Origin of the sequence: Streptomyces sp. NPDC060049 (genome assembly GCF_042736715.1) — a bacterium.
In the GTDB taxonomy this organism is placed as follows: Bacteria; Actinomycetota; Actinomycetes; order Streptomycetales; family Streptomycetaceae; genus Streptomyces.
The window spans coordinates 1-114375 of sequence record NZ_JBHWVV010000003.1; the positions used below are offsets into that span (position 1 = coordinate 1).

The following is a 114375-nucleotide window of genomic DNA, read 5'->3' on the forward strand; positions in this document are numbered from 1 at the left end:
TTTCAGCGCCGATGGTACTGCAGGGGGGACCCTGTGGGAGAGTAGGACGCCGCCGAACAATCATTGTGGGAAAGCCCCGCACCAGCCCTTACGGGTTCGGTGCGGGGCTTTTCTGCGTTCCGGACCCGGACGGCCGTATGCGCACTCCGTCTTCCCGAGCCGAAGGGCCGTGCGGGGGAGGGAGTGGGCGTACGGCGGATCGGGTCGCTGTCCCCTGTGCCGGTTACAGGCGGCCGGCGGCCTTGAGGGCCAGGTAGGCGTCCGCCAGGGCCGGGGCCAGGGTGTCGGGGGTGGCGTCGACCACGTGGACGCCGTGGCGGGTCAGCTGGTCGGCCGTGCGGTGGCGGGCGGACTGGGACTGCGTGCCGGCGGCGGCTTCGTAGACCGCTTCGACCGTTCCGCGGGACTTCGTCATCTCCGCGACGTGGGGATCCGCGACCGATGCCAGCAGGACCGTGTGGCGCTGGGTGAGGCGGGGGAGGACCGGGAGCAGGCCCTCCTCGACGGCGGCGGCGTCCAGGCTGGTCAGGAGGACCACCAGGGAGCGGCGCGGGGCGCTGCGGAGGATGGCGGAGACCAGGGAGCGGGAGTCGGTTTCGACGAGCTCCGGTTCCAGGATGGCCATCGCGTTGACGAAGGCCGGCAGGGTGTCCGCGGCCGAGCGGGCCTGGACCTGGGCGCGGGGGCGGCGGTCGTGGGCCAGGAGGTCCACGCGGTCGCCGGCCCGGGTGGCCAGGGCCGTCAGGAGCAGGGCCGCGTCCATCGCGGAGTCCAGGCGGGGGGCGTCGCCGACGCGGCCCGCCGACGTACGGCCCGTGTCGAGGCAGATGAGGATGTGGCGGTCGCGTTCCGGGCGCCAGGTGCGGACGGCGACCTTGTTCTGCCGGGCGGTGGCCCGCCAGTCGATGGAACGGGTGTCGTCGCCGGGTACGTAGTCGCGCAGGCTGTCGAACTCGGTGCCCTCGCCGCGTGTCAGGACGCTGGTGCGGCCGTCGAGTTCGCGCAGGCGGGCGAGGCGGGAGGGCAGGTGCTTGCGGCTGGTGAAGGGCGGCAGCACGCGGACCGTCCAGGGGACGCTGTGGTTGCCCTGGCGGGCGTACAGGCCGAGGGGGCCGTACGAGCGGATCGTGACGCGGGTCGCCTGGCGATCGCCGCGGCGGGTGGGCCGCAGACGGGTGGTGAGGCGGCGGCGTTCGCCCGGGGGGATCGTCACCGCGTGGCGGGACGCGGCGACTTCGGTGCCGGGCACCCAGCTGCTGGGGGGCCAGGCGTCGCGGACCCGGGCGCGCAGGACACGGGCCGAGGGATTGGTGACGGTGAGGACCACGTCGGCGGCCTCGCCCAGGCGCACCGAGGTGTCACCGGAGCGGGCCAGCCGCAGCGTGCGGACGGGCGCCGCGAGGGCGTAGTCGACGGCGCAGGCCAGGGCGATGGGGGCGTTGACCGCCAGCATCCCGGCCCAGCTCGGTCCGAGGAAGCCGACGGGGAGGCTGCCGAGGGCCGCCAGCAGGGCGGCGCGTCCGGTGACGGCCATCAGCGCGGGACGGGGACGTGGGAGAGGATCGCGGTGATGACCGCGTCGGCCGTGACGCCCTCCATCTCGGCCTCGGGCCGCAGCTGGACGCGGTGGCGCAGGGTGGGCAGGGCGAGGGCCTTCACATCGTCGGGGGTGACGTAGTCGCGGCCCACGAGCCAGGCCCAGGCGCGGGCGGTGGCCAGCAGGGCGGTGGCGCCGCGCGGTGAGACTCCGAGGGTGAGGGAGGGCGACTCGCGGGTGGCGCGGCAGATGTCGACGACGTACGCGGCGATCTCGGGGGAGACGCTGGTGGCTTCGACGGCCTTGCGGGCGGCATCGAGCTCGGCGGGGCCGGCGACGGGGCGGATTCCGGCGGAGTACAGGTCGCGGGGGTTGAAGCCGGCCGCGTGGCGGGTCAGTACGCCGATCTCGTCCTCGCGGGAGGGGAGGGGCACCGTGAGCTTCAGGAGGAAGCGGTCGAGCTGGGCCTCGGGCAGCGGGTAAGTGCCCTCGTACTCCACCGGGTTCATGGTGGCGGCGACGAGGAACGGCTCCGGGAGCTTGCGGGGGGTGCCGTCGACGGTGACCTGGCGCTCCTCCATCGCTTCGAGGAGGGAGGACTGGGTCTTGGGGGGCGTGCGGTTGATCTCGTCGGCGAGGAGGAGGTTGGTGAAGACCGGGCCGTTCTGGAAGGAGAACTCCGCGGTGCGGGCGTCGTAGACGAGCGAGCCGGTGACGTCGCTCGGCATCAGGTCGGGGGTGAACTGGACGCGCTTGGTGTCGAGTTCGAGGGAGGCGGCGAGGGCACGCACGAGGAGGGTCTTCGCGACGCCGGGGACGCCTTCGAGGAGGACGTGGCCGCGGCAGAGGAGGGCGACGACGAGACCGGTGACGGCGGAGTCCTGGCCGACCACGGCCTTTCCGATCTCGGTGCGGAGCGCTTCCAGGGCGGAGCGGGCGCTGTCCGTGGTGGCCGTCATGAGGTGCGGACCTCTCTTTCGAGGGCGTCGAGTTGGTCGGCGAGCGCGACGAGCGCCGCGTCGGTGTCGGGGATGGTGCCGAAGAGCAGGGCCGCCGGGTCGCCCGGGCGGTGCGTCGCGGTGGCGGGGTCGCCGGCCGTGAGGCGGGCGGAGACCGCGGGGACCAGGGACGCGGGGTCGTGGGCCTGGGAGGCCGGTACGCCGACCAGCGCGGCCAGTCGTTCGCGGGCGGCGGCGCGCAGCACGGTGGCGGCGCGGTCGCGGGCGCCGGCCTTGCGGTACAGGCGGGCGCGGCCCTCGGTGGCCTCGGAGGCGCGGATGAGGACGGGAAGGTTCTCGGTGACGAGCGGGCCGAGGCGGCGGGCGCGCCAGAGGGCGGCGAGGGCCGCGGCGACGAAGAGCTGGAGCAGGGCCCAGCTCCAGCCGGCGGGGATCAGGGCGAGGAAGTCCTCTTCGCGGTCGTCGGTGTCGTCCGGGCCGCTGTCGGCGAGGGACGGCAGGTACCAGACGAGGTGGGGGCGGGAGCCGAGGAGTTGGAGCGCGAGGGAGGCGTTGCCCTCCTTGGCGAGGGTCTTGTTGAGCAAGACCGTCTCGGAGCCGAGGAGGACGGTGTCGCCGCCGGGGGTGGCGGTGGGCAGGACGAGGAGCGTGGGGTGGCCGGCGCTGGGGTAGCAGCCGACGGCTCCGGGGGTGGTCGTGGTGTAGCGGTAGCCGCCGCCGGTGGCCGCGCGGCCGGCGGACGCGGCGGCGGGGAGGGCGCAGGTGCCGGGGTCGAGGTTGGTCTCCGGGCTCGTTCCGCTGTCGTGGGTACGCGTGCCGGGGGCCAGGTCGGGGAGGCTGGGCGTGCTCGGGGCGAGCAGGACGGTACGGCCGCCGGAGAGGTCGATGGCGGAGCGGATCGCGCGGAGCTTGCCCTCGCCGAGCCGGTCGGGGTCGGCGACCAGCAGGGTCGTGTCGGGCCCGGTGGCGTCGGCGGCCTCCTCGGCGGTGGTGACGACGCGGGTGGTGACGCCGTGGGCGTCGAGGAGTTCGGCGACCGCCCGGCTGCCGAAGGGGTCGGCGGAGCGGGGGTCGAGGTAGCCGTGCTTGGCGCCGGAGTTCAGGGCGGCCAGGGTCAGCCCCGCGGCGAGCAGGACGGCGAGCGCGACGAGGAAGCCGCGGGCTCGGGTCCAGAGGAGGCCGGGGGTGACGGGCGGGGCGGCGGTCGAGGCGTCGGGGGTCCCGGCCGCTGGGACGGGAGCGGCCGCCGGGGCGTGCGGGGCTCCGGCCTGGGGAGCGGCCGGGTGCCGGGTGGCGTCCGTAGCGGGCCGGAGCGGGGCGTGGGCGGCCTGCGGGGCCGTTCCGGGGGTGACGGCGCCGGGAGCGGCCGGGAGCGCCTCCTGGGCGGGCTCCTGGGCGGGCGGGGTCGGGACGCGGGGGTCCGGGGGTGTGCCCGGGCTCGGCGGGGTCATGGCGTGGCGCCTGTCGGGAGCGGCTTGGTACGGGTCAGGGCGAGGTCCAGGTCGCGCAGGGCGGCGTACATGGCCGCGTCGGCCGGCCGGGAGCCGTAGGTGACGTCGTCGAAGGTGCGGGCCGCGGCGCGCAGGGCTCCGGCGTGGGAGGGCAGGGAGACCGCGGCTTCGGCTGCCGCCTCGTCGGCGGTGCGGCCGGGGCGGGGGTCGAGGAGGGTGCGCTCCTCCAGGGAGCGGACGACGGCGCGCATGCGTTCCTGGACGGCTTCGCTCCAGCGGCCCTCGGAGGCCAGGGCGTCGGAGGCCTTGCGGTGGTCGGCGGCGCTGCGGATGCCCTCGTCGAAGAGGCCGCCCGCCGGACCGGCGGTGCGGCTCGGGGTGCCGAGCCGCCACCACAGCGCGGCGACGACGAGGACGACGAACACGGCGATGGCCACCAGGCCCAGGGTTCCGCCGGGAGTGGCGCCGGAGGCGTGGTCGAAGAGGTCCCCGACCCAGTCCCAGAAGCGGTCCAGCGCGCGCTGGACCAGCCCCGGGTCGTTCTGGTGGTACACCGGCTTGGACAGCTCCTGGCGCGCCGCCTCGCGGGCGGCGTCCCGGCCGATGGTGACCGGTGGTGTGTCCGATGCCGTCTGTGAGAGCAGGCCCCCCGTGCTCCTCATCCCCGCGTCAGCCTCCGGTCGGCGGCGTGCTGGTGCCGTAGTTCTCGATGCCGGCCGCCCGGGCGAGCTCCAGGTCCAGGGCCTCGCGGCGGATGCGCTGGTCGACGTAGAGCAGGACGTTGACCCCGGACTGCATCGGCAGGGTGATGGTCAGGCCGATGACTCCGCCGATTCCCGTGACGATCAGGTAGCCCCAGCTGGTCGCTCCGGTGCCGTCGGCCATGCCTTCGATGCCGCCGCCGAACAGGAACAGGCCCAGGAGCGTCAGCGGGAAGACGATGACGGAGGAGATGAAGCCCGTGATCAGGCTGGTGAGGAAGGTGATGCCGAGGATGCGCCACCAGGAGCCCTTGACCAGCTTCGAGGACCGGGTGAGCGACGTGAGGACCGGCGCCTTCTCCAGCATCAGCGCGGGCGAGGCCAGCGAGAAGCGGACCCACAGCCACACGAGCAGGCCGAGGGCGACGAAGCCGCCGACGACGGCGAATCCCGCGCTGCCGGCGAGTGCGCCGGGCAGGACCAGTACGCCGACGAGGAGGACCGAGCCGAGGGCCAGGAGCAGGGTCAGCCCGAAGAGCCGGGGCAGCTGCGGTCGGGACTCGCGCCAGGCGGCGCCGACTGAGGAGGCGTGGCCGAGGATGGCGCGGCTGAAGACCATGGTGAGCATCGCGGTGGCCACGATGGTGCCGACGAGCTGGATGAAGAGGTCCGCCGAGAGCACGCCCAGGGTGGAGCCGAGGGTGTTGAGCTGCTCGTCGAGGGGCGCGTCGTCCGAGGAGTCGAGGACGACGTCGCCGAACGCGTACTTCTGCGCGAGCACGGTGGCCAGCTGGACGACGATCGCCACGACCAGGGTGATCGGCAGAACCGTGCGCCAGTGCTTGCGCATGGTGGCGACCGCGCCGTCGAGGATCTCGCCCAGGCCGAGGGGGCGCAGCGGGATCACGCCGGGCTTCACCGACGGGGCCTGGTTGCCCCAGCCGCCGGGAGCGCCGGGCCGGCCGCCGTACGGGGGCTGCTGACCGCCGCCGTACGAGCCCCAGCCCCCGCCCTGCCCCGGAGCCGCGGGCGGCTGCTGCGGGGTCGGCGGGGTCTGGCCCGCGGCCGGGCTCGACCACTGGCCGGGCGGCGGCTGCTCGGGAGACCACTTCGGGCCGCCGGAGCCGCCGGAGCCGTCGGAAGGCGGCTGCGTACCGTGGGAGCCCTCACCGTCGGACGGGGAGGATCCGGGCGTAGCCCAGCCCGGAGAGTCGTTCATCGTCGCTCCTTCACGTGCACTGCGGTGTGCGGGCGCATGGTCCGGCTGCCATCGTGCCATGTGACAACCTCGAACGGACCAGCCGTCCCCGGGATCCCGGGGCGTTGGCACCTTCATTTGTCGAGTAGATCCGGGGCACACTGGGCGCCCTGATCTCCACGCAGGTCCGAGGGTCGATTTCCAGCCCCTCCGGCTGTGGGACAGCTCACCGCCGGGTAACGATTAGCTAATGGGATGATGTCAACCATGAAGGGACGCGTCCTTGTCGTCGACGACGACACCGCGCTGGCCGAGATGCTCGGCATTGTGCTGCGTGGAGAAGGTTTTGAGCCATCGTTCGTAGCGGACGGTGACAAGGCACTGGCTGCCTTCCGGGAGGCGAAGCCGGATCTCGTGCTGCTCGACCTCATGCTGCCCGGGAGGGACGGCATAGAGGTGTGCAGGCTGATCCGCGCCGAGTCAGGCGTACCGATCGTCATGCTCACCGCCAAGAGCGACACCGTGGACGTCGTCGTGGGCCTGGAGTCCGGGGCCGACGACTACATCGTCAAGCCGTTCAAGCCGAAGGAGCTGGTGGCGCGCATCCGCGCCCGCCTGCGCCGTTCGGAAGAGCCGGCCCCCGAGCAGCTGACCATCGGTGACCTCGTCATCGACGTCGCGGGGCATTCGGTCAAGCGGGACGGCGCCTCCATCGCGCTGACCCCGCTCGAGTTCGACCTGCTGGTCGCGCTCGCCCGCAAGCCCTGGCAGGTCTTCACCCGCGAGGTGCTGCTGGAGCAGGTCTGGGGCTACCGCCACGCGGCCGACACCCGGCTGGTCAACGTGCACGTCCAGCGCCTGCGCTCCAAGGTCGAGAAGGACCCGGAGCGCCCCGAGATCGTCGTGACGGTGCGCGGTGTCGGCTACAAGGCCGGACCCAGCTGACATGAAATCCGGCAAGCCCCGTGGCGGCTCCCGGTGGGGAGCCCTGCGGGGTGGCCGGGCGCTCCGCCACGTAGCGGACGGAGCACCGGGCGGCCCCGTGCTGCGGCTGTGCGTACGCCTCGTACGCCGGCCGCTGCTTCCGGCTGTCCGGCTCTGGCGGCGCAACATCCAGCTCCGGGTGGTCGCCGCGACGCTGCTGATCTCACTCGCCGTGGTCCTCGCCCTCGGGTTCGTGGTCATCGCACAGGTCAGCAGGGGACTCCTCGAAGCCAAGGAGGAGGCCGCGCAGAGCCAGGCCGCGGGAGGGTTCGCGGTCGCACAGGAGAAGGCCAACACGCCGTACGCGGTGGACGGGGTCGACGCTTCCGAGAGCAAGGTCGGCCGCGACGCCAGTACGTGGATGAACTCGCTGGTCAAGCAGCTCGCCAGCGGCGGGCAGAGCGCCTTCGAGGTCGCGGCGCTGGGCGCCGGCACCGGTACCGGCGAAGAACAGCCACCCGGCCGGGGCGCGCTCGGCGTCCGGGGTGCCCGCGCCTCGGGCAACGTCGACCCGACCGCGAGCGTGCCGCTGGAACTGCGCCGGGCCGTGAACCACGCCACCGGGGCCTTCAAGACGTTCTCCCTGGTCCGCTACACCCCCGGTGCCGGGGACAAGGCGCCCGAGCCCGCGCTCGTCGTGGGCAAGCGGCTCACCGACATCAACGGTGACCCCTACGACCTGTACTACCTCTTCCCGCTGACCCAGGAGGAGGAGTCCCTCAACCTGGTCAAGGTCACCATCGCCACCGCCGGGCTCTTCGTCGTCGTCCTGCTCGGCGGGATCGCCTGGCTGGTCGTGCGCCAGGTCGTCACCCCGGTCCGGATGGCCGCCGGGATCGCCGAGCGGCTCTCCGCGGGGCGGCTCCAGGAGCGGATGAAGGTCACCGGCGAGGACGACATCGCCCGCCTGGGCGAGGCGTTCAACAAGATGGCCCAGAACCTCCAGAACAAAATCCAGCAGCTGGAGGACCTCTCCCGGCTGCAGCGCCGTTTCGTCTCGGACGTCTCGCACGAGCTGCGCACCCCGCTGACGACGGTCCGCATGGCCGCGGACGTCATCCACGACGCCCGCGCCGACTTCGACCCGGTCACCGCGCGCTCCGCCGAACTGCTCGCCGGCCAGCTCGACCGCTTCGAGTCGCTCCTCGCCGACCTGCTGGAGATCAGCCGGTTCGACGCGGGCGCCGCCGCCCTGGAGGCGGAGCCGATCGACCTGCGCGACGTCGTGCACCGGGTCATCGACGCCGCCGCACCGCTCGCCGAGCACAAGAACACCCGGATCCGCGTCCTCGGCGACACCCAGCCGGTGATAGCCGAGGCCGACGCCCGGCGCGTGGAGAGGGTCCTGCGCAACCTCGTCGTCAACGCCGTCGAGCACGGTGAGGGCCGCGACGTGGTGGTCCGGCTCGCCTCGGCGGGCGGAGCGGTCGCCGTCGCCGTACGGGACTACGGGGTCGGGCTCAAGCCCGGCGAGGCCACCCGCGTCTTCAACCGGTTCTGGCGGGCCGACCCGGCGCGGGCGCGCACGACCGGCGGTACCGGCCTCGGCCTGTCCATCGCCGTGGAGGACGCCCGGCTGCACGGGGGCTGGCTCCAGGCGTGGGGCGAGCCGGGCGGCGGCTCGCAGTTCCGCCTCACCCTGCCGCGCACGGCCGACGAGCCGCTGCGCGGGTCGCCGATCCCTCTGGAGCCGGAGGACTCCCGGGCCAACCGGGCCAGGGCCGCGGCCGAGGGCCCGACGGGGGCCGGGTCGTCCCGGGAGCCCGCGGGCAGGCCCGACCGGTCGCCGATCCCGCCGAGGTCGCCGGTGTCCGGTGCGCTGCCGGTGCCGGCGGATCCGACGGCGCTGCCCGGGAACGGGGCCCGGGTCGTGACCCGGCCCGCCGAGCAGGCCGCGGGCGGGGCGGCGGGTACAGCAGACCGAGAGGGTGGAACCGGTGGATCCCATGGGCGCTGAGCCGAAGAGGCCGCGGCGGACCGCGCGCACGCTCAGGGCCTATGTCCTGGGCGCGGCCGGGCTGCTGCTCGCCGGCTGCGCGTCCATGCCCGACCACGGCGAGATCCGCCCGGTGGAGGCCTCGCAGGGAGTCGACTCCCAGGTCCGTGTCTTCGGCGTACCGCCGGCCGACCGGGCCAGCCCGCAGGAGGTCGTCGACGGCTTCCTTGAGGCGATGACCAGCGACGATCCGCAGCTGCAGACCGCCCGCAAGTACCTCACGGAGGAAGCGGCGAAGAACTGGAAGCCCGGTTCGGCGGTCACCGTGCTCTCCGCGGGCCTCGACCGGGTCTCGGTGCCGGGCGAGAAGGACCCCGCGGCGCCCCGGTTCAGGGTCACCGGCAAGACGCTGGCCACCGTGGACGAGCGCAGCGCGTACCAGCCGGAGACGAGCGACCGGCGTTACGAGGAGTTCCTGCAGCTCACGCAGGAGGACAAGCAGTGGCGGATCGCGACGCCGCCCAGCAGCCTGGTCCTGAGCGAGTCCGACTTCCAGCGCATCTACATGCCGGTCAACAAGTACTACTTCGCGGGGGCGACGCTCGTCGCCGATCCCGTCTACGTGCGGCAGCGCAGTGATCCGGACTCCCGGATGGACCCCACCACCCAGACCGTCAGGTCGCTGCTGGCCGGCCCCTCGAAGTGGCTCGGGCCGGTCGTGACGTCCAGCTTCCCCACGGGTACGGAGCTGCGCGAGGGCACCAAGTCTCTCTCGTACGACGGCCAGAACACGCTGCGGGTGCCGCTGAACGACAAGGCCGACAACGTCGCGGAGCCCGCCTGCCGCAAGATGGCCACCCAACTCCTCTACACGGTCAAGGACCTGACGGGCTCCCGGGTCGACCGGGTCGAACTCGTGCGGGCCGACGGCAAGTCCGTGCTGTGCCAGATCACCGAGGCGGCCGCGGCCGTGGTCGCCAACCGTCCGCCGTCGCCGGGCCACCAGTACTACGTGGACAACGAGAACCGGCTCAAGCGGATGACCCTGGACCCCAACCGGGAAGAGCAGCAGGAGGAGGCGTCGGCGGTTCCGGGGCCGCTGTCGGGGAACCCGCCCTTCAAGGTGGGCTCCGCCGCCGTCGCCTACGACGAGAAGCGCGCGGCGGTCGTCTCGGAGGACGACCACGGGCTGTACGTCGTCAACCTGACCACCGCCGGACCCATGCCGGCGCCGCTGCTGACCGCCAAGGGCGTCAAGCCGGCCGGGCTCACCGCCCCGACCTGGGACGCGGCCGGTGATCTGTGGATCGCGGACCAGGACGCGCAGAACCCGACGCTGTGGCGGCTGCCCGGCGGCGCCGGAACCCCCGAGCGGGTCGAGGTGTCCGGCCTGAACGGCGCCCGGATCACCGGGCTGAAGGCCTCTCCCGACGGGGTGCGGATGGCGCTCCTGCTGCAGAGCAAGGGCCGCAACAACCTGTACATCGGGCGGATCGAGCGGCCCGACGCCAAGGGGGACGGATCGGTGGTCTCCGTACGGGAGCTGCGCCCGGCCGCCCCGCAGCTGGCGGACGTGACGGCGATGAGCTGGGCGCCGCGCGGCCGGCTGCTGGTGGTGGGCCGCGAGAGCGGCGGGGTCGTGCAGGCCCGGTACATGCTGGCCGACGGCTCGATGGTCGGCGCCGGGCTGCCCGGGGCGACCGGGCTGGAGGCCGTCGCGGCGAGCGAGGACGAGCGCAAGCCGGTGGTCGCGCACTCCAAGGAGGACGGGATCGTGTGGCTGCCGCCGGGGGCGCAGTGGCGCACGGTGGCCGCGGGCGGGCGCGCACCGGTCTACCCGGGCTGATCCGGGGGTCGCGCTGCCCGCCCCTGCCCCGCCCCTCGGTCGGCCCTGCGCCCCTTTGCTATTTCCGCGGTTTTCCACAGGGGTGGCACGGCCGTGCGCCCGGCGGGCAGGGTGGACGCCATGCGGCAGTGGGGACGGGCCCTGACGGGGTCGGCGGGGGCGCTGGCGGCGGAGCTGGCGGGGCTCGTCCTGCCGGCGGACTGCGCCGGCTGCGGGGCCGCGCGTTCCGTGCTGTGCGGGGCCTGCCGCTCGGCGCTCAGTGGGGCCGCGGCGTCTCCCGTACGGCTTTCTCCGCGCCCCGCCGGGCTCCCGCCGGTCCATGCCTGCGCCGCGTACGAAGGGGCCGTACGGGCCGTCCTGCTGGCCCACAAGGAGCGCGGCGGCCTCGCGCTGGCCGGCGCCCTCGGCGCGGCCCTGGCCGTGGCGGTCCGGGCCGGCGGGGCGGGCGGGCCCGGCGGCGCGGGAACGGGGCGGGCGGGTGGGGCGGGGCAGGTGCTCCTGGTTCCCGTGCCCTCCGCGCGCCACCGGGTCCGGGCGCGCGGTCACGACCCCGCGCGCAGGATCGCGCTGGCCGCCTCGGCCCGGCTGCGGCGAACCGGTGTGCCCGCGCGCGTGGCGCCCGTACTACGGCTGCGGCGGGCCGTGGCCGACCAGGCGGGCCTGGGGGCGCTGGAGCGCCGGGACAACCTCGCGGGGGCTCTGGAGGCCCGGCCGGACGCAGGCCGGGTGACGGCGGGTGCGGCCCGGATCGTGGTGGTGGACGACCTCGTGACCACGGGAGCCACGCTGGCGGAGGCCGCGCGGGCGCTGCGGACGGCCGGGATCGGGCCGGCGGGCGGGGCCGCGGTGGTGGCCGCCTCGGCGGGCTCCTTGGTCCGCCGGTGAGCTGCGGCGGGGGCGCTGGAGAGGTGGGAGGGGCCGGTCCGCGACACGTACAGACCAAAAACGAATGAATAGATTTGGAACTGGAAGGGAAGGCGCATCGTTGCAGGTAGTAAGAGGGAACAGCCACCTGAACGGAGGTACGTTCCGGTAGCGGGTGCCGACAACCGCCATAGAGGGATATGTTCGGTTGTAAGGAATTGGCGAGCCTTGGGCCCCACGCATCGGACCGTTTGTTCCGGGCGTTCGTACGTTTCGGGATCTTCGTGTCAGAGGCTGTCTCTCGACTCCGAAGTCGGTGGGGTGTAGATCTTGCCGATGGGGGAGGAGGAGGTGAAAGTCGCCAAGTCCGAGGCTTCGGTGTTCACCGGAGTCTGGTGCGAAAGGGAGACGCTTCGCCCCTGAGGGCGTGGCTATCCGGGAACGGAGTTCTGCGTGGACATCGTCGTCAAGGGCCGTAAGACCGAGGTGCCCGACCGGTTCCGCAAGCACGTGGCCGAGAAGCTGAATCCGGAGCGGATCCAGAAGCTCGACGCCAAGGTGATCAGCTTGGACGTCGAGGTGTCCAAGGAGCACAACCCGCGCCAGGCCGACCGTTCCGACCGCGTGGAGATCACCCTGCGTTCGCGGGGCCCGGTGATCCGTGCCGAGGCCGCCGCCGCCGACCCGTACGCGGCGCTCGACCTCGCTCAGGACAAGCTTGAGGCCCGGCTGCGCAAGCAGCACGACAAGCGCCACACCCGTCGCGGCAACGGACGGCTCTCGGCGGCCGAGGTCGCCGACGCGGTCCCGGACGCCGCGACCCTGAACGGCAACGGCGAGCCGGTCACCGGCGAGAAGGCCGACGCGATTCCGACCACGCGGATCGGATCGCTCGAAGTGCAGGGCGAAGGCCCGCTCGTCGTCCGAGAGAAGACCCACTCGGCCGCACCCATGTCGCTCGACCAGGCTCTGTACGAGATGGAACTGGTCGGCCACGACTTCTATTTGTTCGTCGACTCCGACACCAAGATGCCGAGCGTCGTCTACCGGCGCCACGGCTACGACTACGGCGTGATCCACCTGAACCCGGACGCCTCCGGCTCGGACGAGCTCGACGGCGCGGGAGCGGGCGGCGCGCTCGGCGGCTGAGGCCGCGCGATATTCGGATGTCCGTGCGGTGCCCCCGCGTTCGCTCCGGCGGGCGCGGGGGCACCCGTATGACCTGATGGCCGGTAATGGTCGGCCGGTATTCGCCGGACCCCGAAAGGGCGCGCGGGCATGGAATCATGTCGGGCAGTCAGCCGTCGGCCGCTCCCGTCGGATTGACCCAGCAGCTCAGCACATGCGGTGCAGGGGGAGGAACGATGGCGGACAGCTTCGGGCCGGTGCGCGACGACGACGGTGCGGGCTGCCGTGAGGAGGGCCGGGCGGCAGAGCCGATCCGGGTGCTCGTGGTGGACGACCACGCGCTGTTCCGGCGAGGACTGGAGATCGTCCTCGCGCAGGAGGAGGACATCCAGGTCGTCGGCGAGGCCGGTGACGGCGCGGAGGCCGTGGACAAGGCGGCCGACCTGCTGCCGGACATCGTGCTGATGGACGTACGGATGCCCAGGCGCGGCGGGATCGAGGCGTGCACCTCGATCAAGGAGGTGGCACCCTCCGCGAAGATCATCATGCTGACGATCAGCGACGAGGAGGCGGACCTCTACGACGCGATCAAGGCGGGGGCCACCGGGTACCTCCTGAAGGAGATCTCCACGGACGAGGTCGCCACGGCGATCCGGGCGGTGGCGGACGGGCAGTCGCAGATCAGCCCGTCGATGGCGTCGAAGCTCCTGACGGAGTTCAAGTCGATGATCCAGCGCACGGACGAGCGCCGGCTGGTGCCGGCGCCGCGGCTGACCGACCGGGAGCTGGAGGTCCTGAAGCTGGTGGCGACGGGGATGAACAACCGCGACATCGCCAAGGAGTTGTTCATCTCCGAGAACACCGTGAAGAACCACGTGCGCAACATCCTGGAGAAGCTGCAGCTGCACTCCAGGATGGAGGCGGTGGTGTACGCGATGCGGGAGAAGATCCTCGAGATCCGCTAGGGCTGCGGTCGGGGCGCCGCGCCCGCCCCCGCCCTCAGAGGGCGGCGAGTTCCGAGGTCACGGCCGCCGCTTCGGCGGGGGTGGAGGCCCGCTCGACGCGGACCGCGTCGCAGCCGACCCACGAGGCAGCCTCCCGCAGGGCCAGCGCCATCGCGCCCGCCGCCTTCGGAGTGGTCAGGGAGAGCTGGCGGGCCACCAGGGTCGTGCCCTCGCGGGCCGGGTCCACGCGGCCCTGGAGGTGTCCTCCGGCGAGCAGGGGCATCGCGAAGTAGCCGTGGATCCGCCGGGGCTTGGGGACGTACGCCTCCAGGCGGTGCGTGAAGCCGAAGATCCGCTCCGTGCGCGGGCGCTCCCAGACGAGGGAGTCGAACGGCGAGAGCAGGGTGGTGCGGTGGCGGCCGCGCGGCACGGTGGCCAGGGCCGCCGGGTCGGCCCACGCGGGCTTGCCCCAGCCCTCCACCTCTACCGGGACCAGGTCCGAGTCGGCGATCACCGAATCGAACTGCGCCCCGGTCAGGCGGTGGTAGTCCGCGATGTCGGACCGCGTTCCCACGCCCAGGCTCCGGCCGGCCAGGTCCACCAGGCGCCGCACGCACTCGCGGTCGTCCAGCTCGTCGTGGAGCAGCGCCTCGGGGACCGCCCGCTCCGGGAGGTCGTAGACCCGCTTCCATCCCCGCCGCTCGGTGCAGACGACCTCGCCGATGTCGAGCAGCCACTCCACGGCGATCTTCGTCTCGGACCATTCGAACCACTCGCCGCCGTTCTTGGCGCCGCCCAGCTCGGTGGAGGTGAGCGGCCCCTCGGCCGCCAGGCGGTCCAGGACGGCCCTGGTCGAGCGGTCCTTGTCCTGCAGGACGTGCCAGCGGTGGCCGCGGGCCTTGCGGGCCCGGCGGCGGAAGGCGAAGTGCGGCCATTCCTCGATGGGCAGGATGCAGGCCGCGTGCGACCAGTACTCGAAGGCGTGGTGGTCCGACCAGTACGCCGCCTCGACGCCGGAGCGGCCGACCGCGCCCAGGCGCGCGTACGGCACGAGCTCGTGGGACCGGGCCAGTACGGAGATCGTGTCCAACTGGACGGCGCCGAGGTGGCGCAGGATGCCGCGCACCCCGCCGCGCCGGTCGGGGGCCCCGACGAACCCCTGCGCGCGCAGCGCGATGCGGCGGGCCTCGTCGGCGGACAGTGAGGCGGTCGGTCGCGGCCGGGCGGGCGGTGCGGTCGTCATGTCCGCACCCTAGACGCGCCCACTGACAGAGGAGGGAGAGGGAGAGTGCGAGGGCGAGGGCAGGTACGGGAGGCGGGAGGGGAGGTCGAGGTCCGAGGGGAGCATGGCGCCGATCCAGCAGTCCCGCAGGGTCCCCCGGTGTTCCATGGCCGCGCGCTGGACGCCTTCGACGGTGAACCCGGTCTTCTCGGCGACCGCGCGGGAGGCGTCGTTGCCGATGCCGGCGCGCCAGACCATCCGTACGCAGCCGAGCTCGGTGAACGCCCAGCGCACCACGGCGGGCAGGGCCTCGGTCAGGTAGCCGCGGCCCCGGTGCCCGGCGGCGGTCCAGTACCCGACCTCGTGGGCGTGCGCGCCGGACGGGACGACACCGACGCAGGCGACCAGGGGTCCCCGGGCGCCGAGCCGGACCGCGAAGTTGTACTCCGAGCCGTCCTGCCACCCGGCCGGGACCCGGCCGATGAAGGCCTCGGCGTCCGTGCGCCCGTACGGGACGGGTACGGGGATCCAGCGCTGGATCCCCGGGTCCTGGCACGCCGCGTGCACCTCGTCGGTGTCGTAAGGGGTGAGGGGGCGCAGTACCAGGCGCTCGGTGGTCAGGGTGATCGGGTCCATGAGCGGATTCTCCTGCCCCCCTCGGGTGGGCGGCGAACACTTTTCGGGAAGAGGGGCCGCTTACCGGCACCTTCGGCGCCCCCCGCACGTTCTCTTTTCCGGGCACTCGTGCCCCGCGGAGGTACGGACCTCCCGACGCGACCGCGTCCTCGCTTACGATGGCCGTTGCGGTGGGGCCCACCCTCCGTGCCCGTGTACGAACCAGTGCCAGGCCCGACCGGCAAGGAGACAAACCTCGGTGTCCGTCTTCAACAAGCTCATGCGTGCAGGCGAAGGCAAGATCCTCAAAAAACTGCACCGCATCGCGGACCAGGTCAACTCCATCGAAGAGGACTTCGTCAACCTCTCCGACGCCGACTTGCGTGCGCTCACGGACGAGTACAAGCAGCGCTTCCAGGACGGCGAGAGCCTGGACGACCTGCTGCCCGAGGCCTTCGCGACGGTCCGCGAGGCCGCCAAGCGCGTCCTCGGCCAGCGTCACTACGACGTGCAGATGATGGGTGGCGCGGCGCTGCACCTCGGCTACGTGGCCGAGATGAAGACCGGTGAGGGCAAGACCCTCGTCGGTACGCTGCCCGCGTACCTGAACGCGCTGTCCGGCAAGGGCGTCCACCTGATCACGGTGAACGACTACCTCGCCGAGCGCGACTCCGAGATGATGGGCCGGGTGCACAAGTTCCTCGGCCTGGAGGTCGGGTGCATCCTGGCGAACATGTCTCCGGCGCAGCGCCGTGAGCAGTACGCCGCCGACATCACGTACGGCACGAACAACGAGTTCGGCTTCGACTACCTCCGCGACAACATGGCGTGGTCGCAGGACGAGCTCGTCCAGCGCGGCCACAACTTCGCCGTGGTCGACGAGGTCGACTCGATCCTCGTCGACGAGGCCCGTACCCCGCTGATCATCTCGGGGCCGGCCGACCAGGCCACCAAGTGGTACGCGGACTTCGCGAAGCTGGTCACGCGCCTGACCAAGGGCGAGCCCGGCCAGCCCCTCAAGGGCATCGAGGAGACCGGCGACTACGAGGTCGACGAGAAGAAGCGCACCGTCGCCATCCACGAGTCCGGTGTCGCGAAGGTCGAGGACTGGCTCGGCATCGAGAACCTCTACGAGTCGGTGAACACCCCCCTCGTCGGTTACCTGAACAACGCCATCAAGGCGAAGGAACTGTTCAAGAACGACAAGGACTACGTCGTCATCGACGGCGAGGTCATGATCGTCGACGAGCACACCGGCCGTATCCTCGCCGGCCGCCGCTACAACGAGGGCATGCACCAGGCGATCGAGGCGAAGGAAGGGGTGGACATCAAGGACGAGAACCAGACCCTCGCCACGATCACCCTCCAGAACTTCTTCCGCCTGTACTCGAAGCTGTCGGGCATGACCGGTACGGCCATGACCGAGGCCGCGGAGTTCCACCAGATCTACAAGCTCGGTGTCGTCCCGATCCCGACCAACCGCGACATGGTCCGCAAGGACCAGGCGGACCTGATCTACCGCACCGAGGTCGCGAAGTTCGCCGCCGTCGTCGACGACATCGCGGAGAAGCACGAGAAGGGCCAGCCGATCCTCGTCGGTACGACGTCGGTCGAGAAGTCCGAGTACCTCTCGCAGCAGCTCTCCAAGCGCGGCATCCCGCACGAGGTGCTGAACGCGAAGCAGCACGACCGTGAAGCGACGATCGTCGCCCAGGCGGGCCGTCGCGGCGCCGTCACGGTCGCCACGAACATGGCCGGCCGAGGTACCGACATCAAGCTCGGCGGCAACCCGGACGACCTCGCCGAGGCCGAGCTGCGCCAGCGCGGCCTGGACCCGGAGGAGCACATCGAGGAGTGGGCGCACGCCCTTCCCGAGGCGCTCACGCGGGCCGAGGCGGCCGTGAAGGCGGAGTTCGAGGAGGTCAAGGAGCTCGGCGGGCTGTACGTGCTGGGCACCGAGCGGCACGAGTCGCGCCGCATCGACAACCAGCTGCGCGGCCGCTCCGGCCGACAGGGCGACCCGGGCGAGTCCCGCTTCTACCTGTCCCTCGGCGACGACCTGATGCGCCTGTTCAAGGCGCAGATGGTCGAGCGCGTCATGTCGATGGCGAACGTGCCGGACGACGTGCCGATCGAGAACAAGATGGTCACGCGGGCCATCGCGTCGGCCCAGTCGCAGGTCGAGACCCAGAACTTCGAGACGCGCAAGAACGTCCTGAAGTACGACGAGGTCCTCAACAACCAGCGCACGGTCATCTACGCGGAGCGCCGGCGGGTCCTGGAGGGCGAAGACCTCCAGGAGCAGATCCGGCACATGATGGACGACACGATCGACGCGTACATCACGGCCGAGACGGTCGAGGGGTTCGCGGAGGAGTGGGACCTGGACCGGCTGTGGAACGCCTTCCGGCAGCTCTACCCGATCAAGGTCACGGTCGAGGAGCTGGAGGACGCGGCGGGCGACCGCGCGGGCATCACCGCCGAGTTCATCGCGGAGTCCGTCAAGGACGACATCCACGAGCAGTACGAGGCGCGCGAGGCGACCCTCGGCTCCGAGATCATGCGCGAGCTGGAGCGGCGCGTGGTCCTGTCGGTGCTGGACCGCAAGTGGCGTGAGCACCTCTACGAGATGGACTACCTGCAGGAGGGCATCGGCCTGCGGGCGATGGCCCAGAAGGACCCGCTGGTCGAGTACCAGCGCGAGGGCTTCGACATGTTCAACGCCATGCAGGAGGGCATCAAGGAGGAGTCCGTCGGCTACCTGTTCAACCTGGAGGTCCAGGTCGAGCAGCAGGTCGAGGAGGTCCCGGTGCAGGCCGCCGGTCCCTCGCTGACCAAGCCGGAGATCCGGGCGAAGGGCCTGGACGCGCCGCAGCGTCCGGACCGGCTGCACTTCTCCGCGCCGTCGGTCGACGGTGAGGGCGGCGTCGTCGAGGGCGACTTCGAGTCGGAGTCCGGTGACGAGGCCGGGATGACGCGGGCGGAGCGCCGCAAGGCGGCGAAGGCCGCGGGCGGCCGCCGCCGCAAGAAGTAACCCCGCTGCTCGAAGCATCCCCGCCGGGGCCGGACACCACGCCGTACGTGGGGTCCGGCCCCGGCGGCGTTCCGTGCCGCACGGGATCCGCTGCCGCTGCCCGGGGATCCCCGGGGCCGGTACGGGCGCCGGCGCCGGCGCCCTGCCCCCGGGGGCGCGGCCGCGGTGGCCCCGGCCCGCCGGCCCGGTCAGGGGCGGGGGCCTTGGAGTTCGACGGCGGCGCAGCGCCAGCGCAGGTCGGGACCCTGTTCCAGGCGGAAGGCCATCGCCGTCAGGCGGTCGCCCGTCGCGATGCGGGCGAAGGCCTCGATGACCCCCGGACCCGGGGTGAAGCGGCCGCACCGGCGGATGACGGGGCGCGTGCGGTCGCGTGCGTGGTCTTCGCGGCCCGCGGGGCGGGCGGAGGGGTCCGCGGAGGTCAGGCTGATCAGCTGGTCGTAGGCCGGGCCGACGGTGTGGCCCATCAGCGAGTGGACCGGGCGGTGCCCGCTGAGCACCGCGAGGAGCCGGTCGGCGAACCAGTGGTGCGGGCCGCGGGGGACCGCGGTCGGCGGCCGACGCTGGTCGTGGCGGCCGGGGGGCCGGGTGGTGTTCCTGGTCCGGGCGGCCCTGGTGGTCATGGCGGTCATGGTGCTGGTCCCCCGAGAAGTCCGGGCCCGGCGTGGGTACCGGGCGGTAACTTGGTACGGGACTTCTACGGGCCCGCGAACACGCTCCGCAACGACCCCGCGCGGCCGCCGGGGAAGGGTTCCGGCTTCACCTATCCGGGTCGCTCCCCGCAGCCCCGGGGCCCTCGCCGCGGCCCCGGCGGGACCGAGGTGGACGCCCCTGGGTCCCGCCCGGGCACCCCGAAGGGGGACGGGAGCCGTCACGGACGGAGTCCGGGCTCCGCGGGAAGGCGTCCGGGAGGGGGGCCGCTCCGGGCGGGGTCGGGCGCGGCACGCGGCAGCGGGAAGGCCACCGAGGCCCCGGTCCCCACGCGGGGCGCGGCAGCGGGAAGGCCACCGGGGCCCCGGTCCCCACGCGGGGCGCGGCCGCGGTCGTATCCTGAGGGCGTTTCCGACTACCGAAAGCAGCCGGCCATGCGTGTGTACGTCCCCCTGACCCTTCCCGGGCTCGCCGAGGCGCACAAGGCGGGTGAGCTGGGTCCGGCTCCGCTGCGGGCGTACGCCGTCACGCCCGAGCTGCGCGAGTGGTTCGTGTCGCAGGACATCGAGGAGCTGGAGTACGCCGCCCTGGGCCGGGCCGCCGCCGCCTCGCTGCGGATGATCGCCGAGGACGCCTCCGCGCCCCGCAAGCGGGTCGTCGTCGCCGTCGACGTGGCCGAGGAGGCCGCCACCGCCGATCCCGGGGCCGATGAGGCCGCGCTCGGCCGGGTGTCCCTCGCGGGGGCCGTCCGGCTCACCGAGGCCGCCGCGGTGCACGTGGACGCGCAGGACGCCGTGGAGGACGTGTCGGCCGCCGCGCTGGCCGTCCCGGCCGCCGACGAGGGGGACGAGGACGCGCGGTCCACCGTCGACGGGGCCGAGGACCACGAGCTGCTCTGGTTCGGGGTGCAGGAGATCGCGGGGCTGCTGAAGTGAACCCGGCGACACCCCTGCCCGCGTCCGTGACGCCCGCGACCTCGCACATCGTCTGGGACTGGAACGGCACGCTGCTCCACGACATCGACGCCGTCATGGCCGCCACCAACGCCTCCTTCGCCGAGCTCGGCTTCGCGCCGATCAGCCTGGAGCGGTACCGCGAGCTGTACGTCGTTCCGGTGCCGAAGTTCTACGAGCGCCTCATGGGCCGGCTGCCCACGGATGACGAGTGGGTCGTGATGGACGAGGCGTTCCACCGCCACTACTGGGCCGCCGCCGAGAGCGCCGGGCTCGCCGAAGGGGCCAGGGAGCTGCTCCGGGACTGGCAGGCGGACGGGCTCACCCAGTCCCTGCTGTCCCTCGCGCCCCACGACAAGCTCGTCCCGCTCGTCCGGGCGCACGGCATCGACCGGCACTTCCTGCGCGTCGACGGACGCACGGGGCCCTCCCACACCACGAAGGCGGGACACCTCGTACGCCACCTGAAGGCGTTGGAGGGGACGGGGGTGACGGCAGGGCGTACGGTCCTCATCGGAGACGCCGTGGACGACGCGTTGGCGGCCGCTCACGTGGGCGCGAGGGCGGTCCTCTACACGGGCGGTTCGCACAGCCGCGGCAGTCTGGAATCGGCCGGTGTTCCCGTGGTCGACAGCCTGGCGGAGGCGGTACTGGCTGCTCGCGCGATGGCCGAATAGCGACCGGATCGTGACCGGGCACGCCCGCCCGGGCGCGTCGCTGTCCAGAGTGTCAAAGTTCCACCCCCGGATTTGTACACATACAGCTCATGACGAGTCGGGGGTCGGGCGAGATAGCCTGGTACCCGTGATCAGCGCGATAGTTCTCGGAGGCACTGAAGCCTCCGGCCGGCGCCCGGCGCACGACCGTGCCCGGGCCATCGCTGATCCCCGCCGCCGGGACCACTTGCCGATCATGGCCGATTCCCTCCCAGGCGACTCTCTCGACGGCATAGCGTCGATCCCGGACGGACACCCCGCCTCGCGGTGCTATGCCATTCCTTCCTTCACCTACGTCACGCAATGGCGCGCGACAGGAGCCAGAGGACATGCAGACCAAGCTGGACGAAGCAAAGGCCGAGCTGCTCGCGCGGGCGGCACGGGTAGCTGAGAACAGCCCGGCCGGGGGGCTACTTCCGACTGGGTCCGAACAGGGGGAGCGTCCAGACCGGGGCGCGATGTTCTCCTACCTCCAGCGCTACTACCTGCACACCGCCCCCGAGGACCTCCTCGACCGGGATCCGGTCGACGTGTTCGGGGCAGCGCTCTCGCACTACCGGATCGCGGAGGCTCGCCCGCAGGGCACCGCGAACGTCCGTGTGCACACCCCCACGGTGGAGGAGAACGGCTGGACCTCCAGCCACTCCGTCGTCGAGGTGGTCACCGACGACATGCCGTTCCTGGTCGACAGCGTCACCAACGAGCTGTCCCGCCAGGGCCGCGGCATCCACGTCGTGATCCACCCGCAGGTCGTCGTGCGCCGCGACGTCACCGGCAAGCTGATCGAGATCCTCGGCCCCGACTGCGACGCGCACGGTCCCCGCACCGCGCGCCCCCACGACTCGCTCGTCGAGTCCTGGATCCACGTCGAGATCGACCGCGAGACCGACAAGGCCGACCTCAAGCAGATCACCGTCGACCTGCTGCGCGTCCTGTCCGACGTCCGCGAGTCCGTCGAGGACTGGGAGAAGATGCGCGACGCGGCCCTGCGCATCGCCGACGGCCTGCCCGAGGAGCACACCGCGCCCGACCTGCGCGAGTACGAGCTCGAAGAGGCCCGTGAGCTGCTGCGCTGGCTCGCCGACGACCACTTCACCTTCCTCGGCTACCGCGAGTACAACCTCGTCGACGGCGACTCCCTGGCCGCCGTGGCCGGCACCGGCCTCGGCATCCTGCGCTCCGACCCGCACCACAGCGGCAAGGACGAGGGCCACCCCGTCTCGCCGTCCTTCAACCGGCTGCCCGCCGACGCCCGCGCCAAGGCCCGCGAACACCGCCTGCTGGTGCTGACCAAGGCCAACAGCCGCTCGACCGTGCACCGCCCGTCGTACCTCGACTACGTGGGCGTGAAGAAGTTCGACGCGGACGGCAACGTCGTCGGCGAGCGCCGCTTCCTCGGCCTGTTCTCCTCCGCCGCGTACACCGAGTCGGTGCGCCGCGTCCCCGTGATCCGCCGCAAGGTCGCCGAGGTCCTCGCGGGCGCCGGTTTCGCGCCGTCCAGCCACGACGGCCGCGACCTGCTGCAGATCCTCGAGACCTACCCGCGCGACGAGCTGTTCCAGACCCCGGTCGACCAGCTCCAGGCCATCGCCACCTCCGTGCTGTACCTGCAGGAGCGCCGCCGGCTGCGGCTGTACCTGCGCCAGGACGAGTACGGGCGCTACTACTCCGCGCTCGTCTACCTGCCGCGCGACCGCTACACCACGGGCGTGCGGCTGCGTCTGATCGCGATCCTGCAGGAGGAGCTCGACGGCATCAGCGTCGACTTCACCGCCTGGAACACCGAGTCGATCCTGTCCCGCATCCACTTCGTCGTGCGCGTCCCGCAGGGCACCGAGCTGCCCGTGCTGACCGACGCCGACGTCGAGCGGATCGAGGCCCGGCTGGTCGAGGCCGCCCGCTCCTGGGCCGACGGCTTCGGCGAGGCGCTCGTCGCGGAACTGGGCGAGGAGCGCGCCGCCGAGCTGCTGCGCAAGTACGGGACCTCCTTCCCCGAGGGCTACAAGGCCGACCACTCGCCGCGCGCGGCCGTGGCGGACCTGTGCCACCTGGAGCGGCTGTCCGCGAGCGACCGCGAGTTCGCGCTGTCGCTGTACGAGCCGGTCGGCGCGGGCCCCGGCGAACGCCGGTTCAAGATCTACCGCACCGGTGAGCAGGTCTCGCTGTCCGCGGTCCTGCCCGTGCTCCAGCGCCTGGGCGTAGAGGTCACCGACGAGCGTCCGTACGAGCTGCGGTGCAGCGACCGCACCAACGCGTGGATCTACGACTTCGGCCTGCGGATGCCGCTCTCGACGGGCAACGGGGACGCGTACCTCGGTGACGACGCCCGCGAGCGGTTCCAGGAGGCCTTCGCGGCGGTCTGGCAGGGCGACGCCGAGAACGACAACTTCAACACCCTGGTGCTGGGCGCCGGGCTGAACTGGCGCCAGGCCGTCGTGCTGCGCGCGTACGCCAAGTACCTGCGCCAGGCCGGTGCCACCTTCAGCCAGGACTACATGGAGGACACCCTCCGCAACAACGTCCACACCACCCGGCTGCTGGTCTCGCTCTTCGAGGCCCGCATGTCGCCCGGCCGCCAGTCCGCGGGCAGCGAGCTCGTCGACGCGATGCTGGAGGAGCTGGACGGGGCCCTGGACCAGGTCGCCTCGCTGGACGAGGACCGGATCCTGCGGTCCTTCCTCACCCTCATCAAGGCGACGCTGCGCACCAACTTCTTCCAGTTGAACGAAGCGGGCGAGCAGCACTCCTACGTGTCGATGAAGTTCGACCCGCAGGCGATCCCGGAACTGCCGGCCCCGCGCCCCGCGTTCGAGATCTGGGTGTACTCCCCGCGCGTCGAGGGCGTCCACCTGCGCTTCGGCAAGGTCGCCCGAGGCGGCCTGCGCTGGTCCGACCGGCGCGAGGACTTCCGTACGGAGATCCTCGGCCTGGTCAAGGCGCAGATGGTCAAGAACACCGTCATCGTCCCGGTCGGCGCCAAGGGCGGCTTCGTCGCCAAGAACCTGCCGGACCCCTCGGTGGACCGCGACGCCTGGCTCGCCGAGGGCATCGCCTCGTACAAGATCTTCATCTCGGCGCTCCTCGACATCACCGACAACATGGTCGGCGGAGCCGTCGTGCCGCCCAAGGGCGTGGTCCGCCACGACGAGGACGACACCTATCTCGTCGTCGCCGCCGACAAGGGCACCGCGACCTTCTCCGACATCGCCAACGGTGTCGCGGAGTCCTACGGGTTCTGGCTGGGCGACGCCTTCGCCTCCGGCGGCAGCGCCGGCTACGACCACAAGGGCATGGGCATCACCGCCCGCGGCGCCTGGGAGTCCGTCAAGCGGCACTTCCGCGAGCTCGGGCACGACACGCAGACGCAGGACTTCACGGTCGTGGGCGTCGGCGACATGTCCGGTGACGTCTTCGGCAACGGGATGCTGCTCTCCGAGCACATCCGCCTGGTCGCCGCATTCGACCACCGGCACATCTTCATCGACCCGACCCCGGACGCGGCGACCTCGTACGCCGAGCGCCGGCGCCTGTTCGAGCTGCCCCGCTCCTCGTGGGCCGACTACGACACCTCGCTCCTGTCGCAGGGCGGCGGGATCCACCCGCGCAGCGCGAAGGCCATCCCGGTCAACGCGCAGATCCGGGCGGCCCTCGGCATCGAGGCGGGCGTCACCAAGATGACCCCGGCCGACCTGATGCAGGCCATCCTCAAGGCCCCCGTCGACCTGCTGTGGAACGGCGGCATCGGTACGTACGTCAAGGCGACGGCCGAGACGCACGCGGACGTCGGCGACAAGGCCAACGACGCCATCCGCGTCAACGGCTCAGACGTGTGCGCCAAGGTCATCGGCGAGGGCGGCAACCTGGGCCTGACCCAGCTCGGCCGCATCGAGTTCGCGCGCAGCGGCGCGGGCGGCGAGGGCGGCAAGGTCAACACCGACGCCATCGACAACAGCGCGGGCGTGGACACCTCCGACCACGAGGTGAACATCAAGATCCTGCTGAACTCGGTGGTCGCAGACGGCGACCTGACCGTCAAGCAGCGCAACAAGTTCCTCGCCGAGATGACCGACGAGGTCGGCCGTCTGGTCCTGCGCAACAACTACGCGCAGAACGTGGCGCTGGCCAACGGCGCGGCCCAGGCTCCCAGCCTGCTCCACGCCCAGCAGCGCTTCATGCGCCGCCTGGGCCGGGACGGCCTGCTGGACCGGGCGCTGGAGTTCCTGCCCAACGACCGGCAGCTCCGCGAGCTGCTCAACACCGGCAAGGGCCTGACCCAGCCGGAGCTGGCCGTCCTGTTCGCCTACACCAAGATCACGGTGGCGACCGAGCTCATCCACACCGAGCTGCCCGACGACCCGTACATGGCCCGCCTGCTGCACGCCTACTTCCCCGGCGCGCTGCGCGCGAAGTTCCCGGAGCAGGTCGACGGACACGCGCTGCGCCGCGAGATCATCACCACCGTCCTGGTCAACGACACCGTCAACAGCGGTGGCTCGACCTTCCTGCACCGTCTGCGCGAGGAGACCGGGGCCTCCCTGGAGGAGATCGTCCGGGCGCAGCTCGCCGCCCGCGAGATCTTCGGCCTGGCCGAGGTGTGGGACGCCGTCGAGGCGCTCGACAACAAGGTCGCCGCGGACGTCCAGACCCGGGTGCGGCTGCACTCGCGGCGCCTGGTCGAGCGGGGCACGCGCTGGCTGCTGAACAACCGGCCGCAGCCGCTGCAGATCACCGAGACCATCGCGTTCTTCGCCGAGCGGGTGGAGCGGGTCTGGTCGGACCTGGCGAAGCTGGTGCGCGGCGCGGACCTGGAGTGGTACGAGGCGGTCATGGACGAGCTGATCGGCGAGGGCGTGCCGGAGGAACTGGCGGCGAAGGTCGCCGGATTCTCCTCGGCCTTCCCGACGCTGGACATCGTCGCGATCTCGGACCGTACGGGCGTGGAGCCGCTGGCCGTCGCCGAGGTGTACTACGACCTCGCCGACCGGCTGGACATCACCCAGCTGATGGACCGCATCATCGAACTGCCGCGGGCCGACCGCTGGCAGTCGATGGCCCGCGCCTCCATCCGCGAGGACCTGTTCTCGGCGCACGCCGCCCTGACCGCCGACGTGCTGACGGTCGGCAACGGCACGTCGACTCCCGAGGAGCGCTTCAAGGCGTGGGAGGAGAAGAACGCGGCGATCATCGGGCGGGCCCGGACGACCCTGGACGAGATCCAGGGATCGGACGACTTCGACCTGGCGAACCTGTCGGTCGCGATGCGGACGATGAGGTCGCTGCTGAGGGCGCACAGCTAGTCCCCGCGATGCGGTGAGCGAAGCGGAAGGGGCGGACCGGGACACGTGTCCCGGCCCGCCCCTTCCGTGTGCTCAGCGACTCCTCGTGAACTCCTCGTACGCGTCGCAGACCTGCGCCGCGGGGCCGTCCATGCGCAGGACGCCCGATTCCAGCCAGATCGCGCGGTCGCAGGTCGATCGGACCGTGCCGATGCCGTGGCTGACGAGGAAGACGGTGCCGGCCCGTTCGCGCAGCTCTTCGATGCGGGCCCGGCTGCGCCGCTGGAAGGCGGCGTCGCCGGTGGCCAGGGCCTCGTCGATCATCAGGACGTCGTGGTCCTTGGCGGCTGCGATGGAGAAGCGCAGCCGGGCGCCCATGCCGGAGGAGTAGGTCCGCATGGGGAGCGAGATGAAGTCGCCCTTCTCGTTGATCCCGGAGAAGTCGACGATGCCCTGGTAGCGCTCGCGGATCTGCTGCTTGGCCATGCCCATCGCGAGGCCGCCGAGGACGACGTTGCGCTCGCCGGTCAGATCGTTCATCAGCGCGGCGTTCACACCGAGCAGGGACGGCCGGCCGTGGGAGAAGATCCGGCCGCGCGCGACCGGCTGGAGACCGGCGATGGCGGACAGCAGGGTGGACTTGCCGGAGCCGTTGCTGCCGATCAGGCCGATGGCCTCGCCCTTGTACGCGATGAAGCTGACGCCCTTGACGGCGTGCACCTCGCGGATGCCGGGTGCGGGCCCGCGGGAGAAGATCCGGCTCAGCGCGGCGGTCGCGCCGCCCTTGCGGGAGCCCGCGCCGTGCACCTTGTAGACGACGTGGACGCCGTCCGCGATGACGGTCGGGACGCGGTCGTCGGGGACGGGCGGGGCCGCCGCCGGGGCGGGGGCGGCGGTGCTGGTCGGGGACGCGGTGGCGGTGGTCACTGTCACGGGAGTCGCTTTCTTGTTGCGGTCTACCGCCGGTGGAAGTCGAAGCTCCCCCTGGTGCTGGATCTGGTGGGGGCGTTCGCGACGCCGTGCGGGCCGATGACCTGGACGACCAGGCGCGGTCGGTGGTCGCCGGCCTGACCGCCCACGCCTGACCGCCCTTGCGCCGTCCCCGGGCTCCGCCCCCGCCATGGCGGTTACGGCCAGCGGCCTGCCGTGAGGTGGGCCAGGGTGGCTTCCGGGGCGGGAGAGGGCGCGGGTGGCGTGGGGCGGCGTTCCTCCAACGGGACCGGCGGCGACGCGGGCCCGCCCAGGAAGACCCGGCGGACCACCCGCTCCGCCGCGTGGCCGTCGTCGTACGCGCAGAAGCGGGCCCGGAAGGACGAGCGGAGCTGCGCCGAGCGCGAGCCCTGCCAGTGGCCCGTCGCGAAGATGTCCACCAGCTCGTCCTCGGTCCGGGCGATCGCGCCCGGAGGGAAGGACCGCAGGTCGAAGTAGGTGCCGCGGGCGGCCTCGTACGCCTCCCAGTCGTCCGCGTGGATCACGATCGGCCGGTCCAGTGAGGCGTAGTCGAACATCAGCGAGGAATAGTCCGTCACCAACGCGTCCGAGGCCAGGCAGAGTTCCTCCACCGAGGGGTGCGCGGAGACGTCCAGCAGGCGGGGGTGCGGGTCGGGGGAGGGCGAGCCCGCGTAGGTCAGGTGGGTGCGGTTGAGGATCGTGTAGCGCGGTCCCAGATCGCGCAGGATCCGCTCGAAGTCCAGGTGCTCCGGGCGGCTGCGCCGGTAGTCGCGGTGCGTCGGCGCGTACAGGATCGCCGTGGAGCCCGGCGGGATGCCGAGGCGTTCGCGCAGTTCGAGGACGTCGGCCTGGGTGGCCCGGTGGAAGACGTCGTTGCGGGGATAGCCGTATTCGAGCGTCGTGTACGAGGACGGGACCGCCTTCTCCCAGACCAGCGTGGAGTGCCGGTTCGCGGAGAGCAGGTAGTCCCACTGGTCGGCGCCGCGCAGCAGGCCCGCGAAGTCCGTGGTCGGGGTGGCCGCCGGGCGGTCCCGCAGGTCGAGGCCGACCCGCTTGAGCGGGGTGCCGTGCTGCGTCTGCACGAGGATCTGCCCGGCGCGCTTGACCAGGGTGCGGTCGAAGTTGACGTTCGTGACGAGGTAGGTGGCACGGGCCAGGGCCGTCCAGTACGCCGCGGAGCCCGGGCGCAGGAGGGCCGTTTCCCGGGGGAGGGTCGAGGCGTGCGCGGGGTCGCAGATCCAGGCCGTCCGCATGCGCGGGGCGAGTTCGCGGAGCTTGGCCTCGATCGCCGCCGGATTGCAGGCGTACCCGCCGTGCCAGTACGCGGAGAACACCGCCAGCTCGGGCCGCAGCGGGAGCAGTCGCTGCGTGCGGTAGTGCAGGCGCAGGGCGCTCTCGCGCAGGCCCCTCCATCCGGCGGCCCCGGCACGGCCCGCCGCGAGCGAGGCCGAGCGGAGCAGGGACAGGGCGCGGTAGGTGCGCCTCGTGCCCAGGCGCATCAGGAGGTGGCGGGTGCGGTCGGTACGGCTCAGGGACAGCGGCCGGGGGCCCGGGACGCGGTAGCGGCGCAGCAGGGCCGACGCCCGGCTGAAGAACTCGGCGCGGGCGGCGCGCGGGAGGCGGCGCCGGTCCGCGTACAGGGTGCAGAAGTGCCCGGCCATCCGCCGGTGCACGACGGGCCGCCAGCGTTCCAGCTCGGGGCGGGTGGCGAGGTAGCCGAAGACGCGGTCGTACTGGTCGAAGACGTCGAGGTGGCTCCGGCTGCCGGTGGTCGGGATCGAGCCGGTGCGGCGCTGGCGGTAGTGGACGCAGACGCGGTCCAGGACGGCCACGGACTCCGCCGCGAGGAGCGCGGGATAGGTCCAGGGGGTGTCCTCGTAGAAGCCGGGCGGGAAGGAGAGGCCCTCGCGCTCCACGTACTCGCGGCGGTACGCCTTGTTCCACACCACCATCGGCATGCCGAGGAGGGAGGGGCGGTCCGCCAGGCGGAAGCTCGCCGGGCCCTCCTCGCAGAGGTGGTGGGAGAGGCTGTCGCGCACCACCTGGCCGGTCCAGAAGGTGCGCGCGTAGTCGTAGACGAGGACGTCCGGGGAGCCGGTGGCCTTCAGCCGGTCGGTGATCGCCTGGAGGGCTCCGGGGGCCAGGGTGTCGTCGCCGTCGAGGAAGACCAGGTAGTCGCCGGTGGCCCGGGCCAGGCCCGTGTTGCGGGCCGGGCCCAGGCCCAGGTGGTGCGCCAGGTGCACGGCGGTCACCCGGGGGTCCCGGGCGGCGTAGTCGTCGATGATCGAACCGCAGGCGTCCGGGGAGGCGTCGTCGACCACGATCAGTTCGAGATCCGGGTAGGACTGGGTCAGGACCGAGTCCAGACTCTCCTGGAGGTACGCCTGGACCTTGTACGCGGGCACGATGACGCTGAACCGGGGCACGGCACATCCAGGGGTCGGCGCGGGCATATTGCCCAGGAACCCCCGGCGTGGCGCTCGGGTTACGCACCGTGTGGCATTCGGGCTACGCAGCGTCAACGGAGCACGTCAACGACGTGATCAGGAAGCCGGATCACTTGATCGCTCCTGCCATCACCCCCGAGGCGAACTGCCGTTGGAAGGCGAAGAAGACGGCGAGCGGCACCACCATCGACAGGAACGCGCCGGGCGCCAGGACGTCGATGTTGTTCCCGAACTGCCGCACCTGCTGCTGGAGGGCGACCGTGACCGGTGGGTGCGCCGAATCGGCGAAGACCAGCGCGACCAGCATGTCGTTCCACACCCACAGGAACTGGAAGATGCCGAGCGAGGCGACGGCCGGGCCGCCCAGCGGCAGCACCACCCGTGCGAACAGCCGCAGTTCGCCCGCCCCGTCGAGGCGGGCCGCCTCCAGCAGTTCGCGCGGGATCTCCGCGAAGAAGTTGCGCAGCAGGAACACGGCGAACGGAAGCCCGAAGGCCGTGTGGAACAGCACCACGCCGGCGGTCGTCTCGAACAGTCCGATGGATCCGAAGAGTTCGGACACCGGGATCAGCGCCACCTGGACCGGTACGACCAGCAGCCCGACCACGATCAGGAACAGCCAGTCCCGCCCGGGGAACTCCAGCCAGGCGAAGGCGTAGCCGGCGAAGGCGCCCAGCGTCAGGACCAGCAGGGTCGAAGGGATCGCGATGGCCGCCGTGTTGAGCAGCGAACCCGTGACGGTGTCGTTCTCCAGCAGCCGCTCGTAGTTCCCCGCCGTCAGCCGGGACGGCGCGGTCAGCACCTTCCACCAGCCCTCCCGGTTCAGGTCGGTGGGGGAGAGGAAGGAGGAGACCAGCAGGCCGAGGGCGGGCAGCAGCCAGAACAGGCCGACGAGGACCAGGAAGACGCGCAGCGCCCCGCCGGCCGCCCGGGAGGCGAGGGACCGCGTGCTGATCGGTGTGCGCAGCCTCATCGGCGGGCCTCCCGGCGCATGCGGCGGACGTTGTAGACCATGACGGGGAGCACCAGCACCAGCAGCAGGACCGCGATGGCGGAGCCCAGTCCCGTATCGGCGTCCGTACCGAAGGACGTCCGGTACAGCTGGAGCGCGAGGACGTTGGCGTCGTCCTGGACCGCGCCCGGCGCGATCACGAAGACCAGGTCGAAGACCTTCATCACGTTGATGACGAGGGTGACCAGCACGACGGCAAGCACCGGCGCCAGCAGCGGGACGGTGATCCGCCGCAGCACCTGCCACTCGCCCGCCCCGTCCACCCGGGCCGCCTCCAGCAGCTCGCGCGGTACGGCGGCCAGCCCGGCCCCGATCAGCACCATCGCGAAACCGGCCCACATCCATACGTACGCACCGATGACCGCCGGGGTCACCAGCGTCGGGCCGAGCCATTCCACCCCCGCGTACGCCTCCCGGAAGTTCGAGGCGGGCAGCCGCAGCAGGGCGCCGTCGGCTTCGGCGGACAGCGTGAAGGTGCCGTCGGAGCGGGCGGAGGCCGAGTCGACCACCCGGCCGTCCTTGACCGCCTCGATCCGCAGCCCCGACAGCGCGGACTCGGTGGCGTCGACCGTGTTCGTGGCGCCGCCCCCGCCCCTGGTGAAGTCCTGCCAGGCCGTACCCGTGACCTTCCCGGGCTCGGCGGCGGCGGGCTTCGCCGTGCCGGTCCCCTCGGGCAGGGCCTCCGGCGCGACGCCGACCAGCGGGATCAGCGCCGGCACGCCCGCCCGTACCGGAGCGCGGGTCACGTAGGAGCCCCCCTCGCCCGGGACCAGCGGGGAGTCACGGCCCGGCCGGGCCTTGGGGAAGGCGGAGGACTCGGCGAAGGTGTCGTGGACGCCCACCCAGACGGCGTTCGCGACGCCCCGGTCGGGGTCGGCGTCGTAGACGAGCCGGAAGATGATGCCCGCCGCGAGCATGGAGATGGCCATCGGCATGAAGACGACCAGTTTGAACGCCGTGCCCCACCGCACCCGTTCGGTGAGCACCGCGAAGATGAGCCCGAGCGCCGTGGCGGTGGCGGGGGCCAGCACCACCCACACCGCCGTGTTCTTCAAGGCGGTGCGGATGGTGTCGTCGCGCAGGATCTCCCGGTAGTTGCCGGCGCCCACGAAGGCGTCGCCGGAGCGGTCGAAGAAGCTGCGGTAGAGCGAGTAGCCGATGGGGTGCACGACGAGCGCGCCGAGCAGGACGAGGGCGGGCAGGAGGAACGCCGCGGCCGTGAGGCGGCGGCGGCGCGCCTCGGCAGCCTTCGGGGATCGGGAGGCGGCGGTCGCGGCGGAGCCGGCGCGACCGGTCGCGGTGGTCACGGGACCGGCTGGGGTTGCGGTGTCGCGGTCGGCGGGGGCCACGGGTCAGTTCCCGTAGGCCTTGGCCGCGTCCGCCTCCAGCTTGGCCTGGGCGCCCGCCACGTCCGAGGGGTTCGCCAGGAAGTCCTGGAGCGCCTTCCACTCGCCCGCGCCCGGCGTCCCGCCGAAGGCCGCAGGCGCCTGGTCCGACATGTCGAAGCGGAAGTCGTCGCCCGCCGCGAGCAGGGACCCGGCGATCTCGCGCTGGATCTCGTTCGGGTAGGCGGCGGGCTCGACCGACTTGTTGGGGGAGAGGAAGCCGCCCTCGCGGGCCTGGATCCGCGCCGAGTCCGGCGAGGCCAGGAAGGTCAGCAGCGCCTGTGCTCCTTTCGAGGGCTTCAGCGCGACCGCGACGTCACCGCCCGAGACCACCGGGGCCTTGGCGCCCACCGCGGGGAAGGGGAAGACGAGGGCGTCCGTGCCGACCTTCGCCTCCGTCTGAGCGATGTTGACGGCCACGAAGTCGCCCTCGTAGACCATCGCGGCCGCCGGCCGGTCTCCGCCGGTGAAGGTCTGCGTCACCGACTTGGGGAACTCGGTCGCGAGCGCCCCGCTCTGGCCGCCGGCCAGGAAGTCCTTGCGGCCGAACAGTTCGGCGAGGGTGGTCAGTGCTTGCTTGACGCTGTCGTCCGTCCATTTGATCTGGTGCTTGGCGAGCTGGTCGTACTTCTCCGGGCCCGCCTGGGAGAGGTAGACGTTCTCGAACCAGTCCGTCAGCGTCCAGCCGTCGGCGCCGGCCACCGAGACCGCCGGGGTCCCGGACGCGGAGAGGGTGTCCGCGACGGTGAGGAGCTCCTTCCAGGTCTTCGGCGGCTGCACGCCGGCCGCTGCGAAGGCCTTCGCGTTGTACCAGACCAGCGACTTGTTGGCGGCCTTGTAGTAGACGCCGTACTGGGTCCCGTCGACCGCGCCCAGGTTCTTCCAGCCGTCCGAGTAGTTCTTGTCGAGTTCGGCCTGCGCCTCGGCGCCGACCGGCTGCGCCCACTTGTTCTTGACGGCCGAGACCAGCGCCCCGACCTGCGGGAGCAGTGCCACGTCCGGCGGGGCGCCGCCCGCGATCTTGGATCCGAGGAAGGTGACGATCGGGTCCTGCGCCGGAACGAAGGTGACCGTGGCACCCGTCCGCTTCTCGAACTCCTTCAGCACCTTGACGAAGTTGGCCTGCTCCGGGCCCGTCCAGACGGCGGCGACCTCCAGCTTCTCGCCGTCGAGGCGGGGTAAGGAGACGGCCCGCCCGCCGGTCGCCCCGTCACCCTTCGGCGGGGCCTCCTTCTTGTCGTCGCCCCCGCCGCACGCGGTGAGCGCGAGCGCGCCCGCCGCGACCAGCGCGGCCCAGGCACGGGCTCTCCTACGGCGCTTCGTGCCGTTCTCCGTGCGGGAATGCGTACTCGTTCCGTGCTCGCGCATGGCTGTGCCCCCGATGCCTCGCCGACCGTGGTGTGTCCTGCACCACAAGGTCTACGCCGCCCCGCGTACCCCCGCAATACCGCCTCCAGGCGTACGCGACGGCGCGCGGCGCTCCCACCGGCCCCGGCCGGGCCCGCCCGCCCGGTGGATCGGCCCGGTCAGGGGGCCGGCGGGAACAGCACCGGTACCGCCGAGACCAGGTGGGAGGCCCGGTCCAGGGCGCTGGCCAGCAGTGCGAGGTCGGTCGGGCCGTTGCCCAGTTCCCGCACGGGGCGGCGGGCCGGCGGATCACCCATCCGTTCCCACTCCACCGGCACCACAGTCGGCCGCAGGGTTGCCGTACGGGGGATCCGGCCGGTGACGCGGCCGCCCTGGAAGGGGACGGTGCGGCCGTCAGCGTACCGGAGCAGTCCGCGGCCGGGGCCGGGCTGGTCGGGGGCGTCGAGCTCCACGCGCAGGGTGGTGAGCCGGGCCAGTTCGGTGTCGGCCGTCCGCTCCGGCCGGCCGCTGGTGGCCACCAGGTGCACGCCGAGCCGGGACCCCTCGCGGGCCACCGCCTCCAGCGCGCGGACCACCGAACCGGCGGCCGGACGGCCCGTGGCACCCAGGCCCGGAGCGACCAGGGCGTCGAAGTCGTCCACCAGCACGACCAGTCGCGGCAGCGGGCTCGGCCCCGCGGCCGGGTCCGTGCGGGTGACCGACGGGCGCAGCCGCAGGGTGCCGGAGCGCTGGGGGTCGAGGTCGCCGCGCAGCTCGCCGGAGGTGGGCCGGCGGGGGGAGACCATCCGGTCGGAGACCTCGCGCAGCGCGTGCCACTCGGCGAACGGTACCCCGTCCAGCAGCTCCGCCCGCCGCTTCAGCTCGGCGCCCAGCGCCTGCGCGAACTCCCGCATGCGCAGCGGGTCCGAGGCGACCAAGTGGGCCGAGACGTGCGGCAGTTCGGTGCAGGGCTGCAGCCCGTCACCGCGCTCGCCGCCGGCCCCGTCGAGAAGGACCAGGCCGAGGCGGTCGGGGCGGGCGGCTGCGGACAGGGAGGCGGCGACGGAGCGGAGCAGTTCGGTACGGCCGCTGCCGGCCGGACCCTCGATCAGCAAGTGCGGCCCCTCGCTGACGAGTTCGGCGCCCACCGGCCCGCGCCGGCCGGTGCCGAGCACGATCTCGGCGAGACCGCCGACGCGCTGGCCCTGGTCGGTGGCGGCGGCCCAACGGGCCATCAGCGAAGCCGGGGTGGCCCGGGCCAGCCCCAGCTCGTCCAGCAGCCGCGCCGTCTGGGGCAGGCTGGCCGCGGCCGGCCGGAAGCCCTCGGTGGCGGGCGAGTCGGCCTTGAGCGGGGCCAGGGCGCGGGCGAACCGCTCAGCCCAGGCCACCGAGACGGCGTCGGCGGTGGCCGTCACGCCGGGGGCGGCCGGCTTGCCGCCCGAGACGGCGAAGGTCCGTATGGCCGTGGCCACATCACCGCTGAGCAGGGCGGCGGCGCCGCAGTCCCGGAAGGCGGGGGAAGCCGCGCAGGCCGCCTCGTACGTCTCGGCGAGGGGCGAGGCGGGCGTCGCCGCGGGGGCCTCGGCGAGGGCCAGGACGTGGATCCCGGCGGCCGGCCCGTGCGAGGCGAGCCTGCTCGTGACGTCGCGCAGGGCCCCGGGGCCGGGATCTCCGTCGAGGACGAGGAGGGTGTACGGGCCGCGGTAGCCGGAGGAGGCCTCGCGGACGGCGTCCGCGCCGGCGGCGGCCCAGTGGGCGCCGAGCGGACCGTCGTCGAGGCGCCGGGTCAGCTCACCGGTGCGGGCGGCCGCCTGATCGCGGTCGTACGCGAGCAGCAGGCGGCAGTCCTGCCCGTGCGCGGGCCGTACGTGGGGCAGCCAGCCGAGCCAGCCCCAGTCGCGGCGGCGCTCGGCGAGCGGGCGGGCCCGGTCGGCGGTGACCAGCACGATCTCCAGGCGCGCGCCGGGGGCGTGCAGGGCGGCGAGCTGCGCGATCACCGACCGGGCCACACCGGTCAGCCGGGCCCGCGGCCCGGCGATGCCGAGTGCGCCGGCCTCGCGGAGCGCGACCGTGCTCCCGGCGCCCAGGGTGACCTCCAGCCCGGGGGGTCCGGCCCAGAGGCGGGGGGCCGGCCCGAGGGCGGCGAGCAGTAGCGCGGCCGGGTCGTCGGAGCCGGGCCGTACGCGGACCGCGGCCGCCGCCGAGGCACCGGCGAGTTCCTGCGCCCGCGCGGGTTCCTCCCCGCGCACCCACTTCCGCGCCCAGGCCCCGATCCCGCGCCGGGACCCGCGCCGGGACCCGCCGGAGCGGTCGTCGGACCGGTCGGAACCGGAGTCCCCGTAGCTGTCGGTGTCGGTGTCGGCGGTGTCCCCGGCCGTGCCGGGGGCGCTGCCCCAGCCGGACGTGCCGTAGTGCTCGACACCGCCGGATCCGGGCCCGGGGCCGCCGCCGGGGGCGGGGAGCGCCGACCCGGCGGTGTCGTCCCGGCCCGTGCCGGGGGCCCCGGCGGTGGGACCGGGCCGGCCGGCGCCGGGCGCGCCCCGGCCGGTGTGGCCTTGGTGTTCAGCCCCGCGGTCGGCGCCGTGTTCCGTGCCGTGTTCCGTGCCGTGTTCCGTGCCGTGTTCCGCACGGGACGTGCCGTCCCGGCCCGCTCCGGGCCCGGCCGGTTGGGGGATGAAGCCGCGCGGGTCCCCGCCCGTACCGGCCCCGGCAACGGGGTGCGACCCGGACGCGGTGTCCGGCGCGGCGGCTGCGTCGGCGTCCGGCGGCTGGAGTCGGGGGCCGCCCGGCAGGGCGAGGGAGAGGTGGCCCTCCAGGTCGGGGGTGAGCGGCAGGGGGGACGGCCGCGGACCGACGGCGAGCCGGAGGGTGGACTCGCCGACCCTCAGCAGCGCTCCCGGCGCCAGCGCCACCCGGTCCGCGCCGACCGCCGAGCCGTCGATCGTGGTGCCGTTCGTCGAGCCGGGGTCGGCCACCGCCACCCGTCCGTCCGGGAGCACCGTGACGGTGCAGTGCAGGCGCGAGACGTCGGGATCGTCCAGCGGGACGTCGGCGTCGGCCGAGCGCCCGATCCGGATCGCCCCGGGGTGCAGCAGGTGCACGCCCCCCGCGTCCGGTCCGGCGACGACGTGCAGCTGCGGCCCGTCCCCGGTCTCGGCGTCCGCCAGGACGTGCGGGCCGGGCACGTTCAGCGAGAGGACCGCTCCGTCCACGAGCGGCGGCTCACCGAGCACGCTGCGCCCGGGATCGAGCCGCTCCGTACCGGCGTAGAGGACCACCGTGCCCCCGGTGTCCGGGCCGCCGACGGTCGCCGCGAGGCCGGAGGCGACCGCGGACAGCGCGGTGCCGGCGGGCGCGGTGACGAGCACGTCGCAGCCGGCCGGCGCGGAGCCGGAGCCCGTGCCGGAGCCGGAGGCGGTGGTGGAGGCGGCCAGGTGGCCGCTGCGCGACCCCGACCCGAGAACGGTCAGCCGGATCTGCATCGCCGTCAGCGGTCCCTTCTGCGCGGTGCGCGGTGTGTGCGCCCGGCAGGGATCCACGGGACATGCCATGCGTGCCCGTCCGCCCCCACCCGGCACGGACGCGTCGTCCGGTCAGGTCTGCCCGGAAGGCGGGGCTCCCGTCCCGGCCGTTCCGTACGGGTGCATCCTCGCACCTGTCGTACACGACACGCCCGTCGCCCACCGACAAGTGATCTTGATGGGGTGCGGACTTGCGCCGGACCTGCGATCCGGCCGGTCGGACAAGGACAGCAGCGCGGGGAAAATCGCCCCTGGCATACACCGCAAATCTCACCCTCCGCACATATGTACGGCAACCAACCCTCGGCACCCAGCGTCTTCCCTCGGGACACCCCCTAGAGTTGGGCCACAAACCCATCGCGGAAATCGACCACAGCAACCAACAGCAGGGAGCGCGTGACGTGCGGCCAGTCGGCAGCAAGTACCTGCTCGAGGAGCCGCTCGGGCGCGGCGCCACGGGCACCGTCTGGCGCGCCCGCCAGCGTGAGGCCGCCGGAGCGGAGGCGGCGGTCGCCGGCCACCCCGGCGAGACCGTGGCCATCAAGGTCCTCAAGGAGGAGCTGGCCCAGGACGCGGACATCGTCATGCGGTTCCTGCGCGAGCGCTCGGTCCTGCTGCGCCTGACGCACCCCAACATCGTCCGCACCCGCGACCTCGTCGTCGAGGGCGATCTGCTGGCGCTCGTCATGGACCTCATCGACGGCCCGGACCTGCACAAGTACATCCGTGCGAACGGCCCCTTCACCCCGGTCGCCGCGAGCCTGCTGACCGCCCAGATCGCGGACGCGCTCGCCGCCAGCCACGCCGACGGAGTCGTCCACCGCGACCTGAAGCCCGCCAACGTGCTGCTCGACGAGCGCGACGGCCTGATGAAGCCGATGCTCACCGACTTCGGCATCGCCCGCCTGGCGGACTCCCCGGGCCTGACGCGCACGCACGAGTTCGTCGGCACTCCCGCCTACGTCGCCCCCGAGTCCGCCGAGGGCCGCCCGCAGACCTCGGCCGTCGACATCTACGGCGCCGGCATCCTGCTCTACGAGCTCCTCACCGGACGCCCGCCCTTCGCCGGCGGCACCGCGCTGGAGGTCCTGCACCGCCACCTCAGCGAGGACCCGCAGCGTCCGGCGAACGTGCCCGAGCCGCTGTGGACGGTCATCGAGCGCTGCCTGCGCAAGGAGCCGTACGAGCGCCCGAGCGCCGAGAGCCTCGCGCGCGGCCTGCGCGTGGTGGCCTCCGGCATCGGCGTGCACTCCACGGTCGCCGAGGTCGAGGCCGCGCTCGGCGTCGGCGCGCTGCTCGCGCCCGACCCCTCGCCCGCGCCGGTCCCCGAGACCCCGGGCTCCTCGGACGCCACGCAGATGCTGCCCGGGGGCGCCGGGATCTCCCCGATGGGCGCCTACGACCCGAACGGCATGACCAGCGTGCTGCCGCCGGTCGGCGCGGCCGACGCCACGTCCGTGCTGCCGAGCACCGGCGGCCCGGGCGGCCCAGGCGGCCCGGGCGCGGATCCGACCTCGGTGATGCCGCCCGTGCAGCGGCCGGACCAGCCGCACCCGTGGCAGTCGCAGATGCAGGCGGCCCGTGACCGCAACGAGCAGACGCAGATGCAGTACCTCGACCCGAGCGAGGACCCGCTGCGCCGCCGTCCGCAGCGGCAGGCGCCCCCGCCGCCGCAGCAGCAGCCGTCCCAGTACCGCCAGCCGCAGCAGCCTCCGCAGCAGCAGTACCGCCAGCCCCAGCCTCCGCAGCAGCAGTACCAGCAGCCGCAGCGGCCCCAGCCGTATCCGCAGCAGCAGTACGCGCCCCCGCCGCAGCACTACCAGCCCCAGCAGCATCAGCCCCAGCAGTACCAGCAGCCCCAAGGGCAGCCCCAGTACCGCCAGCCCCAGCCGCCGCCCCAGCAGCAGCCCCCGCAGGGGCCGCCGCCGCGGCAGCAGCCGCCCCAGCGGGAGCCCCGCGAGCCGCGCCGCCGCAGCGCGAACCCGGTGAAGATCCCGGGGCTGGGCTGCCTCAAGGGCTGCCTGGTCATGATCCTGGTCTTCTTCGTCGCGGGCTGGCTGATCTGGGAGCTGACCCCGCTCCAGGAGTGGGTCGGCACCGGCCGCGGCTGGTGGGACCAGGTGTGGACCTGGGGATCGGACGCCGTCGACTGGGTCAGCACGACCGGCGACGCCGTGGAGGGCGGCACGAACCCCTGATCCGGCCTCGCACGGGCCCGAACAGGGCCCCGTAGCGCCGACTTCGTGGATTTGTCGACTTCTGGGACGTGATTTCGCCCGCAGAAGTGAAGGTCGCCGCGATCCGTGGACTACAACCCCCACCCGGCCGCGTAGCTTTGGCACGTACTCCAGCCGCTGAGGGAGCAGTCGTGGCACGGAAGATCGGCAGCCGGTACACCGCGCACCAGATCCTGGGACGCGGCAGCGCGGGCACGGTATGGCTGGGTGAGGGCCCCGACGGGCCCGTCGCCGTCAAACTGCTGCGCGAGGACCTCGCGTCCGACCAGGAACTCGTCGGACGGTTCGTCCAGGAGCGCAGCGCGCTCCTCGGCCTGGAGCACCCGCACGTCGTCTGCGTCCGCGACCTCGTCGTGGACGGCAACGACCTCGCCCTCGTCATGGACCTCGTCCGCGGCACCGACCTGCGCACGCGCCTCGACCGCGAGCGGCGGCTCGCCCCCGAGTCGGCCGTCGCGATCGTCGCGGACGTCGCCGACGCGCTCGCCGCCGCGCACGCGGCCGGGGTCGTCCACCGGGACGTCAAGCCGGAGAACGTCCTGCTCGACATGCAGGGCCCCCTCGGACCGGGCGGCGCGCACCCCGCGCTGCTCACCGACTTCGGCGTGGCCAAGCTCATCGACTCACCGCGGCGGGCCACGGGCGGCCGCGCGTCGGCCCCCACCACCCGGATCATCGGGACGCCGGACTATCTGGCGCCGGAGATCGTGGAGGGACTGCCGCCGCGCGCGGCGGTGGACATCTACGCCCTGGCCACCGTGCTGTACGAGCTGCTCGCGGGCTTCACGCCCTTCGGCGGCGGGCACCCGGGGGCGGTCCTGCGACGGCACGTGACGGAGACGGTCGTCCCACTGCCCGGGATCCCCGACGAGCTGTGGCAGCTGATGGTCCAGTGCCTGGCGAAGGCCCCCGCCTCGCGGCTGCGCGCCTCGGAGCTCTCGCTGCGCCTGCGCGACCTGCTGCCGCTGCTGGCCGGGATGCCGCCGCTGGACGTGGACGAGCCGGACGAGCCCGAACAGGCGGAGTTCGCGGAACCGGAGGCCGCCGCGGATCCGGTGCGCCGTCGCGGCGTGGTGCCGCTGGTCCCCGGCTCCTCGACGGACTCCAACCGGGACACCCACACCTCGATGCGGGTGCCCGGTCCCGACGAGCTGGCGGGCGGGGCGCTCGGCACCGCCCGGGTCCCGCGGCCGGCGGGCGGCCACCGGCCGGGCGCGGCGCGGCACCGGGCGGAGGCCGCCCGCAAGCGGCGGCTGGCGCTGTCGGTCGGAGCCGTGGCCCTGGTCGCGGCCGTAGGCCTGGGCACCTGGTTCGCCGTGTCCGAGGGCGATGCCCCAGGGGTCCCGCAGGACAGCAAGCAGTCGGGCCCGCGCACCCCGTAGCCCTGGTGGGGCGGGAGCGTGCGGGCCCGGGTCCGGGGGCCGGAACGGCTACGCGCCCACCAGTTCCGGATGCCAGCGCCGCGCCACCGCCGGGTGGGCGCGGACCCAGCCCTTGAGTTCGTTGCGGCCGTACTCCGCGTGCAGCGGGTTCGTCTCGTCGTGCGCGATGCCCGGAGCCGAGCGCAGGTAGTCGCCCGGGACCGTCTCCACCACCGCGTCCAGCCGCGGGTTGTAGAAGAACGGCACCGAATACCGCTCCACCGCCCCCTGCGGGCTGACCACCCGGTGGTCGGTCGCCGTCAGGTAGCCCTCGGTCGCGATCTCCAGCAGCTCGCCCAGGTTGACGACGAACGCGCCCGCCAGCGGCGGCACGTCCAGATAGCCCCCGTCCCGGACGACCTGCAGCCCGCCCACCGAGTCCTGCAGCAGCAGGGTCAGGAAGCCGTAGTCCTTGTGCGCCCCGACACCCTGGTCGGTGCCCGTCGGAGCGGCGCCCGGGTAGCGGATCAGCTTCGTGTGCAGGTGGGGGCGGTCGGCGAAGGCCGCGTCGAAGAAGCCGGCGGGGGCCCCGATCGAGGCGAGCAGCTCCTGGAGCAGGCGGTGCGCGACCGCCGCGAGCCGGGACTGCCACCCCAGTACCGCCTCCCTCAGCTCGGGCAGCGCGGCCGGCCACTGGTTCGGCCCCTCCAGCCACAGGTACGCCGGGTCCTGCGGGCCCACCGTGGGGGCGGGCCGCTCGGCGCCGACGTCGAGCTGGTCGCGCCAGTCCGAGGCGCCGCCGGTCAGCTCGTGCCCGATGCGGGTGTAGCCGCGGAAGTGAGGGGAGTTCAGATTGCTCACGGCGAGCCGGTCTGCCTCCGGGAGCGCGAAGAACGCCCTGGTCAGTTCGAGGATGCGGGCGGTCTCGGCGGCGCTCACCCCGTGACCGGTGAGGTGTAGGAAGCCGGTGTCCCGGGCGGCCGCGTGCAGCTGCTTGCGGAAGGAGTCGCGCAGTGCGGGGTCGTCGGCCTGGGAGAGGTCCAGTACCGGAAGGGAGGGCGCGGTGTGAGGGGGGTGACCGGGGCGAGGGGCCCGAGCGGGCTGATCGGGCTGATCGGGCTGGGAGGAGTGCGCGGACGGCATGACGGCTCCGTTTCGGATGTCACGGGGTCCTGTCCCCAGGGATGGCGGGGACCGCGGCCGGGGGAGGGGCCGCCGGCAGGGTTGGCGCCGGGACCGCGAGGGCCGCGTACAGGACCAAGTCGGATCGGGGTGGATCAGGCTTGGAGCAGGTCCGGCGGCAGACAACTCGTCGTCGTGACACGCATGTGGTCCACATGGCGGCGTTTGACGAGGAGGACGGTCATACGGTGAGCGTACGCCCGTACGACCCGCCACCAGTACGGGTGATTCGGCCTGGCCGGAGATGGGCCTCCGGGGACCGGCTACGCTGGACCCGTGGCAGTCGTCGATGTTTCCGAAGAGCTGAAGTCCCTCTCCTCGACCATGGGGTCGATCGAGGCCGTCCTGGACCTCGACAAGCTGAGGGCAGATATCGCCGTGCTCGAGGAGCAGGCCGCCGCGCCGTCCCTGTGGGACGACCCGGAGGCCGCTCAGAAGATCACGAGCAAGCTTTCGCACCTCCAGGCCGAGGTCCGCAAGACCGAGACCCTGCGCGGGCGCATCGACGATCTCTCGGTGCTCTTCGAGCTCGCCGAGGAGATGGACGACGCGGACACCCTCGCCGAGGCGGAGAACGAGCTGGTCTCCGTGCGCAAGGCGCTGGACGAGATGGAGGTCCGCACCCTGCTATCCGGCGAGTACTCCGAGCGCGAGGCGCTGGTCAACATCCGCGCCGAGGCCGGAGGCGTCGACGCCTCCGACTTCGCCGAGCGCCTGCAGCGCATGTACCTGCGCTGGGCCGAGCGCCACGGATACGCGACCGAGATCTACGAGACCTCGTACGCGGAGGAGGCCGGCATCAAGTCGACCACCTTCGTGGTCAAGGCCCCGTACGCCTACGGCACCCTCTCCGTCGAGCAGGGCACCCACCGGCTCGTCCGGATCTCGCCCTTCGACAACCAGGGCCGTCGCCAGACCTCCTTCGCGGGCGTCGAGGTGCTGCCGGTCGTCGAGTCGAGCGACCACGTCGAGATCGACGAGGGCGAGCTGCGCATCGACGTGTACCGCGCCTCGGGCCCCGGCGGCCAGGGCGTCAACACGACCGACTCGGCGGTCCGCATCACGCACCTGCCGACGGGCATCGTCGTCTCCTGCCAGAACGAGCGCTCGCAGATCCAGAACAAGGCCAGCGCCATGAACGTCCTCCAGGCCAAGCTGCTGGAGCGGCGCCGCCAGGAGGAGAAGGACAAGATGGACGCCCTCAAGGACGGCGGGAGCTCCTGGGGCAACCAGATGCGCTCCTACGTCCTGCACCCGTACCAGATGGTCAAGGACCTCCGGACGGAGTTCGAGGTCGGCAACCCGCAGGCGGTCCTCGACGGCGAGATCGACGGCTTCCTGGAGGCCGGTATCCGCTGGCGCAAGCAGCAGGAGCAGACGGCTTAAGAGCCGCCGCGCCCGCCCGGTGCGTGACGAGGGCCCGGACACCTGAGCGGTGTCCGGGCCCTCGTGCTGTGCGTCTGACGTGCTGTGCGTCCGATCGGGACGTGGCGGCTGAGGAGCTACGCCGTCTGCTGGGCCACAAGTGCCAGCGCGGCCACCAGGATGATCAGCAGCGCTATGAGCGCCACCGGATTCAGTCCTGCGAGGGGGCCCTCCTGCTGGAGGCGCTCCCGGTTCGCCCGGCACACCCGGCAGCGGCCTTGGCTGACGGGTCCGGCGCAGTTCGCGCACACGAGCCGGTCATATGTCATGCGCTCCTCCTTCCGTCCCCTCGGTTACAACGTCGCTGAGAACGTCTCCGTTCCCCTACCACTGTGCCAGCTCCGGCGACATTCGGCGCGGCCCGTCCGGGCAATCGCGGTTCCGCACGCCCGGGACCAGGGGATATATCGGGCAACTCCGGACTCGGGGCCCACACCCCGCGCCTGTTCGCGTATGGTCACGCACACCTACTCCCGGCGACCGTGGTGCACCCGTGATCCGATTCGACAACGTCTCCAAGTCCTACCCGAAGCAGAGCCGTCCCGCACTCAGAGATGTCTCCCTGGACATCGCGAAGGGCGAGTTCGTCTTCCTGGTCGGCTCCTCCGGCTCCGGCAAGTCCACCTTCATGCGGCTCATCCTGCGCGAAGAGCGGGCGAGCCACGGCCAGGTGCACGTCCTGGGCAAGGACCTCGCCCGACTCTCCAACTGGAAGGTTCCGCACATGCGGCGCCAGTTGGGAACCGTCTTCCAGGACTTCCGCCTCCTGCCCAACAAGTCGGTGGCCGACAACGTGGCCTTCGCCCAGGAGGTCATCGGCAGGCCGCGCGGCGAGATCAAGAAGGCCGTCCCCCAGGTCCTCGAACTCGTCGGCCTCGGCGGCAAGGAGGACCGGATGCCCGGCGAGCTCTCCGGTGGTGAGCAGCAGCGCGTGGCCATCGCCCGCGCCTTCGTCAACCGGCCGGCGCTGCTGATCGCGGACGAGCCCACCGGCAACCTGGACCCCCAGACCTCCGTCGGGATCATGAAGCTGCTGGACCGGATCAACCGGACCGGCACCACCGTGATCATGGCGACCCACGACCAGCAGATCGTCGACCAGATGCGCAAGCGCGTCATCGAACTCGAGCAGGGCCGTCTCGTCCGCGACCAGTCGCGCGGCGTCTACGGCTACCAGCACTGAAAGGCTCCTGAGACGCGATGCGCGCCCAGTTCGTCATGTCGGAGATCGGGGTCGGTCTCCGCCGCAACTTGACCATGACCTTCGCGGTCATCATTTCCGTGGCCCTGTCGCTGGCCCTGTTCGGCGGCTCACTGCTCATGCGCGACCAGGTGAGCAAGATGAAGGGCTACTGGTACGACAAGGTCAATGTCTCGATCTACCTCTGCAACAAGAACGACGCCGAGGCCACCAACGGCGCCTCCTGCTCCAAGGGCGCGGTGACGCCGGAGCAGAAGCAGGCCCTGGAGACCGAGCTCAAGGGCATGGACCTCGTCGAGAACGTCACCTACGAGTCCTCCGACGAGGCCTTCAAGCACTACAAGGAGCAGTTCGGGCACACCGCCCTGGCCGCGTCCATCACCCCGGACCAGATGCCCGAGTCCTTCCGGGTGAAGCTCAAGCAGCCCGAGAAGTACAAGGTGATCACCACCTCCTTCTCCGGCCGCGACGGCGTCCAGTCGGTCGAGGACCAGCGCACCGTGCTGGACAACCTCTTCAGACTGCTCGGCTATCTCAACTGGGCCGCCCTCGGCATCATGTTGATCATGCTGGTCGTGGCGCTGCTGCTGATCGTCAACACGGTGCGCGTCTCCGCCTTCAGCCGTCGGCGCGAGACCGGGATCATGCGGCTGGTGGGTGCTTCGAGCTTCTACATCCAGGTGCCGTTCATCATGGAGGCCGCCTTCGCGGGCCTCATCGGCGCCGTCTTCGCCTGCGGGATGCTCGGCGCCGGCCAGTACTTCGTCATCGACCACGGCGCCGCGCTGCGCGACAAGATGGAGCTGATCAACTTCATCGGCTGGGACTCGGTCCTGACCAAGCTCCCGCTGGTGCTCGTCATCGGCGTACTCATGCCCTCGCTGGCGGCCTTCATCGCGCTGCGCAAGTACCTGAAGGTGTGACGAGGGCCCCGCGGACGGTCCGGCCAACGAGCCGTAGCGCCGCGGGGCTTGCCCTAGACTCGGCGCCATGCCGGGTCTGCCCGCCTTCTGTCCCCGGCCCCGCGACCTGCGTCGCGGGGCCGTTTTGACGTTGGCCTTCCTCGCGGCCGTCGGCGCCGGAGCGTGCGTCGGCGGCTGGGAACCCGACCGCGCGTCCCTCCTGGTGGCCCGTACGGGGCACTCCGTGCCCGCGCCGCGCCCGTCGGCGCACCGCGAGGCGGGCACAGCCGACCGGGACGCGGTGGCCCGCGCGGCCGCCGACGCCCTCGCCGAGGGCAAGTCGGGCAAGAAGGCCGCCGAGGAGGTGGTCAGCCGCAGCGGGGACCGCTGGGGCACGGTCTACGACCGGGGCGAGTACGCGGCCTTCTCCGACGACCTCGACGGCCACTGGACCGGTGTCGGCCTGTGGGCCGGAAGGCTGCGCGACGGCCGCGTGGAGATCGACAGGGTCCAGCCCGGCGGGCCCGCCGCCCGGGCCGGACTGCGCGCCGGGGACCGGCTGCTGAGCATCGACGGTCAGGGCGTGAACGGGCTGCGGGTCGCCGAGGTGGTGGCCCTGCTGCGCGGGGCGGCCGGCACCCCCGTGGTGCTGCACCTGAGCCGCGGCGGCGCCGACCTCACCGTCACCGTGCGGCGCGAGGAGCTGCGCGCCGAGCCCGTGACCGTACGGGAGCTGCCGGGCGGCATCACGGTCATCAAAGTCGCCTCCTTCACCCGGGGCTCCGGTGAGCGCGTACGGTCCGCCGTCCGGTCCGCGCCGCCCGGCGGCGGGGTCATGCTCGACCTGCGGGGCAACACGGGAGGCCTGGTCACCGAGGCGGTGACGGCCGCCTCCGCGTTCCTGGACGGCGGGCTCGTGGCGACGTACGACGTGCGAGGCGCCCAGCACGCCCTCTACGCGGCTCCCGGCGGGGACACGGCCCGGCCGCTGGTGGCGCTGATCGACGGCGGCACGATGAGCGCCGCCGAGCTGGTGACCGGCGCCCTCCAGGACCGGGGGCGCGCGGTGGCGGTCGGCACCCGCACCTTCGGCAAGGGCTCGGTGCAGATGCCCACGGAGCTCCCGGACGGGTCCGTGGCGGAGCTGACGGTGGGGACGTACCGCACTCCGGCCGGCCGCAGCCTGGACGGAGGGGGCATCACCCCGGACCTGCCGGCGGCGGAGAGGGTCGAGGAACGGGCCCGCACGGTATTGAGTGGCCTCGGGGTGGGTCCTTAGTGCGAAAATGACCGCACTATGGCTAAGGAAACAGGGCGCAAGCTGATCGCCCAGAACAAGAAGGCGCGGCACGACTACACGATCATCGACACCTACGAGTGCGGTCTCGTGCTCACCGGTACCGAGGTCAAGTCCCTGCGTCAGGGCCGTGCCTCGCTGGTGGACGGCTTCGTGTCGGTGGAGAGCGGCGAGGCCTGGCTCTACAACGTGCACGTGCCGGAGTACAGCCAGGGCACCTGGACCAACCACAGCGCGCGGCGCAAGCGCAAGCTCCTCCTGCACCGTGAGGAGATCGACAAGCTGGAGTCGAAGACGGGGGAGACGGGCAACACGATCGTGCCGCTCGCCCTCTACTTCAAGGACGGCCGGGCGAAGATCGAGATCGCGCTGGCCAAGGGCAAGAAGGAGTACGACAAGCGCCAGGCCCTGCGGGAGAAGCAGGACACGCGCGAGACGAACCGGGTGATCTCGGCCGTGAAGCGCAAGGAGCGCGCCCAGCTTTAATCTCCTGGCACACCGTGGTCCACTTCGCGTACCATGGCGTCAGCACCACGCGCTCGCGGGTGGTGCCGGTAGAGCAGGACCCGGCTGGTCGGCAGGACAGCAGGGGCTAACTGAAGAGTGTGAAACATGGGGATGATCGGTTTCGACAGCGGATGTTGATGTAGGGGAAGCGAGCCGAGAAAGCGGCAATGATCTCGTTAACCATATGTCGCAAACAATAATCGCCAACTCCAAGAGCGATAACTCCCGCTTCACCCTCGCTGCCTAATAACAGTGAGCTGAAGCCTCTGTGAGGAGCGTCAGCCCGGAAGTGGTCCCGGTCCGGATCCTGGCGTCAATTAGGGATCTAAACCTCTAACCCCGGTCACGGGGGCTAGGGGGAAACCAAACAGTGACTGAGCCCGTCGGAGACTTGTCCGTGTGATCTCCGGGGCTGAGAAAAGCGCAGCGGAATGCGCTCGGAGAAGCCCTACTTCTGCACCGTTGGACGCGGGTTCGATTCCCGCCATCTCCACCACCCCATGTTGGGCAAAGGCCCCGCGGCCGTCAGGCTGCGGGGCCTTCGTCATGTCGTCGGTAGTGGCAGCGGGCCTTGAGGACCTTCACTTCCTTCTCGTCCGCCCGGTGGACGAGCCGGTGCTCGTCGTCGATCCGACGGGACCAGTAGCCCGACAGCTCACCCTTCAGGGGTTCGGGCTTGCCGATCCCGCCGAAAGGGCCGCGCTGGATCTCGCCGATCAGGCGGGTGATCCTGCGGGCCGTCTTCCGGTCGCTCGACGGTACCGATCTATCGTGCCGACCTGGTACCGGAAACTCGTACCAGAACTGCTCTGCCGAGGAGAAGGGCCAGCAGCGCCGCCGAGGCCGGCAGGGCGTACGGGGCGGTCGTGCCCAGGTGGTCGATCGCCGAGCCGGCGCCCGCGGAGCCGAGGGCGATGCCCGCGAAGATCGCGGTGACGGCCAGGGTCATGCCCTCGTTGAGGCGGCCCGGCGGGATCACGGCGTGGATCCTGGACATCGCCGTGACCATGACCGGGGCCGTGGCCATGCCGGCCACCAGCAGGGCGACGGCGAGGCCGGGGACCGAGCCCGTGGCCGCCGCCGCCCAGGGCAGGGCCATCGCCCCGGCCAGGACGGCCAGGCAGACCGGGAGCCCGCGCGGGCGCAGGGTTCCGTAGAGGAGGCCGGCGGCGCAGGAGCCCGCCGCCTGGAGGGCGAGGACCGGGCCCGAGAGCGCGCCGAGGCCGTGGCCGCCGAGGTGGGCGACGGAGGTGATCTCCAGCGAGCCGAACATCGTGCCGAGGGTGAAGAAGAGCGGCAGGAGCCACTTCAGGCTCCGCAGCGGGGAACGGCCCCGTACGGCGGGCGCCGGCGGGGGCTCCGTGGCGCGCTGGGCCGTGAAGACCAGCATCCCGGTGAGGAGCAGCGCGGCGCCCGCGAGCGTGCCCGCCTCGGGGAAGACGGCGGTGCACAGGAAGGCGGCCACCACCGGCCCGAGCATGTAGGCCAGCTCGTCGGCGGCCTGTTCGAAGGACATCGCGGTGTGGTGCGCGGTGGGGTCGCCCTTCAGCAGGTGGGTCCAGCGGGCGCGGGACATGCCGCCGATGTTGGGGGTGGTCGCGGTGGCGGCGTAGGAGGCGAAGAGGGTCCAGGCGGGAGCCTGGGTCCGGACGCACGCGACGAGGCAGAGCGAGCCGACGACCGCGATCAGGGTGGCGGGTACGGCGACCCGGGCCTGGCCGTGCCGGTCGACGAGCCGGGCGGTCCAGGGCGCCACGACCGCGGTGGCCGCCAGGCCGGCCGCCACGACCGCCCCGGCCAGCGCGTAGGAGCCGCGCTGGCCCGCGATCATCATGATGGCGCTGATGCCGAACATGCCCATGGGGAGCCGGGCGATCAGGTTGCCGGTGGTGAAGCCGCGGGTGCCGGGGACGGCGAACAGCCGTCGGTACGGGCCGGGGGCGCGGGCCGGCCGCGCCGCGCGGACCGGGCGCGCCGGGTGCTCGGGCCGCGCCGGGGCGGGGGCGAGGACGAGCGTGGTGCCGGTGACGGCCATCAGCGGGCCGGGCCGGGCCGGAGCCGTGGGGCGGGCCGGGCGGGCCGGGCGGGCCGGGGTGGCGGCGCGGGCGGGGGCGGCGGCGCGGGCGGTCGACGGGGTGGCGGTGGGCAGCGGGGTGGCGGTGGGCATGTCCCAAGGCTCGGGCCGGCGGGCGCCGGTGGTCCAACACCTGTTCGCGGCCCATTCACCGCTCTCGGTTGTCAGTCTCCGTTAGGCTCCCCGGGTGACGCCCCGAGACGTGGAACCCCGCCTGCTGCGCTCCTTCCTCGCCGTGGCCGAGGAACTGCACTTCACCCGCGCCGCCGCCCGCCTCTACGTCGCCCAGCAGGCCCTGAGCAGGGACGTGCGCCGCCTCGAACACACCCTGGGCGCGACCCTGTTCGCCCGCACCACCCGCGCCGTCGAGCTCACCGCCGACGGGGAACGGCTGCTGCCCCTGGCCCGCGGCCTCCTGCGCGCCCACGAGGAGCTGACCGCCGCCTTCGCCGGGGACACCGCCGCCAGGCCGCTGCTCGTCGACCTCAACACCGACGGCCCCGGCACCGCGCGCACCGTCCTGGACCGGGCCCGCGAGCTCGCCCCGGACTGTGAGCTGATGGCCCGCTTCGAGTCCGGGCTCACCCACGCCGCCGCCGAGATCGCGGCCGGCCGTCTCGACGTCTCCTTCGGGTACGCCGACGGCCTCGACCCGGCGCTGCGGGCCCGCCTCGCGCAGATGCCCGTACGGTACGAGCCGCTCGCGGTCGTGCTGCCCGCCGGGCACGCGCTGGCCGCGCGGGATTCCGTACCGCTGGACGCGCTCGCCGGGGAGACCGTCTACGCCGGGGCGGGCAATCCGCGGACCCTGGAGTGGACCGGGCTGGCCCGCGAGCTGTTCGCCGGGCGGGGCATCGAGCCGGCGCCGCCGGCGCCGGTGGCGATCGGCAAGGACGAGTTCCGCCGGGTCATGGCCAAGACCGGCAACCCGGTCCTGGCCACGGTGGACTTCACCGACCTGCCCGGCTGCGTCAAGCGGCCGCTGACCGGGCCGGTGCCGCTGTCGCCGCTCGCGATGGTGTGGCGCAAGGGCCTGTGCCACCCGGGACTGGACGCGCTGCGCTCGGCCGCCGCCGGACTCGCCGCCGAGCACCGATGGCTCGAAGTACCTCCGGACAGCTGGCTCCCCGCGCTCACAGCCGGCCCCGGCGGCGGGTGAGTGCAAGGTTTCCCGCCGGTCATCCGGCGGGGACCGGGGCCGAAACGAGCCGTTCCTACGGTCGTCACCACGGACCAGACGCGACGCGATCGCAGCAGCTGTGGAGGCGTGTGATGACCAGTACGACCGCACCGCGCAAGGGGGGCCGCTGGATCGAGCGGTGGGAGCCCGAGGACGAGACGTTTTGGAGGGAGACGGGCGAGAAGACCGCCCGCCGCAACCTGGCCTACTCCGTCCTCTCCGAGCACATCGGGTTCTCGATCTGGTCGCTGTGGTCGGTCATGGTGCTCTTCATGGGCCCCGGGTACGGGATCGACCCCGCCGGGAAGTTCTTCCTGATCGCCACCGCCACCTCCGTGGGCGCCCTCGTCCGCATCCCCTACACCTTCGCCGTCGCCCGCTTCGGCGGCCGTAACTGGACGGTCGTCAGCGCCCTGCTGCTGCTCGCGCCGACCGTGGCCGCCTGGCTGGTGATGGAGCCCGGGACCTCCTACGGCACGTTCCTGCTGGTGGCCGCGCTGACCGGCGTCGGCGGCGGGAACTTCGCCTCCTCCATGACGAACATCAACGCCTTCTTCCCGCTGCGCAAGAAGGGCTGGGCGCTCGGCCTCAACGCGGGCGGCGGCAACATCGGCGTCCCCGTCGTCCAGCTCGCCGCCCTGCTGGTCATCGGTACGGCCGGGGCCGGCCACCCGCGGCTGCTGCTCGGCGCCTACATCCCGCTGATCGTGATCGCCGCGGTGCTCGCCGCGCTGCGGATGGACAACCTGGCGCCCGTGCGCAACGACACCGGCGCCGTGCGCGAGGCGGCCCGTGACGCCCACACCTGGATCATGGCGTTCCTCTACGTCGGCACCTTCGGGTCCTTCATCGGCTACAGCTTCGCCTTCGGGCTGGTGCTGCAGACGCAGTTCGGCCGCACCCCGCTCCAGGCGGCCTCGCTCACCTTCATCGGACCGCTGCTCGGCTCCCTGATCCGGCCGGTCGGCGGGGCGCTCGCGGACCGCTTCGGCGGGGCGCGGATCACGCTGGGCACCTTCGTGGCGATGGCGGCGGCGACCGGCGTGGTGATCCTCGCCTCGGTACGGGAGTCCCTGGCGGTGTTCCTGATCGGCTTCGTGGCCCTGTTCGTCCTCAGCGGCCTCGGCAACGGCTCCACCTACAAGATGATCCCCGGCATCTTCCAGGCGAAGGCCCTGGCCCGCGGCATGGGCGGCGAGGACGCGGCCGCCTACGGGCGGCGGCTGTCCGGCGCCTCCATGGGGCTCATCGGGGCGGTCGGCGCGCTCGGCGGCCTCGGCATCAACCTGGTCTTCCGGGAGGCCTTCCTCAGCTCCGGCTCGGGCACCGCGGCCTTCGTGACCTTCCTCGGCTTCTACGCGCTGTGCTGCGGCCTCACCTGGGCGGTATACCTTCGCCGGCCCGCCCGGACGATCATGCCCACGACAGGAGTGGAGGCGAAGCCGCAGCTCACCTCGGTGTAACACGGCCGGGACATGGGTTAACGGCACCGAAATACGCGTGAACCGAGCCTGATACGCCCCCAGGGCAGGCTCGGTTCACGCGAAGGCGCTGCCGGACCCGATCCGGCGAGGAAGCCCGACCCGGTCCGGCGAAGCTGCCGGACCCGATCCGGCCCCCGATGCCGGACCCGACCACTGCGCGAGGCAGGTCACCATGTACGACACCCCCACCAGGCCGGCACCCTCCCCAGCCGCCGGGCCGCTCGCGGGCTTCACCATCGGGGTCACCGCCGCGCGGCGGGCCGACGAGCTGATCGCCCTGCTGCGCCGGCGCGGGGCCAACGTGCTGCACGCCCCCGCCCTGCGGATCGTGCCGCTCGCCGACGACACCGAACTGCTCGCCGCCACCAAAGGGCTGATCGCCTGCCCGCCCGACGTGGTCGTGGCCACCACCGCCATCGGCTTCCGGGGCTGGATCGAGGCCGCCGACGGGTGGGGCCTCGGCGAGGAGCTCCTCGGGCGGCTGCGGCAGACCGAACTGCTGGCGCGCGGACCCAAGGTCAAGGGCGCGATCCGGGCCGCCGGCCTCGTGGAGACCTGGTCCCCGGGATCGGAGTCCCTCGCCGAGGTACTGGACCGGCTGCTGACGGCCGGCGTGGCCGGCCGGCGCGTCGCCCTGCAGTTGCACGGGGAGCCCCTGCCCGGGTTCGTCGAGGCGCTGCGGGCGGGCGGGGCCGAGGTGGTCGGCGTACCGGTGTACCGGTGGATGGCACCGGAGGACCTCGGACCACTGGACCGGCTGATCGACGCGGTGGCCCTCGGCGGCATCGACGCGGTGAGCTTCACCTCCGCACCGGCCGCCGCCTCACTGCTCTCGCGCGCCCAGGAGCGGGGCGTACGGGAACCCGTGCTGGCGGCGCTGACCGGCGGATCGGTGCTGTCCGCGTGCGTGGGCCCCGTGACGGCGGTGCCGTTGCAGGCGGAGGGTGTGGTGACGGTGCAGCCCGAGAGGTTCCGGCTGGGCCCGCTGGTGCAGCTGCTGTGCCAGGAACTCCCGGGCCGGGCGCGGGTGCTCCCGGTGGCGGGACACCGGCTGGAACTGCGCGGCCACGCGGTCCTCCTCGACACGGAGCTGCGCCCGGTCCCGCCGGCCGGCATGGCCCTGCTGCGGGCCCTGGCCCGCCGCCCCGGCTGGGTGGTGGCCCGCTCCGAACTCCTGCGCGCGCTCCCGGGCGCGGGCCGCGACGAGCACGCGGTGGAAACGGCGATGGCCCGCCTGCGCGTGGCCCTGGGCGCGCCGAACCTGATCCAGACGGTCGTCAAGCGCGGCTACCGGCTGTCGCTGGACGCGGGCGTCGACGCGAAGTACGCGGACGACTGAGGGCGCCGGCCGGCGGGGCACCCGGGTGCACGCGGCGGCCCCGGACATCGGGCGGCCACCGCCCCGCAGCGCACGGTCCGCCGCGACGCCCGCGGCGGGACGGGCCTCCACGACGACCCGCGCGTCCTCTAGTGCTGTGGCCGGGAAGGTTTGCCGGGGCGCGGTGTTCGGTGCGGTGCATCTCCCCCAGCTACCGCTGGGAGGTGCCCCCGGAACGGAGGACCGCCGCTCGTACTGGACGTACTCGGGCGGTCCGACAACGCGGCGAGGTGCCGTGCCGGGCGCCGTGACACGGTGAGCCTTGCCGGTCGCAGTACTAGCCGCCGGGGCGGGGGACGGGCACTCTGGGGGGACGCCCCGACAGGGAGGCGGTGACGGACGTGTGGTTCGAATCCGGGCGGGTCTGTCTGGACCTGGTGGCCGCCTTCGAGGCCCGAGGGCGCGGTGAGGGCGGCGAGGGGATCCGGGACGCGGACGGGCTGCGCCTGTGGCTCGCCGGCGCCGGGCTGGTCCCCGGACGGACGCCGCTCCCGCGCGTGGGCGCGGACTGGGTGCAGGCCTTCCGGCTGCTGCGCGCCGACGTCGAGAGCCTCGTACGCGCCGAGCTCGGCGCGACCGCCCCGCCGGCGCCCGCGCTGGCCCGGGTCAACGCGGCGGCCGCCGGTCCACCCCCGGGACTGTGTGCCGTACAGGACCAAGAAGGGCATCTCGTGCGGGAGTTGTGCGGCGGGGTCGAATGCGCGGGACTGCTCGCCGCCGTGGCCCGCGACGCCGTCGAACTGCTCACCGATCCCGTGGACCGCGGGCTGCTGCGGGCCTGCGAGGGCGACGGGTGCGCCCGCGTCTACCTCGACACCTCGCGCGGCCACCGGCGCCGCTGGTGCTCCAGCGAGCTGTGCGGCAACCGCGAGCGCGTGGCCCGCCACCGCCGCCGCGTCCTCCAAGACCGCCCGGGCTGACCCCGCCCCCGGCGGCCGCCGGACGTGATGTTCGTCTTGATCGGCGACCCGTCCCGGAACGGGCGTGCGCGCGAGGGCCTGTTCGCGTACGGTTGACGGTCGCCCATGCACGTCAGAAAGGGGCCTTGGTGGCCGCGCAGAATGCCGCTGTCGACAGCACGGCGGATTCCGTCCGCGATCGGGAGATCGCGGTCGAGCAGACGCATCTCGATCACGTGTACCGACGCCTTGAGGAGAAGATCCACGAGGCGGAGTTCCTGATGAACGACGCCGCCAAGCGTGGCCAGGTCGGTACGCCCGGCGCCCTCGCCGAGCGGGACGCACAGGTCTTCCGCGCCGGAATCCATCTCAACCGTCTCAACAACGAGTTCGAGGACTTCCTCTTCGGCCGCGTCGACCTGGTCCAGGGCAAGGACGGGGAACGCGGCCCGGACGGCGCCTTCACCTCCGTCGACCCCGCCGACGACGCGATCCGCGACGACCTCACGGCCGACATCGCCGAGACGCTCCACATCGGCCGCATCGGAGTCCTCGACTCCGACTACGCCCCCCTCGTCATCGACTGGCGCGCCCCCGCGGCAGCGCCGTTCTACCGCTCGACCCCCAAGGACCCCGGACGCGTCGTACGCCGCCGCGTCATCCGCTCCAAGGGCCGCAAGGTGCTCGGCGTCGAGGACGACCTGATGCGTCCCGAGGTCACCGCCTTCCTCGACGGGCGCGAACTGCCCGTCATCGGCGACGGCGCCCTCATGGCCGCGCTCGGGCGGGCCCGCACGCACTCGATGCGGGACATCGTCTCCTCCATCCAGGCCGAGCAGGACCTCGTCATCCGGGCGCCCGCCGCCTCGGTCGCCGAGGTCTCGGGCGGCCCCGGCACCGGCAAGACCGCCGTGGCCCTGCACCGCGCCGCCTATCTGCTCTACCAGGACCGGCGGCGCTACTCGGGCGGCATCCTCATCGTCTCCCCGACCCCGCTGCTCGTCGCGTACACCGAGGGCGTCCTGCCGTCCCTCGGCGAGGAGGGCCAGGTCGCCATCCGGGCACTCGGCTCGCTCGTCGACGGCGCCGAGGCGACCACCTACGACGACCCGTCCACGGCCCGCGTCAAGGGCTCGTCCCGGATGCCGAAGGTGCTGCGCAAGGCCGTACGGGGCGCCCTGGAGCTCGGCGGCCCCGGCGGGACGCCCGCCCCGGACCGGCTGCGGGTGGTGGCCTTCGGGCGCCGCCAGGAGCTGGAGGCAGGCGATCTCGACCGGATCCGGCAGAACGTCCTCAGCGGCACCGCCCCGGTCAACTTGCTGCGCCCGCGCGCCCGCAAGCTCCTGCTGGACGCGCTGTACTCCAAGTCCGGCGGGGCCGGCCGGCACAGTGACCCGGAGCTCGCCGCCGAGCTCCGCTCCGCCTTCGACGAGGACATCTCGACGGAGGACGCGTTCATCGAGTTCCTGAACGCCTGGTGGCCCGAGCTGACCCCGCGCGGGGTGCTGGCCTCGATGGCCGACGAGCGGCGCCTGTCGCGCTGGTCGCGCCGGGACCTGAACCCGCGCGAGACCCGGCAGCTGGCGCGCTCGCTGCGCCGGGTGGGCCCGGACGGCAAGGGTCCGCTGTCGGTGCACGACGTGGCACTGCTGGACGAGCTGCAGCAGCTGCTCGGCGCGCCCGCGCGGCCCAAGCGGAAGCGGGAGCTCAACCCGCTGGACCAGCTGAGCGGGCTGGAGGAGCTGATGCCGACGCGCGAGGAGACCCAGTGGGAGCGGGCCGAGCGGCTCGCGGCGGAGCGCACCGAGTACGCGCACGTCATCGTCGACGAGGCGCAGGACCTGACGCCGATGCAGTGGCGGATGGTCGGCCGCCGGGGCCGGATGGGCACCTGGACGGTGGTCGGGGATCCGGCGCAGTCCTCGTGGACCGATCCGCAGGAAGCGGCGGCGGCGCGGGACGAGGCGCTGGGCTCGCGGCCGCGGCGGAAGTTCACCCTGACGGTGAACTACCGCAACCCGGCCGAAGTCGCGGAGGTGGCCTCCCGGGTGCTGAAGCTGGCGGCGCCGGGGACGGAGCCGCCGACCGCCGTGCGTTCCACGGGTCTCCAGCCTCGCTTCACGGCGGTGGCGCAGGACGTGCGGGAGACCGTCCGGGAGGAGACGCTCCGGCTGCTGGAGCAGGTGGACGGCACGGTGGGCGTGGTCGTGGCCATGGACCGGAGGGCGGAGGTCGCGGGCTGGCTGGAGGACCTGGGGGAGCGGGCGGTCGCGCTGGGCAGCCTGGAGGCGAAGGGCCTGGAGTACGACGCCACGGTGGTCCTCTCCCCGGCGGAGATCGCGGACGAGTCCCCGGCGGGCCTGCGGGTGCTCTACGTCGCCCTGACCCGTGCGACGCAGCAGCTGACGGTGATCTCCACCGCCCGTGACACGCCGGACGCGGCGGGCGTGGCGGCCCTGCTGCGGCCCTAGTGCTGTGGCCGGGGGGCGGTTCACGCGTGTCCCCCGGCCCGCCCGGGGCTTCGTACGGCCCGGCCGGAACGCGTTCGGCCGGATGGTCGGCGGCCATGCGCGTGGTCGGCCGAAACCGGCCGCCGGCAGGGGGATCACTTCGGGCGAACCTTTGTTAGCCTGGTAACGGCACCGACTCGATCCAAGCCCCCGGGCCCAACCTTCGTCGCTTAGAGCGACCACTTGCCGCGAGGCGAGCATGGCGGGTCGGTGTCATAGACGTGAGAGAACAGGTCTGCCCCCTCCGCCTTAGCGGAGGGGGCAGACCTGTTTTGCGTGGCCGAAAAGGGTACCGGGAGCCTTGTGAATCTCGTATGGTGGAAGAGTCTTTCCGAAATTTGTAGCTGGTTACCTTCTACCGGCTGGTAGGTGGGACGATCGGACAACAGGTCCTGCCGCACCTGCTGTGGAGCGGGGCCCTGCGTGTGTAAAGAAAAACCAGGGAACAGAAGAGGAACACGGCCATGGCAACGGCGCCCAGCGTCTCGTACTCGATGACGGTCCGCCTGGAAGTGCCCGCGAGCGGAACCGCGGTCTCCCAGCTCACCACCGCCGTGGAGTCCTCCGGTGGCTCGGTCACCGGCCTCGACGTGACCGCATCCGGCCACGAGAAGCTCCGGATCGACGTCACCATCGCCGCGACCTCCACGGCGCACGCCGACGAGATCGTCGAGAAGCTGCGCGGGATCGAGGGCGTCAGCCTCGGCAAGGTCTCCGACCGCACCTTCCTGATGCACCTCGGCGGCAAGATCGAGATGGCGTCCAAGCATCCCATCCGCAACCGCGACGACCTCTCGATGATCTACACCCCGGGCGTGGCCCGTGTCTGCATGGCGATCGCCGAGAACCCCGAGGACGCCCGCCGGCTCACCATCAAGCGCAACTCCGTCGCAGTCGTGACGGACGGCAGCGCCGTGCTCGGCCTCGGCAACATCGGCCCGATGGCCGCGCTGCCCGTCATGGAGGGCAAGGCGGCGCTCTTCAAGCGCTTCGCCGGCATCGACGCCTGGCCGATCTGCCTGGACACCCAGGACTCCGACGAGATCGTCGCCATCGTCAAGGCGATCGCCCCGGGCTTCGCGGGCATCAACCTGGAGGACATCTCCGCGCCGCGCTGCTTCGAGATCGAGGCCCGGCTGCGCGAGGCCCTCGACATCCCCGTCTTCCACGACGACCAGCACGGCACCGCCATCGTCGTCCTCGCCGCCCTCACCAACGCACTGCGCGTGGTGGGCAAGGCAGTTGGCGACGTCAAGGTGGTCATGTCGGGCGCCGGCGCGGCCGGTACCGCGATCCTCAAGCTGCTCCTCGCGGCCGGCGTCAAGAACGTCGTCAGCGCCGACATCCACGGTGTCGTGCACTGCGACCGCCCCGACCTCGTCGACGCGGCGGCGGACTCCCCGCTGCGCTGGATCGCCGACAACACCAACCCCGAGGGCTACACGGGCACGCTGAAGGAGGCCGTCGTCGGCGCCGACGTGTTCATCGGCGTCTCGGCACCGAACGTGCTCAGCGGCGACGACGTGGCCGCCATGGCGGAGGGCGCGATCGTGTTCGCGCTCGCGAACCCGGACCCGGAGGTGGACCCGGCCGTCGCCCGCCAGACCGCCGCCGTCGTGGCCACCGGTCGCTCCGACTTCCCGAACCAGATCAACAACGTGCTGGTCTTCCCCGGCGTCTTCCGGGGCCTCCTGGACGCCCAGTCGCGCACGGTGGACACCGGCATGATGCTGGCCGCGGCGACCGCCCTGGCGGACGTCGTCGGCGAGGACGAGCTGAACGCGAACTACATCATCCCCTCGGTCTTCAACGACAAGGTCGCGGGCGCGGTCGCCGGCGCCGTCCGCAAGGCCGCCACGGCCCCCGCGGCGGGCTCCACCTCCGTCTGATCCCCGGCGCGTCGCGGGATGCGGGCCCAGTGGGCCGCCTCTAGGGTTGCGGGGATGCCCGCGTGGCCCGCGGTCCGCATCCGCCGGAACACCACCTGGTGCGGACGGAGCGTCACCGCGGCGTGACTGTGGCGCTTTTCGTGTGACCCCGGCGGGTGCCGGATTGGCTTTCCCGCCGCTGGTGGGGGCAGGATGCGTAACCGGGCGAGAGGGTCTGACGACAGACCCGGGTCCGGGGACTGTCCTAGGGCCCTGGCAGCATCGGCTTCGATCTCACGCCTCTAAGGCACGTTGAACACGGGAGTACAACATGAACCGCAGTGAGCTGGTGGCCGCTCTTTCCGAGCGCGCCGAGGTGACCCGCAAGGACGCCGACGCCGTTCTGGCCGCGCTCGCCGAGACCGTCGGCGAGATTGTCGCCAAGGGCGACGAGAAGGTCACCATCCCCGGCTTCCTGACCTTCGAGCGCACCCACCGTGCCGCTCGCACCGCGCGCAACCCGCAGACCGGCGACCCCATCCAGATCCCGGCCGGCTACAGCGTGAAGGTCTCCGCGGGCTCCAAGCTCAAGGAAGCCGCCAAGGGCAAGTAGGGCGCCCTTGTGCCGGGGGCCGCGGGCGGCCCCCGGGACGGCAGTAGTACGTAGAACGCGAGAGGCGGCCACCCGGCACCGGGTGGCCGCCTCTCCGCGCTCCCCGCGCCGCTCGCGGCCCCCGGGAGCCAGAACGCCCCCACAGGCCCCTGTGCGGGGCCCTGGGGGCGTTCTGGGCCGGTCTGCGCCGGTCTGCGCGGCCCGGCGGCCGGTCCGGTCAGACGAGGTCGCCGCCCGGGAGCTCGACCTTGGCGCCGAGCTCCACGAGCTTGTCCATGAAGTTCTCGTAGCCGCGGTTGATCAGGTCGATGCCGTGGACCCGCGAGGTGCCCTCGGCGGCGAGCGCCGCGATCAGGTACGAGAACCCGCCGCGCAGGTCCGGGATGACCAGGTCGGCGCCCTGGAGCTTGGTGGGCCCGGAGACGACCGCCGAGTGCAGGAAGTTGCGCTGGCCGAAGCGGCAGGCGCTGCCGCCCAGGCACTCGCGGTAGAGCTGGATGTGCGCGCCCATCTGGTTGAGCGCGGAGGTGAAGCCGAGGCGGGACTCGTAGACCGTCTCGTGGACGATCGAGAGCCCGGTGGCCTGGGTCAGCGCCACGACCAGCGGCTGCTGCCAGTCGGTCTGGAAGCCGGGGTGGACGTCGGTCTCCAGCGCGATGGCGTTGAGCGGGCCGCCCGGGTGCCAGAAGCGGATGCCGTCGTCGTCGATCTCGAAGGCGCCCCCGACCCGGCGGAAGGTGTTGAGGAAGGTCATCATCGAACGCTGCTGCGCGCCGCGCACGTAGATGTTCCCGCCGGTCGCCAGGGCCGCGGACGCCCAGGAGGCGGCCTCCAGGCGGTCCGGGAGCGCCTTGTGGTTGTAGCCGCTCAGGCGGTCCACACCGGTGATCCGGATGGTCCGGTCGGTGTCGACGGAGATGATGGCGCCCATCTTCTGCAGGACGCAGATGAGGTCCTCGATCTCCGGCTCCACGGCGGCGTTGCTGAGCTCGGTGACGCCCTCGGCCAGGACGGCCGTCAGCAGCACCTGCTCGGTCGAGCCGACCGACGGGTAGGGCAGGCGGATCTTGCAGCCGCGCAGCCGCTGCGGGGCCTCCAGGTACTGGCCGCCCTCGCGCTTCTCGATGGTGGCGCCGAACTGGCGCAGCACGTCGAAGTGGAAGTCGATCGGCCGGCCGCCGATGTCGCAGCCGCCCAGGCCCGGGATGAAGGCGTGGCCGAGGCGGTGCAGCAGCGGGCCGCAGAACAGGATCGGGATGCGCGAGGAGCCCGCGTGCGCGTCGATGTCGGCGACGTTGGCGCTCTCGACGTAGGTGGGGTCGAGGACCAGCTCGCCCGGCTCCTCGCCCGGGCGGACGGTCACCCCGTGCAGCTGGAGCAGCCCGCGCACGACCCGGACGTCACGGATGTCGGGAACGTTGCGCAGCCGGCTGGGCTCGCTGCCGAGCAGGGCCGCGACCATGGCCTTCGGTACGAGGTTCTTCGCGCCTCGGACACGGATCTCGCCCTCGAGCGGGGTTCCGCCGTGGACAAGCAGTACATCGTCACTGATGCCGGTCATGAATCTCGCGTTCCGGGAGGGGTGGGCAGGGGGCCAAGTCAAAAGGGTAAGGGGCATGACCCCCTTGTTCGTATGGCTGACGGGGCCGTAGGCCTGTCATGAATTCGCCACAACACCCTGGGTGCCCGCCAGGTGGCGGAGCGTCTCCTTCCGGCGGGTGTGCGGTCCGCCCGGGCGTGCGCGCCCGCGCCGCCGCCGCGCGCTGAGCTGCGCGGGACCCGATCACCGCGTCGGCTCCCCCTCCCGGGCGAATGTGCGAGACCATGTCGGCATGACCGAGGTGTCCTCCCTCACAGGGCGGTTGCTCGTGGCCACCCCCGCCCTCGCGGACCCGAATTTCGACCGCGCGGTGGTGCTGCTGCTCGACCACGACGAGCAGGGCTCGCTCGGCGTCGTCCTCAACCGGCCCACCCCGGTGGGCGTCGGTGACGTCCTGCTGCCCTGGGCCGCGCTGGCCGGCGACCCCGGAGTGGTCTTCCAGGGCGGTCCGGTGGCGATGGACTCCGCGCTGGGACTGGCCGTCATCCCGGGCGAGGAGGGGCCGCTCGGCTGGCGCCGGGTGCACGGGGCGATCGGCCTGGTGGACCTGGAGACCCCGCCGGAACTCCTGGCCGCGGCGCTGGGGGGCCTGCGCATCTTCGCCGGCTACTCGGGCTGGGGCCCGGGGCAGCTGGAGGAGGAACTGGGCGGCGGCGCCTGGTACGTCGTGGAATCCGAGCCGGGAGACGTCTCCTTCCCGGATCCGGAACGGCTGTGGCGCGCGGTGCTGCGGCGCCAGCGCAGCGAGCTGGCGATGGTGGCCACCTATCCGGACGACCCGTCGCTCAACTGACCCCGGCGGGGTTCAGTACGCTTGCTGCATGAGCACTCTTGAGCCCGATCGCGGGACTGGTACGGGGACCCTCGTAGAGCCGACGCCGCAGGTGTCCCACGGCGACGGCGACCACGAGCGCTTCGCCCACTACGTCCAGAAGGACAAGATCATGGAGAGCGCGCTCGGGGGCACCCCCGTCGTCGCGCTCTGCGGCAAGGTCTGGGTGCCGGGCCGGGACCCGAAGAAGTACCCGGTCTGCCCCATGTGCAAGGAGATCTACGAGTCCATGGGCCCCGGCGGGGACAAGGACAAGGGCGGCAAGGACAAGTAGTCCGGCCCTCCCGGAGCGGGACCAAGGCCCTCGGTGCGCTGAACTGCGCGCGGGGGCCTTTGCCGTGCCCGCGGGGCGGGTTAGGGTCGCCGCGTCAGCGCCCTGTGAAACGTACGTTGCGCATGCTGCAACGGTGGAGGAGCCAGGCCATGCCCGACTTGATTCCGGAGCCGCGGTACGCGCGGTTCCTGCCCGACGGCGGCGCGTACGAGCTCACCGACCCGCTGCTCGACGCCGGACCCGGCACCGAGGGCACGGCCGGCTGGCTGCGCCGCGAGCTCGGCGCGGCCACCGGCTGGGCGCTCCCGGCCCCCGTCCCCGGAGAGCCGCACGGCGAACGCCCGGTGATCCGGCTCGCGCTGCGGCCCGGGATCGGACGGGACACCGGTGCCGAGTCCTACGAACTCCACGTCGCGCCCGGCCGCGTACTCCTGGAGGGCGCCGGCCCGGCGGGCTGCTTCTACGCGGCGCAGACACTGCGTCAGCTGCTCGGGGCGCACGCCTACCGGCGGGCGCCGCTGCCGGGGGCGGTGTGGCGGCTGCCGTACGGGGACATCGCCGACGGCCCCCGCTTCGGCTGGCGCGGCATGATGCTCGACGTCGCCCGGCACTTCACGCCCAAGGACGGCGTGCTGCGCCACATCGACCTGCTCGCCGCCCACAAACTCAACGTCCTGCACCTGCACCTGACGGACGACCAGGGCTGGCGGATCGAGATCGCGCGCTACCCGAAGCTGACCGGCGTCGGTGCGTGGCGGGCGCGCAGCCGGTGGGGGCACCGGGCCTCGCCGCTGTGGAACGAGACCCCGCACGGCGGTTTCTACACGCGCGACGACATCCGCGAGATCGTCGCGTACGCCGCCGAGCGGCACGTGCGGGTGGTCCCCGAGATCGACGTGCCGGGGCACTCCCAGGCCGCGATCGCCGCCTATCCGGAGCTGGGCAACACCGATGTGGTGGACACCGCCGCCCTGGAGGTGTGGGACGACTGGGGGATCAACGAGAACGTCCTCGCGCCCACCGAGGCCGTCCTGCGGTTCTACGAGGGGGTCTTCGAGGAACTGCTCGAACTGTTCCCGGTGGAGGTCTCGCCCTTCGTGCACGTGGGCGGCGACGAGTGCCCGAAGGGTCAGTGGCGGGCCTCGGCGGTGGCGCAGGAGCGGATCCGGGAACTGGGGGTCGACGGCGAGGACGGCCTGCAGTCCTGGTTCATCCGGCACTTCGACGGCTGGCTCGCGGAGCGCGGGCGCCGGCTCATCGGATGGGACGAGATCCTGGAGGGCGGGCTGGCCCCCGGGGCGGCCGTCTCCTCCTGGCGCGGCTACGCGGGAGGCGTCGCCGCCGCCGAGGCGGGCCACGACGTGGTGATGTGCCCGGAGCAGCAGGTGTACCTGGACCACCGTCAGTCGGGCGACGGGGACGAGCCGATGCCCATCGGGTTCGTCCGCACTCTGGAGGATGTGTACCGGTTCGAACCGGTTCCACCGAAGTTGTCGCACGAGGCCGCGGCCCACGTGCTGGGTGCCCAGGCCAACGTGTGGACCGAGGTGATGGAGAACCAGAGCCGGGTCGACTACCAGGTGTTCCCGCGCCTCGCGGCCTTCGCGGAAGTGGTGTGGTCGCGGCTGCCGGAGCCGGAGCGGCGGGACTACGCGGGCTTCGAGGCGCGGATGACGGCGCACTACCGGCGCCTGGACGCCCTCGGGGTGGACTACCGGTCGCCGGCAGGGCCGTTGCCCTGGCAGCGCAGGCCCGGAGTGCTCGGACGCCCGATCGAGGGAGCGCCCCCGAACGTGTGACGGACCCCCGTGCGGATGAGGCGGGGCCGCCGGACCCCGGCCGCCCCGCACGCCCGCCGGGCGGCCCCGCGACCCGCCGGGCGCACGTGCGCCCGGCGAGTCGGCGGCACCCGTCGGCCGGCTCCAGATCCGGCCCCCGGCCCCGGCGCCGACCCTCGCGTCCGGTGCTCCGGAAGATGTGCCAGAGTTGCCACGTCCCGGCGGTGAGCACGTACCGTACGGCGGACAGGCGTGAGCGCCAGGACCGGGACATCGGGAAGGGGCAGCTGGGTTGACCACGCACGCACCGCAGGCACGGGATACGTCCCAGGGGCCCCGGGACGACCCGCAGGCGGGGAACGCGGCGCAGTCCGTGACGCTGCCGACCTCGCTCGACGAGGCCGTGGCGGCGCTCGCCGCCATGCCCGCCGCCGTCCCCGTGGCGGGCGGCACCGACCTCATGGCCGCCGTCAACGCGGGGCTGCTTCGGCCCGCCGCCCTGGTGGGCCTCGGCCGGATCAACGAGATCCGCGGCTGGCAGTACCAGGACGGCCACGCGCTGCTCGGCGCCGGCCTCACGCACGCGAGGATGGGCCGGCCGGACTTCGCCGCCCTGATCCCGGCCCTGGCCGCCGCCGCACGCGCCGCCGGGCCCCCGCAGATCCGCAACGCCGGCACGCTGGGCGGCAACATCGCCACCGCCGCGCCGACGGGCGACGCGCTGCCCGTGCTGGCCGCCCTGGAAGCCGTACTCGTCATCGTGGGGCCGGGCGGATCGCGCCGCGAGATCCCGGTCTCGCACCTGCTGGCCGGACGCGAGATGCTGCGCCCCGGGGAGCTGATCGGCTTCGTGCGGGTGCCCCTGCTGCACGCGCCGCAGGTGTTCCTGAAGGCCACGGGCCGTACGGGACCGGGGCGCGCGGTGGCGTCTGTCGGACTCGTACTGGATCCCGCGCGCCGGGGCGTGCGGTGCGCGATCGGCGCGGTCGCGCCGATGCCGCTGCGTCCGCTGGAAGCCGAGCAGTGGGTGGCTTCGCTGATCGACTGGGACGGGGACCGCAGCCTGGCCCCCGAGGCGCTGGAAGCCTTCGGCGAGTACGTCGCGGCCGCGTGCGTGCCCGACCAGGGAGAACCGGTGGCTCCCGGAGTACTGCATCTGCGGCGGACGGTGGCCGTGCTGGCACGGAGGGCCCTGGGGAGGGCGCTGAACTCATGAGTGAGAACGAGAACACGGGCCCCGCCTGGGGCTGGGAGCCGGTGCCGCACGGCGGCGAGTACGACTCCGACGCGACGGCCTTCGTGAAGCTGCCGCAGGACATGCTGGACGCCCTCGGTACCGGCGAGCCGCTGGCCGCGCCCGGTCACGGCTACGTGCCGCCGCCGATGATCGTGCCGCTGGGCACGGCGAGTACGGATCCCTCGGCCACGGGCACGTGGACGCTTCCGGTGCAGTGGCCCGAGGCAGGCGCCGAGACCCCGGCGCGCGCGCCGATCCCGGCGTCGGTGCCGATCCCCGCCTCGGTGGCGGCGGCCTTCGCCGAGCCCGCCGCGGAGCCGGCCGAGGAGGCCGCCGCGGCGGTCCCCGGCGGCGCGCACGGTGGCGGGCACGAATCGGGGGAGACCGCCGAGTGGCGCTTCCCCGACGCCGCCCCGAGCGACGTGTGGACTCCCGGCGGCACGGGTGACACGGGCAGCTTCGGGCAGCTCGCGGCGTCGGCCGACTGGAGCCAGGCCCCCGCGACCCTGCCGGGCGGGGCCGCGGCGCCGTGGGCGAGCCATCCGGACTTCGAGGGCGCGCGCGGGTACGCGGCGCGGCAGCCGGGCTCCGACGCGCTGGGCGGGCCTGACGCCGCCCCCGGTTCGGACGCCCAGGGCTCCGGGGCGTCGGCGGGTGCTCCCGGTGGCGGGTCGGTCGCGGGCCTGGGGCGCGGACCGCGCGTGCTGGGCGGCCCGGGCGTCGGCACGCCGCTCCCGGTGGAGCACTCCGGGCCCGAAGGAGAGCCGGCCTACCCGGCCCCGCACGACATCGAAGCCGCCCACGGGCCGGCGCGGATCCCGGTGACGGGGGAGCGGCAGCACCCGGGGACCGAGGCCGAAGCCGAGGCTGTGGCCGAGGTCGCGGACGTGCCCGGGGCCACGGCCGAAGCCGGGGCCGAGCGGGCGGACGCGGAGGCGGGCGGGGACGCGCGGACCTTCGGCGGAGCGGGGGACGCGCTCGCGCCGAGCGGGGACGACACCGACAGCGCTGACACGACCGCTCCGGCGGAGCGGGCCGCTGGGGCCCCGGGCGAGGGGGCGACGTACGAAGAGGACGACACCGCGCGGGCGGACGCCGCTGCCGTCGCCCATCACGAGCACCCGTCGGCCTCCTACGTCCTGCGCGTCAACGGCGCCGACCGTCCGGTCACCGCTGCGTGGATCGGCGAGTCCCTCCTCTACGTGCTGCGAGAGCGCCTCGGCCTCGCCGGCGCGAAGGACGGCTGCTCGCAGGGCGAGTGCGGCGCGTGCGCCGTGCAGGTCGACGGCCGGCTCGTCGCATCCTGCCTCGTCCCGGCGGCGACGGCGGCGGGCAGCGAGGTCCGGACGGTGGAAGGCCTCGCGACCGACGGGGAACTGTCGGACGTGCAGCAGGCGTTGTGCAGGTCGGGTGCCGTGCAGTGCGGGTTCTGCGTGCCCGGCATGGCCATGACGATCCACGACCTGCTGGAAGGCAACCACGCCCCCAGCGAGCTGGAGACCCGGCAAGCCCTCTGCGGCAACCTCTGCCGCTGCTCGGGCTACTCGGGCGTCATCGACGCCGTGCGCGAAGTGGTCACCGAGCGCGGCGCGGCGTCGGAGGCGGCCGCGGCTGCCTCAGCGGCATCCGCTGCCTCGGCCGAGGCGCGGATCCCGCACCAGGCCCCGCCCGGCGAGGGCGGCTTCCACGGAATCCCGGGCAACCAGGGCAACCAGGGCACGCACGGACACGGCAACCAGCAGGGAGGCACGGCGTGAGCGCCCACGACGCGGCCACGGCATCGGCGGTCTCCGGGGCATCCGGCGTCCCGCTGACGTCCCCGGAGGGCAACGACCCCTCCGAGCACGACGTCCCGCGCGGCATCGGCGCGTCCGTCCCGGCCGCCGACACCCGCGCCAAGACCGAGGGGACCTTCCCCTACGCCGCCGACCTGTGGGCAGAGGGCCTCCTCTGGGCGGCCGTGCTGCGCTCCCCGCACGCCCACGCCCGCATCCTCTCCATCGACACCACGGCCGCCGCGGCCATGCCCGGTGTGCGTGCCGTCGTCACCCACGCCGACGTTCCCGGCGCCGCCACGCACGGCCGGCGCATCGCCGACCGGCCCGTCTTCGCGCACGACGTGGTCCGCCACCACGGCGAGCCCATCGCCGCCGTCGCCGCCGACCACCCGGACACCGCGCGCCTCGCGGCCGCCGCGATCGCCGTCGAGTACGAGCTCCTCGACCCGGTCACCGACCCCGAACAGGCCTTCGGCGCCCCCGCCCTGCACCCCGACGGCAACCTGATCCGGCACATCCCGCTGCGCTACGGCGACCCCGAGGCCACCGGCGACGTCGTCGTCGAAGGCCTCTACCGCATCGGCCGCCAGGACCCCGCCCCCATCGGCGCCGAGGCCGGCCTGGCCGTGCCCCGCCCCGACGGCGGCGTGGAGATCTACACCGCCTCCACCGACCCGCACACCGACCGCGACCTCGCCGCCGCCTGCTTCGGCCTCGAACCGGACCGCGTGCGCGTCGTCGTCACCGGCGTCCCGGGCGCGACGGCCGACCGCGAGGACGCGGCCTTCCAGCTCCCGCTCGGCCTCCTCGCCCTGCGCACCGGCTGCCCGGTGAAGCTGGCCGCCACCCGCGAGGAGTCCTTCCTCGGCCACCCCCACCGCCACCCGACGCTGCTGCGCTACCGCCACCACGCGGACGCGGACGGCCGGCTGGTCAAGGTCGAGGCCCAGATCCTGATGGACGCCGGAGCCTACGCCGACGCCTCCTCGGAGTCCCTCGCTGCGGCCGTCGCCTTCGCCTGCGGCCCGTACGTCGTCCCGCACGCTTTCGTCGAAGGCTGGGCGGTCCGTACGAACAACCCGCCGTCGGGCCACGTACGCGGCGAAGGCGCCATGCAGGTCTGCGCGGCCTACGAGGGCCAGATGGACAAGCTCGCCGCCGCCCTCGGCATCGACGGCGCCGAACTGCGCCTGCGCAACGTCCTGGCCACCGGCGACCTGCTCCCCACCGGCCAGACCGTCACCTGCCCCGCCCCCGTCGCCGAGCTCCTGCGCGCGGTCCGCGACCACGACCTGCCGCCCCTCCCGAAGGACACCCCGGAGGAGGAGTGGCTGCTCCCGGGCGGTCTGGAGGGCGCGGGCGAGCCGGGCGCGGTGCGGCGCGGAGTCGGCTACGGGGTCGGCATGGTCCACATGCTCGGCGCGGAGGGCACCGACGAGGTGTCCACGGCCACCGTGAAGGTCGTCGGCGGTTCCGCGACGGTCATCTGCGCGGCCGTCGACACCGGCCAGGGCTTCTCCACGCTCGCCCGGCAGATCGTCCAGGAGACCCTGGGCGTGGACGAGGTCGTCACGGCCCCCGTCGACACCGACCAGCCCCCGGCAGGCCCCTCCGCGCACGGACGCCACACGTGGGTGTCCGGGGGCGCCGTCGAGCGGGCCGCGAAAATGGTCCGCACCCAGCTCCTGCAGCCGATGGCCCACAAGCTCGGCATGTCCACGGAGCTCCTGCAGATCGCGGACGGCCGCATCACGTCGTACGACGGCGCCTTCTCCACGACGGTCGCCGAGGCGATGGAGGGCAAGGAGCTCTGGGCGACGGCCCAGTGCCGCCCCCACCCGACGGAGCCGCTGGACGCGGACGGGCAGGGCGACGCCTTCGTCGGCCTAGCCTTCTGCGCGATCCGCGCGGTCGTGGACGTGGACATCGAACTGGGTTCGGTACGGGTGGTGGAACTCGCCGTCGCCCAGGACGTCGGCCGCGTCCTCAACCCCCGCCAGCTGGAGGCCCGTATCGAGGCGGGCGTCATCCAGGGCGTCGGCGCTGCCCTGACGGAGAACCTCCGCACGGCCTCCGGCCTGATCCGCCACCCCGACCTCACGGGCTACGCCCTCCCCACGTCACTGGACGCCCCGACGGTCCGCATCGTCAAACTCGTCGAGGAACGCGACGTGGTGGCTCCCTTCGGGGCCAAACCTGCGAGCGCCGTCCCGGTGGTCACGGCCCCGGCGGCGGTCGCCTCGGCGGTCCGCGCGGCCACGGGCCGCCCGGTCAACAGGCTCCCGATCAGGCCGTCGGCGGCAGTGGCGGCGCCCAACGCCTGACCCCGCGTCCCCGGCCCCGTCCAGGCATGCCTCGGAGAACGGGGAAAGGCCGCTCGGGCAGCCTTGCCGAGCGGCCTGCGCCCACCGGAATTGCAGATGAGCCCGTTTGACGGCCGGTGTTTCCGGAGCCACGATGTTCAGAGGCCTTCTCGGCAGCGGACGCCTTCAAACTCCCGCCCATTTCATCTTCCACGGTGAGGGATCGGCGGCATGATCAAACGCACGCGCTATCGGGTCGCGCTCAGTGGGATCGCACTCGCCGTCGCGGCGTCGCTCGGAGTCGCCGGGGGTGCTGCCGGCGCCACGGCTCCGCAGTCCGGACAGCCTTCACCTCCGCCTCCGCTACCGCCACCGCTACCGCCTCCGCCCCCGGTGCCGGAAGAACTGGACCGGCGGCTCGACGAGTACCAGCCTCCTCGGGAGCAGGACAGTTTCGCGTTCCAGGATCAGAGCACGGGCGAGAAAAACCCCACACAGGAATACGTTGCCGCGTATCTGAAGGCCGTCATCCAGAGCACGGATCAGTACTGGACGGCCTACTTCCAAACCATCGGCGGACGAGAGCCGAGGTTCACCTACGAAATCCCCACGCCCCAGCGCAGCGTGAAGAGTACGTGTTTCGCCGATCCGGTCCGGCACGACTACCGCAATGCCTTCTTCTGTGCCTCCGACGTCAAGGTGGACGCGAACGGAGTGCAGTACACCGGCGCCGTAGTCCTTCCCGTGACGACCTTCAGGGACGTGTGGACGGGCAAGATATTCAATAGTCCCCTCAGTCCCCATTACAAGGGGGACTTCGCGGCGGCTGCGATCGCGGCCCACGAGAGGGGTCATGAGGTCCAGGACGAGCTGATGAACCAGTTCGGCTTGCCCGATATCACGCGGAACGGAATGAAAATCAAAGAAAAGGAGCTCATAGCAGACTGCTTCAGCGGAAATTGGACCAACTATGCCTATCGTCAGAACTATCTGTCCGGAACGGACAAGGAAGAGGCGCTCGCGGCGTTGGAGACGATCGCCGACCAGCAGCCCGAAGGGCCCGATCCCCACGGCAGCCCGGATGAACGCGTGGCCGCCTTCAGCCTCGGATACGACAGCGGCGACCCGAGGCAGTGCCTCTCCACGTACTGGGTGACGGTGCGGTGGTGACGGCCCGCAGCCCCAGAACGATGAGCGGGGGACGCCGACTGAGGCGGACGCAGCAGGGGCGGCACCCCGGGTGGGGTGCCGCCCCTTTGCTTTGCCTGGTCGGGCATCTAGAAGCCGGCCTCGGCCGCCGTGCTCACCGCCGGTTTCTGGGGAGCGCCTCAGGGCTCACCAAAGCCACCTCACCCTGGAGCGTCAAGGCTGAAGAGGCTCATTGACCGATCCACTTTGAATCGCATTCATCATTGAATCGTGCGCGAAGTGTAAAATCCTGCCGACTTGCGATCAGGATTGCGGAGTGGTGCTCTGGAATAGGCAGGGGGTAAGGGGCTAAATAATCCGGGCCCGAATGGGTGGCGTTCAGCCGAAGTAGGGGACGACGCGTCGTGTGACGGCGGGATGCCCCGCGCTGCGACCCGCTATCGGAGGTTCACGATGACACAGGTCTCTTCTGCCCGCATTCCGCTACGCCAGATCATGGCCGTGCTCTTGACGGCCGTCCTGACGCTCTCCCTCTCGGTGGTGCTCACCGTCACCTCGACGAAAGAAGCAGCCGCCTCGTGCTCCGCCAACCGGTTCAACGGAACGTGGCGCTCGTCCGACGCGAGGCTGAAGCGTATCGACGTATGGCAGGGAGAGGACTGCCACCTGTACGCCAGGGCCTGGTCCGTCTGCAAGAACGACTCGTCGCGTATCTGCAGTTGGGGAAACAGGAGAATGGGAGACAGCCCCGAGCCGAACTTCCAGTTCGTCGGATACAACTGGAACAACGCCGATGAGGTGCTGCACCTGCGGATGCAGGACAGGTCTCACATCTCGGTGTGGGACAGCACCGACTACCACTCTGGTAAGAAGGTCAGCTTCACGGTCACGATGTACAAGAGCAGTTGAGCCCGCGAAGGGCAGCAACTCCGCCCGCGCCGCTACTGGACGAGACCCCCTACCAAGACAGGTGGGGGCCTCGCCGCTCGTCCCCCGCCCCCGACAGGATGCGAACCGCGCCGGGGTGGGCCCCTGTTCGCCGACCGTGCCTACACGGGTGCCGGCTCCTGGGTCACCACCGGACTCGAACGGCCACCGGGCGGCGAGCTCACCCTCACCCAGCGCACCGTCAATCGAGCCCTGGCCGCGGCCCGGGCACCGGTCGAACGCGGCATGGCACGGCTGAAGTCCTGGCAGATCTTCCGAAGCTCCCGCATCAGTCCCAACCGCATGACCGTCTCACCAAAGCTGTCCTCACCCTGGAGGGGCAACGCTGAAAACGCTCACTGAGACGGAAACTGAGACGGACGTGAAAGGGGTGGCACCCTACCCGGGTGCCGCCCCTTTGCTTTGCCTGGTCGGGCATTCAGAAGCCGTGACCGGAATCGAACCGGCGTAACTCGCTTTGCAGGTTTGTTCGTGCTGGTCAGAGCATGATCCGCGCGCGGTCGCCGGCGTTCAGCCCTGTACGGACGCAACGCCCCCGAGGCTGAGTGAACGGCCCTGGACAGTCCTGGACGGCGATGAACGAGACGGAAACTGAGACGCTGGGCCGCACGTTGTTCCACGACCACCGCGCACTTCCACACAAGTCCGGCATGGTCTCTCACGAGGGCCCCAGGGTGGCCAGCCGGCGGGAGGTCTTCTCAGGCCACCCTTCGTCGGCGATGCTTGCACAAGCTGAGCTGTCTTATGTGGAGCGTCAAGGGTGCCAAGGGGCAGGGAGAGTTGTGTCACATGATCTTCTGGTCAATCTCGTCGCTTCCTTTCTCGCATTCCTCTTCGGGTGGCTGACGCGCAACCTCTTCGCCTACTACCGAAGTAGCCGTCCAGTTGCCCGCCTATGGCAGGTCAACCGGCGCACCCCCGTCACGGCTGTTGTCGGCAGCGCCGGTGAGCGGGCTGCACTCTGGGAGTCGGACGCACTGGCAGCCATGAGTCTTCGCCAGGGCCTCGCCCGTCACCTTCAGATCCACACGGTCACGACCATCCGGTCGGCCGCCTTCAACATGGCGTCACATGCGGAGGAGAACATAGTCCTCATCGGTGGCCCTGCCATGAACGAGGTATGGCAGACATTCGCGGACCGGCTGAATGCCCCATATGAGTTCCGATTGATCGGCAATAGCTACAGGATTGAAGCGCGCGAAGGAGACGGATCGTTCGGTAATTTGAGGGGCCCTGATGGAGTGGTACAGGATCACGCCCTAGTGATTTTAGCCAGAAACCCATTCGAGTCGCGCAGTAGGCTAATAATGATGGCAGGGTGTCATTTCCTGGCGACCATGGCCGCGCCCGATATCTTCTCTCCCGCATACGCCAGAGACCTCAACCGGAGATTTGATATGTCCAAGCCGTTAGCGCTGGTGCTCGCGGTAGAGGATGTGGGGGGTTATATGCCCAAGCCTGTTATTGTCGCGCACGCACATTTTACGCAACCCCCTAATTCCTGATTCCTTGAGCGGCGACGCTCGTGCCGTTGCTGAGGTGGAAGCGTGCTTTGCAGGAACGTTTACATTGGTGGAAGCCCTGTCCACGGCAGTTCTACGTTGTTCAGCATACGGCCGCCGGGGAATTGGGAGCTTCACGGAGCTCCCGTACGGTCGCGAACGTTGATGAACGAGACTGGAAGCCAGACGGCGTAGTCGGGTGCACGAACACCGGGAGGCCTCCTCCCTGGCGATGGAACCGAGGGCGGCGGAGCCGTTACCAACTGTGCGGACGCGCCTTGCAGATGTCTACCTCATCGTCGATGGCCAGGGCATCCCGCTCGCCGTCTCACTGACGAGGGAGGTGGAATCTCTGATGTTCGGAATCGGTTGCAGCATCAAAGGGATGATTTCCCCCATGAGGATGAGCTGTTGCGTTGTGTGAGGTCTATCGGGACATTCCTTGATAGTGCGGAGACGTCTGGTCTATGTCCCACTCTCTTTAGTTCTACGGGGAATTCGCGCGATTCGGCCAGGCGATCTTCCTTTTTCTTTAAAGACTACCGATCCCGTGAGTATGTGGCACGGAGGCCGTCTGGTATTGGGTGGCTCGGCGAGCCTGGCCTATCGCTGGATCAACTCATTATTCCGGTTGCTGGTTTGAAGGATTCGACAGACGTGCTCCGGTTTTCCATCGGTACTAGTTCAAGCTATACAGACATGTGGCAGGAGTGGCCGAAATATCGCATTGGCTCGGAATCTATGCGCGCCCTCATGGGGAATCTGCGAGAGGTAGATGCCAGCTAGGAAAGTCCGGGCCAGAGTGTCAGGCAGCGGCGCATGGGAAGATGGAGAGCCCATGCCTTGCTTTGAAGGAGGTGCGTGCCCGAAACCAGTCCACGCGGAACCTATCTCGTGATCGCTGAGGCTCTGCGGGCGCGGATTGCTGTGGGAGCCTACGCAAGCCCGCGACGCCAAACTCCCGCCCGATCTCAGATTCAGACGAGGGCTGCGTCAGGGAGAGGTGCTGGCCCTGAAGTGGGAGGACGTAGACCTTGAGGGCGGGTTCCTTGTCGTCCGCCGGAGTCGCCACCGCCCGCAGTACACGCACGGGTGCGGCGCCCCCTGTGGCCGGAAGGCCGGGTACTGCCCGGAGAAGCGGCGCAGCAACCCGGAGACCTCTGTCACCAAGTCGCGTGCCGGCCGCCGCGCGGTCGGTCTACCGGAACAGCTCGTGGACCTTCTGCGAGCCCACCGCAAGGCCCAAGCCGCGGAGCGGCAGATGGTCGGGAAGCGCTGGGTAGAAGGGGACTGGGTGTTCCCCGACGAGCACGGGCGCAGTCCTTCCCACAGGAGGGACTGGGCCGAGTGGAAGGCCTTGCTCGTAGCGGCGAAGGTTCGTGACGGGCGGCTGCACGACGCGCGCCACACGGTCGCCACGGTGCTGCTCATCCTCGGGGTGCCGGAGCGGGCCGTCATGGGCCTCATGGGGTGGTCGACGACCGCCATGGCCGCGCGCTATCAGCACATGGTCGACGCGGTGCGGACGGACGTGGCGCGGCAGGTCGACGGACTGATCTGGAAGACCGACGCGGACCGGCCGGACGACGACGATGGCGCGGTCGGCGCGCTCGTACCGGCCAAGTGAGACGAGAACTGAGACGAACGAACGGATGGGCGGCACCCTTGTGGGGTGCCGCCCATCCGCTTTGCCTGGTCGGGCATTCAGAAGCCGTGACCGGAATCGAACCGGCGTAACTCGCTTTGCAGGCGAGTCCCTCAACCACTCGGGCACACGGCTGGGTGGTGGTGACGGGTACGACCGTACGAGGGTTCGTGCGGGTGGGGAAGGGACGCGCGGGCGGTGCAATGCGACTGCCATGCCGCGTTCACAATCCGGTGCGGGCGCGCCGGTCCGCGGGTCGGGGGCCCTGGGCGGCGGGGGAGCGGAGGGTGCCCGAGGGGGCCGGGCCCGACCTTCGGCCTAGGGCCGGGGACCGACGCAGGATACGCCGAAATGACAGGGTCGATCCTGGGGCACGCACCTTACTCTGGGGCGATGAGCGTCCTCCCCCAGCGAGCCACCGACACCACCCCGATACCGGACCGCCCGCAGGACGAGGGCGGGGTCTTCGGGCCCGCGTACCGGACGCTCAGCGTCGGGATCATCTCCGTCATCTTCCTGATCGCCTTCGAGGCCACCGCCGTGGGGACGGCGATGCCCGTGGCCGCCCGGGAGCTGGACGGGATAGGGCTCTACGCCTTCGCCTTCTCCGCCTACTTCACCACCAGCCTGTTCGGGATGGTGCTCTCCGGGCAGTGGGCCGACCGGCAGGGGCCGCTCCGGCCGTTGACCGTGGGGATCGGGGCCTTCGCCGCGGGGCTGGTGTTCTCCGGGACCGCCGGAGCGATGTGGATCTTCGTGCTCGGGCGGGCCGTGCAGGGGTTCGGCGGCGGGCTGGTCATCGTCGCGCTCTACGTCGTCGTCAGCCGGGCCTACGAGGAGCGGCTGCGACCCGCGATCATGGCGGCCTTCGCCGCGAGTTGGGTCGTGCCGTCGATCGTCGGACCGCTGGCCTCGGGCACGGTGACCGAACACCTCGGGTGGCGCTGGGTCTTCCTCGGGATACCCGCGCTGGTCTTCGTACCGCTGGCGGTGGCCCTCCCGGCGATACGGCGGACCGCCTCCGGGCCGGTCGACCCCGGGGCTCCGCCCGTCGCGTTCGACCGGCGCCGGATCCGGCTCGCCCTCGGGATCTCGGCCGGCGCGGGCCTGCTCCAGTACGCCGCCCAGGACCTGCGGTGGCTGTCGCTGCTGCCGGGCCTGGCGGGGGCGGCCCTGCTGGTGCCCGCCGTGCTGGGGCTGCTGCCGCGCGGAACCTACCGGGCGCGGCGCGGGCTGCCGTCGGTGGTGCTGTTGCGCGGCGTGGCCGCGGGGTCGTTCATCGCGGCGGAGAGCTTCGTACCGCTGATGCTGGTCACCCAGCGGGGCCTGAGCCCGACGCTGGCCGGCTTCTCGCTCGCGCTGGGCGGAGTGACGTGGGCGGCGGGCTCGTGGGTGCAGTCGAAGGGGCGCGTGGCGCCCTACCGGGTGCGGCTCATGGTGCTGGGCATGATCCTCGTCGCGGTGGCGATCGCGGGGGCGCCGGCGGTGCTCGTCGCCTGGGTGCCGGTGTGGACGCTGGCCCTGGTGTGGGCGCTGGGGTGCCTGGGGATGGGCCTGGTGATCGGCTCCACGAGCGTGCTGCTGCTGAAGCTGTCCGCGCCGCAGGAGGCGGGGGCGAACTCCGCCGCCCTGCAGATCTCGGACGCGCTGGCGAACGTCGTGCTGCTGGCGGCGGGTGGCGCGGCCTTCGCCGCGCTGGGCGGTGGCGCGGTGGGTGCGGCGCACTCCGTGGCCGAGGGGGGCGGGGCTTCGCACCCGGGGGCGTTCGTCGTGGTGTTCCTGCCGATGGCCTGCGTCGCGCTGGTGGGGGCGTGGGTGTCGACCCGGCTCGACGTGCCGGCGGAGCCGGCGGTCTGACCCGGCGCTCCGGCGCTCCGGCGCCCGGTGGCCCGGCGCCCGGTGGCCCGGCGCTCCGGCGCCCGGCGGCCCGGCGCTCCGGCGCCCGGCGGCCCGGCGCTCCGGTGAGCATCGGCTCGTCAGGGCCGGGGTGTGGTCGGGTGCGGCGCCGTCGCCGGGGGCCGGCCCCCGGGCCCCCGCGCCTCGAACGCCGGCGGGGCTGGAACGGGCAGGCGGGGCTGGAGGTGGGGGCCGGGCCCCGGGCCCCCGGTCGGGTTTGCTCGGGCGGCCGTTAGCATCCGGGGATGAGCGAGTTGATCATCGGGGTGCCCGACGCCGAGTGGGCGGAGTGGGCAGATTTGGCCGATGCCGTCGGGCAGAGCGTCGAGGAGGCCGCGCTGGGCGCAGTGCGGGCCTGGGTGCGGGCGGAGCGGGAGCGGGCCGAAGGCGAGGCCGCGCGGCTGGCCGGGCGGCACGCCGCGCTGCTCAGGAGGCTCGGGGAATGACCAGGCACCTCACCCTCGCCGAGGTCCTCGACCTCGCGCGGTACGCCTGCCTCGCCCAGGACCAGCCCGTCGAGCTGCGCGCCCCCGAACTGCTGGAGTCGGCGGTGCACCGGCCCAGGGCCCGGATGTTCGGGACGCCGGCGTACGAGGACACGTACGAGCAGGCGGCCGCGCTGCTGCACGGGATCGCCACCAACCACCCCCTCGTCGACGGGAACAAGCGCACCGCGTGGCTCGCCGCAGCGACCTTCCTCGCCCTCAACGGCGTCGACCTCGGCGAGGTCGACCAGGACGCGGCGTACGGCCTGGTCATCGATGTGGCGGCCGGCGAAGAGCAGGACGTCGCGCGGATCGCCGAGCGGCTGCGCGTCCTGGCGCGACGGATGTGACGCTCGCCGCACGCGCCGAGGTCACGGGCCTGTCCCTCCCCGAGGGGTGGGCCCGGGCCGGTAGGGTGGCCCGGTTGTCCTACGTACGACTGCCCGCACCGCTGCCCGTCAAGACCCGCACCGCTGCACGTACCAGATACGCCGCCGAGAGCCCGAACCGGAGACCGTGACTACTACCGCCTCCCACCACCTCTCACCCGCCTTCCCCGGCCGCGCGCCCTGGGGTACCGCCAGCGCCCTGCGAGCCTGGCAGCAGGGTGCGCTGGACCGGTACTTGGAGAAACAGCCGCGCGACTTCCTCGCCGTCGCGACCCCCGGCGCCGGAAAGACCACCTTCGCGCTGACGCTCGCGTCATGGCTGCTGCACCACCACGTGGTGCAGCAGATCACCGTCGTCGCGCCGACCGAGCACCTGAAGAAGCAGTGGGCGGAGGCCGCCGCGCGGATAGGGATCCGGCTGGACCCCGACTACTCCGCCGGTCCGCTGAGCAAGGACTACCACGGCGTCGCGGTCACGTACGCGGGTGTGGGCGTGCGGCCGATGCTGCACCGCAACCGGTGCGAGCAGCGCAAGACCCTGGTCATCCTCGACGAGATCCACCACGCCGGTGACTCGAAGTCCTGGGGCGAGGCGTGCCTGGAGGCCTTCGACCCGGCGACGCGGCGCCTCGCCCTGACCGGAACGCCCTTCCGGTCCGACACGAACCCGATCCCCTTCGTGACGTACGAGGAGGGCAACGACGGGATCCGGCGCTCCTCCGCCGACTACACCTACGGCTACGGGAACGCGCTCGGCGACGGCGTCGTCCGTCCCGTGATCTTCCTTTCCTACAGCGGGAACATGCGCTGGCGCACCAAGGCGGGCGACGAGATCGCCGCCCGCCTCGGCGAGCCGATGACCAAGGACGCCATCTCGCAGGCGTGGCGTACGGCGCTGGACGCGCGCGGCGACTGGATGCCGAACGTGCTGCGCGCCGCCGACCAGCGGCTGACGGAGGTCAGGAAGGGCATCCCGGACGCGGGCGGGCTCGTCATCGCCGCCGACCAGGACTCGGCGCGCGCCTACGCCAAGCTGATCCGCGAGATCACGGGGACGAAGGCGACCGTCGTGCTGTCCGACGACACGGGGGCGTCGAAGCGGATCGACGAGTTCGCCGCGAGCAACGACCGCTGGATGGTCGCCGTCCGCATGGTGTCCGAGGGCGTCGACGTACCGAGGCTCGCGGTGGGCGTGTACGCCACCACCATCTCGACCCCGCTGTTCTTCGCGCAGGCCGTCGGGCGTTTCGTGCGTTCGCGCAGGCGCGGCGAGACGGCGTCGGTGTTCCTGCCGACCATCCCCTACCTCCTGGGCTTCGCCAACGAGATGGAGGTCGAGCGCGACCACGTGCTCGACAAGCCGAAGAAGCAGGGCGAGGAAGACCCGTACGCCGAGTCCGAGAAGGAGATGGACGAGGCGAACCGGCAGGAGGACGAGGACACCGGCGACGAGGAGCAGATGTCCTTCGAGGCGCTGGAGTCCGACGCCGTCTTCGACCGGGTGCTCTACGACGGCGCCGAATTCGGCATGCAGGCCCACCCGGGCAGCGAGGAGGAGCAGGACTACCTCGGCATCCCGGGACTGCTGGAGCCGGATCAGGTGCAGATGCTGCTCCAGAAGCGCCAGTCGCGCCAGATCGCGCACAGCCGGCGCAAGCCGGACGCCGAGGCGGACCTGCTGGAGCTGCCGGCCGACCGGCGCCCGGTGGTCTCGCACAAGGAGTTGCTGGAGCTGCGCAAGTCGCTGAACACGATGGTCGGCGCGTACGTCCACCAGAGCGGCAAACCGCACGGGGTGCTCCACACGGAGCTGCGCCGGGTCTGCGGCGGTCCGCCGAGCGCGGAGGCGACGGCGGGACAGCTGCGGGAGCGGATCAAGAAGGTCCAGGAGTGGGCCACGCGGATGCGGTGAGCCCTTCGTCCAGCCTGTCGAACGGGGCCCGTGCGGAGGATCGCACGGGCCCCGTCGGGTCCCGGGAGGCGTCCGTGGCGTCGTCCGCCGGGGCCGTGTCCGGGACGACGACCGCCGGGTTGTACTGGGCCAGGGCCGGAGCTTTCGGTTTGTTTTTGAACTTGATCAGCGTAGGCGGCCCGTACGGGGGCTCCGGGCGGGCCCCGGGTGCGGGAGGTCACGAATTGACACCGACGGCGATCAGGAACCGGCACAAACAGGTAGCACGCGCCCGGATTCTGGACGAGCCCTTCCGCTGAGCGAACCTGCTCGCTACTGTCCCCGCATCGAACGCCCCGTGGCAGCGCCGCCGCGGGAGCGCAGCCGGTGCCATGGCCGCTACCGGCGGCCTCTCCGTGCGTCGCCGAGGGACCGGCGGCGCGCTTCCCCGAGAGTCACCGCCGCCCACCGAAAGAGGGAGAGGCGTCGTGACCGCGGAAACCTCCCAGACTCTCGACAGGGGACTCCGAGTCCTCAAACTGCTCGCCGACACCGACCACGGTCTGACCGTCACCGAGCTCTCCACCCGCCTCGGTGTGAACCGCACCGTCGTCTACCGGCTCCTCGCCACCCTCGAACAGCACGCCCTGGTCCGCCGTGACCTCGGCGGCCGGGCCCGCGTCGGGCTCGGCGTGCTGCGCCTGGGCCGCCAGGTGCACCCGCTGGTGCGCGAGGCGGCGCTGCCCGCGCTGCGCTCCCTCGCCGAGGACATAGGCGCCACCGCGCACTTGACCCTCGTGGACGGCACCGAAGCGCTCGCCGTGGCCGTCGTGGAGCCGACCTGGACCGACTACCACGTGGCCTACCGGGCCGGTTTCCGCCACCCGCTCGACCGGGGGGCCGCGGGCCGGGCCATCCTGGCCGCCCGTCAGGGCACGCTCATCGAGCCGGGGTACACGCTCACCCACGGGGAGCTCGAAGCGGGTGCCAGTGGCGCCGCCGCGCCGCTGGTGGGGATCACCGGGCTGGAGGGCAGCGTCGGCGTCGTCATGCTGTCCGACGCCGTGCCCGAGCGGGTCGGCCCGCGCGTGGTGGACGCCGCCCGTGAGGTGGCCGACGCCCTGCGCTGAGCCGCCGCGCCACGGGGCTCGGCGCGGCCACCCGGGCCACCCGGGCGGCCCCCGGCCACGGGGCCGCGTAGCCGCCGGGCCGCCGGCTTCCGGAGCACGTGCAGGATCGGGCCGCGTCCCCCCGGGGGGCGCGGCCCGACCCCTTGCCGGGCGGCCGCGCTAGATTGACCGGGTGCTCTCTCGCCTCACACGCCTGCCGCGTCCCGCCGCCCTCGCCGTCTGCGCCGTGCCCGTCCTCGCGCTGTTCGCCGTCGCGGCGGCGGCGCCGCTGCCCTTCGTGATCGCGCAGCCGGGCCTCACCGCCGACGTGCTCGGCTCCCGCGACGGCAAGCCGGTCATCACGGTCACGGGGGCGCCCACCCGCCAGACCACGGGCCAGTTGCGGATGACCACCATCCAGGCCACCGGCCCCTCCACCTCCGTCACCCTCCCCGAACTGGTCGGCGACTGGTTCGACACCAGCCGAGCGGTCCTGCCCCGCGAGGCCGTGTACTCCTCGGGAGGAAGCGACGAGGAGATCGAGGAGCACAACCTGGAGGAGATGACCAAGTCGCAGTCGACGGCCGCCGAGGCCGCGCTCGGCTTCCTCCACAAGAACCCCGAGGACGTGAAGGTCCAGCTGAACCTCGCCGACGTCGGCGGCCCCAGTGCCGGGCTGCTCTTCTCCCTCGGCATCGTCGACAAGCTCGACGGGAACGGCAGCGGCGGCGATCTCACCGGCGGCCGCACCATCGCCGGTACGGGCACGATCAGCGGCGACGGCAAGGTCGGCGCGGTCGGCGGGGTGGCCCTGAAGACCCAGGCCGCGCGGCGCGACGGCGCGAGCGTGTTCCTCGTACCGGCCGCGGAGTGCTCGGACGCGGGGTCCGAACTGCCCCAGGGGCTTCAGCTGGTTCCCGTCACCTCGCTGACGGATGCGGTGAACGCGCTGCGGGCTCTGCAGAAGGGCGAACCGGTTCCGTCCTGCTGATCCGGGGTGCCGACAGTCCGCGCCAGGCCGGGAACAGCAGTGGCGTGAGCGTGACGAGGAAGTACACCCCGCCGAACACCAGCAGCGCCCGTGTCACCCCGAACCCGTCGACGAGCAGCCCGGCGGCCAGCCCGCCCAGCGGCATCGTCAGCTCGCAGCCGGCCGTGGTCACGCCCATGACCCGGCTGCGCAGCCCGTCGGGCACCTTCTCGAGCATCACCGTGGTGAGGATCGGGTTGAGCACGCCCGCGCCCAGCCCGGACAGCGCCATCGTCACCGCGAGCGGCAGCGGGGTGTCGGTGAGGGCGGCGACCGCGTAGCGGGGGGCTCCGCACAGCAGGAAGGCCGCGGCGAAGACGGCCCTGCGGGGCAACCGCTCGCCCCACGCTCCGTAGAGCAGGGCTCCGAGCAGCGCGGACCCGCCGAAGAGGGCGATCATCAGTCCCAGCGCGGCGGCCCCGCCCAAGGCCTCGCTGCCGTGCACGGGCAGCAGGACCGAGGACCAGCCCTGGTCCAGGCCGTTGGTCATCATCACCATCAGGGTGATGCCGAGCAGCAGCCGCGAGCGGATCAGGAACGCCCAGCCCTCGGCGAATTCGGCCCGGTAGCCGGCCAGTGACACCTTCTCGGCGGCGCGCTGCGGCTCGGCGGCCGGTATGCCCCGCAGGAACGCGGCGACCAGCAGCGCGGAGGCGCCGAAGGTCGCCGCGTCGAGCAGCAGGACGGACTCGGCGCCGACCGTGGCGATCAGTACGCCGGCCAGCGCGGCCCCGATCATGCGGGCTCCGCGCGAGACGGCGTCGTAGAGGCTGGCGGCGCGGGTGACGGTGGTGCCGGCGTGCTCGGCGAGGTGGGGGAGCAGGACGTAGCGCGCGGTGAGTCCGGGGGTGTGCACGAGGCCGCCGACGGCCATCAGCGCGCACAGCATCCAGAATTCCAGCAGCCCGGCGTAGTGCAGGAGCGGGATCGCGGCGACGGACAGGCCGCAGATGAGGTCGGAGGCGGCGGAGACCCGGCGGCGGCCGATCCGGTCGATGACCGGGCCGCCGATCAGTGCGGCGACGGCCACGGGCAGCGTCGCGCAGAAGGCGACGATCCCGGCCCGTCCGGCGCTGCCCGTGGTCTGCAGGACGAACCACGGGACGCCGATGAGGGTGAGCGAACTTCCCGCTATCGAGATGGTGTTGGCGATCAGGACGGCGGTGAAGGGGCGCAGGCTCATGCGATCCCGCCGTGCGGGCGGGTGATGCGGGCGTGCAGGTGGGCGGGCTGGATCAGGCGGATGCCGGCGGCGATCAGGGCCTCGCCGAGCCGGTTGCGCAGCGCCGGGGCGGGGGCGGGGCGGTACGGGGCCGCGCCCCGGGCGCGGCGCCAGGCGGCGGCCTCGGCGACGCGGGTGGCATGGATTTCGGCATGGCTGAAGACGTGCACGGCATGACTCCTTGTGCGGAGGAGGGTGCGGGTGACGGAAGGAGGAGGGTTACTTGCCGCGGCGGGGGAAGGCGTGCGTGTGGAAACGGACCGTCTCCGTGCCTTCCGAGGGCGGCAGATCGCGGTAGCTGTTGACCAAGTCGTGCATCTTGAGGATCAGTTCGTGGCTCTGTTCCGCGGTCAGCTGCAAGGAGAAGTCGCTGAGGTCGGATGCCCGGCGCCATTCCTTCGGCCAGTTCTCCGCGTCGCCCAGCCAGGTGGCCAGCTCCTGCCCGTGGATCTTCACGATCTCGGTCAGGAAGACGTCCGCGGCGCCACGGGTGGCCGGGTCGGGGTCGTAGATCAGCGCCTCGTCGAAGGCCGTGCCGTCCTGGCAGGGGCGCCACCAGCGTTCGCGGCCCTTGCCGTGTTCGGGGGCGTCCTCGACGAAGCCGTACGCGGCGAGCTGGCGCAGGTGGTAGCTGGTGGCCCCGCTGGACTCCCCGAGCTCCGCCGCCAGTTGCGAGGCGGTGGCGGGCCCGCGCAGGCGCAGGGTGCCCAGGATGCGCATGCGCAGGGGGTGGGCGAGGCCGCGCAGCGAATGGGCGTCGAGCGTGCGGATCTTCGGCTCGGAGGGCTGCGGCGACTCGGCGTTCTTCTCGGGCATGCGTCGACAGTAGAGTTGCAAAGAAGTCTATGCAAGGGTTTCTTTGCAACGTCTCCTTTGGAACTCGCCCGGTCGGCTCGCGCAGGAAGGGCCACTCGCGGCAGGAGGGTTCAGTCGTCCTCGGCCGCCTGCTCGACCAGCGGGATGATCCGCAGGGGAACGGGATTCTCCATGACGATCGCGGTCGAGGCCCGGACGATCCCGTCGAACGCCACCACCCGGTCGATCACCCGTTGCAGGTCCGCGTTGGAGCGCGCCACGAGCCGGCACAGCATGTCCCCGTGCCCGGTCGTGGTGTGCAGCTCCAAGACCTCCGGCACCCCGTCCAAGTGCGCCCGTACGTCGGCCCCCTGCCCCTGTTTGATCTCCAGCGTGGCGAAGGCGGTCACCGGGTACCCCAGGGCGGCCGGATCCACCTGCGGACCGAACCCGCGGATGACCCCGTTCGACTGGAGCCGGTCGAGCCGGGCCTGCGCGGTGCCGCGGGCCACGCCGAGCCGGCGCGAGACCTCCAGGACCCCTATCCGCGGCTCGCGGGCCAGAAGGACGATGAGCCGCCCGTCGAGTTCGTCGATTCCCATCGGTACCTCCGGGGTGGTCGGTCGGTGGTCATAGTGCACAGATATTCCAGCCATGGTGGGCTCTTGCTGGGCACTCTGTACAGCAGAAATGGAAACTGTTGCGCAGCTTGTGGAACGGCGGGACTCTGCGGTCATGACTGAGACCCAGCCGCTGGACACCGCCCCGCACACCGCCGCCAAAGCCGATCCCTTCCCCGTCAAGGGCATGGACGCGGTCGTCTTCGCCGTAGGCAACGCCAAGCAGGCCGCGCACTACTACTCGACGGCCTTCGGCATGAAGCTCGTCGCCTACCGCGGACCGGAGAACGGCACCCGCGAGACGGCCAGCTACGTGCTGACCAACGGCGCCGCGCGCTTCGTCCTCACCTCGGTCATCAAGGCGTCCACCGACCACGGCCGCTTCCTCGCGGAGCACGTCGCCGACCACGGCGACGGCGTCGTCGACCTCGCGATCGAGGTCCCGGACGTGCACGCCGCGTACGCGTACGCCGTCGAGCACGGCGCCCGCGGGCTGGACGAGCCGTACGAGCTCAAGGACGAGCACGGCACCGTACGCCTGGCGGCGATCGCCACCTACGGCCAGACCCGGCACACCCTGGTCGAGCGCGGCGACTACACCGGCCCCTACCTGCCCGGCTTCGTCTCCGTCGACCCGATGGTCGAGCCCCCGGCCAAGCGCACCTTCCAGGCCATCGACCACTGCGTGGGCAACGTCGAGCTCGGCCGGATGGACGAGTGGGTGGCCTTCTACAACAAGGTCATGGGCTTCACGAACATGAAGGAGTTCGTGGGCGACGACATCGCGACCGAGTACTCGGCGCTGATGTCGAAGGTGGTCGCGGACGGCACCCTGAAGGTGAAGTTCCCCATCAACGAGCCGGCCATCGCGAAGAAGAAGTCGCAGATCGACGAGTACCTGGAGTTCTACGGCGGCGCCGGCGTCCAGCACATCGCGCTCGCCACGAACGACATCGTGGCGACGGTCCGCTCGATGCGTGCCGCCGGCGTGGAGTTCCTGAACACCCCGGACTCCTACTACGACACGCTCGGCGAGTGGGCCGGCGAGACGCGGGTACCGGTCGAGATCCTGCGCGAGCTCAAGATCCTCGTCGACCGCGACGAGGACGGCTACCTGCTGCAGATCTTCACCAAGCCGGTGCAGGACCGCCCGACGGTCTTCTTCGAGATGATCGAGCGCCACGGCTCGATGGGCTTCGGCAAGGGCAACTTCAAGGCGCTGTTCGAGGCGATCGAGCGGGAGCAGGAGAAGCGCGGCAACCTGTAGGCCGCGGGCTCCGGGTCCCGGGCGCGGACACCGGGGGAGCGGGGGCCTCCGCGGCGCCGCCCCGGGGGCTCCTCCGGGACCCCGCGCCCCGGGCTCCCGGCTGCCGCGTGGAGCCACCCCCGGCCCGCGCGGCCGGGCGGCCGCGTCGCGTCAGCGGCCCGACGGGGACGGCTTCGGCTCGGGCGCGGACGCCGCCTTCGGCTTCGCCGCGGCCTTCGCCACCGCCTCGGCCACGGGCTTGGCCTTCGGGAGTTCCGGGGCCTCCCACGGGGTGGCCGGCTGCATGTTCTCCGGGCCGCCGGCCGGCGGCCGGCCGATCGACGCCAGCGCCTCCTTCGCCAGCGGCCCCCGCAGCGGGGAGAACCGCGGATTCGTCCGCAGCGCCTCCTCCAGGTGCCGCCGCGCCCCGGCCTCGTCGCCAAGGCCGCGCTCGATCATCGCCCGGTGGTAGGAGAACTCCGCGAGGCGCACCCCCTGCTCGGTGGCCTTCTTCGCGTGCTCCAGCGCCGCCGTGTCGTCGCCCGCCTGGTGCAGCGCCCATCCCAGCGCGTCCGCCACCTGCACGCTCTTGTGCCGGGCCCACTCCGCCGTCAGGCGCCGTACCGCCGCGCCCGCATCGCCGTGGTCCGCCTCGTACCGCCCGAGGACCAGCTCCTCGTTCACCCCGCTGCGGGCCGCCTGGGCCTCGAGCCCCTCGTACACCGCCTGCGCCTCGTCGCCGCGCTTCAGCGACTCCAACAGCTCGCCCAGCTCCAGCGCCAGACCCGCCGAGGGCGTCCGGCCCAGCGCCAGCCGGTAGTCCCGTACGGCCTCCCCGCCCCGCCCCAGCGCCGCCAGCACCCGCGCCCGGCCGCCCAGCGCCTGCGCCTGCGCCGGATCGGTCCGCAGCGCGGCCTCGTACTGGCGCAGCGCCTCACCCTCGTCACCGCGCTCCCACGCCAGCTCACCGAGCCGGAACTGCACGTACGCCTTCTCCGCCGGGGTCTTCGCCGCGCCGCCCGCGTGCTCCATGGACATGGCCGCGTCCTCGCGCCAGCCCCGGTCCCGGTACACCTGCGAGGCCCGGGCGAACGCCGCCAACCCGGGCCGCAGGTCCACCAGCCGCTCCATCGCCTTCTCGGCCGCCTTGTAGTCCCCGAGCCCGGTGTACGCGTCCACGAGCACCGGGTACGCAGTCCACCGCTTCGGCGCCTGCGCCCGTACGAGCTCGCCCCAGCGCTTGCCCGTCCCGAAGTCCCGCCGGGCGTTGGCCAGCGTGCCCATGCCCGTCATCGCGTCGAAGTTGCCCTTCTCGGCCGGGCGCAGTTGCAGCGACCGCTTCAGGGCCTTCTCCGCCTTCGGGTACCAGCCGGGATCGGCCGTGCGCCGCGCCTGTTCCAGGTACGCCGACCCGAGCACCGCCCAGGAGCCCTCGTCGTCCCCGTGCTCCGCGACCCACTTCTCCCGGTCCGCGACCAGCGCCGTAAGGTCCACCGCCGCGGCCGGCGCGCCCATCCCGACCGCCGCACGGGCCCGTTCGCTGGGCCCCGGCGGACGCGCGTCGTCGCCCGCACGGACCGGCCGGATCAGCAGCGCCCCGGCGATCAGGACCACCGCGACAGCCGCCGCCACGAGCGTCTTGCGGCCGGTGAAGGTCACGGGCGGGGCAGCCTGCCGCTGCCTTTCCTGAGAGAGGGTCGCCTCACGCATAGGGTCCATGGGGTCACTGTGCGTCAATATGAAGAGCTCACGGAGGTGTCCGCAGAAGGTGGCGGGCGTGTTCACACCGATGGCCCCGAATGCCACTCTGGCCTCATGGATGACGACGTTTCCACCACGCTCGACTCCCCGTCCCGCGAGGGGCTCCACGCCCTGCTCCGCGCGCGGCTCCTCGAAGGCCTCCCGCCCGAGGCCCTGCTCACCGACCCCCAGGTGACCGCCTCCTACGCCACCGACATGGCGAGCTTCTGCGCCGCAGGCACCCCGGCCGCCGTGACCCTGCCCCGCACCACCGAACAGGTCCAGCACGTCCTGCGCACCGCCCACGCCCTCCGCGTCCCCGTGGTCCCCCAGGGCGCCCGCACGGGCCTGTCGGGCGCGGCCAACGCCTCCGACGGCTGCGTCGTGCTGTCCCTCGTGAAGATGGACCGGATCCTGGAGATCGACACCGTCGACCGGATAGCCGTCGTCGAACCGGGCGTCGTCAACGCCGTCCTGTCCCGCGCCGTCGCCGAGCGCGGCCTGTGCTACCCGCCGGATCCCTCCAGCTGGGAGCAGTGCACCATCGGCGGGAACATCGGCACCGCGGCCGGCGGCCTGTGCTGCGTCAAGTACGGGGTCACCGCCGAATACGTACTCGGCCTCGACGTCGTCCTCGCCGACGGCAGGCTCCTGCGCACGGGCCGACGCACCGCCAAGGGCGTCGCGGGATACGACCTGACCCGCCTCTTCGTCGGCTCCGAGGGCAGCCTCGGCGTGGTCGTCCGGGCCGTCCTCGCGCTGCGCCCGGCCCCGCCCCGCCAACTCGCGCTCGCCGCCGAGTTCCCCTCGGCCGCGGCCGCCTGCGAAGCGGTCTGCGCCGTCATGGAGTCGGGCCTGACGCCCTCGCTCCTCGAACTGATGGACCGTACGACCGTCCGCGCCGTCAACGCGCTCGGCAGGATGGGCCTGCCCGAGACCACCGAGGCCCTGCTGCTCGTCGCCTTCGACACCCCGCACGCGCCGGCCGACCTGGCCGCCGCGGGATCGCTGTGCGCCGCCGCCGGGGCGAGCGCCGTCGTACCGGCCGAGGACGCGGCGGAGTCCGAACTGCTCCTGCAGGCCAGGCGGATGTCCCTGCCCGCGCTGGAGGCCCTGCGGCCCGCGACCATGATCGACGACGTGTGCGTACCGCGCTCGCGGCTCGCCGAGATGCTGGACGGGACCGCCGCCATCGCCCGCGCCCACGACCTGCTCATCGGGGTCTGCGCGCACGCCGGCGACGGCAACACGCACCCCATCGTCTGCTTCGACCCGGCCGACGAGGACGAGACCCGGCGGGCCCGCGCGTCCTTCGACGAGATCATGGCGCTGGGACTCGCGCTGGGCGGGACCATCACGGGAGAACACGGCGTCGGCGTCCTGAAGAAGGAGTGGCTCGCCCGCGAACTCGGCCCGGTGGGCCTGGAGATGCAGCGCGCCGTCAAGCACGCCTTCGACCCGGAGGGACTGCTCAACCCGGGCAAGCTGTTCTGAACCGCCCGGCGGCGCGGGGCCCCGCCCGCCGGACCTCACACCTCTCCGTCGGCCGACTCGTCCGAAGGCCACGGATCGCGCATCCACAGGTCGTCGGCGGGCGTCGGCGCGAGCAGCTCGGCCAGCGCCGCGTCGAGGCCGAGCCGGTCGGCCTCGGTGCCGGGCGGCACGACCCGCAAGGTCCGCTCCAGCCAGGCGGACACGGACGTGGCCGGCGCCTCGAGCAGGGCGTCGCCGTCGGGGGAGCTGAGCGCCATGCACAGGACGGCCTTGCGGTCGATCTTCGTGGGCCAGATCCGCACGTCGCCCTGGCCGCACGGGCGGAACACCCCTTCGACGAGCAGCTCGCGGGCGAAGGTCCAGTTGACCGGGGTGCTGGAGCCGGTGTGGAAGGTGATGTGGACGGCGTACGGGTCGTCGGTGAGGTAGAGCAGCCGGGCCGGGACGGCGATGCTGCGCTCGGGGGAGAGGACCAGCTTCAGTTCCAGCTCGCGTTCGATGACGGGGTGGTGCATGACGGCCTCACTTCGGTGCGTGTGCGTGTGCGTGTTCGTGTGCGTTGCCGGGCGGTGCGCGGGGCCGGAAATCGGCCCCGCGCCTGGAGAGAGCGTCGAAGTGCCCGGTGATGACGCGACTTCGCGGGGCGAGGTGCGGATTGGCCGAATTCTGTCGAGTGACCGAAATCGTGCGGAGGAGACCGCATTCGCTCGAAGGCTTGCATTCTCCCGTTACCGGACCTGCCGGGGGGCGGTTCTTGGCTATGGTCCACACCTGCGCAACCCTCAAGCCACGATCGGAGTTGGGGACATTGACGGCCTCCCCTGGTGACGGCGAGCACGCGGCCCGCGAGGGCTACTACCCCGATCCGTCCATCCCCGGGTACGTCAGGTTCTGGAACGGCCTGAACTGGGTTCCGGGTACGAGCCGCCCCGCGGTCACGGCCGACGAGACGGGTCCGGTGTTCCTCGACGAGACCGGAGCGAGCCCTGCTCTGCCCGAGCCCGAGCCCGAGCCGGAACCCGATCCGGAACCCGAGCCGGAACCGTGGCGCGAGGCCGTCCGCGCCGGTGCGGCGGAGCCCGAGGCCGCCGTGTGGCAGGCCGATCCGCTCCACCAGTCCGGCTTCGGCGGGCCGCGCGACCACCGGGTGTCCTGGGGGAACGAGCCGCCCGCCGCCCGCCCGGCCGGGATCTCGCTGGCCCGCACGCCGGTCACCGCCCGGGTCTCCGGCTCCGCGGCCCCGGAGGTACTCGGCATCCTGTCGGCCCGCTCCCCGGTCAGGCCCGCCGCCCCCGCGCCCGCCGCCCCCGCGCCTACCGCCCCCGCCCCGGCTCCCGCTCCGGTGTGGCCCGCCGCCCCGGTGTGGCCGGCCGAGCCCGCGGCCCGGGCCCGGCCGGCGGCGAGACCCGCGGTGCGCCCGGCACCCGCGGTGCGCCCGGCACCCGTAGAGCGCGCCGCCCCGGCCGCGGCCCCCGTACCCGCCGCCGCGCCGCCCGCGGCTTCCGCGCCCTCGCCGACCGCCGTCCTCCCGCCGGCCGCCGTACCCCCGCCGGCCGCCGTACCCCCCTTGCCGGCCGTGCCCCGGTCCGCAGCCGGGCGGGCCGTGTTCGAGCGGATGGCCGAGCGGGCCGTGCGTCCCGCCGGGCTCGCGCGGCGCGCCGTGGCACGGTTCCTGGACTCCCTCGTACTCGGTGCCTTCGCGATCGGGATCGCACTGCCCCTGGTGCCCGAGGTCACCGCCCACCTCCAGGCCAAGGTGGACGCGGCCCGGGTGAGCGGGCGGACCACGACCGTGTGGCTGTTCGACGGCGCCGTCGCGGGCCGGCTGGCCCTCGTCCTGGCCGCCGTCCTCGTCTTCGGCGTCTTCTACGAGGCCCTGCCCACCGCCCGTTGGGGCCGCACCCCGGGCAAGAAGCTCCTCGGCGTGCGCGTCCTGTCCACCGTGACGCTGCGCCCGCCCACCTTCGGCGCGGCGCTGCGCCGCTGGCTCGTGTACGCCCTTCTGGGCCTCCCGGGGGCCCTGTGGGCCCTCGCGGACCGTCCCCGCCGCCGGGCCCTCCACGACCGCGCCGCACGGACGTACGCGGCCCGCTAGCCGGTCCGTCCCTGACCCGTCGACGGGCCCTCCGCCGGCGCCGGCGGGCCCGCCCGCGTCCGTGCGTCCCCCGGACGGACGCGGTCCCGTTGCGGGCCGGGCCGGGACGGGTTCGACTCGGGCCATGAGCACCGACCAGCCGCCGCCGGGCGAGCCGCCCGAGGACGACCCGTTCCTCAAGAAGCCCCAGGAACCGACGCCCCCGTCGGGTGGTTCGCCGTACGGCTCGCCGCCCCCCGGCGGAGGCGGAGGCTTCCCGCCTCCCCCGCCCCCCGCGGGTGGCGGAGGCGGAGGCTTCCCGCCACCTCCGCCCCCTCCCGGTGGCGGAGGCGGCTATCCACCCCCGCCACCCCCCTACGAAGGCGGCGGAGACCCGTACGGCGGTGGCGGCGGCTACGGCATGCCCGACCCGCTCGCCGGGATGCCCCCGCTCGCCGACTTCGGCAAGCGTCTCGCCGCACGCGTCGTCGACGTGCTGATCATCGCGGTCCCGCTGTTCCTCATCCAGCTGGCCGTCGGCGACCGCAAGCGCTACTCGGTCGAGACGAACGACGGCGAGGACGTCACGGAGGTCATCACCAGGTCCTACAGCGGCAGCGGCCTGGTCATGACGCTGATCTCGATCCTCGCCTACGTGGGCTACGACTGGTGGTTCACGAAGAAGAACGGCCAGACCCTGGGCAAGAAGTGGCTGGGCCTGCGCGTCGCGATGCTCAACGACGGCAGCGTCCCGCAGTCCGGCGCCGCGCTCGCGCGCGCGGCCGTGCTCTGGCTGCCCACACTGATCTGCTGCTTCTGCCTGTGGCCGATCGCACTCGTCATCTCGATCCTCGTCGACAAGCCGTACAAACAGGGCCTGCACGACAAGGTGGCCAAGACGGTGGTGGTCCAGTCGACTGCCTAGTGCACCGCTGACGCGGCATCACCCAGGCGTACGCAGCTCAGCGCGCGGGCGGTCTCCCCACCGGGGAGGCCGCCCGCGCGGCGCTGTGCGCGGCCGGGCGGGCCGGTGACGGGTCAGTGGTGCACGGGGTGTTCGACCGCCGCCACGTCCTGCGGCACCGTGTCGGGCACCGGCGAGGCGGTCCCCGGCCGGGTCGCGGCGTGCCGCCCGCGGCGGCGGGGGACCGGGACGGTGAGTGCGACGAGGAGCCCGAGGACGAGCGCGGCGGCGGAGATGACCGCGACGCCGAGTCCCGTACTCGTCTGCGAGAGCAGCAGCATGGCGATCGTCGACACGATGACGGTGGCGGACCCGTAGGCGAGCTGTGCGGCAGTCGGACGCGGCATGACGATTTCCGTCCTCGAAGCGGGAGGGGGAGTCGGCCCGGCCAGGTCTTGAGCCGAGTGACTCTTACGACGGTGGATGCCCGAGGGGAACTGTCGGTAAGCGCGACCTAACCCATCTGACGCGTGGCGACGGAGCACAGGGGGCGCACGGGGGTCATTCTCCGGGCCGGTGCGAGCGCGCGCGGAGGGGGCGTAGAGGGGATGTAGAGGGGGCGTAGAGGTGGGGCGGGGCGGGTGGTGAAGGATGGAAGGTGCCGGTGTGCCTCCCGGGAGGGCGCCGGGACGCACCCTTCGTCCGCTATGGCCGGGGAACGTCCGAATAGCGGAACTGACTGACCGCATAGTGCAGTTGTAAGGAACAAGTCAAGGTCTGTCTTTTCTTGCGACTCTCTTGTCAAATGTCGTCACTTGAGACGCGCGCCGCACGGAACCCCCCGCTCCTATGGAGACGTTCCGCACCACTTCGCGGCCGCGGGAGGGGAACGACATCAAGTGACCAGCAACTCCGTCAGAAGACGCGCGCTGCGCGCTGCCGCAGTCGGCGTGACCCTGGCCGCCACCGCGGCCACCGGTGCGGCCTTCACCATCGCCCAGGCCGACCCGGGTCTGAGCGTGCCGACCGCGGACCGCCAGGACCCGACCGCTCCCTCCAAGGAGCAGGTCAAGCACAACCTCAAGGGTCCGTTCAGCGACCAGCAGGAGCAGGCCAAGAAGGCTGCCCTGGAGCAGGTGCTGACCGGCAAGAAGGGCGTCGAGCAGCGCGGCGCCTCCAAGGTCGTCAAGCTCGACGACAAGAAGTACGTCGAGCTCGGCCGTGAGAAGACCGACAAGATCTTCACGATCCTCGTCGACTTCGGCGACCAGGTGGACAGCACCACCATGTTCGACCCGGACGGCCCGGGCGGCCCCAAGCCGCCCGCGCCCAAGTACGGCGGCAACGCGGGCCCGATGCACAACCAGATCGCCCAGCCCGACCGTGCGGTGAACAACAGCACGGCCTGGCGCAAGGACTTCAACCGCGCGTACTTCCAGGACCTGTACTTCGGTACCGGTGCGGGCAAGAACTCGCTGAAGACCTACTACGAGAAGACCTCCTCCGGTCGCTACTCGGTCGACGGCGAGGTCGCCGACTGGGTCAAGGTCCCGTACAACGAGGCCCGTTACGGCTCGAACTACTGCGGCCAGACCAACTGCGCCAACGTCTGGGACACGGTCAAGGACGGCGTGACCGCCTGGGCCGAGGGCCAGAAGAAGGCCGGGAAGACCGACGCGCAGATCAAGGCGCAGCTGGCCCAGTACGACCTCTGGGACCGCTACGACTTCGACGGCGACGGCAACTTCAACGAGCCCGACGGCTACATCGACCACTTCCAGATCGTCCACGCGGGCGAGGACGAGTCGGCCGGCGGCGGCGTGCAGGGCACGAACGCCCTGTGGGCGCACCGCTGGTACGCCTACGGCACGCAGGCGGGCAAGACCGGCCCGGAGAACAACAAGGCCGGCGGCACCCAGATCGGCGAGACCGGCATCTGGGTCGGCGACTACACGATGCAGCCCGAGAACGGCGGCCTCGGCGTCTTCGCGCACGAGTACGGCCACGACCTGGGCCTCCCGGACCTCTACGACACCTCCGGTGGCGGCGAGAACTCGGTCGGCTTCTGGTCCCTGATGTCGGCGGGCTCCTGGCTCGGCAACGGCAAGGACTCCATAGGCGACCTCCCGGGCGACATGAACGCCTGGGACAAGTTCCAGCTGGGCTGGCTGAACTACGACACGGCCAAGGCCGCGACGAAGTCCACCCACAAGCTGGGCGTGGCGGAGTACAACACCAAGGACAAGCAGGCGCTCCTCGTCGAGCTGCCGAAGAAGCCGGTCAAGACCGAGATCGTCGCTCCCGCCGAGGGTTCCACCCAGTGGTGGAGCAACATGGGTGACGACCTCAAGAACACCCTGACCCGCTCGGTCGACCTGACCGGCAAGACCTCCGCGGCCCTGTCCCTCAAGGGCTGGTGGGACATCGAGGCGGAGTACGACTTCCTGTACACCGAGGTCTCCACGGACGGCGGCGCCAACTGGACCGCCCTCGCCGGCACCGCCGACGGCACCGACCTCCCGGTCGACGCCTCCGGCAGCCCGTCGCTCACCGGCGTCTCGGGTGCCTGGAAGAACCTCAACTTCCCGATGGACGCCTACGCGGGCAAGAAGGTCGACCTCCGCTTCCGCTACCAGACGGACGGCGGCGCGGGCGGCAAGGGCTTCACGGCCGACGCCCTCACCATCACGGCGAACGGCGCCACGCTGTTCTCCGACGGTGCCGAGGCCGGCGACAACGGCTGGACCGGCAAGGGCTTCTCCCGCGTCGGCAACGGTTTCACCAAGGAGTACGCGCAGTACTACCTGGCCGAGAACCGCCGGTACGTGTCGTACGACACCACCCTCAAGGTGGGCCCGTACAACTTCGGCTTCACCAACACGAAGCCGAACTGGGTGGAGCACTACCCCTACCAGGACGGTCTTCTGATCTGGCAGTGGGACACCTCCCAGAAGGACAACAACACCAGCCAGCACCCCGGCGCCGGTCTGATCCTTCCGATCGACGCCAACGCCAAGCCGATGAAGTGGTCGGACGGCACCCTGCTGCGGAACAAGATCCAGCCGTACGACGCCACCTTCAGCGCGTACTCCACGGATGCCTTCACCCTGCACAAGAACGGTGAGGCGCTGTTCCTGAAGCCGAAGCCCACCAACCTGGTCTTCGACGACCACAAGGGCAAGTACTACTACGACGAGAACCCGACCGGCTCGGTGAAGGTCACTGACACCAACACCAAGATCAAGATCGTGAAGGAGCCGTACGACGGTCTCCAGATGACGGTCGAGGTCGGCCCCGCCGTTAAGTAATTCGGTAAAGCCGCAGGTCAAAGCATGATCGGCCGTCGCCCCTCTAGCGGGCGGCGGCCGATCGCGTTTAGATGCGTGAGCTGAGTTTCTTATTGACGGGGGAGATGAAGACATGCCCGGTGGAGGTTTCGTCCGATTGCCTGGCGGCAGCGTGGTCGTCGCGCTCACGCTGCCCAGACCGGCCGTGGAGGGCTCCGCGGCAGGCGCGGCGGAGTGCTCCGAGGAGGGCGGAAACGTCCGCGTGCTGGTGCACGCGGCGAACCGGGCCCGCGCCCTGACCAGGCTGCGGAACCTCGGCATGCGCGCCGTCTACCTGCGCGGCAACGCCCACCCGCCGACCCCGGACGAAGTCACCGCCGTCCTGCACCACCCCGACGGCCTGCTGTGGCGCTGCGCGCCGGACCGGGCGGCGGAGCTGTGGCACCCCATCCGGGCGCTGCTGGGCCGCGCGTAGCGGGGTCGTGCCCGGGAGGGCCGCCGGGAGCGGGAGCGGGAGCGAGGGCGAGAGCGGGGGCGGGGCGCCGTCAGGCGAGCTCGAAGCCGAAGCTTCCGCCCACCCGCGCGCCGTCGTCGTCGCGGGCGGTCCACCACTCCACGGTGTAGGCGCCCGCCGGGAGCCGGCCGCCCAGGGTGTGCCCGAAGCTGTAGGCCGGCTGCCGGGTCCCGCGCATGCGGAACTCGAGCAGCGCGGTGCCCTCGGGCGTGCGGACCTCGGCCCCCGCCGTCAGGGGCAGCTCGTCGGCGTGCCCCGGGGACGTCCGGGCCTGACCCGACCACACGAAGGTCGGCTGCCAGCCCCCGTCGGCCGCCGCCAGGCTGATCGTGCCGCGGCCGCGGAGCGAGGGGTGGTCGGCCGGGGTGCCGTCGTCCGCCGGGCCGGTGAACCTGAACATCACGGATCGCCTCCTTGTCGCAGGTGTTGACCCGCGACACGTTTCCAGGCTTCGCGATCTTCCGCAGGAGGGTTTCGCGGCTTTGACGGAAATCCGCCCCAACTTGTCCGGTGTGCTCCGGCGCCGCGCCCGCTCCCGGCCTCAGTCGGCCACGACGGGAGTCCCGGACAGCTCCACCCCGGCCTCGCGGAGCTCGGCCAGGGCCCGGGTCGTGGTGTGCGGGGCCACCCCGGCCGTCAGGTCCAGCAGCACGTGGGTGCGGAACCCCGCGCGCGCCGCGTCCAGGGCCGTGGCCTTGACGCAGTGGTCGGTGGCGATGCCGACCACGTCGACCTCGGTGACGTGCCGGTCCCGCAGCCACTCCGCGAGCCCGTGGCCGTTCTCGTCCGCCCCCTCGAAGCCGCTGTACGCAGCCTCGTACGCCCCCTTGTCGAAGACGGCCGCGACGGCCCCCGAGGCGACCGCGGGAGCGAAGTTGGGGTGGAAGCCCACTCCCTCCGTCCCGGCGACGCAGTGGACCGGCCAGGAGGTCTCGTAGTCCGGCTGGGCCGGCGGGTGCGCGAAGTGGGACCCGGGATCGACGTGGTGGTCGCGGGTGGCGACGACGTGCCGGTAGCCCGCGGTGGCCTGCCCGACGAGCTCGGTGATGGCGGCGGCCACGTCGGCCCCGCCGGTGACCGCGAGGCTGCCGCCTTCGCAGAAGTCGTTCTGGACGTCGACGACGATCAGTGCGCGGTGCATGTCCGGTGCCCTTCGGCTCGGTGTGTGGTGAGGGGGACCCCGCGGGGGCTCTTCCCCCGCCCCGCCCCTCCTCGAAACTGGGGCGGCGCCCCGGACCCCTCGCGGGCCCGCCCGGGGCCCCGGAGCCCGGACCGCGGCGGGCCGGATGTCCGGGGCGCCGTCCGCGTACTACACGTACTCGGTCGGGATCACGGCCTCGCCCCGCGAGAGCTGCGTCGCGGACAGGGGCAGACGCGCCAGCGCTTCGCGGTGGCGGTCGCGGACCGTCTCCAAGGACTCGCGGGCCACGACCTCGCCCCCCTTGACCAGCTGGACGAGGAGCTGTGTGTCGGCCAGCGCCGCGGGCACCGGCCCCGTCCCGATGACCTCGGCCTCCGCGATCCCGTCGGAGTCGACCCGCCGCGCCGCCCACTTGCGGCCCCCGATGGACGTCTTGCCGCCCGAGGACTTCTTCGCCACCGAGACCAGCGGCGCCTTCACGTCCGCCGAGGCCGCCCGCGCCACCAGCTTGTAGACCATCGAGCACGTCGGGTGCCCGCTGCCCGTCACCAGCTGCGTGCCCACCCCGTACGCGTCGACCGGAGCGGCCGCCAGCGAGGCGATCGCGTACTCGTCCAGGTCCGAGGTGACCACGATCCTCGTCGCCGTCGCACCCAGCTCGTCCAGCTGCTGGCGCACCCGGTGCGCGACCAGCAGGAGGTCCCCGGAGTCGATCCGGACGGCGCCGAGGTCCGTCCCGGCCACCTCCACGGCCATGCGGACCGCCTCCGCCACGTCGTAGGTGTCCACCAGCAGCGTGGTGCCGCTTCCCAGTGAGGCGACCTGCGCCGTGAAGGCGTCCCGCTCGGTGTCGTGCAGCAGGGTGAAGGCGTGCGCGCTCGTACCGACGGTGGGGATCCCGTAGCGGAAGCCGGACGCCAGGTCCGAGGTCGAGGTGAAGCCGCCGACGTACGCGGCGCGGGCGGAGGCCACGGCCGCCAGTTCGTGCGTGCGCCGCGCGCCCATCTCGATCAGCGGCCGGCCGCCGGCCGCCGAGGACATCCGGGAGGCGGCCGCGGCGATCGCCGAGTCGTGGTTGAGGATCGACAGGATCACGGTCTCCAGCAGCACGCACTCGGCGAAGCTGCCCTCGACGCGCAGGACCGGCGAGCCGGGGAAGTAGACCTCGCCCTCCGGGTAGCCCCAGATGTCGCCCGAGAAGCGGTAGGAGGCCAGCCAGTCGAGGGTGCGCGCGTCGACGACGGAGCGTTCGCGCAGGAACTCCAGTACGGCGCCGTCGAAGCGGAAGTTCTCCACCGCGTCGAGCACCCGGCCGGTCCCCGCGACCACGCCGTAGCGCCGTCCCTCCGGCAGCCGCCGGGTGAAGACCTCGAAGACCGAACGCCGGTCGGCGGTGCCGCTGGCCAGCGCGGCCTGCAGCATCGTGAGCTCGTAATGGTCCGTGAAGAGCGCTGTCGACGGCACGTCCACCGGCAGGCCCAGGTCCGCAGGGTTCATGTGACGGATGCTAGCGCACATCTCGTCAAAGTGACGAGATGTAGGGGCCCGTTTGTGCGACAGGCCCCCGGCAGTGGCAGCATGGGACGAGTGAGTGTTGCTCCCATTGAGATCGAACGCACCGAATCGGCCGAAGAGACCTTCGCGGTCCCCGAACCCGACGTCCCGTGGGTGACCCTGGTGCACAACGACCCGGTCAACCTCATGAGCTACGTGACGTACGTGTTCCAGGCGTACTTCGGCTATTCCAAGGACAAGGCGAACAAGCTGATGCTCGACGTCCACCACAAGGGGCGGGCCGTCGTCTCCAGCGGCAGCCGCGAGGAGATGGAACGCGACGTGCAGGCCCTGCACGGCTACGGGCTGTGGGCGACCATGTCCCAGGACCGCAACTGATGGGGGGCGTGTTCGAAGCCCTCGACGGCGGTGGCGGCGCTGCCATCGCGCTGGACGAGATCGAGATCTCGATCCTGCGCTCGCTGGCCGTGCAGCTCCTGGAGCTCATCGGCCCCGGCGAGCCCGAGCCCGACCCGCAGGCCGATCCGCTAGCCGCGCTCTTCGCCGGCTCCGACGGCCCGACCGAGCCCCCGTCCGACCCCGCCCTCGCCCGGCTCTTCCCCGACGCCTACGGCGGCCCGGACACCGGCCCGGGCGCCGACGAGGCGGAGCTGCGCGCCCATTCGGCCGAATTCCGCCGCTTCACCGAGAACGACTTGCGCACCCGCAAGCGGGAGGACGCGCTGGCCGTCGTACGGAGCCTCGACGGGCTCACCCCGGCCGCCGACGGGGCGGCCGTCCTGGAGCTCACCGGCGAGCTGCCGCTGCGCTGGCTCGGGTCCCTGAACGACCTGCGGCTCACCATCGCGGCCCGCCTCGACATCACCGAGGACGACGAGAGCGCCGCGCTCCTCCGGCTGCCGGACGAGGATCCGCGCAAGCCGATGGTGATGGCGTACCTCTGGCTCGGCGGTCTCCAGGAGACCCTCGTCGAGACCCTCTGAGCGATCCTCCGGGGAACCCTCTGAAGATCCTCAAGCGGAACGTCGGTTCGCTCAGCGGACGCTCAAATCCGGATAACGATCAGATCACCACGATGTGGTGATCTGTTTCGTTTGTGGAGCCTATGTCCGTATTTTTTTGCGGCCTGCGTCACATTTTCTCCCCTCGGCCACCCGTAAGCACGTGATAAATCTTCACGACCGCCGACGGGGCGCCACCCATGCCCCCCGGCCTGCTTGAACCGGCTGACCGCCGGCGTGCAACTCCATCCGTATCCGGGGGGATCGAGGACCCGATCCGCAGCCAGTGAAGGCGCGGGTCGGCGTGGAGAAAGGCGCACCAGACATGACCTCCGTACAGGTCGACGAGCAGCAGCACGACACCACCGGGAGCGGCGGCGAGGGGTACCACCGCGCACTCGGGGCCCGCCAGATCCAGATGATCGCGATCGGCGGCGCCATCGGAACCGGCCTCTTCCTGGGAGCCGGCAAGGCCATCTCCAAGGCCGGACCGAGCCTGATCCTGGCCTATGCCATCGCGGGCCTGGTCATCTTCTTCATCATGCGGGCCCTGGGCGAACTGCTCATGTACCGCCCGGTGTCCGGGTCCTTCTCGGACTACGCCCGGGAGTTCCTCGGCCCCTTCTGGGGTTATGTGACCGGCTGGACCTACTGGCTCTTCTGGGTGGTCACCGGCATCACCGAAGTCACCGCGGCCGCGCAGTACATGGCGTACTGGACCCACGACAGCTTCCCGCAGTGGGCGTACGCGCTGATCTTCACCGTCATCCTCTACGGCGCCAACCTGATCTCCGTGAAGCTCTTCGGCGAGCTGGAGTTCTGGTTCTCCATGGTCAAGGTCACCGCCATCGTCGGCATGATCCTGATCTGCGCCGGCATCCTCACCGTCGGCTTCTCCGACGCCGCCGACACGGCGACCGTCACCAACCTGTGGAACGACGGCGGCTTCTTCCCCAAGGGCATCGGCGGCACGCTGATGACCCTGCAGATCGTGATGTTCGCCTTCCTCGCCGTCGAGCTGGTCGGCGTCACCGCCGGCGAGTCCAAGGACCCCGAGAAGACCCTGCCCAAGGCCATCAACACCGTGCCGTGGCGCATCGCCGTCTTCTACGTCGGCGCCCTGATCATGATCCTGTCGGTCGTCCCGTGGCACGAGTTCCAGCCCGGCGTCAGCCCCTTCGTCGCCGCCTTCGAGAAGATGGGCCTCGGCGTCGGCGCCGCGATCGTCAACTTCGTCGTCCTGACCGCGGCCCTGTCGTCCTGCAACTCCGGCATGTACTCCACCGGCCGCATGCTGCGCGACCTCGCGCTCAACGGCCAGGGCCCGAAGTTCTTCACGAAGCTCACCAAGAGCGGCACCCCGCTGGTCGGCACCACCTTCTCCGCCGCGCTCATGCTCGTGGGCGTCTGGATCAACTACGTCGCCCCCGGCAAGGCCTTCGACTACGTCGTCTCCTTCGCCACCATCTCCGGCATGTGGGCCTGGATCATGATCCTGGTCTGCCAGATCCGCTACCGGGCCGCCTCCGACCGCGGCGACCTGCCGAAGTCGCCGTTCCGCGCCCCCGGCGCCCCGTACACGAGCTACTTCGCCCTGGCCTTCATCGGCATGGTCATCGTGATGATGGGCGTCGACAAGGACGCCCGCGTCTCGCTCTACTGCGCCCCGCTGTGGGGTCTGCTGCTCGGCGTCGCGTACCTGGTGATGAAGTCCCGCGACCCGCGCGGCGCCGCCTTCACCAAGGCCTCGTAACGGCCCCTTCGAACCGTGGTTCCCGGCCGCCTGCCGCGGCCGGGAACCACGCTCTCGCGGCCGCGTCGCCGGCCGCGCGAGTCCAGGATCCGGGCCCTCCCGTACCACTCCTCGGTACGGGAGGGCCCGTCTGCTTATCCTGTCGCTCATGCTGACCCTCACCCAGGCCCTGTACGACCAGATCGTCGCGCACGCCCGTCAGGACCACCCCGACGAGGCCTGCGGCATCGTGGCCGGCCCGGCGGGCGCGGACCGCCCGGAGCGGTTCGTGCCGATGCTGAACGCGGCCCGCTCGCCCACGTTCTACGAGTTCGACTCGAAGGACCTGCTGAAGCTCTACCGCGAGCTCGACGACCGGGACGAGGACCCCGTGATCGTCTACCACTCGCACACGGCGACCGAGGCCTACCCCTCGCGCACGGACATCACCTACGCGAACGAGCCGAACGCGCACTACGTACTGGTCTCCACCGCCGACAAAGACGGCCTCGGGGAGTTCCAGTTCCGCTCGTACCGGATCGTCGAAGGCGTGATCACGGAGGAAGAAGTACGGGTGGTCGAGGCCTACTGAAGGCCCCGAAAAGACCGGCGCATGAGCTACTGCCCAGTATGTGAGCGGTATTCGTCCACGATGTGGGATCACACTCCAAACCAGGGACCGGGAATCGTTAACATGACCGCATGGTTCCCCATGACGTGAGCATCGAGACGCCCAGCAGGCTGCTGCTTGTGGCGCGGCTGCACGTCGACCTGTGCCGCCTCGCCAGCGCCATCTGTCCGGCCTGAACGCCGCCGGCCCCGCGCGGGGCCCGCGCGCTCACGCCCGCCTTCGCTTCGCCCGCCTTCCCTCACCACCCTGACTGGAGCCTGCCATGGCCATCGAGGTCCGCATCCCCACCATCCTCCGCACCTACACGGCCGGCGAGAAGGCCGTCACCGGTGAGGGAGCGACCCTGTCCGAGCTCTTCTCGGACCTGGAGACCCGCCACAAGGGAATCCAGGAGCGCATCATCGACGAGGCCAAGGGCGGCGAGCTGCGCCGGTTCGTCAACGTCTACCTCAACGACGAGGACGTCCGCTTCCTCGCGGGCATCGCCACCGAGCTCAAGGACGGCGACAACGTCACCATCCTCCCGGCCGTAGCCGGCGGATCGAAGTAATGCGCTACGACTCCCCCCTGGCCGCGGTCGGCAACACGCCGCTCGTCCGGCTGCCCCGGCTCTCGCCCTCCGACGACGTACGGATCTGGGCGAAGCTCGAGGACCGCAACCCGACCGGCTCGATCAAGGACCGCCCCGCGCTCCACATGGTCGAACAAGCCGAGAAGGACGGCCGGCTGTACCCCGGCTGCACCATCCTGGAGCCCACCTCCGGCAACACCGGCATCTCCCTGGCGATGGCGGCGAAGCTCAAGGGCTACAAGATCGTGTGCGTGATGCCGGAGAACACCTCGCAGGAGCGGCGCGACCTGCTGGCCATGTGGGGAGCCGAGATCATCCCTTCGCCCGCGGCGGGCGGTTCGAACACCGCCGTGCGCGTCGCGAAGGAACTGGCGCGGCAGAACCCTTCCTGGGTGATGCTCTACCAGTACGGCAACCCGGACAACGCGGGCGCCCACTACGCCACCACCGGCCCGGAGATCCTCACGGACCTCCCGTCGATCACCCACTTCGTTGCGGGCCTCGGCACCACCGGCACGCTGATGGGCGTGGGCCGCTACCTGCGCGAGCACGTACCGGGCGTCAAGATCGTGGCGGCGGAACCGCGCTACGACGACCTCGTCTACGGCCTGCGCAACCTCGACGAGGGCTTCGTCCCCGAGCTGTACGACGCGTCGGTCCTCACGACCCGCTACTCGGTCGGCTCGGCCGACGCGGTCACCCGCACCCGGGAACTCCTCCAGCAGGAGGGCATCTTCGCGGGCGTCTCCTCGGGCGCGGCGCTGCACGCGGCGATCGGCGTCGGCCGCAAGGCGGTCGCTGCGGGCGAGAGCGCCGACATCGTCTTCGTCGTGGCCGACGGCGGCTGGAAGTACCTCTCGACGGGCGTCTACACGGCCGCGACGACGGAAGAAGCGATCGAGGTCCTCCAGGGCCAGCTCTGGGCGTAACCGGCCCCGGCTTACGGGGTGCGCGGTACGCGGCGGCGTGGCAGCCCCGGCTCCGTGCGGCGGCTCCGTGCGGCGGCTCCGTGCGGCGGCTCCGTGCGGCCGGCGGACCGGCCGGGGCCGCGGGGCTCGGGAGCCGCGGGCAGCCGGGCCGGTGGGTCAGGAGAGCAGCTCGGCCAGGACGCCGGCGTGGCTCGCGGGCGGATCCTTGACCGCGGTCACCAGGGTCACCGGTCCGGCCGCGGCGAGCTCCCGCAGACGGGCGATCTCCGCCACCGCCTGTGCCGCTTCCAGCTCCACCGCGTACCGCTCCCGGAACTCCGCAGCGGACCCGCCCCCGTGGAACCACTTGCGCAGCTCCGTCGACGGGGCGACGGCCTTCGCCCATTCGTCGACCTCCGCCGCCTCCTTCGACAGCCCGCGCGGCCACAGCCGGTCCACGAGCACCCTGACTCCGTCCACCCCCGGCTCCGCGGGATCGTAGACCCGCTTCAGCCGGACGACCCGAGTCCCTTCACCTCGTCCCACACCGCCGGATCCACCGTCCCCAGCCGCCGTGCCCGCGCGAACTCCCATACCGACACCTCCACCACCCGGTCCGCCTCCAGGAATCCGCCCCGCGCACCCACCACGCCCGGCGGCAGCGGGATCACCCCCGCGCGCCGGTCGTCGTACTTCGCGGTGATCCGCGCGATCCGCGCCCAGTGGCCCTGTACGGCCAGCACCAGGCAGGGCCGTTCGCCCGACAGGGACCACAGCTCTCCGGGCCGCGGCCTGGGCGGCGGCCCGGGCGCGTGCGGCGGCTCGGCGGCGTGGGGCACCTGCCGCGCCCGCCGGGGGAGCAGTACCAGCAGGATCACGACCACCACCGCGGCGACCGCCGGCCACCAGGACGTGTCCATACTCCGACCGTAGCCGCGCCCGCACCGCCCGGCGCGGCGGCCGCGCCGGGCGGCCGCCGGACCCGGCCCGCCCCCGTATGCCGTACCGGCAGCACCGCCGGACGGCAACCCGGATCCGCCCCGTCGCTCCCCCGGGTGACAGCACAGGTGATTCCCCCCACAACGGCCCGCCGCGGAGGAGCGACCGGAGGTTTCGCGCCTTACGCTCGACCCACGCACGGCCCGCATTCCGTCCACGGACCGTCCACGGAGGTTCACGCTCCATGAAGCTCACCGTCGTCGGCTGTTCGGGTTCGTTCCCGTCCGCGGAATCGGCCTGTTCGAGCTACCTCGTCGAGGCCGACGGCTTCCGGCTGCTCCTCGACATGGGCAACGGTGCCCTCGGCGAGCTCCAGCGGCACATCGGCCTCTACGACCTCGACGCGATCTTCCTGAGCCATCTGCACGCCGACCACTGCATCGACATGTGCGCCTACTTCGTCGCCCGCTACTACCGCCACGAGGGCGGCCGCTGCGGCACCATCCCCGTCTACGGCCCCGAGGGCACCGAGAAGCGGCTTTCGACCGCCTACGAGGACGTCCCCGACGAGCGTTCCATGAGCGAGGTCTTCGACTTCCGGACCCTCAAGTCCGGAAGCTTCGAGATCGGCCCGTTCCAGATCCGTACCGAGAAGGTGTCCCATCCGGTCGAGTCCTACGGGATCCGCGTCGAGCACGGCGGCCGCTCGCTGACCTACTCCGGTGACACCGGCGTCTGCCCCGAACTGGGGCTGCTCGCCGCTGACAGCGACCTCTTCCTGTGCGAGGCCTCCTTCACGCACGGCAAGGAGGACATCCCCGACCTCCACCTCAACGGGCGCGAGGCCGGCGAGTACGCCCTGGCCGGGCGGGTCGGCCGGCTCGTCCTGACGCACATCCCGCCGTGGACGGACGCCCGGCAGAACGTGGCCGACGCCCGCGCGGTCTACGGCGGCCCGGTGGACCTGGCGCACGCGGGCGCGGTCTACGAGGTCTGAGCCGCCGAGGTACGAAGGAGCCCCCGCCCTCCCTTCCGGGAGAGCGGGGGCTCCTTCGCGGCGCCGAGACGGCCGTACGTGCTTACTTGGCCTCGGCCTTGAGGAGCTCGGCGAGCTCCTCGTCGGACTCGCGGCCCGGCGTCGGCAGGTTCCACTTGGTGATCGCGAAGCGGAAGACGATGTAGTAGACGACCGCGAAGCAGAGGCCGATGCCGGCCAGGCCCCACGGGTTGTTCGCGATGCCCAGGTTCAGCAGGAAGTCGACCGCGCCGGCGGAGAAGCCGAAGCCGTCCCGCATGCCGAGGGCCCAGGTCAGCGCCATGGAGACACCGGTCAGGACCGCGTGGATCGCGTAGAGCACCGGGGCGATGAACATGAAGGTGAACTCGATGGGCTCGGTCACACCGGTCACGAAGGCGGTGGCGGCCAGGGAGAACATCATGCCGCCGACGACCTTGCGGCGCTCGGGGCGGGCGCAGTGGACGATCGCGAGGCAGGCCGCCGGGAGGGCGAACATCATGATCGGGAAGAAGCCGGTCATGAACTGTCCGGCGCTCGGGTCGTGCGCGAGGAAGCGGGCGATGTCGCCGTGGACGGCGCCGGTCGGGGTCTCGAAGGAACCGGCCTGGAACCACGGGAAGGAGTTCAGCAGGTGGTGCATGCCGATCGGGATCAGCGCGCGGTTGGCGACACCGAAGATGCCCGCGCCGACGGCGCCGGATCCGGTCAGCCACTCACCGAAGTTGTGCAGGCCGGTGCCGAGGACCGGCCAGATGAGCCCGAAGACGATGCCGGTGACCAGACCCGCGAGGGCCGAGAGGATCGGGACGAGGCGGCGGCCGCCGAAGAAGCCCGCCCAGTCCGGCAGCTTGGTCCGGTAGAACTTCTGGTACAGGAGGGCGGTGATGACGCCCATCACGACACCGCCGAGGACACCGGCGTTGACCGCCGCGTCCACGTGGATGATCTTGTCGCCGTCGACCTTGGCGACCTTCGGCAGGTTGCTGTCCGTGAAGGTGGCGAGCACCTTCTGGAAGACCAGGTATCCGGTGACGGCCGCGAGGGCCGTCGAGCCGTCCGACTTCTTCGCGAAGCCGATCGCGATGCCGACGGCGAACAGCAGCGCCATGTTGTCGAGGATCGCGCCACCACCGGCGGCCATGTAGCCGGCGACCTTCGTGATGAACGTCGGGAAGACGTCCTTGTCGCCGAGCATGTCGTCCGCGCCCAGGCGGAGCAGGAGCGCTCCGGCGGGCAGCACCGCAACGGGGAGCATGAGGCTCCTGCCGATGCGCTGCATGACGGCCATCACGCCGGCGCCCTTCTTGGTTTCCGCAGCGGTGGCTGTGGACATGGTTCATCCTCCAGTGGACAAGGCGCTGCCAGGGGCATGAGAAAAAGGGGGTTGGCGGCGTCTCGGAACGGGGGACCACGGAGCCGGAAAAGCCCAACGTGGTCTACACCACTCAGTGGTGTAGACCAGTTGTAGCACGGTGGGGTCCGCGTAAGGAACCCACCAATTTCGTGGGGATGGACACATTTGGGCATACATGACAAAGGCCCCCGGACCCCAAGGGTCCGAAGGCCTTCGACTCTCTTACGGCCCCCCCGGAGGGGTTCAGCCGCTCACGCCTTCGTGTTCTCCGCCTTCATCACCGCGATCTCCTCGTCCGACTCCCGGCCCGGCGTCTTGAGGTCCCACTTGGTGATCGCGAAGCGGAAGATGCAGTAGTAGACGGCCGCGAAGCAGAGCCCGACCGGAATGATCAGCCAGGGCTTCGTCGCCAGCCCCCAGTTGAGGAGGTAGTCGATCAGCCCCGCCGAGAAGCTGAATCCGTCCTTGGCGCCCAATGCCCACGTCACCGCCATCGACACGCCCGTCAGCACCGCGTGGACCGCGTACAGCGCCGGCGCCAGGAAGAGGAACGAGTACTCCAGCGGCTCGGTGATCCCGGTGACGAAGGAGGTCAGGGCCACCGACAGCATCAGGCCGCCGACCTCCTTGCGCCGCGCGGGCTTCGCGCAGTGCGTGATCGCCAGCGCCGCCGCCGGAAGGGCGAACATCATGATGGGGAAGAAGCCGGTGAGGAACAGCCCGGCGTTCGGGTCGCCCTCCAGGAACATGTTGATGTCACCGTGGACCGTCTTCCCCGTCGGCGTGGTGTAGCTGCCGAACTGGAACCACATGGGCACGTTCAGGAACTGGTGCAGGCCGATCACCAGCAGCGCGCGGTTCGCGACGCCGAAGACGCCCGCGCCCACCGCCCCCAGGCCGATCAGCCAGTCCGAGAAGCTCTCCAGCGCGTCGCCGACCGGCGGCCAGACCCACAGGCACAACCCCGCGAAGCCGATCGCGACGAACGACATGACGATCGGGACGAGCCGGCGCCCGTTGAAGAAGCCCAGCCAGTCGACCAGCTTGACCCGGTGGTAGCGCCGCCAGAACCACGCGGACAGCAGGCCCATGATGATGCCGCCGAACACCCCCGGATTCTGGTAGGTGAACCCGGTGAAGGTGTTCCCGGGCGCCAGGCAGCCGCCTCCGACGTTCGTCGACCCGAGCGGGCACGCCTTGGGGAAGGCGTGCAGCACGCCCCGGTAGACGAGGAAGCCGGCCACCGCCGCCAGCGCCGTCGAGCCGTCCGCCTTCTTGGCCATGCCGATCGCGACACCGACGCAGAACAGCAGCGGCAGGCCCAGGTCCGGGTCGAGCAGCGCCCCGCCCGCGCCCGCCATGACCCTGGCGACGATCGTCCAGTCCAGGCCGTCCTTGCCGAAGACGTCCGGCTGTCCCAGCCGGGTCAGGATGCCCGCGGCGGGGAGAACGGCGATCGGCAGCTGCAGGCTGCGCCCCATCTTCTGCAGCCCCTGGTACAGGCCGTTCCACCACTTCGGCTGTGGCGCTGCTGCGGCGCTGCTCGCGCTCATCCGCGTCCTCCCTCACCGGCCCGTTTTGGCAGTCGCGCCACTTGCGGCACACTGGTGTAGACCACTTGTCGTGGCGGTCGCATTCCACCTGCCCGAGGGCAGGTTGATGCTGATCGTCATCATTCGGCAGCCTGCGGGCACGTGCCCGCATAGCTGGGCCAATCGTGAGTTACCGTGACGAAGCGGATCACGCCGGTCGGTCAGCCGCACCACCCGCCGCCCGACAGGCAAACGGCGGCCGCCGAGACTCGTTCTTCGTAGAACTCAGGGAGAAACACATGGCCACCAAGGCTGAGAAGATCGTCGCCGGGCTCGGCGGCATCGAGAACATCGAAGAGGTCGAAGGCTGCATCACCCGCCTGCGCACCGAGGTCATCGACCCGAGCAAGGTCGACGAGGCCGCGCTGAAGGCCGCCGGCGCCCACGGCGTCGTCAAGATGGGCACCGCGATCCAGGTCGTCATCGGCACCGACGCCGACCCGATCGCCGCCGACATCGAAGACATGATGTGAGCTGAGCCCACCGGCTCGCCCACGCACCCGCACGCACGACAGGACCCCGCCCGGACGCACCCGGACGGGGTCCTCTCGTCCCTGCGACGGGGTCCTTCCCGACCCCGCCCACCGGCTAGGCTCGGTGCCATGTCTCGTATCGACGGCCGTACGCCCGAACAGCTCCGCCCGGTCACCATCGAACGCGGATGGAGCAAGCACGCCGAGGGCTCCGTCCTCGTCTCCTTCGGAGACACCAAGGTCTTCTGCACCGCCTCCTTCACCGAAGGCGTCCCGCGCTGGCGCAAGGGCAGCGGCGAGGGGTGGGTCACCTCCGAGTACTCGATGCTTCCCCGCTCCACGAACACCCGCGGCGACCGCGAATCCGTACGCGGCAAGATCGGCGGCCGCACCCACGAGATCTCCCGCCTCATCGGCCGCTCGCTGCGCGCCGTCATCGACTACAAGGCCCTGGGCGAGAACACCATCGTCCTGGACTGCGACGTCCTCCAGGCCGACGGCGGCACCCGCACCGCGGCCATCACCGGCGCCTACGTGGCCCTGGCCGACGCCATCGGCTGGGGACAGCAGAAGAAGCTGATCAAGGCCGGCCGCAAGCCCCTGACCGGCACCGTCGCCGCCGTCAGCGTCGGCATCGTGGACGGCGTCCCGCTCCTCGACCTCTGCTACGAGGAGGACGTGCGCGCCGAGACCGACATGAACGTGGTCTGCACCGGCGACGGCCGCTTCGTCGAGGTCCAGGGCACCGCGGAGGGCGAGCCCTTCGACCGCAAGGAACTCAACGCCCTGCTCGACCTGGCCGCCGGCGGCTGCGCCGACCTCGAGGCCCTCCAGCTGAGCGCACTGGACCTCTCGCTCTGACGCGGTGACCGGGAAGGCCCTCCGGGCCGCGGCGCCCGGCGCGGCGCGGATCGCGCACCGGATCGCGCACCGGCAACCGCGGGGCGCGTCCGCGCGTCCCTAGGGGCACGGGCGCACGGCGTCGAAGCCGTGCGCCCGTCCTCGTTTCCCGACGCGTTTCCCGCGCACGTCCACATCCACATCCACATCCACATCCACGCAGCAGACTCTGGGGGCCGAAGTGAAGCCGAAGTACCGCCTGGCTGCCGTCGCCCTGACGGCAGCACTCGCCATACCGGCGATCACCTCTTGCGACGCGATCTCGACGGCCATGGACTGCGCGAGCACGGCGGTGGCCATCACCGACGGCGCCAACGACCTCCAGCAGGCCGTCTCGCAGGCCGGCAACAGCCCGCAGGACGCGCAGACCGCGCTCAACGAGATCGAGGCCAACCTCAAGAAGGTCGGAGACCAGACGGACAACGCCGACCTCGGCAAGGCCATCTCCTCGATGAGCACGGCCGTTCAGAACGTCCGCACCTCGCTCGAGAACGGCAACTCCGCCCCGGACATCACGCCGGTCGCGGACGCCGCGCAGGAGATCTCGAAGGTCTGCACGCCGGGCTGAGGCGCGGGCCGGTCGCGGGCCGGGGCCCTGACGGGGGCCCGGCCGCACGGCCGGATAATGGGGGCCATGAACTCGACGCAGACCCCCGCGACGCCCCACCGCCTCGTCCTGGCCACCCGCAACGCGGGCAAGGTCACCGAGCTCCGCTCGATCCTGTCCGACGCCGACCTGCCGTACGAGCTGGTCGGCGCCGACGCGTACCCGGAGATCCCGGACGTCAAGGAGACGGGCGTCACCTTCGCCGAGAACGCCCTCCTCAAGGCCCACGCCCTCGCGCGGGCCACCGGCCTCCCGGCGGTCGCCGACGATTCGGGCCTCTGCGTGGACGTCCTCAACGGCGCCCCGGGCATCTTCTCGGCCCGCTGGGCCGGCTCCCACGGCGACGACAAGGCCAACCTGGACCTGCTCCTCGCGCAGCTGGGGGACATCGCCGACGAGCACCGCGGCGCCCACTTCTTCTGCGCGGCCGCCCTCGCCCTCCCGGACGGCACGGAGCGCGTGGTCGAAGGCCGCCTCCTGGGCACGCTGCGCCACACCCCGTCGGGCACGGGCGGCTTCGGCTACGACCCGGTCCTCCAGCCCCTGAACGACACCCGCACCTGCGCGGAACTCACGGCGGCGGAGAAGAACGCCATCTCCCACCGCGGCCAGGCCTTCCGCGCCCTGATCCCGGCGATCCGCGAACTCCTGGGCTGAGCCCGGATACGGCGACGGCCGGTCACCTCGTAGCGAGATGACCGGCCGCTGCTGTGGGCCCGGTGGGACTCGAACCCACGACACACCGGACCTAAACCGGCGCCCTCTGGCCAGCTGGGGTACGGACCCGTGCGACCACCTTACTGGTCGACGAGGGTTCGTTGCGATGGGATGGCGGACCTTGATCGTTTGGCGAAGGTCGGAGTCTGGCTGTGGCAGGAGGGGCACAAGTACCGGAGGTTCTCCCGGCGGTTGTCCAGGCGATCGCCGTTCACATGGTCGATCTCCAAGACGAGCTTCCGGCCGCGCCAGACGTCCCCGGTACCGCACTCTGTGCATACATGTGGCACTCCGAGGTCGTCCAGGGCTCGGCGCAGAGTCGGTGTCTTGGTACGGGAGGAGCCGACTTCGAGACGCCTGAGGAGCTCCGCCGACGACTTGCGTGCAGGGGAGGGGCGGCCGATGGTGTGCCCCTGACCGGTGAAGTGCTCTGTCGACAGCCCGTATTCCTCGATGCTCCGCCTGGCTTTGGCGCGTGCGGCGCCGTCAAAAGGGTGGCGGCCGAGTGCACGCATGGTCCCCGCCATGCTCTTCGAGCCGGCGACCGCGGGTTCGATCTCCTCGCGGACGAAGAGCCGACGTGACGTAGGAGCGCCTCGACGCGGGAAATGCGACGTTTCTATACCGAACCGGTCGAGGAGCTTGGCGATATGGGCATGGGCGCCGTTGTACGGCTCTACGCCCATGTAGGCGAGCATCGCCGTGAGGCTGTCCGTGTGGGCGGCCGCTTCCCGCAGCCGCTCCCGCGTGTAGTGCTGCCGGACCCGGACAGGCAGTGACTCGTCGACGAAGTGGGACGTGTCGATGCCGTAGTGGGCCAGCCTGTCACGCATGTACCGGCGAGGGCCGGCCAGCAGTGGGGTGTCCAGACGTCTCATGAGGTCGACCAGACTGGTGGCCGACGACGCAGTTCGGCTCAGCAGGTCTCGGGTGTACCTGACTTCACTCATGTAGCCCTCCGCGCCTTGCGGCCGCGGTACGTGTCCGTAGCCGCGTGGCAGTTTGGGCACAGGATCCGAAGGTTTTCCTGCCGGTTGTCCCACCACTCGCCGTTGATGTGATCGACCTCGTGTCGAAGCGGCTTGTCGTTCCACCGGGGACCGACCCTGCACTCGGCGCATTCCTCGGGAACGCCGATCTTCAGCAGCTCTCGTCGTAGGCGCTCGCCAGGGACTCTGCCGTCCCGTGGATCCCTGAGCGAGAGCGTCGGTCCCAGAGTCCCCTTGGGTTGAGGTTTCCGGGTGGCGACGAAATGTGATGTGTCGATGCCAAGAGTCGCGATCCGCCGGGCGATGTGCGTCTGGTTGCCGCCGACATTGCTGATGCCGAGGCGGCTGACCACCTCCGAGACGGATGTGGACCCGGCCACCAGCTCCCGGAGCCGCTCTTCCGTGTGCCGTGCCCATTTCGCGGGGAAGTGGGAACAGTCGATGCCGGTCTCCCGCATCTTCGCCCGCAGGTAGCGCCTGGTGCCGCTGCTCGGCGTGCCGCCGCACCATCGGACGGCGTCGTCCCAGTTGGTCGTCTCCCGGGCCGCGGCATCCAGCAGCTCTCGTGTGTATCGGACCGCCATTGCTTTCCCCTCCCGGCCGCGCGTGCGGACCTCGTACGGACTAACGGGAGCGAAGTCGGACGGTTGCGGGGGATTCCGTCCGACGGGCAGCGCGGCCCGCACCGGTTGGGTGCGGGCCGCTCGGGGGAACCGGGCGGGGTCAGATGCCCAGGTCCTTGATGATCTTGGCTACGTGACCCGTCGCCTTGACGTTGTAGAAGGCGCGCTCGACCTTGCCGTCCTCGTCGACGACGACCGTGGAGCGGATGACCCCGGTGACCGTCTTGCCGTACAGCTTCTTCTCGCCGAACGCCCCGTAAGCCCTCAGGACCTCCTTGGCGGGATCGCCGACCAGGGTGACCTTCAGGTGCTCCTTCTCGCGGAACTTCGCCAGCTTCTCCGGCTTGTCGGGGGAGACGCCGATGACGTCGTAGCCCGCCGTGGCCAGCAGGTCCAGGTTGTCCGTGAAGTCGCAGGCCTGCTTCGTGCAGCCCGGCGTCAGCGCGGACGGGTAGAAGTACACGATGACCTTGCGGCCCTTGTGGTCGGCGAGCGAGACCTCGTTGCCGTCCGCGTCGGGCAGGGTGAAGGCGGGGGCGGTGTCGCCCGGCTCAAGTCGCTCGCTCATCTCAACAGTCTCCTCAAGAGGGGATCGGTACGGTCTCGAGACTAAGCTGCTGACAGACTGTTCATGATGGGCTACGCCCTCAGACGACCGACCACGACGACGGAGGCAGCGCGGTGCCGGAAGCCAGGACCCCCGCACAGATCGAGGCGGACATCGTCCGCCGCCGCGAGCAGCTCGCCGAGACGCTCGACGAGATCGGCGTGCGCATGCACCCCAAGACGATCATCGGGGACGCCAAGGCGAAGGTGGTCGGCACCGTCGACCACACCGCCGGCCGGGCCGTGGCGACGGTGAACCGTCTCATCACCGACGCCCGTGACGGCCTGCGGCACGAGGACGGCGCCCCGCGCTTCGAGCGGATCGTGCCCGTGGCCCTGTTCGGGATCGGGGTCGTGGGGCTGCTCGTCATGTCGGCGCGGCGAAAGCGCTGATGGACCCGCGGGGTGCGGGGCGGGCGCGGGCGGGTAGGTTCGGTGCGTGAGCGAGAACACCACCACCCACGACAAGCTGCCCATCCGCATGCTGCACGACCGCGTGCTCGTGAAGTCCGACTCGCCGGAGGGCGAGCGGCGCTCGGGCGGCGGCATCCTGATTCCCGCGACGGCCGCCGTGGGCAAGCGGCTGGCCTGGGCCGTGGTGGTCGCGGTCGGGCAGAACGTGCGGACGGTCGAGCCGGGGGACCGGGTGCTCTACGACCCCGAGGACCGGGCCGAGGTGGAGGTGCGCGGGGCGATGTACGTGCTGATGCGCGAGCGGGACCTGCACGCCGTGGCCGCCGAGCGGCTGGAGGGGTCGGAGGACTCCACGGGGCTCTATCTCTAGATTCTGGGATCGCCCCCCAGAAGCGGTAAATCCTTGGATTCCAAGATCGAAAAGGGCCGGTGACCCTCGTCACCGGCCCTTTTCGTGCGTTTTTGCTACGGTAGTGAGGAACCCCGACGAGACGCGCCGTACCGGGTGGCCGTGGTGAGTGCCAGTGGCCGCATGACAAGACGACGCACCAGTTCCGCTCTCGTTCTGGAGGTTCCTGTCATGGCCTGGATTCTGCTCATCATCGCCGGTGTCATCGAAGTCGGCTGGTCGATCGGCATGAAGTTCACCGAGGGGTTCACCCGACTCTGGCCCAGCATCTTCACGGGCGCCGGAATCGTGGCGAGCATGGTGCTGCTGTCGCTGGCGGTCAAGACCCTGCCGATCGGTACGGCGTACGGCGTCTGGGTCGGCATCGGCGCCGCCGGTGCGGCGGTGGTCGGTATGGCGGTGATGGGGGAGCCCGTCACCGCCGCCCGGATCTTCTTCATCGGTCTGCTGCTGGTCGCGGTGATCGGCCTGAAGGTGACCTCCGGCCACTGACCCCGCGCGGAACCCGTGCCCCGGCCGGGCCGTCCCCCCGGGCCCGGTGCTACTCCAGGAGGTCCGCAGGCGGGCGCCGCAGCCCCTCGGCGTCACCGCCGCCGTCGCCCGGCGCGGTGGCGCCGTCGCTCTGGCCTCCGGTGGTCCGGCCGCCCGTGGTCCGGCCCCCGGTGGTCTCACCGCCCGTGTTCCGGCCGCCGTCCGTCCGGCCGCCGTCCGTCCGGCCCCCGTCCGTCTGACCGCCGTCCGTCCGTCCGCCGTCGGTCCGGCCTCCGTTCGTCTGTCCGCCCTGCGTCTGCCCGCCCGTCGGCGGTGTCGGCGTGGGGCGCACCGGCGGGCCGGAGGAGCGCTCGCCCGGCGTCTGCTGCGGCTGGTCGGGGATCACGGGCGGCGCCGGCGGGAGTTGCTCGGCGCCGGGCATGAGCTCGAGGTCGAAGTCCTGCGGGTCGCTGTCGCCCAGGGCCGCCTTCGTGTACTGGGCCCAGATCCGGGCCGGGTAGCCGCCGCCCCCGACGCGGGCCTCGCCGAGCGCCCCGTAGAGGGATTCCAGCGTGCCGGTGTCCGGGTCCTGGCCCATCATCGAGACGACCGTGACCAGGTTCGGGGTGTACGCCGCGAACCAGGCCGAGCGGTCGAGTTCGCCGGTTCCGGTCTTGCCCGCGGCGGGGTGGCCCGCGGCGAGGGCGGCCGTTCCGGTGCCGTTGTCCACGACACTGACCAGCATGGACGTGGTCGTGTCGGCGGCCTCGCGGCTGACCGCCTGGGTCGCTTCGCGCTGCGGGAGGGAAACGGTGTCGCTCCCCTTGGTGATCTTCTCCACGAAGGTGTGCGGGGTGTGGCGGCCGTGGTCGGCGAGGGTCGCGTAGGCCTGGGCCATGTCCAGGACGCTGGCCTGCATGGTGCCCAGCGCCATGGCCGGTCCCGCGTCGAAGTTCGGGGTGCTCTCGGGGATGCCGAGGGCGATGGCGGTCTGCTTGACCTTGTCGGTGCCGACGTCGACGACCATCTGGGCGAAGACGGCGTTGACGGAGAGGTCGGTGGCGGTGTTGACGGTGATGTTGCCGTAGCTGAGCTGCCCCTCGTTCTCCGGTTCGTAGCGGATGCGGGTGCCGGTGACGCGCCGCTTGTTGTCACCGTTGTAGATCGTGTACGGGGTGATCTCGCGGCCGTCCTGCGTGCGGGAGTCGTTCTGCACGGCGGAGGCGAAG

Annotated in this window: 97 protein-coding genes, 2 tRNA genes, 1 other RNA gene and 2 pseudogenes (1 of these 102 only partly in view); 63 read left to right on the plus strand and 39 right to left on the minus strand. The window is 71.9% G+C overall.

Annotated features, from left to right (window positions below; all coding sequences use genetic code 11):
• Window positions 1-223: 223 nt before the first annotated feature.
• From ACFWBY_RS05310 to ACFWBY_RS05330, 5 genes are read right to left on the minus strand one after another with little or no spacing between them, the layout of a single operon-like run.
• Window positions 224-1534, minus strand: coding sequence for a DUF58 domain-containing protein (locus tag ACFWBY_RS05310; protein ID WP_385340196.1), 1311 nt, complete (start codon window positions 1532-1534; stop codon window positions 224-226).
• The gene (locus tag ACFWBY_RS05315) at window positions 1534-2496 is read right to left on the minus strand and encodes an AAA family ATPase (RefSeq protein ID WP_385340194.1); all 963 of its coding nucleotides are present in this window, start codon (window positions 2494-2496) and stop codon (window positions 1534-1536) included. The genes ACFWBY_RS05310 and ACFWBY_RS05315 overlap by 1 nt, the downstream gene beginning before the upstream one ends.
• Complete coding sequence (locus ACFWBY_RS05320) at window positions 2493-3947, minus strand: DUF4350 domain-containing protein (protein WP_385340192.1); 1455 nt, start codon at window positions 3945-3947, stop codon at window positions 2493-2495. The genes ACFWBY_RS05315 and ACFWBY_RS05320 overlap by 4 nt, the downstream gene beginning before the upstream one ends.
• Complete coding sequence (locus ACFWBY_RS05325; protein WP_385340190.1) at window positions 3944-4609, minus strand: DUF4129 domain-containing protein; 666 nt, start codon at window positions 4607-4609, stop codon at window positions 3944-3946. The genes ACFWBY_RS05320 and ACFWBY_RS05325 overlap by 4 nt, the downstream gene beginning before the upstream one ends.
• 7 nt (window positions 4610-4616) lie before the next feature.
• Entirely contained in the window at window positions 4617-5867 is a 1251-nt protein-coding gene (locus tag ACFWBY_RS05330; RefSeq protein ID WP_385340188.1) for a hypothetical protein, read from the minus strand.
• 234 nt (window positions 5868-6101) lie between these two features.
• On the opposite strand from ACFWBY_RS05330, the gene mtrA reads away from it, so the two are divergent.
• The 6 genes from mtrA to ACFWBY_RS05360 all read left to right on the plus strand — a co-directional run bounded on the left by mtrA (window position 6102) and on the right by ACFWBY_RS05360 (window position 13569).
• A complete protein-coding gene (gene mtrA, locus ACFWBY_RS05335; RefSeq protein ID WP_360903204.1) occupies window positions 6102-6791 on the plus strand; it encodes a two-component system response regulator MtrA in 690 nt (229 codons plus the stop codon).
• Between the two features lies 1 nt (window position 6792).
• Complete coding sequence (mtrB, locus tag ACFWBY_RS05340) at window positions 6793-8787, plus strand: MtrAB system histidine kinase MtrB (RefSeq protein WP_385340185.1); 1995 nt, start codon at window positions 6793-6795, stop codon at window positions 8785-8787.
• On the plus strand, window positions 8777-10612 hold the full coding sequence (locus ACFWBY_RS05345) for an LpqB family beta-propeller domain-containing protein (protein ID WP_385340184.1): 1836 nt from the start codon (window positions 8777-8779) through the stop codon (window positions 10610-10612). Before mtrB ends, ACFWBY_RS05345 begins: the two co-directional genes overlap by 11 nt.
• A gap of 120 nt (window positions 10613-10732) precedes the next feature.
• A complete protein-coding gene (locus ACFWBY_RS05350) occupies window positions 10733-11497 on the plus strand; it encodes a ComF family protein (protein ID WP_385340183.1) in 765 nt (254 codons plus the stop codon).
• 432 nt (window positions 11498-11929) lie between these two features.
• Complete coding sequence (gene hpf / locus ACFWBY_RS05355; RefSeq protein WP_385340182.1) at window positions 11930-12625, plus strand: ribosome hibernation-promoting factor, HPF/YfiA family; 696 nt, start codon at window positions 11930-11932, stop codon at window positions 12623-12625.
• Between the two features lie 215 nt (window positions 12626-12840).
• Complete coding sequence (locus ACFWBY_RS05360; protein ID WP_385340180.1) at window positions 12841-13569, plus strand: response regulator; 729 nt, start codon at window positions 12841-12843, stop codon at window positions 13567-13569.
• A gap of 34 nt (window positions 13570-13603) precedes the next feature.
• Here ACFWBY_RS05360 and ACFWBY_RS05365 read toward each other — a convergent pair whose 3' ends face one another.
• Both ACFWBY_RS05365 and ACFWBY_RS05370 read right to left on the minus strand, forming a co-directional pair.
• Complete coding sequence (locus ACFWBY_RS05365; RefSeq protein ID WP_385340178.1) at window positions 13604-14791, minus strand: winged helix-turn-helix domain-containing protein; 1188 nt, start codon at window positions 14789-14791, stop codon at window positions 13604-13606.
• A 9-nt stretch (window positions 14792-14800) separates the two neighbouring features.
• Entirely contained in the window at window positions 14801-15406 is a 606-nt protein-coding gene (locus tag ACFWBY_RS05370; RefSeq protein WP_385340176.1) for a GNAT family N-acetyltransferase, read from the minus strand.
• Between the two features lie 238 nt (window positions 15407-15644).
• Here ACFWBY_RS05370 and secA point away from each other — a divergent pair, with 238 nt between their 5' ends.
• Entirely contained in the window at window positions 15645-18419 is a 2775-nt protein-coding gene (gene secA / locus ACFWBY_RS05375) for a preprotein translocase subunit SecA (protein WP_385340174.1), read from the plus strand.
• Between the two features lie 188 nt (window positions 18420-18607).
• Here secA and ACFWBY_RS05380 read toward each other — a convergent pair whose 3' ends face one another.
• Complete coding sequence (locus tag ACFWBY_RS05380) at window positions 18608-19039, minus strand: Rv3235 family protein (protein ID WP_385340172.1); 432 nt, start codon at window positions 19037-19039, stop codon at window positions 18608-18610.
• A 462-nt stretch (window positions 19040-19501) separates the two neighbouring features.
• Here ACFWBY_RS05380 and ACFWBY_RS05385 point away from each other — a divergent pair, with 462 nt between their 5' ends.
• The 3 genes from ACFWBY_RS05385 to ACFWBY_RS05395 all read left to right on the plus strand — a co-directional run bounded on the left by ACFWBY_RS05385 (window position 19502) and on the right by ACFWBY_RS05395 (window position 26033).
• Window positions 19502-20002, plus strand: a complete 501-nt coding sequence (locus tag ACFWBY_RS05385) for a DUF6912 family protein (protein ID WP_385340170.1) — start codon at window positions 19502-19504, stop codon at window positions 20000-20002.
• A complete protein-coding gene (locus tag ACFWBY_RS05390) occupies window positions 19999-20697 on the plus strand; it encodes an HAD family hydrolase (RefSeq protein WP_385340168.1) in 699 nt (232 codons plus the stop codon). The genes ACFWBY_RS05385 and ACFWBY_RS05390 overlap by 4 nt, the downstream gene beginning before the upstream one ends.
• 368 nt (window positions 20698-21065) lie before the next feature.
• Window positions 21066-26033, plus strand: coding sequence for an NAD-glutamate dehydrogenase (locus tag ACFWBY_RS05395; RefSeq protein ID WP_385340166.1), 4968 nt, complete (start codon window positions 21066-21068; stop codon window positions 26031-26033).
• Between the two features lie 72 nt (window positions 26034-26105).
• Here ACFWBY_RS05395 and ACFWBY_RS05400 read toward each other — a convergent pair whose 3' ends face one another.
• The 6 genes from ACFWBY_RS05400 to ACFWBY_RS05425 form a co-directional block, all read right to left on the minus strand.
• A complete protein-coding gene (locus ACFWBY_RS05400; protein WP_385340199.1) occupies window positions 26106-26849 on the minus strand; it encodes an ABC transporter ATP-binding protein in 744 nt (247 codons plus the stop codon).
• Window positions 26850-27139: 290 nt separating this feature from the next.
• On the minus strand, window positions 27140-29389 hold the full coding sequence (locus ACFWBY_RS05405) for a CDP-glycerol glycerophosphotransferase family protein (RefSeq protein ID WP_385340164.1): 2250 nt from the start codon (window positions 29387-29389) through the stop codon (window positions 27140-27142).
• Window positions 29390-29519: 130 nt separating this feature from the next.
• Window positions 29520-30383 (minus strand): carbohydrate ABC transporter permease, encoded by an 864-nt coding sequence (locus ACFWBY_RS05410; protein WP_385340162.1) that lies wholly within the window; start codon window positions 30381-30383, stop codon window positions 29520-29522.
• The gene (locus tag ACFWBY_RS05415) at window positions 30380-31729 is read right to left on the minus strand and encodes a carbohydrate ABC transporter permease (RefSeq protein ID WP_385340160.1); all 1350 of its coding nucleotides are present in this window, start codon (window positions 31727-31729) and stop codon (window positions 30380-30382) included. The genes ACFWBY_RS05410 and ACFWBY_RS05415 overlap by 4 nt, the downstream gene beginning before the upstream one ends.
• Window positions 31730-31774: 45 nt before the next feature.
• Window positions 31775-33175 carry an ABC transporter substrate-binding protein gene (locus ACFWBY_RS05420; protein ID WP_385340158.1) on the minus strand — a complete coding sequence of 467 codons (1401 nt, stop codon included), beginning with the start codon at window positions 33173-33175 and terminating at the stop codon, window positions 31775-31777.
• Between the two features lie 158 nt (window positions 33176-33333).
• On the minus strand, window positions 33334-36636 hold the full coding sequence (locus ACFWBY_RS05425) for an FtsK/SpoIIIE domain-containing protein (protein ID WP_385340198.1): 3303 nt from the start codon (window positions 36634-36636) through the stop codon (window positions 33334-33336).
• A gap of 440 nt (window positions 36637-37076) precedes the next feature.
• On the opposite strand from ACFWBY_RS05425, the gene ACFWBY_RS05430 reads away from it, so the two are divergent.
• On the plus strand, window positions 37077-38873 hold the full coding sequence (locus tag ACFWBY_RS05430) for a serine/threonine-protein kinase (RefSeq protein WP_385340156.1): 1797 nt from the start codon (window positions 37077-37079) through the stop codon (window positions 38871-38873).
• A 170-nt stretch (window positions 38874-39043) separates the two neighbouring features.
• On the plus strand, window positions 39044-40294 hold the full coding sequence (locus tag ACFWBY_RS05435) for a serine/threonine-protein kinase (RefSeq protein WP_385340154.1): 1251 nt from the start codon (window positions 39044-39046) through the stop codon (window positions 40292-40294).
• 48 nt (window positions 40295-40342) lie between these two features.
• Here the strand turns inward: ACFWBY_RS05435 and ACFWBY_RS05440 are convergent, their stop codons facing one another.
• The gene (locus ACFWBY_RS05440; protein ID WP_385340153.1) at window positions 40343-41416 is read right to left on the minus strand and encodes an isopenicillin N synthase family dioxygenase; all 1074 of its coding nucleotides are present in this window, start codon (window positions 41414-41416) and stop codon (window positions 40343-40345) included.
• A 315-nt stretch (window positions 41417-41731) separates the two neighbouring features.
• On the opposite strand from ACFWBY_RS05440, the gene prfB reads away from it, so the two are divergent.
• Window positions 41732-42841: a peptide chain release factor 2 gene (prfB, locus tag ACFWBY_RS05445; RefSeq protein WP_385340151.1), complete on the plus strand. Its 1110-nt coding sequence runs from the start codon at window positions 41732-41734 to the stop codon at window positions 42839-42841.
• 116 nt (window positions 42842-42957) lie between these two features.
• On the opposite strand, the gene ACFWBY_RS05450 is transcribed toward prfB, so the two are convergent.
• Window positions 42958-43149, minus strand: a complete 192-nt coding sequence (locus ACFWBY_RS05450; protein ID WP_385340149.1) for a hypothetical protein — start codon at window positions 43147-43149, stop codon at window positions 42958-42960.
• Between the two features lie 224 nt (window positions 43150-43373).
• Between ACFWBY_RS05450 and ftsE the strand changes: the two genes are divergently transcribed.
• The 5 genes from ftsE to ssrA all read left to right on the plus strand — a co-directional run bounded on the left by ftsE (window position 43374) and on the right by ssrA (window position 47283).
• Window positions 43374-44063 carry a cell division ATP-binding protein FtsE gene (gene ftsE / locus ACFWBY_RS05455; protein WP_214953925.1) on the plus strand — a complete coding sequence of 230 codons (690 nt, stop codon included), beginning with the start codon at window positions 43374-43376 and terminating at the stop codon, window positions 44061-44063.
• Window positions 44064-44080: 17 nt separating this feature from the next.
• Window positions 44081-45004 (plus strand): permease-like cell division protein FtsX, encoded by a 924-nt coding sequence (gene ftsX / locus ACFWBY_RS05460; RefSeq protein ID WP_385340146.1) that lies wholly within the window; start codon window positions 44081-44083, stop codon window positions 45002-45004.
• 67 nt (window positions 45005-45071) lie between these two features.
• Window positions 45072-46262, plus strand: coding sequence for a S41 family peptidase (locus tag ACFWBY_RS05465; protein ID WP_385340144.1), 1191 nt, complete (start codon window positions 45072-45074; stop codon window positions 46260-46262).
• An 18-nt stretch (window positions 46263-46280) separates the two neighbouring features.
• On the plus strand, window positions 46281-46766 hold the full coding sequence (smpB, locus tag ACFWBY_RS05470; RefSeq protein WP_214953929.1) for an SsrA-binding protein SmpB: 486 nt from the start codon (window positions 46281-46283) through the stop codon (window positions 46764-46766).
• A 128-nt stretch (window positions 46767-46894) separates the two neighbouring features.
• Window positions 46895-47283, plus strand: a transfer-messenger RNA (tmRNA) gene (ssrA, locus tag ACFWBY_RS05475).
• A 29-nt stretch (window positions 47284-47312) separates the two neighbouring features.
• Here ssrA and ACFWBY_RS05480 read toward each other — a convergent pair.
• A pseudogene (locus ACFWBY_RS05480) lies at window positions 47313-47540 on the minus strand (Txe/YoeB family addiction module toxin); the annotation flags it as partial.
• Window positions 47541-47553: 13 nt separating this feature from the next.
• Window positions 47554-48954, minus strand: a complete 1401-nt coding sequence (locus ACFWBY_RS05485) for an MFS transporter (protein WP_385409628.1) — start codon at window positions 48952-48954, stop codon at window positions 47554-47556.
• 94 nt (window positions 48955-49048) lie between these two features.
• Between ACFWBY_RS05485 and ACFWBY_RS05490 the strand changes: the two genes are divergently transcribed.
• The 7 genes from ACFWBY_RS05490 to ACFWBY_RS05520 all read left to right on the plus strand — a co-directional run bounded on the left by ACFWBY_RS05490 (window position 49049) and on the right by ACFWBY_RS05520 (window position 58793).
• Entirely contained in the window at window positions 49049-50020 is a 972-nt protein-coding gene (locus tag ACFWBY_RS05490; RefSeq protein ID WP_385344704.1) for a LysR family transcriptional regulator, read from the plus strand.
• A 113-nt stretch (window positions 50021-50133) separates the two neighbouring features.
• Complete coding sequence (locus tag ACFWBY_RS05495) at window positions 50134-51504, plus strand: nitrate/nitrite transporter (RefSeq protein ID WP_385344707.1); 1371 nt, start codon at window positions 50134-50136, stop codon at window positions 51502-51504.
• Between the two features lie 193 nt (window positions 51505-51697).
• Window positions 51698-52864, plus strand: coding sequence for a uroporphyrinogen-III synthase (locus ACFWBY_RS05500; protein WP_385344710.1), 1167 nt, complete (start codon window positions 51698-51700; stop codon window positions 52862-52864).
• A 371-nt stretch (window positions 52865-53235) separates the two neighbouring features.
• Window positions 53236-53823 (plus strand): CGNR zinc finger domain-containing protein, encoded by a 588-nt coding sequence (locus ACFWBY_RS05505; RefSeq protein WP_385344713.1) that lies wholly within the window; start codon window positions 53236-53238, stop codon window positions 53821-53823.
• Between the two features lie 128 nt (window positions 53824-53951).
• Window positions 53952-56273 (plus strand): HelD family protein, encoded by a 2322-nt coding sequence (locus tag ACFWBY_RS05510; protein ID WP_385344716.1) that lies wholly within the window; start codon window positions 53952-53954, stop codon window positions 56271-56273.
• A gap of 503 nt (window positions 56274-56776) precedes the next feature.
• Complete coding sequence (locus tag ACFWBY_RS05515) at window positions 56777-58201, plus strand: NAD-dependent malic enzyme (RefSeq protein WP_385344719.1); 1425 nt, start codon at window positions 56777-56779, stop codon at window positions 58199-58201.
• A 310-nt stretch (window positions 58202-58511) separates the two neighbouring features.
• Window positions 58512-58793, plus strand: a complete 282-nt coding sequence (locus ACFWBY_RS05520; protein WP_007264399.1) for an HU family DNA-binding protein — start codon at window positions 58512-58514, stop codon at window positions 58791-58793.
• 217 nt (window positions 58794-59010) lie between these two features.
• Here the strand turns inward: ACFWBY_RS05520 and murA are convergent, their stop codons facing one another.
• The gene (gene murA, locus ACFWBY_RS05525) at window positions 59011-60354 is read right to left on the minus strand and encodes a UDP-N-acetylglucosamine 1-carboxyvinyltransferase (protein WP_385344199.1); all 1344 of its coding nucleotides are present in this window, start codon (window positions 60352-60354) and stop codon (window positions 59011-59013) included.
• A 271-nt stretch (window positions 60355-60625) separates the two neighbouring features.
• Between murA and ACFWBY_RS05530 the strand changes: the two genes are divergently transcribed.
• From ACFWBY_RS05530 to ACFWBY_RS05580, 11 genes and pseudogenes are all read left to right on the plus strand, one after another.
• The gene (locus ACFWBY_RS05530; RefSeq protein ID WP_385344202.1) at window positions 60626-61186 is read left to right on the plus strand and encodes a YqgE/AlgH family protein; all 561 of its coding nucleotides are present in this window, start codon (window positions 60626-60628) and stop codon (window positions 61184-61186) included.
• A 28-nt stretch (window positions 61187-61214) separates the two neighbouring features.
• Entirely contained in the window at window positions 61215-61499 is a 285-nt protein-coding gene (locus tag ACFWBY_RS05535; protein ID WP_112448118.1) for a DUF3039 domain-containing protein, read from the plus strand.
• 149 nt (window positions 61500-61648) lie between these two features.
• Window positions 61649-63298: a beta-N-acetylhexosaminidase gene (locus ACFWBY_RS05540; RefSeq protein WP_385344206.1), complete on the plus strand. Its 1650-nt coding sequence runs from the start codon at window positions 61649-61651 to the stop codon at window positions 63296-63298.
• Between the two features lie 271 nt (window positions 63299-63569).
• Window positions 63570-64493: an FAD binding domain-containing protein gene (locus tag ACFWBY_RS05545; protein ID WP_385344209.1), complete on the plus strand. Its 924-nt coding sequence runs from the start codon at window positions 63570-63572 to the stop codon at window positions 64491-64493.
• Window positions 64490-66271 (plus strand): 2Fe-2S iron-sulfur cluster-binding protein, encoded by a 1782-nt coding sequence (locus ACFWBY_RS05550; protein ID WP_385344212.1) that lies wholly within the window; start codon window positions 64490-64492, stop codon window positions 66269-66271. Before ACFWBY_RS05545 ends, ACFWBY_RS05550 begins: the two co-directional genes overlap by 4 nt.
• A 53-nt stretch (window positions 66272-66324) precedes the next feature.
• The gene (locus ACFWBY_RS05555) at window positions 66325-68616 is read left to right on the plus strand and encodes a xanthine dehydrogenase family protein molybdopterin-binding subunit (RefSeq protein WP_385344224.1); all 2292 of its coding nucleotides are present in this window, start codon (window positions 66325-66327) and stop codon (window positions 68614-68616) included.
• A gap of 210 nt (window positions 68617-68826) precedes the next feature.
• Window positions 68827-69765 carry a neutral zinc metallopeptidase gene (locus ACFWBY_RS05560; RefSeq protein ID WP_385344214.1) on the plus strand — a complete coding sequence of 313 codons (939 nt, stop codon included), beginning with the start codon at window positions 68827-68829 and terminating at the stop codon, window positions 69763-69765.
• Window positions 69766-70197: 432 nt separating this feature from the next.
• A complete protein-coding gene (locus ACFWBY_RS05565; protein WP_385344217.1) occupies window positions 70198-70653 on the plus strand; it encodes a hypothetical protein in 456 nt (151 codons plus the stop codon).
• A 36-nt stretch (window positions 70654-70689) separates the two neighbouring features.
• Window positions 70690-71021 (plus strand): annotated as a pseudogene (locus ACFWBY_RS05570) (transposase family protein); the annotation flags it as partial.
• 246 nt (window positions 71022-71267) lie between these two features.
• Window positions 71268-72197 (plus strand): hypothetical protein, encoded by a 930-nt coding sequence (locus ACFWBY_RS05575; protein WP_385344219.1) that lies wholly within the window; start codon window positions 71268-71270, stop codon window positions 72195-72197.
• A 922-nt stretch (window positions 72198-73119) separates the two neighbouring features.
• A complete protein-coding gene (locus ACFWBY_RS05580) occupies window positions 73120-73821 on the plus strand; it encodes a tyrosine-type recombinase/integrase (RefSeq protein WP_385344227.1) in 702 nt (233 codons plus the stop codon).
• Window positions 73822-73902: 81 nt separating this feature from the next.
• Here the strand turns inward: ACFWBY_RS05580 and ACFWBY_RS05585 are convergent.
• Window positions 73903-73974: transfer RNA gene (locus ACFWBY_RS05585), tRNA-Cys, on the minus strand.
• 258 nt (window positions 73975-74232) lie between these two features.
• Between ACFWBY_RS05585 and ACFWBY_RS05590 the strand changes: the two genes are divergently transcribed.
• The 6 genes from ACFWBY_RS05590 to ACFWBY_RS05615 all read left to right on the plus strand — a co-directional run bounded on the left by ACFWBY_RS05590 (window position 74233) and on the right by ACFWBY_RS05615 (window position 80600).
• On the plus strand, window positions 74233-75696 hold the full coding sequence (locus tag ACFWBY_RS05590) for an MFS transporter (protein WP_385344222.1): 1464 nt from the start codon (window positions 74233-74235) through the stop codon (window positions 75694-75696).
• A gap of 284 nt (window positions 75697-75980) precedes the next feature.
• A complete protein-coding gene (locus ACFWBY_RS05595) occupies window positions 75981-76181 on the plus strand; it encodes a hypothetical protein (protein WP_385345148.1) in 201 nt (66 codons plus the stop codon).
• The gene (locus ACFWBY_RS05600) at window positions 76178-76570 is read left to right on the plus strand and encodes a type II toxin-antitoxin system death-on-curing family toxin (RefSeq protein ID WP_385345145.1); all 393 of its coding nucleotides are present in this window, start codon (window positions 76178-76180) and stop codon (window positions 76568-76570) included. Before ACFWBY_RS05595 ends, ACFWBY_RS05600 begins: the two co-directional genes overlap by 4 nt.
• A gap of 166 nt (window positions 76571-76736) precedes the next feature.
• A complete protein-coding gene (locus tag ACFWBY_RS05605) occupies window positions 76737-78521 on the plus strand; it encodes a DEAD/DEAH box helicase (RefSeq protein WP_385345142.1) in 1785 nt (594 codons plus the stop codon).
• 467 nt (window positions 78522-78988) lie between these two features.
• The gene (locus tag ACFWBY_RS05610) at window positions 78989-79630 is read left to right on the plus strand and encodes an IclR family transcriptional regulator (protein WP_385345139.1); all 642 of its coding nucleotides are present in this window, start codon (window positions 78989-78991) and stop codon (window positions 79628-79630) included.
• 172 nt (window positions 79631-79802) lie between these two features.
• On the plus strand, window positions 79803-80600 hold the full coding sequence (locus tag ACFWBY_RS05615; RefSeq protein ID WP_385343931.1) for a S16 family serine protease: 798 nt from the start codon (window positions 79803-79805) through the stop codon (window positions 80598-80600).
• On the opposite strand, the gene ACFWBY_RS05620 is transcribed toward ACFWBY_RS05615, so the two are convergent.
• The 4 genes from ACFWBY_RS05620 to ACFWBY_RS05635 all read right to left on the minus strand — a co-directional run bounded on the left by ACFWBY_RS05620 (window position 80530) and on the right by ACFWBY_RS05635 (window position 83258).
• Window positions 80530-81822 (minus strand): MFS transporter, encoded by a 1293-nt coding sequence (locus tag ACFWBY_RS05620; RefSeq protein WP_385343928.1) that lies wholly within the window; start codon window positions 81820-81822, stop codon window positions 80530-80532. The genes ACFWBY_RS05615 and ACFWBY_RS05620 overlap by 71 nt on opposite strands.
• Window positions 81819-82031, minus strand: coding sequence for a hypothetical protein (locus ACFWBY_RS05625; RefSeq protein WP_385343925.1), 213 nt, complete (start codon window positions 82029-82031; stop codon window positions 81819-81821). The genes ACFWBY_RS05620 and ACFWBY_RS05625 overlap by 4 nt, the downstream gene beginning before the upstream one ends.
• A gap of 49 nt (window positions 82032-82080) precedes the next feature.
• Entirely contained in the window at window positions 82081-82677 is a 597-nt protein-coding gene (locus ACFWBY_RS05630; RefSeq protein WP_385343923.1) for an ArsR/SmtB family transcription factor, read from the minus strand.
• 110 nt (window positions 82678-82787) lie between these two features.
• A complete protein-coding gene (locus tag ACFWBY_RS05635) occupies window positions 82788-83258 on the minus strand; it encodes an Lrp/AsnC family transcriptional regulator (RefSeq protein ID WP_112448141.1) in 471 nt (156 codons plus the stop codon).
• A 133-nt stretch (window positions 83259-83391) separates the two neighbouring features.
• Between ACFWBY_RS05635 and hppD the strand changes: the two genes are divergently transcribed.
• The gene (hppD, locus tag ACFWBY_RS05640; RefSeq protein WP_385343920.1) at window positions 83392-84543 is read left to right on the plus strand and encodes a 4-hydroxyphenylpyruvate dioxygenase; all 1152 of its coding nucleotides are present in this window, start codon (window positions 83392-83394) and stop codon (window positions 84541-84543) included.
• A 150-nt stretch (window positions 84544-84693) separates the two neighbouring features.
• Here hppD and ACFWBY_RS05645 read toward each other — a convergent pair whose 3' ends face one another.
• A complete protein-coding gene (locus ACFWBY_RS05645; protein ID WP_385343917.1) occupies window positions 84694-86241 on the minus strand; it encodes a hypothetical protein in 1548 nt (515 codons plus the stop codon).
• Window positions 86242-86337: 96 nt separating this feature from the next.
• Between ACFWBY_RS05645 and ACFWBY_RS05650 the strand changes: the two genes are divergently transcribed.
• The gene (locus ACFWBY_RS05650; RefSeq protein ID WP_385343914.1) at window positions 86338-87756 is read left to right on the plus strand and encodes an FAD-binding oxidoreductase; all 1419 of its coding nucleotides are present in this window, start codon (window positions 86338-86340) and stop codon (window positions 87754-87756) included.
• Window positions 87757-87791: 35 nt separating this feature from the next.
• Here ACFWBY_RS05650 and ACFWBY_RS05655 read toward each other — a convergent pair whose 3' ends face one another.
• Window positions 87792-88271, minus strand: coding sequence for an SsgA family sporulation/cell division regulator (locus ACFWBY_RS05655; protein ID WP_385343911.1), 480 nt, complete (start codon window positions 88269-88271; stop codon window positions 87792-87794).
• A 293-nt stretch (window positions 88272-88564) separates the two neighbouring features.
• Between ACFWBY_RS05655 and ACFWBY_RS05660 the strand changes: the two genes are divergently transcribed.
• Both ACFWBY_RS05660 and ACFWBY_RS05665 read left to right on the plus strand, forming a co-directional pair.
• The gene (locus tag ACFWBY_RS05660; RefSeq protein ID WP_385343908.1) at window positions 88565-89851 is read left to right on the plus strand and encodes an RDD family protein; all 1287 of its coding nucleotides are present in this window, start codon (window positions 88565-88567) and stop codon (window positions 89849-89851) included.
• Between the two features lie 124 nt (window positions 89852-89975).
• Window positions 89976-90755, plus strand: a complete 780-nt coding sequence (locus ACFWBY_RS05665) for an RDD family protein (RefSeq protein ID WP_385343905.1) — start codon at window positions 89976-89978, stop codon at window positions 90753-90755.
• Window positions 90756-90868: 113 nt separating this feature from the next.
• Here ACFWBY_RS05665 and ACFWBY_RS05670 read toward each other — a convergent pair whose 3' ends face one another.
• Entirely contained in the window at window positions 90869-91141 is a 273-nt protein-coding gene (locus tag ACFWBY_RS05670) for a hypothetical protein (protein WP_385343902.1), read from the minus strand.
• A gap of 492 nt (window positions 91142-91633) precedes the next feature.
• Here ACFWBY_RS05670 and ACFWBY_RS05675 point away from each other — a divergent pair, with 492 nt between their 5' ends.
• Both ACFWBY_RS05675 and ACFWBY_RS05680 read left to right on the plus strand, forming a co-directional pair.
• On the plus strand, window positions 91634-94042 hold the full coding sequence (locus ACFWBY_RS05675) for an immune inhibitor A domain-containing protein (protein ID WP_385343899.1): 2409 nt from the start codon (window positions 91634-91636) through the stop codon (window positions 94040-94042).
• A gap of 112 nt (window positions 94043-94154) precedes the next feature.
• The gene (locus ACFWBY_RS05680; RefSeq protein ID WP_385343894.1) at window positions 94155-94496 is read left to right on the plus strand and encodes a hypothetical protein; all 342 of its coding nucleotides are present in this window, start codon (window positions 94155-94157) and stop codon (window positions 94494-94496) included.
• Between the two features lie 70 nt (window positions 94497-94566).
• Here ACFWBY_RS05680 and ACFWBY_RS05685 read toward each other — a convergent pair whose 3' ends face one another.
• The 3 genes from ACFWBY_RS05685 to ACFWBY_RS05695 all read right to left on the minus strand — a co-directional run bounded on the left by ACFWBY_RS05685 (window position 94567) and on the right by ACFWBY_RS05695 (window position 97173).
• Entirely contained in the window at window positions 94567-94935 is a 369-nt protein-coding gene (locus ACFWBY_RS05685; protein ID WP_385343891.1) for a hypothetical protein, read from the minus strand.
• 141 nt (window positions 94936-95076) lie between these two features.
• Complete coding sequence (locus ACFWBY_RS05690) at window positions 95077-95676, minus strand: isochorismatase family protein (protein WP_385343888.1); 600 nt, start codon at window positions 95674-95676, stop codon at window positions 95077-95079.
• 168 nt (window positions 95677-95844) lie between these two features.
• A complete protein-coding gene (locus ACFWBY_RS05695) occupies window positions 95845-97173 on the minus strand; it encodes a nicotinate phosphoribosyltransferase (RefSeq protein WP_385343886.1) in 1329 nt (442 codons plus the stop codon).
• Between the two features lie 81 nt (window positions 97174-97254).
• Here ACFWBY_RS05695 and clpS point away from each other — a divergent pair, with 81 nt between their 5' ends.
• From clpS to ACFWBY_RS05730, 7 genes are all read left to right on the plus strand, one after another.
• A complete protein-coding gene (clpS, locus tag ACFWBY_RS05700) occupies window positions 97255-97569 on the plus strand; it encodes an ATP-dependent Clp protease adapter ClpS (RefSeq protein WP_385343883.1) in 315 nt (104 codons plus the stop codon).
• Complete coding sequence (locus tag ACFWBY_RS05705) at window positions 97569-98174, plus strand: DUF2017 domain-containing protein (protein WP_385343880.1); 606 nt, start codon at window positions 97569-97571, stop codon at window positions 98172-98174. The genes clpS and ACFWBY_RS05705 overlap by 1 nt, the downstream gene beginning before the upstream one ends.
• Window positions 98175-98517: 343 nt before the next feature.
• Window positions 98518-99945 carry an amino acid permease gene (locus ACFWBY_RS05710; protein ID WP_385343878.1) on the plus strand — a complete coding sequence of 476 codons (1428 nt, stop codon included), beginning with the start codon at window positions 98518-98520 and terminating at the stop codon, window positions 99943-99945.
• Between the two features lie 148 nt (window positions 99946-100093).
• Window positions 100094-100516, plus strand: coding sequence for a Mov34/MPN/PAD-1 family protein (locus tag ACFWBY_RS05715; RefSeq protein WP_385334274.1), 423 nt, complete (start codon window positions 100094-100096; stop codon window positions 100514-100516).
• A 110-nt stretch (window positions 100517-100626) separates the two neighbouring features.
• On the plus strand, window positions 100627-100731 hold the full coding sequence (locus tag ACFWBY_RS05720) for a putative leader peptide (protein WP_385334276.1): 105 nt from the start codon (window positions 100627-100629) through the stop codon (window positions 100729-100731).
• Between the two features lie 86 nt (window positions 100732-100817).
• Window positions 100818-101105 (plus strand): MoaD/ThiS family protein, encoded by a 288-nt coding sequence (locus ACFWBY_RS05725; protein WP_385334278.1) that lies wholly within the window; start codon window positions 100818-100820, stop codon window positions 101103-101105.
• Entirely contained in the window at window positions 101105-102055 is a 951-nt protein-coding gene (locus tag ACFWBY_RS05730) for a PLP-dependent cysteine synthase family protein (RefSeq protein WP_385334280.1), read from the plus strand. The genes ACFWBY_RS05725 and ACFWBY_RS05730 overlap by 1 nt, the downstream gene beginning before the upstream one ends.
• A 156-nt stretch (window positions 102056-102211) precedes the next feature.
• On the opposite strand, the gene ACFWBY_RS05735 is transcribed toward ACFWBY_RS05730, so the two are convergent.
• Together ACFWBY_RS05735 and ACFWBY_RS05740 are read right to left on the minus strand one after the other, a co-directional pair.
• Entirely contained in the window at window positions 102212-102514 is a 303-nt protein-coding gene (locus ACFWBY_RS05735) for a DUF488 domain-containing protein (RefSeq protein ID WP_385334282.1), read from the minus strand.
• A gap of 29 nt (window positions 102515-102543) precedes the next feature.
• On the minus strand, window positions 102544-102954 hold the full coding sequence (locus ACFWBY_RS05740; RefSeq protein WP_385334284.1) for a hypothetical protein: 411 nt from the start codon (window positions 102952-102954) through the stop codon (window positions 102544-102546).
• Window positions 102955-103217: 263 nt separating this feature from the next.
• Here ACFWBY_RS05740 and ACFWBY_RS05745 point away from each other — a divergent pair, with 263 nt between their 5' ends.
• Entirely contained in the window at window positions 103218-103970 is a 753-nt protein-coding gene (locus ACFWBY_RS05745; protein ID WP_385334286.1) for an MBL fold metallo-hydrolase, read from the plus strand.
• Window positions 103971-104052: 82 nt separating this feature from the next.
• On the opposite strand, the gene ACFWBY_RS05750 is transcribed toward ACFWBY_RS05745, so the two are convergent.
• A complete protein-coding gene (locus tag ACFWBY_RS05750; protein WP_385334288.1) occupies window positions 104053-105324 on the minus strand; it encodes a PTS transporter subunit EIIC in 1272 nt (423 codons plus the stop codon).
• A 272-nt stretch (window positions 105325-105596) separates the two neighbouring features.
• Complete coding sequence (locus ACFWBY_RS05755) at window positions 105597-106898, minus strand: PTS transporter subunit EIIC (protein WP_385334290.1); 1302 nt, start codon at window positions 106896-106898, stop codon at window positions 105597-105599.
• 164 nt (window positions 106899-107062) lie between these two features.
• On the opposite strand from ACFWBY_RS05755, the gene ACFWBY_RS05760 reads away from it, so the two are divergent.
• From ACFWBY_RS05760 to rdgB, 4 genes are all read left to right on the plus strand, one after another.
• The gene (locus ACFWBY_RS05760; protein WP_385334292.1) at window positions 107063-107410 is read left to right on the plus strand and encodes a glucose PTS transporter subunit EIIB; all 348 of its coding nucleotides are present in this window, start codon (window positions 107063-107065) and stop codon (window positions 107408-107410) included.
• Window positions 107411-107539: 129 nt separating this feature from the next.
• Window positions 107540-108271 (plus strand): ribonuclease PH, encoded by a 732-nt coding sequence (gene rph, locus ACFWBY_RS05765; RefSeq protein WP_385334294.1) that lies wholly within the window; start codon window positions 107540-107542, stop codon window positions 108269-108271.
• A 220-nt stretch (window positions 108272-108491) separates the two neighbouring features.
• Window positions 108492-108878, plus strand: coding sequence for a hypothetical protein (locus tag ACFWBY_RS05770; RefSeq protein ID WP_385334296.1), 387 nt, complete (start codon window positions 108492-108494; stop codon window positions 108876-108878).
• A gap of 66 nt (window positions 108879-108944) precedes the next feature.
• The gene (rdgB, locus tag ACFWBY_RS05775) at window positions 108945-109574 is read left to right on the plus strand and encodes an RdgB/HAM1 family non-canonical purine NTP pyrophosphatase (protein WP_385334298.1); all 630 of its coding nucleotides are present in this window, start codon (window positions 108945-108947) and stop codon (window positions 109572-109574) included.
• Window positions 109575-109628: 54 nt separating this feature from the next.
• On the opposite strand, the gene ACFWBY_RS05780 is transcribed toward rdgB, so the two are convergent.
• The 4 genes from ACFWBY_RS05780 to bcp all read right to left on the minus strand — a co-directional run bounded on the left by ACFWBY_RS05780 (window position 109629) and on the right by bcp (window position 111814).
• Window positions 109629-109703: transfer RNA gene (locus tag ACFWBY_RS05780), tRNA-Leu, on the minus strand.
• An 11-nt stretch (window positions 109704-109714) separates the two neighbouring features.
• Window positions 109715-110584: an HNH endonuclease gene (locus ACFWBY_RS05785; RefSeq protein WP_385334301.1), complete on the minus strand. Its 870-nt coding sequence runs from the start codon at window positions 110582-110584 to the stop codon at window positions 109715-109717.
• A complete protein-coding gene (locus ACFWBY_RS05790; protein WP_385334303.1) occupies window positions 110581-111207 on the minus strand; it encodes an HNH endonuclease in 627 nt (208 codons plus the stop codon). The genes ACFWBY_RS05785 and ACFWBY_RS05790 overlap by 4 nt, the downstream gene beginning before the upstream one ends.
• A 139-nt stretch (window positions 111208-111346) precedes the next feature.
• A complete protein-coding gene (bcp, locus tag ACFWBY_RS05795; RefSeq protein WP_385334305.1) occupies window positions 111347-111814 on the minus strand; it encodes a thioredoxin-dependent thiol peroxidase in 468 nt (155 codons plus the stop codon).
• Window positions 111815-111927: 113 nt separating this feature from the next.
• Between bcp and ACFWBY_RS05800 the strand changes: the two genes are divergently transcribed.
• The 3 genes from ACFWBY_RS05800 (at window position 111928) to ACFWBY_RS05810 (ending at window position 113167) form a co-directional block, all read left to right on the plus strand.
• Window positions 111928-112245, plus strand: coding sequence for a DUF3618 domain-containing protein (locus ACFWBY_RS05800; protein WP_385334307.1), 318 nt, complete (start codon window positions 111928-111930; stop codon window positions 112243-112245).
• Window positions 112246-112291: 46 nt separating this feature from the next.
• Window positions 112292-112636, plus strand: a complete 345-nt coding sequence (locus ACFWBY_RS05805; protein WP_385334309.1) for a GroES family chaperonin — start codon at window positions 112292-112294, stop codon at window positions 112634-112636.
• Between the two features lie 210 nt (window positions 112637-112846).
• On the plus strand, window positions 112847-113167 hold the full coding sequence (locus ACFWBY_RS05810) for a DMT family transporter (protein WP_385334311.1): 321 nt from the start codon (window positions 112847-112849) through the stop codon (window positions 113165-113167).
• A 49-nt stretch (window positions 113168-113216) separates the two neighbouring features.
• On the opposite strand, the gene ACFWBY_RS05815 is transcribed toward ACFWBY_RS05810, so the two are convergent.
• Window positions 113217-114375, minus strand: the final stretch of a protein-coding gene (locus tag ACFWBY_RS05815) for a transglycosylase domain-containing protein (RefSeq protein ID WP_385334313.1). It continues 1319 nt past the right edge of the window; the window shows 1159 of its 2478 coding nt (coding positions 1320-2478); the start codon falls outside the window, past its right edge; the stop codon is at window positions 113217-113219.

Coding starts and splice junctions, on each gene's coding strand:
- ACFWBY_RS05310 (WP_385340196.1), bottom strand. CDS start 1,534: ATGGCCGTCACCGGACGCGCCGCCCTGCTGGCGGCCCTCGGCAGCCTC.
- ACFWBY_RS05315 (WP_385340194.1), bottom strand. CDS start 2,496: ATGACGGCCACCACGGACAGCGCCCGCTCCGCCCTGGAAGCGCTCCGC.
- ACFWBY_RS05320 (WP_385340192.1), bottom strand. CDS start 3,947: ATGACCCCGCCGAGCCCGGGCACACCCCCGGACCCCCGCGTCCCGACC.
- ACFWBY_RS05325 (WP_385340190.1), bottom strand. CDS start 4,609: ATGAGGAGCACGGGGGGCCTGCTCTCACAGACGGCATCGGACACACCA.
- ACFWBY_RS05330 (WP_385340188.1), bottom strand. CDS start 5,867: ATGAACGACTCTCCGGGCTGGGCTACGCCCGGATCCTCCCCGTCCGAC.
- mtrA (WP_360903204.1), top strand. CDS start 6,102: ATGATGTCAACCATGAAGGGACGCGTCCTTGTCGTCGACGACGACACC.
- mtrB (WP_385340185.1), top strand. CDS start 6,793: ATGAAATCCGGCAAGCCCCGTGGCGGCTCCCGGTGGGGAGCCCTGCGG.
- ACFWBY_RS05345 (WP_385340184.1), top strand. CDS start 8,777: ATGGGCGCTGAGCCGAAGAGGCCGCGGCGGACCGCGCGCACGCTCAGG.
- ACFWBY_RS05350 (WP_385340183.1), top strand. CDS start 10,733: ATGCGGCAGTGGGGACGGGCCCTGACGGGGTCGGCGGGGGCGCTGGCG.
- ACFWBY_RS05360 (WP_385340180.1), top strand. CDS start 12,841: ATGGCGGACAGCTTCGGGCCGGTGCGCGACGACGACGGTGCGGGCTGC.
- ACFWBY_RS05365 (WP_385340178.1), bottom strand. CDS start 14,791: ATGACGACCGCACCGCCCGCCCGGCCGCGACCGACCGCCTCACTGTCC.
- ACFWBY_RS05370 (WP_385340176.1), bottom strand. CDS start 15,406: ATGGACCCGATCACCCTGACCACCGAGCGCCTGGTACTGCGCCCCCTC.
- ACFWBY_RS05380 (WP_385340172.1), bottom strand. CDS start 19,039: ATGACCACCAGGGCCGCCCGGACCAGGAACACCACCCGGCCCCCCGGC.
- ACFWBY_RS05385 (WP_385340170.1), top strand. CDS start 19,502: ATGCGTGTGTACGTCCCCCTGACCCTTCCCGGGCTCGCCGAGGCGCAC.
- ACFWBY_RS05395 (WP_385340166.1), top strand. CDS start 21,066: ATGCAGACCAAGCTGGACGAAGCAAAGGCCGAGCTGCTCGCGCGGGCG.
- ACFWBY_RS05410 (WP_385340162.1), bottom strand. CDS start 30,383: ATGAGGCTGCGCACACCGATCAGCACGCGGTCCCTCGCCTCCCGGGCG.
- ACFWBY_RS05420 (WP_385340158.1), bottom strand. CDS start 33,175: ATGCGCGAGCACGGAACGAGTACGCATTCCCGCACGGAGAACGGCACG.
- ACFWBY_RS05425 (WP_385340198.1), bottom strand. CDS start 36,636: ATGCAGATCCGGCTGACCGTTCTCGGGTCGGGGTCGCGCAGCGGCCAC.
- ACFWBY_RS05440 (WP_385340153.1), bottom strand. CDS start 41,416: ATGCCGTCCGCGCACTCCTCCCAGCCCGATCAGCCCGATCAGCCCGCT.
- ACFWBY_RS05450 (WP_385340149.1), bottom strand. CDS start 43,149: ATGACATATGACCGGCTCGTGTGCGCGAACTGCGCCGGACCCGTCAGC.
- ftsX (WP_385340146.1), top strand. CDS start 44,081: ATGCGCGCCCAGTTCGTCATGTCGGAGATCGGGGTCGGTCTCCGCCGC.
- ACFWBY_RS05465 (WP_385340144.1), top strand. CDS start 45,072: ATGCCGGGTCTGCCCGCCTTCTGTCCCCGGCCCCGCGACCTGCGTCGC.
- smpB (WP_214953929.1), top strand. CDS start 46,281: ATGGCTAAGGAAACAGGGCGCAAGCTGATCGCCCAGAACAAGAAGGCG.
- ACFWBY_RS05485 (WP_385409628.1), bottom strand. CDS start 48,954: ATGCCCACCGCCACCCCGCTGCCCACCGCCACCCCGTCGACCGCCCGC.
- ACFWBY_RS05495 (WP_385344707.1), top strand. CDS start 50,134: ATGACCAGTACGACCGCACCGCGCAAGGGGGGCCGCTGGATCGAGCGG.
- ACFWBY_RS05500 (WP_385344710.1), top strand. CDS start 51,698: ATGTACGACACCCCCACCAGGCCGGCACCCTCCCCAGCCGCCGGGCCG.
- ACFWBY_RS05515 (WP_385344719.1), top strand. CDS start 56,777: ATGGCAACGGCGCCCAGCGTCTCGTACTCGATGACGGTCCGCCTGGAA.
- ACFWBY_RS05520 (WP_007264399.1), top strand. CDS start 58,512: ATGAACCGCAGTGAGCTGGTGGCCGCTCTTTCCGAGCGCGCCGAGGTG.
- murA (WP_385344199.1), bottom strand. CDS start 60,354: ATGACCGGCATCAGTGACGATGTACTGCTTGTCCACGGCGGAACCCCG.
- ACFWBY_RS05530 (WP_385344202.1), top strand. CDS start 60,626: ATGACCGAGGTGTCCTCCCTCACAGGGCGGTTGCTCGTGGCCACCCCC.
- ACFWBY_RS05535 (WP_112448118.1), top strand. CDS start 61,215: ATGAGCACTCTTGAGCCCGATCGCGGGACTGGTACGGGGACCCTCGTA.
- ACFWBY_RS05540 (WP_385344206.1), top strand. CDS start 61,649: ATGCCCGACTTGATTCCGGAGCCGCGGTACGCGCGGTTCCTGCCCGAC.
- ACFWBY_RS05550 (WP_385344212.1), top strand. CDS start 64,490: ATGAGTGAGAACGAGAACACGGGCCCCGCCTGGGGCTGGGAGCCGGTG.
- ACFWBY_RS05560 (WP_385344214.1), top strand. CDS start 68,827: ATGATCAAACGCACGCGCTATCGGGTCGCGCTCAGTGGGATCGCACTC.
- ACFWBY_RS05565 (WP_385344217.1), top strand. CDS start 70,198: ATGACACAGGTCTCTTCTGCCCGCATTCCGCTACGCCAGATCATGGCC.
- ACFWBY_RS05575 (WP_385344219.1), top strand. CDS start 71,268: ATGAACGAGACGGAAACTGAGACGCTGGGCCGCACGTTGTTCCACGAC.
- ACFWBY_RS05590 (WP_385344222.1), top strand. CDS start 74,233: ATGAGCGTCCTCCCCCAGCGAGCCACCGACACCACCCCGATACCGGAC.
- ACFWBY_RS05595 (WP_385345148.1), top strand. CDS start 75,981: ATGAGCGAGTTGATCATCGGGGTGCCCGACGCCGAGTGGGCGGAGTGG.
- ACFWBY_RS05600 (WP_385345145.1), top strand. CDS start 76,178: ATGACCAGGCACCTCACCCTCGCCGAGGTCCTCGACCTCGCGCGGTAC.
- ACFWBY_RS05620 (WP_385343928.1), bottom strand. CDS start 81,822: ATGAGCCTGCGCCCCTTCACCGCCGTCCTGATCGCCAACACCATCTCG.
- ACFWBY_RS05630 (WP_385343923.1), bottom strand. CDS start 82,677: ATGCCCGAGAAGAACGCCGAGTCGCCGCAGCCCTCCGAGCCGAAGATC.
- ACFWBY_RS05635 (WP_112448141.1), bottom strand. CDS start 83,258: ATGGGAATCGACGAACTCGACGGGCGGCTCATCGTCCTTCTGGCCCGC.
- hppD (WP_385343920.1), top strand. CDS start 83,392: ATGACTGAGACCCAGCCGCTGGACACCGCCCCGCACACCGCCGCCAAA.
- ACFWBY_RS05645 (WP_385343917.1), bottom strand. CDS start 86,241: ATGGACCCTATGCGTGAGGCGACCCTCTCTCAGGAAAGGCAGCGGCAG.
- ACFWBY_RS05650 (WP_385343914.1), top strand. CDS start 86,338: ATGGATGACGACGTTTCCACCACGCTCGACTCCCCGTCCCGCGAGGGG.
- ACFWBY_RS05655 (WP_385343911.1), bottom strand. CDS start 88,271: ATGCACCACCCCGTCATCGAACGCGAGCTGGAACTGAAGCTGGTCCTC.
- ACFWBY_RS05665 (WP_385343905.1), top strand. CDS start 89,976: ATGAGCACCGACCAGCCGCCGCCGGGCGAGCCGCCCGAGGACGACCCG.
- ACFWBY_RS05670 (WP_385343902.1), bottom strand. CDS start 91,141: ATGCCGCGTCCGACTGCCGCACAGCTCGCCTACGGGTCCGCCACCGTC.
- ACFWBY_RS05680 (WP_385343894.1), top strand. CDS start 94,155: ATGCCCGGTGGAGGTTTCGTCCGATTGCCTGGCGGCAGCGTGGTCGTC.
- ACFWBY_RS05685 (WP_385343891.1), bottom strand. CDS start 94,935: ATGTTCAGGTTCACCGGCCCGGCGGACGACGGCACCCCGGCCGACCAC.
- ACFWBY_RS05690 (WP_385343888.1), bottom strand. CDS start 95,676: ATGCACCGCGCACTGATCGTCGTCGACGTCCAGAACGACTTCTGCGAA.
- ACFWBY_RS05695 (WP_385343886.1), bottom strand. CDS start 97,173: ATGAACCCTGCGGACCTGGGCCTGCCGGTGGACGTGCCGTCGACAGCG.
- clpS (WP_385343883.1), top strand. CDS start 97,255: ATGGGACGAGTGAGTGTTGCTCCCATTGAGATCGAACGCACCGAATCG.
- ACFWBY_RS05705 (WP_385343880.1), top strand. CDS start 97,569: ATGGGGGGCGTGTTCGAAGCCCTCGACGGCGGTGGCGGCGCTGCCATC.
- ACFWBY_RS05710 (WP_385343878.1), top strand. CDS start 98,518: ATGACCTCCGTACAGGTCGACGAGCAGCAGCACGACACCACCGGGAGC.
- ACFWBY_RS05715 (WP_385334274.1), top strand. CDS start 100,094: ATGCTGACCCTCACCCAGGCCCTGTACGACCAGATCGTCGCGCACGCC.
- ACFWBY_RS05720 (WP_385334276.1), top strand. CDS start 100,627: ATGGTTCCCCATGACGTGAGCATCGAGACGCCCAGCAGGCTGCTGCTT.
- ACFWBY_RS05725 (WP_385334278.1), top strand. CDS start 100,818: ATGGCCATCGAGGTCCGCATCCCCACCATCCTCCGCACCTACACGGCC.
- ACFWBY_RS05730 (WP_385334280.1), top strand. CDS start 101,105: ATGCGCTACGACTCCCCCCTGGCCGCGGTCGGCAACACGCCGCTCGTC.
- ACFWBY_RS05740 (WP_385334284.1), bottom strand. CDS start 102,954: ATGGACACGTCCTGGTGGCCGGCGGTCGCCGCGGTGGTGGTCGTGATC.
- ACFWBY_RS05745 (WP_385334286.1), top strand. CDS start 103,218: ATGAAGCTCACCGTCGTCGGCTGTTCGGGTTCGTTCCCGTCCGCGGAA.
- ACFWBY_RS05750 (WP_385334288.1), bottom strand. CDS start 105,324: ATGTCCACAGCCACCGCTGCGGAAACCAAGAAGGGCGCCGGCGTGATG.
- ACFWBY_RS05755 (WP_385334290.1), bottom strand. CDS start 106,898: ATGAGCGCGAGCAGCGCCGCAGCAGCGCCACAGCCGAAGTGGTGGAAC.
- rph (WP_385334294.1), top strand. CDS start 107,540: ATGTCTCGTATCGACGGCCGTACGCCCGAACAGCTCCGCCCGGTCACC.
- rdgB (WP_385334298.1), top strand. CDS start 108,945: ATGAACTCGACGCAGACCCCCGCGACGCCCCACCGCCTCGTCCTGGCC.
- ACFWBY_RS05785 (WP_385334301.1), bottom strand. CDS start 110,584: ATGAGTGAAGTCAGGTACACCCGAGACCTGCTGAGCCGAACTGCGTCG.
- ACFWBY_RS05790 (WP_385334303.1), bottom strand. CDS start 111,207: ATGGCGGTCCGATACACACGAGAGCTGCTGGATGCCGCGGCCCGGGAG.
- bcp (WP_385334305.1), bottom strand. CDS start 111,814: ATGAGCGAGCGACTTGAGCCGGGCGACACCGCCCCCGCCTTCACCCTG.
- ACFWBY_RS05810 (WP_385334311.1), top strand. CDS start 112,847: ATGGCCTGGATTCTGCTCATCATCGCCGGTGTCATCGAAGTCGGCTGG.